Genomic DNA, 114,689 nt, shown 5'->3' with positions numbered 1-114,689 from the left:
TTCAGGCTGAGTTCGAGCTGCAGATATTCGACTTCAAGCTGACTGGTGGTCCAGACGATATTGTCGATGCGCGAACTTTGCAGCTCCTGGATCTTGCGCGCCGACAAGGTCCAAAGTTGCAGCGACAGGATCAGGGCAACCGTGATCCCCAGGCACAGCAGAACGATCTGGACCAACCGTACCGGGCGAGTTTCCTTCCAGCTCGCGCGCATCGCCCCCTATCCCATTTGTTTCCGGGCTCCGCGTCGCCACGGATTCCGGAATAACCCGTCTCCCAGGTTATTTCAAATGGACGATGCGATCCAACTGCCAAATGCTGTGGGCATAAGTGGTTTCGGTCCGGAATTTCGGATCGCTGTCATAGGGGAAGACCAGCCAAAGCGGCCCCTTGTCACGCACCGACATCAGTTCGCCATTGCGCATATAGGCGACCAGCGCCTCGCTGTCTGCGATCTCGGCGGTGTCGATTTCGATCATGTATTCGTTCAGGGCGCTCAGCTCGACGATGCCATCCTCGAACCCCAGGTGATCGATGAGGTCCTTCAACCAGACACCTTCGAAATGCTGTTCCCCCTCGGTCCAGATCGTCGTGGTACGGAACCCGGAGCGCGGCAGGTTCTGCAGATCGGCCAGCGAAAGCTGAACAGGGGCCTGGTCGGTGTCTTCGCCAAACTGCGCTTCCAGCACGGTTTGCTGCAGCTGCGCCGTGACCGGGCTGTTTTCGGTCGCGGTTTCCGCACGGGCGAATTGCCCCGTGCCGATTCCTGCCAGTCCCAGAACCAAAACAGTTGAAAAGATACGTTTCATGGCGATTTCCCCTCCGGCCTCGCGGCGCAATCTGGCTAAATTGAGGAAAGTCGTCCACTGCCCTATCCTGCTGTATAGGTTTTATTATATAGTGATTTTGTCACGCCCGAATGCGTGATCCCGACGCACAACCAAAACGATTAAAAAAGCACCCAAGCAGAATCCGGTGGAGCCTTTCCTGATGAACAAAATTCTGATCGCGGACGACCACGATCTCGTTCGGGAAACGCTTGCCGCCTATATCCGCGACGCCGGGGAAATCCGCGTGGATCAGGCCGCCGATCTGGATGAAACGCTGTCCCTGATCGTGAAAAACGGCGCTTATGATCTTGTTTTGCTGGATTTCACCATGCCGGGGATGACCCTGCCCGAGGGATTGCTGCGCACGATCGAGGCCAATGACGGCCGCCCGGTGGCGCTGATTTCCGGCACCGCCAGCCCCGATGTGGCGCGCCGTGCGCTGGCCTCGGGGGCGAAAGGGTTCTTGCCCAAGACGATCGCGCCGGAAACCCTGATCTCGGCGGTGCGCCATCTGCTGGGCGGCGGCATTTATGCGCCGCAGCATTTCCTCGAATCGGATCAGGACGAAAGCGACAGCCCGCACCTGACCCCGCGCGAAATGGACGTGCTGCGCGGCATCTGCGAGGGCAAGGCGAACAAGGAAATCGCCCGCGACCTTGATGTGCAGGAAGTGACGGTCAAGCTGCATGTCAAGACGCTGAGCCGCAAGCTGAACGCCCGCAACCGCACCCATGCCGCGATGATCGCGCGGGACCTGAACCTGGTCTGATCCTAGGTTCGCAACCGCACCGCGCAGCCGCGCAGGCCGATCATCGGATCGTCGACCGCAGAAACCGGGATGCTTTCGAGGATCGCACGATACGGCCCGGCGCGATGGAATTGCCCGGCGAATTCGGTCGCGGCCAGGTAAGGCGCAATCGCCACCCCGACGCTTCCGGTCAGAAACAGCCCACCCATCGGCATATGCGTCAGCGCCATATCGGCGCAATAGCGGCCCAGGAAGCGGCCGAACATGCCGATGGCCTGGGTCGCGGCATCATCGCCCCCTGCCCCGGCGCGTGTCAGGATTTCGGCGGGCGGCACATCCGGGTTGCCGCCGGCAAAGCGATAGAGCCGCGCGATGCCCGGCCCCGACAGCGCCGCCTCGACCGGAACGATGGGGAAATCGCCGCTTAGGGCATCCAGGAACTCGAGTTCCCGCCCCGTGGTCGCCGACAGGGCGACATGGCCGCTTTCCGACGGCGCGACCGGCATTCCCGGGCGCAACACCGCGATGTTCAACCCGGTGCCGGGCGCGACCACCATGCGCGCCGCGTCGGGCCTGCCCTCGCCCGGCAGGACCGGCGTGAGGCAACCGGGCGGCAGATCGGCCAGCGCATAACCCATCGCCTGCAGATCGTTCAGCAGGATCGCGGTACGGAACCCGAAACGCTGTTTCAGCGCTTGTTCCGATAGCTGCCAATCGCGATTGGTGAACCGCGCGGCACCGTCGATCACCGGGCCCGCAACGCCAAGACAGATAGCCTCGGGAGGCGTTGCGCCGCTCTGGTCCAGATAGAGCTGCAACAGGTCCGCCGGATCGTCGTAACCGCTGTTGGGGAAGCTGCGAAAACTCGACGGGTCCAGTTTCCCGCCCTGCACCAGCGCAAAGCGGCTGTTGCTTGCCCCCAGATCGCCCACCAGCATTTGCATGGCCCGCCCCCTTGTTCCGGGCTCTTCATATGTGAAAGCCCCCTCGCTCTGCGAAGGGGCTTAGCATCGCTCCCGATTTGCCTCAAGCGCGGCGGCGACGGCCCCCGGCGCGGCGGCCGCGACCTTCGGCGCCTGCGGCGTCGGGCGCTTTGTTCGTCCTGATCCAGTCGGCACCGTGCGGATCGTTGTCGGTCAGCAGGTTGGCTGCGCGGATCGCTTCCATCTCCGACCCGGCGCGTGGCAAGGTCGATCCAAGGCCGAACATCTGCACGAAGCTTTCGTCGTCCATATCGGCGGGCAGGATGATCCCGGCCGCTTCCACCAAAGCCTTCTTCTCGGCGATCTTGGTCTGGGTCACCGGCAAGGCGACAGGGTTCATGATCGCGCTGGTCATCCCCGCCCCCATCGCCATCGGCAGGAAGGCGTTGTTGATGCCGTGCCGATTGGGCAGGCCGAAGGAAATGTTCGACGCGCCGCAGGTGGTGTTGACGCCCAGCTCCTCGCGCAACCGCCGGACCAGTGCAAACACCTGGTTGCCCGCCGTCGCCATCGCGCCGATGGGCATCACCAAAGGATCGACCACGATGTCATGTGCCGGGATGCCGAAATCGGCGGCGCGTTCGACGATCTTCTTCGCCACCGCAAAGCGCACGTCGGGGTCTTCGGAAATGCCGGTATCGTCGTTGGAAATCGCCACCACCGGCACGTTGTATTTCTTCACCAGCGGCAGCACGAATTCCAGCCGCTCCTCCTCGCCGGTGACCGAATTCAGCAAGGGCCGCCCTTCGCAGGCTTCCAGACCGGCCTCCAGCGCGGCGGGGACCGAACTGTCGATGCACAGCGGCACGTCGACCAGCCCCTGCACCAGCTCGATGATGCTGCGCATCAGCGGCGGTTCGGTTTCATTCGGGTTGGGGTTGGAGTTGTAGACCACGCCCGCGTTGATATCGAGGATATTGGCCCCGGCGGCGACCTGCGCCAGCGCGTCCTTTTCGACGGTGGAATAATCGCCCGCTTCCAACTCGGCGGCCAGTTTCTTGCGGCCGGTGGGATTGATCCGCTCGCCGATCACGCAGAAGGGCTGATCGAAGCCGATCACGGCGGTCTTGGTTTTCGATTCAACGATGGTGCGGGTCATTTGGTTATCCTTGCTGGCTGGCGGGACGCGCCGCGGCGCCGCCCTGTTCGATGGCCCAGTTGGCGTTGGCCTTGATGCCGCCCAACGGGAAGAAATGGACATGTTCGATGTTGAAATCCGGGTTCGCCGCCTTGTGCGCGGCCAGTTCCGCCACCACCTCGGTCGGCTCGTAGGGCAGCACCAGTTTGGTCACGTCCATCGCGCGTTTTTGCAAAACCTTCAGCGAGGGACCGACGCCGCAGGCCACGGCGAATTTGATCAGGGTCTGCAGTTTTGCAGGACCGGCGATGCCGATATGGATCGGCAGGTGGATGCCCTCGGCGCTCAGACGGTTGGCCCAGTCGATGATCGGTTGCGCTTCGAAACAGAATTGCGTCGCCAACGCCATTTGCGCGTCGGTGCGTTCGTTGAACGCCTGTTTCCAGCGCAGCGCCTGCATCACCTGTTCGTCGCCGCCATTGGGGTCAATGTCGCGATTGCCCTCGGGATGCCCCGCCACGTGCAGCCGGTCGAACCCGGCCTTGTCGAACAACCCGGTTTCCAGCAGCTGCATCGAGCAGTGGAAATCGCCGACCGGTTCAGCCACGCCACCGGCCAGCAGGAGCCCCTGTTTAACCCCCGCTTCGCCCTGATAGCGGGCGATCCAGTCGTGCAAGGTCGAGGCGTCCTTGATGATCCGGGCCGGAAAATGCGGCATCACGTTGAACCCGTCCCGCGCCAAGCGCGCGGCGGTCGTGACCATTTCCTCGATCGGGGTGCCGTCGATATGGGCGATGTAGACGCGGGTGCCCTCGGGCAGCAGATCGCGGAAATCGTCGACCTTGGCGGCCGTGCGCGGCATCACCTCGATCGAATAACCCTGCAGGAAGGCTTCCACCTGGGCATTCACCGGCGCCTGCTCCTCGTCGCGTCTGCGGAAATTCAGCAATGCCATCACGGCCTCCTTTACCTTGTCACTCAGGCTCACGCCCGGTCCCATCCTTCGTTGTCGATCAGCGCCTTCAGTCGGGCGGCGTCGAATTCGGCCTCCAACCGCGCCGCCTCAGCCTCGGCCACCTCAACCGGATCGCCTTCGACCGCGTAAGGCGCGGCCTTGCGCCATTCGGCGAGGTAAGCGTCGGTATCCGACGCCCCAACCTTCATCGCGGCGCGGTCGATGGCCTGTTCGAACCGTTCGGCCAGCGGTTTCTTGGCGCCGCGGCGGCCCTTCCCGACGATCACCTGCGCCGGGATATCGCGCCAGTAAACTATGGTCACATCGGGCATGGTCGGTCTGATTCCTCTGTTCTCCTGTCCCATGCTTAAACCGGGCGATTTGCGACAAGAGGACGGATTTCGACATTCCCGCAGCGGGGAACGACCAAATGGGCCCGGGCCCGGGGCCAAACGCAGATTCCCGACAGCGGCGCTTGCGCAGCGGCAAAGATGTCACTACCTTAGGGGTAACTCGAAATGGAGGGCGTGTAGTCATGGCGCCCAAGCGTCCCAGAGGTGCGGGCGCATTCCCGAAACCGGTTGAGAGCCCCGCGCCGAAACCGCCAGATACCGCCGAGCTTTATGCCGCGCTGGATCTGGGGACAAATAGTTGCCGCATGCTGATTGCCCAGCCAAAGGGCAGCCAGTTCCATGTCGTCGACAGTTTTTCCAAATCCGTCCAGCTTGGCGCGGGATTGGAATCGACCGGCCGGTTGAGCCGGGCGTCGATGACGCGCACCATCCAGGCCCTGCGCATCTGCCAGCAGAAGCTGAAACGCCACAAGGTCAAGCATATGCGGCTGGTGGCGACCGAAGCCTGTCGGAGGGCGAAGAATTCGCGCGACTTCATCCGCCGTGTGAAACGCGAAACCGGGCTGCAGCTGGAAATCATCCAACCCGAGGAAGAAGCCCGGCTGGCGGTTATTTCCTGCGCGCCGCTGGTGTCGACCAAGACCGAACAGTTGCTGGTCGTGGATATCGGCGGCGGGTCGACCGAACTGGTCTGGATCGACCTGACCTCGGTGCCGATGCGTGACCGGCCGCGCGCGATCATGCGGCTGCATGCCGGGTTCCACCCCAGCGACAGCCCCTTCCCCGCCGCCAAGGTGGTGGACTGGATCAGCGTGCCGCTGGGTGTGGCGACGCTGCGCGATCAGTTCCGCGACGTGACCGACGATTCCGCCCGCTTCGCGCTGATGAGCTGGTTCTTCGAGGAAAACCTGTCGGAATTCGCCCCCTACGCCAAGGATCAGGCCCGCGAAGGGTTCCAGATCGTCGGCACCAGCGGCACCGTCACCACGGTGGCCGCGTCGCACCTGGGGCTGAAACGCTATGACCGGACCAAGGTGGACGGGCTGCGGATGACCTCGGACCAGATCGACAAGGTGATCCGCAACTACCTGATGCTGGGCCCGCAGGGGCGCCGGCGCGACCCGCGCATCGGCCAGGACCGGCAGGCGCTGATCATGTCGGGCGCGGCGATTCTGCAGGCCTTGCTGCGCTGCTGGCCGACCGACCGGCTGTCGGTGGCCGACCGCGGCCTGCGCGAAGGACTGCTTTATGCCCAGATGAGCGCCGACGGCGTGCTTGAAGACGGGCCGTTCTGAGACTATCTGAGACCGCGATTTTACCGCCCCGGATTTATCGGAAACCCGGGGTGACGGAGATACTGCAATGGCGAAGAAACCAGGCAAGAAGAACACATCGGGGCGCGGACAGCGCGATCTGACGGTCAAGGTAAAGACCGCGCGCGGGCGCAAGCTCAGCTCGACGCTGTGGCTGCAGCGCCAGCTCAACGACCCCTATGTGAAACGCGCCCAGGCCGAAGGCTATCGCGGCCGCGCCGCCTTCAAGATCCTTGAGATCGACGACAAGTTCCGCTTCCTCGTGCCCGGCGCGCGGGTGGTCGACTTGGGCTGCGCCCCCGGCGGCTGGTGCCAGGTGGCGGTAAAGCGCGTCAACGCGCTTGGCGAAAAGAAGGGCAAGAAGATCGGCACCATCCTCGGCGTCGACCTGCAGGAGGTCGAACCGATCGCCGGGGCGGAAACCCACCAGCTGGATTTCATGGAAGACGACGCCGACATCAAGGTCAAGGAATGGCTGGGAGGCAAGGCCGACGTGGTGATGTCGGACATGGCGGCGGCCTCTTCTGGGCACAAGCAGACCGACCATTTGCGCATCATCGCTTTGTGCGAGGCGGCGGCCTATTTCGCCTTCGACGTGCTGGAAGAAGGCGGCACTTTCGTGGCCAAGGTCCTGGCCGGTGGCGCCGAGGGCGAGCTGCAGAAGCTGCTGAAGCAGAAATTCACCAAGGTGGTGAACATGAAGCCGCCCGCATCGCGGTCGGACAGTTCGGAAAAATTCGTCATCGCCACCGGGTTCCGGGGCGGCCGGAAGGACGACGAGGAAGAGTGATCGGCACAAACCCATTGCAACGGGTTTGACGCGATTTCGGAATCGCGTCCCAACCGCCTTCGAAGGCGCTTTCACAAGGCGCTTCGAAGCGCCTTTTCCCGCCCAATCCCCGCTGATGTCACCGGGCGCAGGCTTTGACCTGCCGCACGGCACAGCGCCATTGCCTGGGGAATGTGAAGCGGCGCCTCGCCATGTCTTCGGCGGTTCTTGCTGGACAGGTTTTCCTGTCGGATCAGTTCGAACAACCGGCCATGGCGGGCCTGCAGCGGGTCTTGCGGATGGAAATGCATCTTGTGCCTCGTCTTTGCCAACGGGCAGGATCGCATTCAAATATGGCCGATTTTCACCGCTTTCGCAGCGCAAACAGGGTATTTCGGGGGCTTGGCCGCGGGCGCGCGCCCCGCGTCACAGCAGATGGCGCAGGGTTTCGGGCACCGTGATCTTGTAGGGCGGATTGTTCATCGCCGCGTGATCGACCACCGTCTTCTTGCCTTCGGTTCGGATCGCGGCGCGCAGCAATTCGGCGGCCTTCCCGAAGCCGCCCTCGACCGGCAGCTCCTGCGATTGCTCAAAAAGGCCCAGTTCCTTGTCGCGGATCATTTCCGATTGCGACCAGTTGATCCAATAGCGCTTGCCCGGTTCCGGCCCATCCTGGGTTTCGGCCTGATGCGCCCGCGACTGTTCCACGATCTGGCGCCGCTCCTCCATCCGTTCGGTGTAATCGGGCGTCACGTAATGCAGGTGGAACAGCAGCAACTCGGGATCGATGGTGAACCTGCCCCGCTGCAGCCCATGCCCACCCACGGTCCAGATCGCGCGGTCGCGCACGATGCAGGGCTTGGTGTATTTCGCGCTGAGCCGGGCTTGCGGATAGACCTTCAGCACGCCGTCCTTCACGTCGCCCTCGCCCACAGGCATCAGGTTCAACCCGATCGGCGACAGCGCCAGGGTGTCGGCGGTGCTTTTTTCCAGGTGATCCAGCAAACCGCCCTGCCCCAGGCAGACGATCAATTCGTCCACATCGGTGCAGACCACCCGGTCGTAGAAGGCCAGCAACCCGTTGGTGATCCCGCCCAGCAGGTCCCACCGGCGCCGGGTCAGATCCATCGTCACCTCGTCGCGCGGGATGTCGATCACGTTGCAGCCCTGGGCGATGTCGTGGATCTTCGGATCGCCGCCGTGATTGATCACGTAAAGGCTGCTTCGGTCGACATATTGCGCGTTGTGCTGCACCCATTTGTCCAGCAGCCAGTAATCGCGCCAGACCATGGTGACGAAAGCCAGCCGCATTACAGGGCCCTTTCCTGTTGGGGCGTGAAATTCATGCCCCACTTGTCCAGAACCCGCTTGAGATCCTGCAGCTGCACCGGCTTGGTCAGGTAATCGTTCATTCCCACCTCGACGCTGCGCTTGGCCTCTTCCACCAGGGCGCTGGCGGAAATCGCTATCACCGGCACCGGCGGCAGGCCATTCTGCGCCTCGAAGGCGCGGATGTTGCGGGCCAGTTCGAACCCGTCCGCCTCGGGCATCTGGCAATCGGTCAGCACCATGCGATGCTGGCCGGATTTCCATTTCTCGAAGGCATCAATCCCGTTCACCGCCGTTTCGCAGCTATAGCCCAGCAATTCCATCTGTTTCGACAGCACGACCAGGTTCAGTTCGTTATCGTCCACGATCAGAACCGGCGCGCCGTTGCCTTCTGCCGCCAGCAGCGGGTTGGTAACCTGATCCGCGGGGCGGCGCGGTTTTTCGATCCGCCCGGTCAGCAGCGCCGCCCCGCGCAGGATGTCGCTGACATGGATCGGAAAGCGGTAGGACACGTAAAGCGAGTCGTTGACCAGCCCCTTGGTCCGTTCGCGGGTCGCGTCGAGCAGGATCACCTTGCAGTCGGGATTGACCTGGCGCAGCGTCCCTTCCACCGCGGCACTTTCTTCCTGGGTCGGGAAGGACAGGAAGATCACCGTGTCCTTCGTCGCCGTTTCGGCGATCCTGGCCAATTCGGCCTGATCCGGCACCATTTTCAGGCTTCCGGCGCGCTGTTCCAGGAAATTCCGCGTGCTGCTGCTGGCATTCAGCAGGGTATCCATCATCACCAGGTGGACGCCATCGATCGGGCTCAGCGACAGCGATCCGGCCCCTTTGACCGGTTCCATCGGCAGGGTGACGGTGAAGGTCGATCCCTGCCCCGGCGCGCTTTCCACCTCCATCGTGCCGCCCAGGAGCTTGACCAGGCTTTGCACGATCACCAGGCCCAGCCCGGTGCCGCCGAAGCGGCGGGTGGTCGAATCCTCGCCCTGCTGGAAGGGTTTGAAAATCCGCTCCAGCGTTTCCGCGGACATACCGATGCCGTCGTCGCGCACCCGCAGGCAGACCTCGTCGCGCCCTTTGACCGGGGCGATATTGAGCTCGACAAAGCCCTGGGCGCCCTCTTCGCGCTTGGAAAACTTGATCGCGTTGCTGAGCAGGTTCAGCAGGATCTGCCGCAGCCGGATCGGATCGCTGCGCACCAGTTCCGGCAGGCCCGGCTCCACCCCGATGACGAATTTGACATTGCTGTTCTGCGCCTGCACCGCCAGCGTTTCGGCGGTGTTTTCGATCGCTTCAAGCAGCACGAAATCGGTCTTTTCGATCTTCAGCTGCCCCGCCTCGATCTTGGCGGCGTCTAGGATGTCGTCGATGATCCCCAGCAGGAAGAAAGAAGAATCCCGGATCGTGTCGAGCATCCGCATCTGCTGATCGTTCAGATCGCTGCGGCCCAGCAATTCGATCATCCCCAGAACGCCGTTCATCGGAGTTCGGATTTCGTGGCTCATATTGGCCAGGAACACCGATTTCGCGGCATTCGCCGCCTCGGCGGCGCGTTTTTGCAACAGCGCCTCGGCGGTCTTTTCGCGTTCGGCGACGCGGCCCAGCTGCACCCCCAGCCGGTGCATCAGGTCGAATTTGTAAATATCGCGCGGTTCGATCTGGTCGGAATAGAATTCCAGCATGGCGACGATTTCGGTTCCGACATAGACCGGCACGATGAGCGCCGAAAACAGGACCCGCTTTCCCATATCGCGCTGGATGACCAGATCGCCGAGTTCATAGATGTTTTCGAACCATTGCGGCACGCCGCGGTCATAGCACATGCCCAGCAATCCGGCGTCTTGTTCGAAAACCTTCCCCTGGGTCAATTCGCGGAAATAGCCGAACTTTTCCTCGTCCGAGATATAGATATGCCCGGTCGGCACCAGCGAAACCTTTTCGCCATCCTTGCGCACCCGCACCAAAGACCCGATCGGCCAATTCATATACTTGGCCATGATCGTGATGGATTTTTCGAATGCCTCGTCCGAATTATCGGCGCTGTTGGCGATGCTGGCCACCGTTTCGATGATCTGCAATTCCCGCAACACACGGTAGAATTTGCTGCGATAGCCCTTTTCGGCCGAGATATCCTTGTAATTGGTCAGAATCCCGTCGAAATTTCCGTCTGCGTCGAAGATCGGAACCTTGCTGACCTTGAAGATCGCATGGATTCCCTGCGTCACGGTCAGTTCGAAATCGACATTCCTGACCGGCTGCCGGGTGTCGACGACCCGGCGATCGTGTTCTGCTTCGAATTCCGCGATATCCCGCCGCGGAATGTCACCGTTACTCAGCCCGGCAATCTGCCCTGCTGTCCTCAGTCCGATCAGTTTGGCAAATGGCGAATTGCCAGCGACAAAGGTCAGATCGGAATCCTTTAAAAAGAAGCAATCTAAACTGATATCGCTGTCTCCCGCTTACGCGCTTTCACGCAACACTGCCCTTTTAGGCGCTCAACCCAACCGAGTAGGCACCGCTTTTTTAGAACCATACGCAAAACAGAGTTTGTCTGTAAAACATTATTTTAATTGACATATTACATATTCCTATTTGCCCCTTCCGGATGATCATTCGCGATGCGTATATCAGCGGACAGGACTGGGTATCCCACGGTATACCATACATAAGGTTTAAAAGGTTTATGTCGCATCTTTTCGCTCTCTCATATCAGACAGGCTTTGCCTGCCTCCGGCGCGCCTGTCATAGTCCTGATAACCGCCTGTGCCAGTTCGGTACGGAAACAATGAGCCGAAACAGATGCGTATTGAAAACAAGACATTCGAAGAACTCTCGCCCGGCGACAGTGCCGAGATTCGCCGCCTGGTCACCCAGGACGACCTGATCGTCTTTGCCAACGTGTCGGGCAATCACAACCCAATGCACCTGTTCGATCAGGATGGCGATGGCGACGGTCAGAACGAAGCGCTGGCGCCGGGGATGTTCCTGGGATCTCTGATTTCCGCCGTTTTAGGCAATATCCTGCCCGGAGCGGGATCGCTCTATCACAGCCAGGACCTGAAATTCCTCGGTCACGCCCATGCGGGCGAAGAACTTTGCGCCCGGGTGACGGTGAAATCCGCCGATCCGGCGACCCGGCGGGTGGTGATGGACACCACCATCGAACGGATCGCCGACGGCGCGAAGCTGGTCGAGGGCACCGCCTGCATCGAAGCCCCCGATCACAAGCTGCATTACGACACCCACGACCTGCCCGGGCTGATCGTGCAGCGCCACCGCCACTTCGAAAAGCTGCTGGCGCGGGCCGAACCCTTGCCGGCGCTGAAAACCGCCGTGGTCTGCCCCGACGAGCCCAATTCGCTGGGTGGCGCTTTGTTGGCGCATCAGCACACGATCATCGACCCGATCCTGGTGGGCGACGCGGAAAAGATCCGCGCCGTTGCGGCGGAAATGGGCCGGTTGCTGGACGGGGTCGAGGTGATCGACGCCCCGAACCACCGCGACGCCGCGCGGCTGTGCGTGCAACTTGTCAACGAGGGCCGCGCGCAGGCGCTGATGAAGGGGCATCTGCATACCGATGACCTGCTGCGCCCGGCCCTGGACAAGGAAACGGGATTGCGCGCCGGGCGCCGGTTCACCCATGTCTTCGTGATGGATGTGCCAGGGCTGTCGCATCCCTTGCTGGTCACCGATGCGGCGATCAACATCGCGCCGGACCTGAAGACCAAGATGGATATCTGCCAGAACGCCATCGACCTGGCCCTGTCACTGGGGATCGAGGAACCGAAGGTCGGCGTGCTGTCGGCGGTGGAAACGGTGAACCCCGACATGCCGTCCTCGGTCGATGCGGCGCTGTTGTCGAAAATGGCCGACCGGGGCCAGATCACCGGCGGATTGGTCGAAGGGCCGCTGGCGATGGACAACGCCGTCGATCTGGCCGCCGCGCGCACCAAGGGGATCAAATCGCCGGTCGCGGGCCGGGCCGAGGTTCTGGTGGTCCCCAACCTGGATGCAGGCAACATGCTGGCCAAGCAGCTGACCTATATCAGCCATGCCGAGGGCGCCGGGCTGGTGCTGGGCGCGCGGGTGCCGATCATCCTCAACAGCCGCGCCGATGACGACATGGCGCGGCTTGCGTCTTGCGCGGTGGCGGCGCTGCATCACCAGAGGCTGAGCGGGGGCAAGGGATGACCCATGCGCTGACGCTGAACGCCGGGTCGTCGTCGCTGAAATTCGGACTGTTCGAACTGGGCGCGGACGATCCCGCGCTGATCGCCAGCGGCAAGGCCGACCGGGTCGGCGGCGACGCGACGCTGACGCTGAAGGATGCGGCGGGGGCAAAGCTGATCGACGCAGCAGCGATCCCGGCAGAGGGCGTGGTGGATCACCACGAAGCCTTGGCCGCAGCACTGAAGGCACTGCTGGATCATTTCCCCGTGGCGCAGATCAACACGGTCGGGCACCGGGTCGTGCATGGTGGATTGGATCACAGCGGCCCGGCCGTACTGACCCCCGGGATCATCGACAAGCTGTCCCAGCTGTCGCCCTTCGCCCCGCTGCACCAGCCGCATAACCTGGCCGGGGTCCGTGCGGCGATGGCGGCCTTCCCGAAGGCGGTGCAGGTGGCCTGTTTCGACACCGCCTTTCACCGCCACCATCCCTTCGTCAACGACGTCTTCGCCCTGCCCCGCGAATATTACGACAAGGGCGTGCGGCGCTACGGGTTCCATGGGCTGAGCTACGATTACATCTCGGGCGAACTGGCCCGCATCGCGCCCGACCTGCATGCGGGCCGCGTGGTGGTGGCGCATCTGGGCAATGGCGCGTCGATGTGCGGGATGCGCGGCGGTCGCTCGGTGGCGTCCTCGATGGGGTTTTCGGCGCTGGACGGGTTGCCGATGGGCACCCGTACCGGACAGCTCGACCCTGGCGTCCTTCTTTACCTGCTGCAGCAGGAAGGGTTGAGCGTCGAGCAGATCATCACCCTGCTTTACAAGAAATCCGGCCTGCTTGGCCTGTCGGGGATTAGTCACGACATGCGCACGCTGGAAGCCAGCGACAGCGAAGCCGCGCAACAGGCGATCGCCTATTACACCTTCCGCGCCCGGCGCGAACTGGGCGGGCTGGCGGCGGCGCTGGAGGGACTGGACGGCGTGGTGTTCTGCGGCGGGATCGGGGAAAATTCCCGCCTGATCCGCGAACGCATCTGTGACGGGCTGCACTGGATCGGGATCGAAATCGACGATGACGCCAACGCCGCCAACGCGCCGGTGATCAGCCGCCAAAACGCGCCGGTGAAGGTGATGGTCATTCCCACCAACGAGGAACTCGTCATCGCCCGCGCCTGCGCCACACTGGGCAAGCGCGGCGCTTGAGCCCCGATCAGGGCGCGATCACCTCGCGCCGCAGGGTGTCGCGGTTGGCAGCAGCGTGGCGCGCGATGTCTTCCATCGGCGCGAACCAGACGTCGCCGGTGTCCAGCGCCCGTTCCAGCAGCTTTTCCATATGCCGCCAGCGCGCCAGCCGCCCGGTCAGGAACGGGTGCAGGATCGGCATCCAGAACCCGCCCGCCTCGAGCATGGCGTCGAATTCCTCGGCAAAGGCGCGGATGCCGTCCGATGGCGCGCGCACCGGCATCAGGTAATCGATTTCTCCGAAATGGGCGAAGGGCGGCCAGTCGTCGGTGCCCCAGTGGCCGGGGATTTCGATCAGGTCGCCAGCGGGCCGTTCGACCAGGTAGGGCAAATCGTCGGCCATCATCGAACTGTCGTACAAAAATTCATGCGCGATCAGCCGGTCCAGCATCGGCGGCGTGATCGAATAGACCGGCGCGCGATAGCCGCGCGGTTTGCGGCCGGTCATCTTCACATGCACCTCCAAGGCGCGTTCGAACAGTTCCGCCTCGCGTTCGTCCGAATGCTGCATCGGGTCCTCGTGCATCCAGGAATGATGCCCGATCTCATGCCCGTCCTTCAGGATCGCCTCGACCGTGTCGGGGTAGTTCTGCATCACCCAGGCCGGCATGAAAAAGGTCTGGGTCAGCCCAAGGCGGCGATAGGTGTCAAGGATGCGCGGCACCGCGACCGTCGGCCCGTAGCGCCCCATCGAAATCGGCTGCAGCCGCAGCTCGGCATCGTCGGGGCGCGCTTCGCGGATCAGGGAATCGGCGTCGATATCGAAGGTCACGCAGGCGGCGCAGCCCTTGCCTTCGGGCCAGCGGATCGGGTTCAGGAACATCGGTACCTCCTATTTTCGGGGATCAAGACTCACCCGAGACACACGGAAAACAGCGCGGACATGTCGTTGCGCAAACGGGTTTCGATTTCTTCGCGGGACATCGCGTCGGATGAAATGAACTGTACGAAGCGGGCGTTCTGCAGGTGGAACAGCGCCTTGCCCAGATGCACCGGGTCGACCTTGGCCGGGATCGCGCCCGCCGCCTGCGCCGCCTCGATCCGGTTGACCAGCACATAGGCCAGTTGCTGATCGAGCCTGAAATAGGCCTCGCTCAGCCGCGTTCCGGCTTCGGTGGTGACCGCCGCGATGACCTGGCGCCAGATTTCCTTGTCCAGATGGGTGATCGCGTGATCCATGATCACATGCGCGAACGAGACCACCAACTCGACCAGATCGATGTCCTCGGTGGGCAATGATTCGTTCAGACGCGCGATCAGCGCCTCGTCGTTTTCCACCACCAGAGCCAGCAGGACCCCCGCCTTGGTGCCGTAATAATTATGCACCGTGACACCGGAAACCCCCGTCGCTTCGGCGATGTTTTCGATGGTCGTCTTCTCGTAACCCTTTTCTTTGAAAAGAGCTTTTGCCGAGGACACGATCCGTTTCCGGCGATCTTCTTTCTGGCGTGCGCGCAGGGTCGACAAACCTCGCCTCCTTTTTCAAGTGCAATTCATTTCGGCACAACCTTAGCGCAATAAATTTTTTTATTGAATAAAAATTTTTGCGAGATACAGTTTTATTCATCTAATGAGCCAAATTGCCAATCAGAGAGGAATGAACATGCGACCCATCGTGAAGCTTGCAGCAGGCGCGGCCCTGCTCCTGGGAGGCGGTACAAGCGTCGCCTCGGCCGACACCGTGAATGTCGGCGTCTGTGTATCCTGGCCGGGCTACGCGATGCTCGAAGTCGCCCGCCAGAAGGACCTGATCCCGGGTCACGACCTGAACATCACCATTTTCGAAGACCCGCTGGGCGGCCATGCCGCGCTGGCCGCCGGTCAGTTGGACGTCTACGGCTGCACCGCCGATTACACCCCCCTGACCGTGGATCGCGGCACCGACGTGGTGAACGTGGCCTTCCTGAACCCGTCCTACGGCGTCGACCACGTGATCCTGTCGCCCGGTATCGAACCGGCCGACCTGCCGGGCAAGAAAGTCGCCGCGCCGCAGGCCTATATCGGTCAACTGCTGATGGGGATCTGGCTGGATTCGGTCGGCATCACCCCCGATCAGGTCGAATGGGTGAACCTGAACGCAGACGAGGCCGTGGGCCCGATGATGTCGGATGACCTGGCCGCCGCCTACATGTACGAGCCGTGGATTTCCAAGGTTCTCGAAGCCAAGCCCGGCGCGAAAAGCATCGCCAACACCGCCGAGCCGGAGATCCTGAAGACCGGGATCTTCATGGACGCACTTTACATGAACAAGAACTTCATCGCCGAGAAGCGCGATGTCGCCCTCGACGTGCTGAAGGCACGCTGGGAAGGTCTGGGTTACTGGAACCAGCACACCGCTGAAACCAACAAGCTGCTGGCCGAGTTCCTGCAATGGCCGGAAGAAGATATCGGTTACGTCATCGGCACCGACGGCAAGAGCTTCGAAGGCGGCATCTACATGATGGACTTCGATGAATCCGCCCGTATCTGCGGCGTGCTGGACGGCGACGGCCCGTTCGGCATGGCCAACGGTTCGATGGCGGACTCGATCACGCTGACCAATGACTGGTGGATCAAGCTGGGCCTGATGGAAAACAAGGTCGACGCGTCCGCGGGCATCGATTGTTCGCTGATGGGCGACCTGGTGAAATCCGGCTATCGCCAAGCCCTTACCGCACACGATTAATCCGGTTCGGGGCGCGCTTTCCGGCGCGCCCCTGCCAATCCTTTTAAGATCACGAAAGGGGCCGTTGTGGCTGCACAAAGGTTTTTCGAGCTGCGCAAACCGGTAGGAAGCCGGCAGCGTATCGTCTCCGCCCTCGGCATATGGGCGGTCTTCTTCGGCATCTGGGTCGCCGCGACCTCCGCCGGGATGGTGAACGCATTGCTGGTCCCTGCCCCGCAGGATGTTTTCGCCACCACCTGGGACCTGTTCGCCTCGCGCGGCTTTGCCAGCGACGTGCTGATCTCGATCAGCCGCGTGATCGGCGCCTTCGCCATGGCCTGCGCCGTCGCGGTGCCGCTGGGCGTGATGATGGGCGTCTTTCCCAGCATCGAGGCGATCTTCGCCCCCTTCGTATCGGCCTGGCGCTATCTGCCGGCGCCGTCCTTCATCCCGATCCTGCTGATGTGGTTCGGCACCGGCGAGGCGCCCAAGCTGGCGCTGCTGTTCATCGGGGTGATCTTCTTCCTGATCACGCTGGTGATGGACCACACCAAGAATGTCCGCCAGGAATTGGTCGAAACCGCGCTGACGCTGGGCGCGTCGCGCCCGACCGTGGTGCTGAAGGTCGTCTTCCCCGCCGTGCTGCCCGATATCACGGTCGCGATGCGTCAGATGCTGGCGATGGCCTGGACCTATCTGGTGATCGCGGAAATCGTCGCCTCCACCACCGGGATCGGCGCGATGATGATGCGGGCGCGGCGGTTCCTGAAAACCGACGAAATCCTGTCCGGCATCATCGTGATCGGCGTGCTGGGCCTGCTGTTCGATATGCTGTTCGCGATGCTGCATCGCTGGGCCTTCCCCTATCTGAGGAAAAACTGACATGAGCGAGCAGAGCGCGCTTCAAATCCGCAACCTGTCCAAGGTGTTCGACCTGGGCCGCGGCCGGACCGTGCAGGCGGTGCAGGACATCAGTTTCGAGGTCGAACAGAATTCGATCTGCGTCCTGCTGGGTCCGTCGGGCTGTGGCAAGTCCACCGTGCTGCGGATGATGGCCGGGCTGGAAACCCCCACCGAAGGCGACATCGTGATCGGCGGCCACAGCGTCGACGGCCCCGGCCGCGACCGGGGCATGGTGTTCCAAGCCTATACCTCCTTCGACTGGATGTCAGTCCGCAAGAACGTGGAATTCGGCATGAAGATCAACGGCGTCCCGGCGCCCGAACGGGCCGAGCGGGCGCAGCGCTTCATCGACCTGGTGGGGCTTGGCAAATTCGCCGATGCCTACCCGTCGCAGCTGTCGGGCGGGATGCGCCAGCGGGTGGCGATCGCCCGCACCCTGGCCAACGGCCCCGAGGTTCTGCTGATGGACGAACCCTTCGGCGCGCTGGATGCCGAAACCCGCTGGCTGATGCAGGAACTGATGGTCAACGTCGCCGAGGAAACCAACACCACCATGGTGATCGTGACCCACGACCTGGAAGAGGCGATTTTCCTCGCCGACAAGATCGTGTTCCTGTCGAGCCACCCGGGGCGGCTGAAGGAAGAGATCGTGCCGGGCTTCAAGCAGGGCAAGCGCATTTCCGACAAGGAAAAGGTCGTCAAGCTGGACGGCTACAGCGATCTGGAAGCCCACCTGATGCACCTGATGCGCGAAGAAGGGCGCGGCGTGGAATGACGGGAACGGTCAGCTACGATTTCACCGGCAAATCGGTTCTGGTGACCGGCGCCAGCAGCGGCATCGGTTATGGCGTCGCCACCGCCTTCGCCGAAGCGGGCGCCGACCTGACCATCCTGTCGGAAACCGACGCCATCCATGACGCCGCAGCCAGCCTTCCCGGCAATGTGCGCGCGATCCGCTGCGATATCGCCGATGCGGCCATGGTGACCCGGGCGCTGGCCGATATCGACCGGCTGGACGTGCTGGTGAACAATGCCGGGTTGGAACGCCCGACCCCGCTTTCGGGGCAGAACCCCGAGGGCGATGAGACCTTCGAGCGGATCATGGCGATCAACGTCACCGGCACCCGCAACGTCACCGACACTCTGGTGAACCGCATCGCCGATGGCGGCCGGATCATCCTGACCGCCTCGATCTGGTCGCGCACCGCGGTGCCGGGGTTTTCGGCTTACGTCGCCAGCAAACACGCCAATCTTGGCCTGGTGCGGACCTGGGCGCAGGAACTGGGGCCCCGACGCATCTGCGTCAACGCGGTCTGCCCCGGCTGGGTCAAGACCGGGCCTGCGATGAATTCGCTGCGCGAACTGGCCCAATCCAGCGGCCGCAGCGAGGATGAAGTCGCCGCCGAAATCATGTCGGCGCAGGCCATCGACGGGCTGATGGAACCGCAGGACATTGCCGGGTTCTACCTGTTCCTCGCCTCGATGGGCGGCGCCAACATCACCGGGCAGGCGATCAATATCGACCGCGGCGAGGTGATGGCATGACGCTGCAGGGCAAAACCGCGCTGGTCACCGGCGCATCGCGCGGAATCGGCCGGGCGATTGCGTGCGCGCTGGCCGAGGCCGGGGCCAAGGTGGCCATCTGCCATCCCGGCGATGCGCAGGCCGATCAGGTGCTGGCCGAGCTTTCCGAAAAGACCGAGGCGATTGCCATCAAGGCCGACGTCTCCGACGAGGCGCAGGTCATCGACATGTTCGACACCGTCTGCGAAACCCTCGGCCCCCCCGATATCCTGATCAACAATGCGGGCATCCTGCGCGAAGCCCCTTTGGCCGACACGACGGCAGAAGATTTCGACCGGGTGATCGCGGTGAACCTGCGCGGCGGCTTCCTGTGCAGCCGCGAATTCGTGCGCCGCACCAATACCGGGCGGATCGTCAACATCGCCAGCGACCTGGGCCTTCTGGGCCGCGAAGACCTGGTGGCCTACAGCGCCTCCAAGGGCGGGGTGATCGCGATGACCCGCAGCCTGGCCCGCGAACTGGCCCCGAACATCCTGGTCAACGCGATTGCGCCGGGATCGATCGAAACCGACATGACCAGTCCCGCCAGCATGACGCCCGAACAAATCGCCAAGGACATGGCGACGCCGCTGGCGCGCTTCGGCCAGCCCGAAGACATCGCCGCGATGGCCGTGTTCCTGTGCGGCGCGGGGGGAAATTTCATCACCGGTCAATGCCTTGGCGTGAACGGTGGAAGCGTGATGACATGACAAAGGATGCCAAGATGAGCGACCCGTTTTTTCACCCGGTTTCCGGGTTCGACCTGCCCCGCTTCGCCGGGGTGCCGAGCTTCATGCGCCTGCCGCATCTGACGCTGGACGATCCCCGCATCGCCGACGTTCAGGTCGGCATCATCGGGGTGCCGTGGGACAGCGGCACCACCAACCGCCCCGGCCCGCGCCACGGCCCGCGCCAGCTGCGCGACATGTCCACCATGATCCGCGCGCAGAACGGCGCCACCGGGGTGCGCCCGTTCGAGATGATCAACTGCGCCGATCTGGGCGACGTGCCGCCGAACCCGGCCGACCTGATGGACAGCATGAACCGGATCACCACCTTCTACGACCAGGTCCTGTCGGCGGGGATGATCCCGCTGACCGCCGGTGGCGACCACCTCTCCTCGCTGCCGATCCTGCGCTCGCTGGGCAAGGCGGCGCCCTTGGGCATGATCCATTTCGACAGCCACACCGACCTGTTCAAGGATTACTTCGGCGGCACGCAATACACCCACGGCACCCCGTTCCGCCGCGCGGTGGAAGAAGGCCTGCTGGACCCCAAGCGCGTGGTGCAGATCGGTATTCGCGGTTCCACCTATGACAGCGAGGACCGCGATTTCGCCGATTCCGTCGGCATCCGCATCATCCCGATCGAGGAATTCCACGCCCGCGGCCCCGAGGACGTGATGGTGGAAGCCAAGGAAATCGTGGGCAGCGCGCCCACCTACATTTCCTACGACATCGATTTCGTCGATCCCGCCTTCGCGCCGGGCACCGGCACGCCGGAAGTGGGCGGGCCGAATTCCTACCAGGCGCTGCAGGTAGCGCGGATGCTGAACGGGGTTGATATCGTTGGCGCCGACCTGGTCGAGGTCTCGCCGCCCTTCGACGACAGCGGCGCGACCGCGTTCCTCGGCGTGTCGATCATGTTCGAAATCCTGTGCAATATCGCGCTCAACCTCAAAGGTTGAGCCGGTCCGCCCCCCACTCACGGAAATGGGCTGACCTGCCTTGCAGGAAAGAAGGAAACGGCGCCTCGGCGCCGTTTCTTTTCGTTTCACACGTCGAGGTTCTCGGCGGCCTCGGCAATCAGCGCAAGCGCGCGTGGCGCATCGCCCAGTTCATGCGCCATGAGCAGGGCAAGCTTGGCGAGGTACAGCTCGCGCTTCTCCGCCCCCAGTTCATCCAGCCGGTTGGCCAGCGCCTCATAGATGGTTTCGACCTCGGTAGGTGTCATTTGCTCTCTCCCGCGGTGGCGCGGACGTAGGCCGCGCGCAGGGTTTCCGGCGTGGCCCGCATCCAGCGGGCGGCGATATGCAGGTCGGGACGGACCAGATAGGCGCTGTGCGGACCGGCGGCCAAGACCTGCGCCGCTTCCGACCCCGGGTCCAGCACAACCACGTCCAGATCGAGGTCGGCAACGCCCTGCGCCAGCCCTTCGTCGAAACTCAGCAGCGTGAAGCCGCCGCCCAGCAGATCGGTCAGGAACCCGTCACGCACCCGCGCCTCGGGCAAAACGGCACCGGGCACCGGGCCGCCGCTGAAACCGGGATCATCGGCAGACACGGCGGGGCTGTCGGCATAGGTATAGGGCGTCATCTGGCGCGGATTGGCCAGTTCCCCGGCGAAGGGATGGCTCAGCGCCAGGTTCAGCGCCGCGTCGCGCATCAATTGCCAGCCGGGGCTGGGCGGCGTCATGAAGCGCGCCGATTTCGACGCGTTGGCGAACACATCCAGCGTCGCGCCGCGCCGTTCGGGCGTGTAGCTGTCCAGCAGGGGCGCCCCCGCCCTGCCCTGCATCACGAAGGCCAGTTTCCACGCGATGTTATGGGCATCGGCCAAGCCATTGTTCAGCCCCCGCACCCCGAAAATCGGCACGATATGGGCGCTGTCGCCGATGAAGAACACCCGCCCGTCGCGGTAATCGTCCAGCGCCAGCGTGTTGGCGGAATAGATGCTCCACCATTCCAGGTCCCAGTCGCCGGTATGGCCGATTTCCTGCAAAACCGACGCCACCGTCTGGCGCACGTTTTCCTCGCGGATCGCCTCGGCATCGTCCTCGTCGTCGTGCAGCTGGTAATCGATGCGCCAGATATTGTCGGGCTGCTTGTGCACCAGGATGGTGCCGCCGCGCCTGCAATCGGGATCGAACAGCGCCCGGCGGATGGTCGGGTAATCGTGATCCATCTGCACATCGGCGATGACATAGCGGCCTTCGTAATTTTCCCCGCGCAGCCGCAGCCCGCGCATCTGCCGGATCGCGCTGCGCGCCCCGTCGGCGGCCAGCAGCCAGTCGGCTTGCATCCGATACGTCCCCAGCGGGTCCTCGATTGTCAGGATGACCGCACCGTCGGCATCCTCCACCCCGCTCACCCGGCTTTGCCAGCGCATGTCGATCAGCGGCTCGCGGACAACCGCCTCCCACAGATATTCCTCGATATATTGCTGCTCGATATTGTACATCGGGCGGTATTTTTCCCGCGCGCTGTCGGGCATGTCGAATTCCAGAATCTGCCGCCCGCGATAAAACGTCCGCCCGGTGGTCCAGGGCAGCGATTTTTCCAGGAACGGGTCCACCGCTCCGATGTCTTCCAGGATGTGATAGCTCTGCCTTGCGACGCAGATCGCGCGGCTGCCGTCGTTGAACGTGTCCTTGGCGTCGAATAGGACCGAGCGCACACCATGCTTGGCCAGCGCCAGCGCCGCCGTCATCCCGACCGGCCCGGCGCCCACGATGGCGACCGGCGCGGCATCGGACAGCCCGGCGCGATCCTGCGGCGGGTCGAAATGCGGATAGGTGAAATAGAGCGATTGCGTCTCGCTGCGTCCGGCTGGCCTCATCTTTGTCCTCCCTCTTGGCTTGACCCGGTATGTAACGGAAATCCCCGCGCATTGTCTGTCCCCTTCACAGGGGGACATGGTAAGGGAAGCCATGACTTCGCTCGCCCATCACGTTGACACCTGCCTCGCCCGGATCGGCACCGGGGAATTCGCCGCCGCCTTCGCCGATTTCGTCGAAACCATGGGCGTCGATCAGATCATGGTCTTCGCCATCGACGGCGACCACGCGCGCTGCCTGCTGTCGCGCCATTTCAGCCATTCGGTGCTGGCCGGGAAGCTGGCGGCGAGCTATCTCGACGGTTGGTTCTTGCAGGACCCGCTGCTGCCCGAGCTGCGCCAGGCCGCACCGGGCACGGTGACGCTGCACCGCCTCGACGGAATCGGGGCCGAGATGGGTGATGACTATCGCCGCATCTTCTTCGACGAGCCGGGGTTAAAGGCCAAGACGACACTGATCGCCGCCGGCGACCGCCTGCGCCTTTTCGTCAGCCTGTATCAGTCGGAGGGTACAAAGGCGCATTGCGACGCCGATCTGGCCCGGCTGGCCGGGCGGCTGGCCTTGATGCATTTCGAACGGATGAGCGAAGACGGCCCGCCGCCGCCGCTGGCGGTGCTGAGCGAACGCGAATGCGCGGTCTGCCTTGGCGTGTTGTCGGGCCAGAAGGCCGAGGCGATCGCCGCCGATCTGGGCATCGCGGCCTCGACCGTCGTCACCTATCGCAAGCGCGCCTATGCCAAGCTCGGCATCACCTCACGCGCGGGGCTGTTCGCGATCTGCGCGAAATAGTGGCACGGGCGCCAAAACCGTCACCAAACCGCCAGTCGCGGAAAATTAACAAATAGAAGCAAGGATGATGGCGGAGAGACAGGGATTCGAACCCTGGAGACGGTTTCCCGCCTACACACTTTCCAGGCGTGCGCCTTCGACCACTCGGCCACCTCTCCGTAGGGGGTGCTATACCGTCACAAACGGGGGGATTGCAAGCCCGTAACGGCCCGCTTTCTGGCCGTTGTATCTGCTTTCTGCATGGCACATATTCGACCAAGACGGAAATCCCCTCACCAAGGTCCCAAAACATGACGCCAAACCCCCGACACAGCCTGCGCCCGCGCCAGATTCCGATTCAGGATCAGGGCCGCACGCAGCTGCAGCGGGTGCAGACCGGGGCGCTGATCATCATCGCCTTCGCGGTGGTGCTGTTCCTGCTGGTGCAGGCGCGGTTCCTGCTGATTTCGCTGGCCACCGCCATCGTGCTGTTTTCGCTGACCAGCGACGCGATCAACTTCATCGCGCGCCAGAAGATCGGGCCGATCCGCATTCCCAACCTGGTCGCCTCGGTGACCGCTTTGGTGCTGATCTCGGCGGCTTTGCTGACCTCGACCTCGATCATCCTGAGCCAGATCAACACGGTGCTGACCACCACCCTGTCCTATGCCGAAAGCGCGCCCAAGGCGGTGGCGGCGATGTTCGCCTGGCTCGGCCATGACGTGGAACAGGCGGTGTTCAATTCGGTCAGTTCGGTCGACATCACGTCTTACCTGCGCACCGGGGCGAGCCAGGCCGGCAACCTGATGTCGGCGACGGTGCTGGTGATCCTCTTCGTCGGCTTCCTGTTCGCCGAACGGATCTGGTTTTCCACCAAGCTGGTGAATTTCTTCGGCGACGAGGATCAGGCCGAACGGGTCGGAAAGGTGATGAGCACGATCATCCACCGGGTGAACTATTACCTGCTGGTCAAGACCCTGGTCAGCGTGGCGACCGGCGGCATGGTCTTCGTGGTGGCCAAGGCGTTCAATCTCGACCTCGCGGCCGCGCTTGGCATCCTGACCTTCGTTTTGAACTACATCCCCAATATCGGGTCGATCGTGGCCACCGTCCTGGTGGCGCTGGTCACCTATGTGCAGACCGGCCAGCCGGCGCCGACCGCGGCGATCTTCGTGGTCGTGGGGGTGATCCAGTTCGTCAACGGCAGCATCATCGACCCGATGCTGATGGGGCGCGCTTTGCGGCTCAGCTCCTTCGGGATCATCATCAACCTGGCCTTCTGGGGCGCGGTCTGGGGCGTGCCGGGGATGTTCCTGTCGGTGCCGATCATGGTGGCGATGATGATCATCTGCAGCCAGGTGCCCGAATTGCGGCCGATCGCGATCCTGCTGTCGCGCCAGGGCCTGCCGGAAGACGACGCCGCCGCGCCGTCGCAGGCCCCCGCGCCCAAAGACGAAAAGTAAGCCTCAGCCGTCGAGCAGCACCGACACCCGGCGGTTCTGCCGCCCCTTCTTTTCGATCTTGCCCAGAACCAGGCGGCCGATTTCGCCGGTGCGCGCCACATGGGTGCCGCCGCAGGGCTGCAGGTCGATCTGATCTTCGCCCTGCCCGATCCGCACCAGCCGCACCTTGCCCTGGCCCATCGGCGGCATCACCGACATGGTCTTGACCAGGCCGGGATTGGCGCGCAATTCGTCATCGGTGATCCAGTCCTCGGTCACCGGCAGGTCGCGGTCGACCAGATCGTTCAGCGCCTCCGCCACCGCGTCGCGGTCCTCCGGCGCCTCGGGCATGTCGAAGTCGAGCCGCCCCTTTTCCGCGCCGATGCTGCCGCCCGAGACCGGGAAAGGCAGCACCACCGACAGAAGATGCAGCGCGGTATGCACCCGCATGTGGCGGTGACGCCGGTCCCAGTCGAGTTCCTGATTCACCTGCGTACCGACCGGCGGCATCGCGCCCGGTTCGGCGGGCACCAGTACGATATCGTCGCCCTCGCCCTTCACCGTGGTGGCGATGGACATCGAACCGCCCGGCCAGCTGATCCGGCCGCTGTCGCCCGGCTGGCCGCCGCCGGTGGCATAGAACACCGTCTGGTCCAGCACGATCCCGCCTTCGGGCGTGTGCGACGTCACCACCCCCTTGGCCGAACGCATATAGGCATCTTCGCGGAACAACGGGCGGGTCATCAGGTGTCTCCTTGATCTTCGTCTTCGGGCGGGGTACCGCGCAGCGCCTCGGGGTTGCGCAGCCAGATATCGCGCTGCGCGAAGGGAATTTCGATCCCTTCCTCGGTAAAGCGGCGGGCGATTTCGTGGTTCAGGTCGGATTTGACCGACAGGCTCCAGTTCACGTCGCGCAGGATGGCGCGGATTTCGAAATCCAGCGAATCCGCGCCGAAGCCGCGGAACAGGATCGACGGTTCGGGATTGGCCAGGATCATCGGATGGGCATTGGCGATGTCGCGCAGGATCGCTTCGACCTTCCGGGTGTCGGTGCCATAGGCCACCCCAACCGGCACGATCACCCGCCCCACCGTGTTGCCGCGGGTGTAATTGGTCACCCGGCCGCTGATCAGGTCGGAATTGGGCACGATCACATCGGTGCGGTCGAAGGTTTCGATCCGGGTCGAACGGACCGAGATATCGCGCACATAGCCCATTTCGCCGCCGACCTCGATCCAGTCGCCCTCGGAGACCGGGCGTTCGATCAGCAGGATGATGCCCGACACGAAATTCGACACGATATTCTGCAGCCCGAAACCGATACCGACCGACAGCGCACCGGCGACGATGGCGATGGAGCTCAGGTCGATCCCCGCCCCGGTGATCGCCACCAGCGCCGCGATGGTCACGCCCACGTAACCGGTGCCCGCCACGATGGCATTCTGTCCGCCCGCATCGATCCGCGTCTTGGGCAGCACGGTGGAGCGCAGCGCCCCCTGCAGGATGCGGGTCGAGACATAGCCGATGGCGAAGATCAGCGCGAAGGTCAGGAAATCGGCGGGGGAAATCCGGGTACCGCCCAGTTGCACCCCTTCGAGGAACCGGCTCCACAATTCGGTCAGGTCGGCCACCCGCGCGCCCCAGACCAGAGCCAGGACCGGCAGCGCGGCAAGCGCCAGAAGGAACCCGATCAGCACCGGCGCCAGGGCTTCGCCGCGTTCGCCGTTGCCGCGGGACAGCAGCGCGTAAAGGTCTTCGACGAAATGCTGCAGGACCAGCACCAGCGCCAGCACCCCGATGGTCATCACCGACGGGTAAAGCAACCCTTCGGCCGCACCGCGATAGCCGATGGCGGCCAGCACCGGGCTGATCGTCCCGACCACGGCGGCGGCCTGCGCCAGCATCCGCAGGGCCCGCACCCGGTAGCGCCCGGGTTCGGCATCCTCGCCGGGCGGCGGCACCAGGCGGCGGCGCAGGAACCGCGACATCCGCAGAAGCGCCAGCCCGGTCAGCAGGGTGATCGGGAAGGCCAGCACGGCGGCGGTTTCTTCGCTGATGCCGGACACGTCGCAGAACATCCGCAGTGCCAGCGCCAGAACCAGCAGCAGCGCCAGCCCCATGCATTGATGCCGCGCCGCCGGTTTGAGCTCGTCGGGAACGTCGAGAGGGGCGGTCTGCTGCGGCAATCCGTGGAACAATCGGTCGCTCATCCAGCCCACGATCAGCAGCACCGCGCCGAAGAAGGGCACCGCGCTCAGCAGCCGTTCCAGCCGCAGCCCGGCAAAACCGGTTTGCAGCGCCGCCGTCACCAGCAGGTTCAACCCGACGAAAGGCACGACTACCTGCCCCAGCGACAACACGAAGTTCCAGACATCGCTTCCCCGTCTGGGGCGGGTCTGCAAATGGCGCAGGGCGCGCGCGGACCAACTGCGGCCACGCAGCAAAAGCACCAGCCCGATCAGCGCCAGCGGCACGATCACCAGCAGTTGATCGCGGAACTGGAACCGGCGCAGTTCATTGTCCCAGTTGCCGCGGAACTCGCTGCCGATCAGGCTCAGCCCGTCGAACATTTCCGACAGCGCCGGTTGCCAGTGCAGCGGGTTGAGCGGCGACGGCCCCAGCGACACCCAGGCCTCGGCCTGGCGGGTGCGGATGATGTCGTCGATTTCGCTGACGATCCCGTTGGCGCGGGAATAGGCTTCGGCGGCGGCCAGCACCGGCGCCTGCAGCCGCGCCAGTTCGGCGTTCAGCTCGGCGCGCCGGGTTGCGATTTCACTGCTTTCCGTGCCGTCTTCGGGCGCCGGGCCCAACACGTCGAGCTGGCTTTGCACCGTGGTGATGCGTTCGCCGTGGGTGTCCTGAGCCTGTAGGAACTGTTCGCGCCAGGTCACGATCTCGGCGCGCAGGCCTTCCAGCGCCTTGTTCGAAGCCTTGCCCGCCTCGACCGCCGCCTCGGCACGCTGCGCGGTGCTGTCCCAGGCCGCGTAATCCAGCGTCTCGGCGGAACTCGACAGGGCCGCCTGCTGGGCTGTGGCACCGGCAGCGGCGGACAAGGCGAGGCCGATCGCCAGCCACAGCGCCCAGACCCATCGCTTCATCCCCGCGCCCGCCATGATCTTACGGTGTCTCGAAGACCGACGGCGGGGTCGGCATGTCGCGGACCAGCCATCCGGGCTGCGGCAGGCTCTTTTCGGCCAGGAATTGCGGGTTGAACAGTTTCGACTGATAGCGGCTGCCGAAATCGCACAGCATCGTCACGATGGTGTGGCCCGGCCCCATCTCCTTGGCCATCCGCATGGCGCCGGCGATATTGACCGCGGTCGATCCGCCCATGCACAGCCCCTCTTCCTCCAGCAGGCGGAAGACGACCGGCAGCGCCTCGTCATCGGGGATCTGATAGGCGAAATCGGGGGTGAAGCCTTCGAGGTTGGCAGTGATCCGCCCCTGCCCGATCCCTTCGGTGATCGAGCTGCCCTCGGATTTGAATTCACCGGTCTTGTAATAGCTGTAGAGCGCCGCACCCATCGGGTCGGCGATGCCGATCTTCACGCCCTTGGGCTGCAGCGCCATGCCGGTCCCCGCCAGCGTGCCGCCCGATCCCACCGCGCAGATGAACCCGTCGACCTTGCCGCCGGTCTGTTCCCAGATTTCGGGACCCGTCGTTTCGATATGGGCCTGCCGGTTGGCGACGTTATCGAACTGGTTGGCCCAGATCACGCCATTCGGTTCCGTCTTGGCCAGTTCCTTGGCCAGACGTTCGGAATAGCGCACGTAGTTGTTGGGGTTCTTGTAGGGCGCCGCCGGCACCTCGACCAGTTGCGCGCCGGCCAGACGGATCATGTCCTTCTTTTCCTGGCTCTGGGTTTCGGGGATCACGATCACGGTCTTGAACCCCATCGACGCGCCGACCAGCGCCAGGCCGATGCCGGTGTTTCCGGCCGTGCCCTCGACAATGGTGCCGCCCGGTTTCAGCTGCCCCTTGGCGATGGCATCGCGGATGATGAACAGCGCCGCGCGATCCTTGACCGACTGGCCCGGGTTCATGAACTCGGCCTTGCCGTAAATATCACAGCCGGTTTCCTCGCTCGCCCGTTTCAGGCGGATCAGCGGCGTGTTGCCAACGGCTTCGGCCAGGTCATGTGCAATGCGCATTTCGTAAATTCCCTTGTCGTTCCTGACATGGTTTAGGCCCGCTTGGGCCGGACCTCAAGCTTCGGCGCGCAAACGATCACGGTTCCGTGCGAGCCACAAAAGCGCCATCGCCAGCGGCATCACCCGCAACTGCCCCCTGTCCAGCATCTCCATAGCGGCGTCGAAGGACAACACATGGCTGCGGATATCTTCGTGTTCCCCATCGACCCCGCCGGTGCCCTGCGCATGATCAGGAAGGTCAGCCAAGGCAAGGTAAACATGGAAGAATTCCGACGAACAGCCCGGCGAGGGATAACCGCGATGGATCAGCTCCAGACCCTGCAAATCCAGCCCGGCCTCTTCCAGCGCCTCGCGCCTTGCGCAGTCTTCAGGGCTCTCGCCGGGATCGACCCGGCCCGCCACCGGCTCCAATTGCCAGGGGCTGCGATCGCCGCGCGCCCAGGGGCCCATGCGGAACTGTTCCAGCAGCAGCACCCGGTCGCGTTTCGGATCATAGGGCAGCACCAGCGCGGCGTCTGTGGACACGAAGGAGGCGCGCTGCACCTCCGCGCTCATCCCGCCGCCGAATTTGCGGAATTGCAGCTGCTGTTCCTCGACCGCGAAATAATTGGCATAGGGGCGCGATGTGTCATGGCTGATCACGTCCTCCTCACCCAGCCCGCTTGGGGTTTCCGTCGGCGCCTCGTCACGGGCATAGACCCAGCTGGAGGCGCGGGCATGGATCATGGCGTAGATGCGGCCCACTTCCTCGGGCAGCTTCTGGCCATGATAGCTCACGACTTCCTGCGCCGCGCGGCAATTGATCCGGCCCCACTGATCTGCCCATTGCGCCAGGTCGAAAGCGTCGCCCGGTTCATAGGTATTGTCCGGCGGAGTCCAGATCAGCGCCTCGACCGGGCCGGTGTCGCTGTCCACCTCGACCGGGTGCAGAGTATACCCGAAGACCTGTTCATAGAAATCCAGCCGCGCGACATCTGCCGCGCTCAGCCCGTGCAGCAGCAGCCCCTCGGCCGCGTCGCCCGGGGCGTTGAAAATCATCGGGAAAGCCTGGCCGCGGACCAGGCAAACACGGTGATCGGGCAGTTTCGCCGGGATGCGGCGCAAGTCCGGGACGGCATGGCCCAGCACGGATTCGAGCAACGGTAGATGGCGCAGCGTGCCATAGACGAAAACGGCATTCATGACGGTTCGGTCCCGGAAATCAGCAGGTTTATCGCCAAATGCTATTGATCAGTTCGGCGATAATGGCAACCGCGATTCCCCCCGCGATCAAGACCCCGACGACCAGCGGGTCGATCAGCACCGCGCCGAATTCGGCGCCGATGCGGAACATGTCTTCGATCCCGGCCAGCGGGTTGGAATACATCCGGCGCATCGACAGGTGCAGCATTTCGTAGAGCGAATGGAAAAACAGCCCGAAGAAGATCAGCACCGCGATGCCGGTGATGCCGTTGCTGATCGCCATGAACAGCCCCTCGCCGACCTTGGCGCCGATGCTGCGCCAGCCGACAATCGCCCCAAGCGCGGCGTTGACGTAGTTGAACCAGCCGAATTGCGTTGAATCTGGCATCAAGGGGCGGATCAGGTCGGATACGAACCATGCCAGCGCGGCCATCAGGATCGCCGAGGTCAGCTTGGCGGCGGTGGGCATGAACCGGATCATCCGTTTTCGGGCCTCTGGATTGTGATCTGCGTCACGTCACAGTTGCCGCCATGAAAGGCCCCGGCGCAAGAGGTCAGATAGAAATTCCACATCCGGCGGAACCGGTCGTCGAAGCCAAGTGCGGCGACCTCATCCCAGCGGGCGTTGAACCGGTCGTGCCAGCGCCGCAGCGTCTGGCTGTAGCTGTCGCCGAATTCGAACGATCCGACCTCGGTCAGTCCCGCCTTGGAAATCTCGCTCCGCAGTGCCGACGGGCTTGGCAACATGCCGCCGGGAAAGATGTATTTTTGAATGAAGTCCACGCCTTTACGGTATGTTTCAAAACGCTTTTCCTGCAAGGTGATGATCTGCAGAGTGGCGTTCTTGCCCGGTTTGAGACGCTCGCGCACCGTGTCGAAATAGACCGGCCAGTATTTTTCGCCCACCGCTTCGAACATTTCGATACTTGCGATGCCGTCATACTGGCCCTTTTCATCGCGGTAATCCTGCAGCCGCAGGTCGACACGGTCAGATAGCCCTGCCTTTTCAATACGTTCCCGTGCGTACTTCAACTGTTCTTCGGAAATGGTCAGCCCGGTGACCTTCAGCCCGCGTTCCTTGGCGGCATATTCGGCGAACCCGCCCCAGCCGCAGCCGATTTCCAGCACGTGATCGCCGGGGCGCGCCCCCATCCGATCCACCATAGAGGCATATTTCGCCGTCTGCGCCGCCTCCAGGCTTTCCTGCCCGGTTTTGAACAGCGCGCTGGAATAGGTCATCGTGTCGTCCAGCCACAGCGCATAGAAATCGTTGCCCAGGTCGTAGTGATAACTGATGTTCTTGCGCGCCTGTTTACGGGTGTTGGAATTCATCCAATGGCGCATCCGTTCATAGGCGCGCACCAGGAACATGCCGGGGAAACCTTCATAGACCTCGTCATTGCCGCCATGCATCAGGTCCAAAAATGCCTGCAGGTCCGGCGTGTCCCACCAGCCTTCGAGATAGGCGTCGCAAAATCCAAGGTCGCCCTCGCGGATCAGCCGCGCGAACGTGTCTGCGTTCTTGACCCGCAATTCCGCGACATAGCCCGGCTGTTTCCCCTCGGCGCGGAAAATGCGCCCGTCGGGCATCACGAAGTCCAGCCGCCCCTTGGCCATCCGGTTCGCGATTTCAAATACTTTCGCGAAATAGCGCGGCAAATCACTTTGGTTCTCGGTCGTCGTCAGGATCATCGGCAATTCCCCCTCGGTACTCCGAGTACAGGCTGGCAAGAAAATCCTTTTCGGGCAAGAATTTCGTTACATTTCGCTAGAATGAACGCGTTTCATAGGCCGAAAGCGCCCTTTCCCGCCCGTCCTTGACCGTCACGACGGGGGCCGGATAGGTATTCCCGGCCTGCAAGTGCCAGCTTCGGGGAATCGCCTTAAAGTAATATTGAGCAGTTTCACTCGCGCATAAATCGCCCTCGGCGATCCAGGCGTGGCGGTAGGTTCCGCCAGGGTCGAATTTCTGCAACTGGGTTTCGGGATTGAACACGCGGAAATAGGGTGCGGCGTCGGGGCCGCATCCCGCCGCCCATTGCCAGCCCATCGCGTTCGACGCCGGATCCCAATCGGTCAAGCAGTCGGAGAACCAGCGCTGGCCGATCCGCCAGTCTGTCATCAGGTGCTTGGTCAGGTAGGAGGCCACGATCATCCGGCCGCGATTATGCATCCGCCCCGTCACGTACAGTTCCCGCATCGCCGCATCGACGAAGGGCATGCCGGTGCGCCCCTGTTTCCAGGCAATGACATGCGGGTGATTTTCGTCGGTATTCCAAGGGAATGCATCCCATTCCGCACGCCAGTTTCGGGTCAGGATATGCGGCGTGTGATACATCAGGTGATAGGCGAATTCGCGCCAGACCAGTTCCTTGAGGAAGGTCTCGGCCCCGCCGACGCCCTGTTCCCACAGCACCTTCGCCCGCTGCCAGATCTGGCGCGGGCTGATTTCGCCATAGGCCAGCGGTTCGCTCAGCCCCGAGGTGGCGGGCTTGGCGGGGAAATCCCGGTCGCGCGCGTAATCCTGCAGCCGTTCGTCGCAAAACGCCTGCAACCGGTGCTGCGCCGCCTGTTCCCCCAACAACAGGTAAGGCGCCACGATCGCCGCGCCGCGGTTCATCCGATGCCGTGAGGCCCAGGCCGCCAGATTGTCCGATGCCGGCCAGTGATCCGGCACCCGCAGGGTTTGCGGCGCGGGCATCACGTCGGACACCGGCAGCCCGCGCGCGTTTTTCCAAAACGGCGTGAAGACGCGATAAAATCCGCCCGCGCCCGTCTGTACCTGCCAGGGTTCGAATATCAGGTTTCCGGGGAAACTTTTCGCCGTGATTTCAATCGCTTTCAGCTCGGATTTCACCTCGCTATCGCGGGCGATCTCATCGGGGTGATAGGCGCGGTTCCAGTAAACATCTGTCGCCCCGGTTTCCGCCACCAGCGCGCGCAAAACCGGCAGGGCCTCGCCCTGGCGGAACAGCAATCGGCTGCCCGTCCGCCGCAGGGTTTCGGCGAAATGCTGCACCCCCAGTTTCAGCCGCCACTCCGGCGCGGCGCCCAGCCCGGCAAGCGTCCCGTCGGCGATGAACACCGGGATCACCGACCGCCCGGTCCGGGCGGCCTCCAATAGCGCGGGATTGTCCGCCAGTCGCAAATCGCGGCGGATCCAGACGATAACGGGTTTTCGGGCGGTCATATCTTGCACGGCCATCCCCGGTATCTAGGCGGTCAGAGCACGCTGTCCAGCGCCCCGATCAACTGGTCGATTTCCGCGCTTTTGGTGTAATGCACGAAGCTCAGCCGCAGCACGCCCCGTTGCGAGTCCACGCCCATCGCCTGCAGCGCCCGCACGGCATAGAAATCGTCGCCCCCCGCCATGATCCCGCGCTGCGCCAGCGCCTCGGCCAGCGGTTTGGCCGCGCGGCCCGCGTCGATCGCCACGGTGGGCGCGCGCGTGGCGGCGTCGGACGGGCCCAACAGCCGCAGATCGTTGCGCGATTTCAGGAAATCCAGCAGCGGCTGCAGCAGCGCGGTTTCGTGATCGCGCATCAGGTCATGCAGCGCCCTGCCCTTGTCCTCGTCGCTGCCGCCGATGCCGTGGTGATCGGCCAGCAGATCGTAATAATCCGCGATCCCGGCACAGGCGGCCACCTGCGCGTGATCCGGCCCTGCCGGGGTGAAGCGTTTGTACAGAACGCCGCCGTTGAAATAATGCCCCTGGTTCGGCAGCACCTCGCCCAGGGCGCGGCGGATCACCATGATGCCCTGATGCGGCCCATAGGTTTTGTAGGACGAAAACAGGTAGATATCGGGCCCCAGCAGCCCGACATCGGGCAGCCCGTGCGGCGCGTAACTGACCCCGTCGACACAGACGAAGGCGCCGGCGGCATGAGCCATGGCGGTGATTTCCACCACCGGATTGATTTCGCCCACCACGTTGGAACAATGCGGAAAACAGACCAGCCGCACCTTTTCGTCCAGCAGATTTTCAAGATCGGCCGGGTCCAGATGCCCGGTCGCCGGATCGATCTGCCATTCGCGGATTTCGATCCCCTCATCGGCCAGCCGCCGCCAGGGGCCGGTATTGGCCTCGTGATCCTGGTTGGTGACCACGATCGCCTCGCCCGGCTGCATCCATTGCCGGAACGCCTGCGCCAGAACATAGGTGTTCTGCGTGGTCGAGGGGCCGAAGCTCAGCTCGTCCGTCTCCACCCCCATGATCGCGGCGAGGCGGCTTCGCGCCTCGTCCATTTCTTCCCCGCCCAGGCGACTGGCCTCGAAAGCGCCATAGGGCTGCACCTTGCGCTGATGGTAAAACCGGGTCAGCCGGTCGATCACCGGCGCGCAGGTATAGGACCCGCCGGCGTTTTCGAAAAACGCCTGGCCTTGCAGCGCGGGTTCGGCAAAAGCGGGAAACTGCGCCCGCACAAAATCGATGTCTAATGTCATGCGCTTAGATTTGCCGGTGATTCCGCGACGGGTCAAGGATCGCCGCAGGCGACCGCCCGGAACGGGCGGCCCGTCCTTGACGCGGCGGGGAATCGCCCAAACCCTGGACAAGGCGCGTTCAGGGCAGACCTGCCCCTGAACCGCTTCTCAGCAAATTCCGCCGCCCGCGCCCAACAGCGCCCGGCCTGCGGTCCGCGTCGCCTCTCCAAAGAATGAAAATAGGCGCGCGGAAGCGCACAATTTAATAACGCTTCCGCCCATGATGACGGGTCAGCCGTTCACATCGACCACGATACGGCCCTTGACCTGGCCCTTGAGGATTTCCGCCCCCAGTTTCGGCAGATCGGACAGCGTCGCGGGCTGCACCATCGCTTCCAGCTTGTCCATCGGCAGGTCGGTGACGATGCGGTTCCAGGCGCGCACCCGGTTGTCATAGCGCTGCATCACGGAATCGATGCCCAGCAGGTTCACCCCGCGCAGAATGAAGGGCGTGATCAGCGCGCCCTCGATCGCCGCGCCGCCGGCCAGCCCGATGGCCGCGACCGAGGTGCCGTATTTCATCTGCTTCAGAACCCGGCCCAGCATGACCCCGCCCACCGCGTCGACGCAGCCGGCCCATTGTTCGCTTTCCAGCGGCTTGCGGGTGACTTCGGCGAATTCCTCGCGCGGCACGATGGTGGTGGCGCCCAGACCTTTCAGGTAATCGGCCTGTTCCGGCCGCCCGGTGACCGCCGCCACCTCGTATCCCAGATGGGCCAGGATCGCGGTTGCCACCGATCCGACGCCGCCCGCGGCCCCGGTGACCAGAACCGGCCCGTGTTCCTTTTCCATCCCGTGATCTTCCAGCGCCATCACCGCCAGCATCGCGGTCAATCCCGCGGTGCCCACCGCCATCGCCTGGCGGGTGTTCAGCCCCTCGGGCAACGGCACCAGCCAATCGGCCTTGACCCGCGCCTTCTGGGCATAGCCGCCCCAATGCGCTTCGCCCACGCGCCAGCCGGTCAGCACCACCTTGTCGCCGGGCTTGTAGCGGTCGTCCTCGGACGCCTCGACGGTGCCGGCGAAATCGATACCCGGCACATGCGGGTAATGACGCACCAAACCGCCGCCCGGACCGATGCACAGCCCGTCCTTGTAATTCACCGTGGAATAATCGATGGCGACGGTCACCTCGGCATGGGGCAGATCGTCCAGGCCGATCTGCTTGACGCCCGCATGGGTGTTGCCGTCTTCGTCCTTGTCGACGATCAATGCATTGAACATGGTCTCTTTCCTCCGCTTGCGCAGACGGGTTGCCGCCTGTCGAAATTCATCGGCCCTGTGGTCAGAGCCAGGGGCCTTCTTCGGGCAGGTAGGGCAGATCGGTCCGCCAACCCTCGCCGCCCGCCGCCGTCACCATCGCGTGGATCTGGCCACGGTGATGGGTCTGGTGGTTGAACATATGCATTGCGCAAAGCGCCAGGGGCTTGCGAAACGCCGTTTTCGACGCCACCGACTCCCAGCTCAGATCGCCCTTCAGCTCCAGCGCGCCGACCTGTTCCGCCCATCGCAGGATGCGCCCGTCCATGCGGAACCTTTCGCCGGTCCAAGCCGGCAGGTTGGGCGTCATCGCGATGCTCGCATCGGCGCCAAGCTCGGGCCCCGGCCCCTTGTCGAAGCGCCCCATCCACAAGGTATCGCCCCACAAGATATGATTCGCCGTATTCATGATCGATCCGAAAAACGCGCCCCGGTCGGCGCGCAGCGCGTCCTCGTCCAGTTCCTGCAGCGCCGTTTTCATCAATCCGTTCTGCCAGGCGTTGTAGCGCGCCATGGTCAGGCAATAGCCGGGTTCGATCATCTGTCAGACCTCGTTCAAACCTCTCGTGTCGCGACCACGCTAGCACAGGTTTTGCGCCGGTATCACGCGGCAATTCCACCGCCTGCCCTTGCCAGATTCCCGCCTCGCCTGCTAAATGTCTGACAAATACATCCTCCTCCGGCAAGCCCAAATGTCAGACAAATGAAAAAATCCAGCGAGAACGCCGCCGACCTGTCCGCCCGCATTGCCGGGGAAATCCGCGATGCCATCGTCGCGGGGCGGCTGATCGTGGACGAACGGCTGCCGTCGGAGGCCGAACTCGCCAACCAGTTCAACGTCTCCCGCTCCACCGTGCGCGAGGCGCTGAAGCGGCTGGCGGCGCAATCGCTGATCCGCACCCAGCGGGGCGCGACCGGCGGTGCCTTCGTGAACCGGCTGCGGTTCGAAGACGCCTATGGCCAGCAGATCACCACCTCGACGCTGCTTCTGTCGATGAACGAGGTAAGTTTCGACGTCGCCTGCGAGGCGCGTTTCGCGATGGAACGGGCCTGCGCACCGTTGGCGGCCGAGCGGCGCGGCCCCGATCACCTGGCCCGGATGCGCGCCGAGATCGCCCGCCAGCAGCAGCCCGACCTGTCGGACGAGGCGTTTTGCGATTCCGACGTGGCCTTCCACCGGGCGCTGGTCGACGCGGCGGGCAATCCGGTGCTGTCCTATCAACTGGCCGGCGCGGTCGAGGGGATGCTGCCGCTGATGAACATGATCACCTTCACCGCGCGGTCGCGCGAAAACATCCTGCGGCTGCACATCGAAATTACCGACGCTTTGGAGCGGCACGACGCCGATGCCGTCACCGAGGCGCTGAGCGCGCTGGAAACCTATACCCTGCAGCTCGGCCAGCAGGTGATCGTCGCCCGCAGCGCCCGCAACGGCTGAGGCCCCGCGTTTTCCGATCTGGAAGGTGCCGCGAAATCTGTGCCAGATTTCGCGGCACCCCCTTTTCAGCCCCGCTTATCACCCCTATATATCTCCTGTCCCCTCGGGGACTATGGACATAAACGCGCTCGTAATAAGCGGATCGGACCCGGGGGCGGTACCCGGCGGCTCCACCAAAAATCCTTCGTTTGGGGATCATGGGGCCGAAACAGGATCGACGAACGTCTAAAGGGGTTAGCTTTGTCTCGGCTGTCTGCCACCGTTACCGGCGAAAACAGTACAATTGCAAACGACAATCGTGCTCCGGTCGCAATGGCTGCGTAAGCAGTCGGAGTAACCGAAACTTAAGTCCTTGCGCCTAGCAGCGTAAGGCGGGGTTCGCAGGTACCTGGCAACAGAAACCTGCATTTCCCCCTTCTTTGTCAGTCGTTTGCATCGCCCTTGCCGCGCCCTTGCGGCCGTGACGCTGCCCCTGCGCCGAGACAGAACAGAATTTTTCCGCCCCCCCTTTCGTTTTGTCCTGAATGGCCTATGCTCGGATCACGATCACGAAGGGTTAACTCATGTCGCGCAGTATCGATTATGGCAATCTCATGCATCAGGCCATGCGGGGCCTGATCCAGCAGGTGCTTCAGGATGTCGCCGATAACGGCTTGCCGGGGGCGCATCATTTCTTCATCACCTTCGACACCACCCACCCGGCGGCGGAGCTGGCCGATTGGCTGCGCGACCGCTATCCGCAGGAAATGACCGTGGTGATGCAGCACTGGTATGACAACCTCAGCGTCGAAGAGGACGGGTTCCACGTCACGCTGAATTTCGGCGATCAGCCGGAACACCTTTATGTGCCCTTCGACGCGATCAAGACCTTCGTCGACCCCTCGGTCGAATTCGGCCTGCGCTTCGAGAGCACCGAGGACGGCGACGACGAACCGCAGCCGCCCGAGGACGAAGGCGGCTCGAGCGAGACCGGCGAAAGCCACGACGCCGAAGTCGTCAGCCTCGACAGTTTCCGCAAGTGACGGCGGCCTGCCCCGCGACATGAAGTTTTCATGACGACATGAAACCGTAATCCAACGGTTACATGGTGCTGCCAGTTTTTCCCCGACCATACGACGACGAAGGGAACAGGACTATGGCAAGCGACTTCGCCATTTTCATCGGGGAAATGATGCGCCGACCGACCGAGGTGGTGGCCATCGCGCCCTCCTCGGCCGCGGTTGCGCGGCGGATGACCGACGGGTTGGAACAGGTGAAGGGCCCGATCGTGGAAATCGGCCCGGGCACCGGCAGCTTCACCAAGGCGATCCTGGAGCGCGGCGTCGCGCCGGAACGTCTGACCCTGATGGAAATGAACCCGCGCTTCTGCGAAACCCTGCGGGAAAAATTCCCCGGCGTGACGGTTCTGAACCGCCCGGCGCAGGAAATCGAAAAGATCGGCCTGCGCGATATCGGCGCGGTGATTTCCGGCGTGCCGGTACTGGCGCGGCCGCAGATCCAGCGCGACGTGGTCGGCCGGGCCTTCCGGGTGATGGCCAAGGACGGGTTCTTCACCCAGATCACCTATAGCTCCAACGCGCCGATTTCGTCCGACATGCAGGCCGAACTGGGGCTGCGGGCGGAAAAACGCGCCACCGTCTGGGCCAACTTGCCGCCCGCACGGGTGTTTTCCTTCTACCGGGCCGGGCATTAAGTTCAGACATCACTGATCTTGAGCGGGGAATTGGGGGCCAGCCCCCAAACCCCCGAGGTATTTTTACCAAGATGAAACGCGAAGGGCTTCCCGGCTTCTGCTTGGCGCAAATACTCCCGCCGGAGGCGGATGCGGCGCCCGTTAGCGGTATCCAACGGTATGCAGTGTTGCAGTTTGCGCGCCATGCGTTATGACAACTCCTGACACGATTTACCGGAGAGGTCACGATGGCTCATACCCGCACCGAAACCGACAGCTTTGGCCCGCTGGAGGTCCCCGCAGACAAGTATTGGGGCGCTCAGACCCAGCGGTCTATCATGAATTTCCCGATCGGCTGGGAACGCCAGCCGGTGCCGATCATCCGCGCGCTTGGCGTGGTCAAGAAGGCCTGCGCCCAGGCCAACCTGGAACTGGGCAACCTGAAGCCGGAAATCGCCGAGGCGATCATCGCCGCCGCCGGCGAGGTGATCGACGGCAAGTTCGACGACAACTTCCCGCTGGTGGTCTGGCAGACCGGATCGGGCACCCAGTCGAACATGAACGCCAACGAGGTGATTTCCAACCGCGCCATCGAGATGATGGGCGGCGAAATGGGGTCTAAGACCCCGGTCCACCCCAACGATCACTGCAACATGGGGCAATCGTCCAACGACACTTTCCCCACCGCGATGCATGTGGGCATCGCCATGCAGGCGCGCGACGTGCTGCTGCCGGGGCTGAACAAGCTGGCTGCGGCGCTGGAAGCCAAGTCGGAAGAGTTCAAGGACATCATCAAGATCGGCCGCACCCACACCCAGGACGCGACGCCGCTGACCCTGGGCCAGGAATTTTCCGGCTATGCGCACCAGGTCCGCATGGGCATCGGCCGCGTGGTGATGTGCCTGCCCGCAATCTATGAGCTGGCGCAGGGCGGCACCGCCGTGGGCACCGGTCTGAACACGAAAAAGGGCTGGGCCGAAATGGTCGCCGCCAACATGGCCGATATCACCGGCCTGCCCTTCGTTACCGCGCCCAACAAGTTCGAGGCGCTGGCGGCGCATGACGCGATGGTGATGTTCTCGGGCGCTTTGAAGACCGTGGCCGCGTCGCTGTTCAAGATCGCCAACGACATGCGCCTGCTGGGATCGGGCCCGCGTTCGGGCCTGGGCGAACTGATCCTGCCGGAAAACGAACCCGGAAGCTCGATCATGCCGGGCAAGGTGAACCCGACCCAGGCCGAGGCGCTGACCATGGTCTGCGCCCATGTGATGGGCAATGACGCGGCGGTGGGTTTCGCCGGGTCGCAGGGGCATTTCGAACTCAACGTCTATAACCCGATGATGTCCTACAACGTGCTGCAATCGATGCAGCTGCTGGGCGACTCGGCCTCGGCCTTCACCGACAACATGGTGGTGGGCACCAAGGCCAACGAGGCGCGGATCGAAAAGCTGATGAAGGAATCGCTGATGCTGGTGACGGCGCTGGCGCCGACCATCGGCTACGACAACGCCACCAAGGTCGCCAAGACCGCGCACAAGAACGGCACCACGCTGAAGGAAGAGGCGATCGCGCTCGGCTTCGTCGACGAGGAAACCTTCGACCGCATCGTGCGCCCGGAAGACATGATCGGCCCGAAGGACTGATCTGTTCCGATACGTTTCGAAGGGCGGCCCGTCGCGGCCGCCCTTTTCTTTTGCGGCCTCGCGTTTCATAGTCAGGGCATGAGCACACCGGTCAACCTCAACCAGTTCCGCAAGCAGAAGGCGCGCGCCGAAAAACGCGCCCGCGCCGACGAGAACGCGGTGAAATTCGGCCGCACCAAGGCCGAGAAGTCGCTGGAGAAAGCCCGTGCCGACAAGGCCGCCCGCGATCTGGAAGGCAAGAAACGCGAATGAGCGCCCCGGTCAAACGCTCGCTGACCCTGCGCGGCCATCGCACCAGCGTATCGCTGGAGGATGAATTCTGGCAGGCCTTCCGCCACATCGCCGCCGAACAAGGCAAGCCGATCAATGCCTTGGCGGCCGAAATCGATGCGGCGCGCGACCTCGACAGCGGGTTGGCGTCGGAAATCCGGCTGTTCGTGCTGCGCTATTACCGCGACAGGTGAAGGCCCCTAGCGCCGGGTCAGTTTCAGCCAGATCCCGTCGCGCCCGCGCACGGTCAGATGCGCCACCGGCATCGGTGGGCGCTCCGCCACCGCTTCGAACCGGTAGGCGCGCGCGAGCATCGCCAGCAGGATCACCCCCTCGGCCATCGCGAACCCCGCCCCGGTGCAGACCCGTTGCCCGGCGGAAAACGGGATATAGGCGTTGCGCAAGCACTCTCTGCCGTTCTCGGTGCCAAACCGGCCCGGGTCGAAACCGTCGGGGTTTTCCCACAGCCGTTCGTGCCGGTGCAGGTGCCAGGGGCTCAGCACGATCTGGCTGCCCCTGGGCACGTCGCGGTCGCGGAAATGTTCCGGACAGGTGGTTTCGCGCACCATCATCGGCACCGGCGGGTAGAGCCTGAGCGCCTCGCGGAACACGTCGCGGGTGGTGCGCAGCTTCGACAGGGTGGCGAAATCGGGCTTGTCCGGGTCGATCGCGGTTAGCGCCTCCTGTGCGACGCGGTCCTGCCAATCGGGATGGGTCGCCAGCAGGTATAGCGACCAGGCCAGCGCCGAGGCGCTGGTTTCATGGCCCGCGAGGAAGAAGATCGCAACCTGATCGACCATTTCTTCGGTATCGAAGCGATCGCCGGTCACCGGGTCGGCGGTGGTCATGATCTTGCTCGCCAGGTCGTCCGGCGCAGTCCCCGCCTCGATCTCCCGCATCCGCTCTGCCGTCAGCTGGGTGATCAGCGCCCGGATCACCTTTGCCGTCGCCTTGGTCCTGCGGCGGTGAAACCGCGGCATCCAGCGCGGCAGCGGCAGGAAGGCGCCCAGGTTCAGCACCGGCTGGCTGCGCTGATGATCGCGGAATTCGCGAAACACCTGGCCTGCGACCTCGTGTTCGATGGGGATCGAAAACAGGGTACGGAATATCACGTCCGCCGCCGCGTGGCTGGTTTCGGCTTCGATCTCCACCGGCGCGCCAGTGACCAGCGGGTCGAGCCGCGCCACCGCTGCCAGCCCCGCATCCCACATCGCCGGGAAGGTGTCGCGCAGGCGGCCGCCCTCGAAGGCCGGGTCGATGATGCGGCGCTGCCGCTTCCAGGTGTCGCCATTGGTGACGAAGACGGAATTGCCCAGAAGCGGCCGCAGCCCCTCGCCCACCCGGTCGGATTTGGGGAAGTCGTCGGGCCGTTCCTTCAGCACCAGGTCGACCAGCCTGGGATCGTTGCACATGTAGGAGCGGAAAAACGGCGTACGGAATTCGGCCATCCAGGCGCGGTAAAGCCGCGCGGGCTGCGCCGACAGGATGTCCTGCCGGAACAGGCGCAGGTAGCGCAGCAGCGACACCCGGTCGGGGCGCGAAGGAGGCTTCGGCGGCGTCATGGCGTCACGGATCGGAACTTGTTGACCGGCGCTTCGATCCGCGATTTCGACGACTGACGGCCTTTGAAACGCTCCGACAGGGTCAGCGGCCCGACGGTGATCCGGAAATAGTCGTAATCATTCGGCCTGTCGAAGGCGCAGAGATACTGGAAATGCAGCCGGAAGAAGCGCCAGCGCAGTTCTTTCCAGCGCTCGGGGCTGAGCGTCTGGGTGAAGGCCGCCGAAATGACCAGCGGCCAGCGCGATTTGTCCGTCGCCACGCCCGACACATGCACCGGATCGCAAAGCGCGAAGGCGCAGCCGTCGCCCGGAGCGGTGACGTCGAGCCAGAACAGCTCGTCCCGTTCCGACAGGAATCGCAGGTCGGTGCGCAGGCGGTCCGCCTTGGGCAGGAAGGACACCATCGGCACCACCTGCCCGAGCGAAAGGAAATTCAGCGCCGGGCCATTGCTGGGCACCCTGCCCTGCCGGATCAGGTCAGACAGGATCGACACCGCCAGATGCGCGCCCGAGCTATGGCCGACGACCAGAACCTCGTCCGCGTCGCCCTGCAGCGCCTCGGCGATGATGTCGGTGAATTCGGCCATCCGCGCCTCAAGCTCGGGCGGGTTGGCGCCCTTGGAGCGCGCCGAATAGGCGTAATCGTGCATCAGGTAATAGGCGAAGAACTTGCCGTCCTTCTTGCGAAACCAGTTCAGCACGAAAGGCACCACCGCCAGCCCGGCCCAGGCCGCCCAAGGGTGGATCAGCGCCAGCGCCTGACCCGTCCCCCAGGCCAGCAGCAAAGCCAGGCCGAGCTGCGCCAGCAGGAACAGTACCGGGTAAAGCGCCGCGATCACCGGCCCCTTGCGCAGCCGCATCAGACGCCACAGCGCGCCGGACCCGATATAGGCCCAGGCGGTGCGCAGAAGCTGCAGATAGGTGGACACGATCCCCTGCTCCATGCTGTCGCGCACGATATCGGCCCAGTAGAGCACCTCGATATCGCTTTCCACCGCCTGCCCGTCCATTTGCGCGGCGACGTGCCAGCCATAGGGGCCCTTGGTGGTTTTCGGCTTCAGCCCGATCTCATAGCCGGAAATCTTTGCCTGCTCGGTGGATTCCTTGCGGTACAGCTCGCGATAGCGGCGCGGATGAATCGGGTCGTAGCCGGGAATGTAAAATACCCGGCGCCGTTTCACATATGTCGCTGCTGTACTGCTCATGCCTGTCATCTACGGTGCAGATTAGCGCAGATTTGAGGCAGGAACAGGGTTTTATCCAAGCAGCGCCAGCGCCGGGAAGTGTTCCAGCAGCCAGTAGGAAAAGGCCGAGAAACCGCCCGTCAGCATCAAAAGCCCGATGGTCCACAGCAGCAGGCCCATGATCCGTTCGATCTGTTCCATATGCCGCTTCATCCAGCCCATCACCCCGGTCAGCCGCGGCAGGAAGGCCGCGACCAGCAGGAAGGGCAAACCCAGACCGATGGCGTAAACCGCCAGCAGCACCGTGCCGCGCGCCACCGAGGCCTCGGAGGCCGCCAGCGACAGGATCGCGCCCAGCTGCGGCCCGATGCAGGGCGTCCAGCCGAAGGCGAAGGCCAAGCCCAGCACATAGGCGCCGAAGGACGACCCGCCGCGATCCCCCGCATCGATCCGCGCCTCTCGGTCGAGGAAACCGATCCGGTAGATGCCGATGAAATGCGCGCCGAAGATCATAACCAGGATGCCGGCGATGGTGTTGAACCAGTCCTGGTAGCTGAGAAACAGCGCCCCGATGGCCGAGGCGGTGAAGCCCAGGAACAGGAACACCGTCGACAGGCCCAGCACGAAGAACACCGCTGGCAGCAAGGCCTTGGATCGGCTGGCACCGCCCTCGGTCAATTCGCTCAAGGAAACCCCGCTCATATAGGCCAGGTAGGGCGGCACGATGGGCAACACGCAGGGGCTGAGGAAGGAAATGATTCCTGCCGTCAGCGCCACGAAGAGTGCGGGCAACAATCCCGCGTCTATGATTTCGATTCCGAACATGGCTCAACACATAGGCAATTGAATTGGCGGCGTCACCTGACGGTTTGTCACAACCGCGTGGAGTGATTGAAATGTTTCGCCCTGCCCCGGTCCAAAAGGAAAACGCCGCGCTGTTTTCAGCGCGGCGTTTGTCCGTTTTACGTATCCCGGGCGGATCAGCCCAGCGACCACCAACCGCGTTTCTTCGGCTTGGCCGCTTCCTCCTCGGCCTCGGCGGCGGGTTCCGCGCCCACCGGTTCCGGTGCCTTCTCGGGCTCCGGCGCCGCTTCGGGTTCTGCCGTCGTCTCCGCTGCGGCTTCGCCTTGCGGCTCCTCGGTCGCGGCGGGTTCTTCCGCAGCTTCCGCCGGGGCTTCCTCGACCGCTTCGGCGACGGGTTCCTCGGCCTCAGGCGCTTCCTCGGCGGCGGGCTGTTCCGCGGCCTCGGCGGGCGCTTCTTCGGCCTGCGGGGCCGCTTCGGCCTCGGCGGTTTCCTCGGCGGGCTCTTCGGCCTCTACCTCGGTCTCGTCGGTCTTCTTGCGGCGCGACCGGCTGCGGCTGCGCTTGGGCTTCTCTTCCTCGGCCGGTTCTTCGGCTTCGGCGGGTTCGGCTTTCACCTCTGCCTCGGCTTCGGCGGTCTCCTCGGCGGGCTGTGCCTCGGCCTCGTCGTCTTCTTCTGCCTCGCCCTGTTCGGCCTTATCGCCATTGTCGCCGTTCTCGCCATTCGGCTTGCGACGACGCCGACGACGGCGGCGCTTCTTGGGCTTCTTCTCGTCCTCGCCGGTCTCGGTTTCTTCGATCTCCAGTTCGGCCTCGGCTTCCTCGTCGATATTGTCCATCAGCGAGGTGTCGACCGACACCACCGGGGTTTCCGGTTCGGCCACGACGCGGGTCGCGGTCTTGAACTTCTCGAGCGAGAAATCGGGGCTGATCAGATGCGGATCGCCTTCGACCCGGACCGACAGGCCGTAACGGGCCTCGATCTGGGCGACGTGTTCGCGCTTCTGGTTCATGATGTAATTGGCCACGCTGATCGGGCATTTCACCAGAACTTCGCGCGACCGGCGGCGCACGCCTTCTTCCTCGATCTGGCGCAGGATCGACAGCGCGAGGTTGTCGTCCGAGCGGATCAGACCGGTGCCGTGGCAATGCGGGCAAGGCTGGGTCGTCGCCTCGATCATGCCGGGGCGCAGGCGCTGGCGGCTCATCTCCATCAGGCCGAAGCCGGAAATCCGGCCGACCTGGATGCGGGCGCGGTCGGATTTCAGAGAATCCTTCATCCGCTTTTCCACCGCGTTGTTGTTGCGGCGTTCGTCCATGTCGATGAAGTCGATCACGATCAGACCGGCCAGGTCGCGCAGGCGCAGCTGGCGGGCGACTTCCTCGGCCGCTTCCAGGTTGGTCTTGAGCGCGGTTTCCTCGATCGAGCCTTCCTTGGTGGCCCGGCCCGAGTTCACGTCGATCGCAACCAGAGCTTCGGTCACGCCGATGACGATGTAACCGCCCGAGCGCAGCTGAACCACCGGGTTGAACATCGAAGACAGGTAGCTTTCCACCTGATAGCGCGCGAACAGCGGCATCGGGTCGGCATATTGCTTCACGTTCTTGGCGTGGGACGGCATGATCATTTTCATGAAGTCCTTGGCGATGCGGTAGCCGCGGTCGCCCTCGACCAGAACCTCGTCGATGTCGCGGCTGTAGAGGTCGCGGATCGAGCGTTTGATCAGGTCGCCTTCTTCATAGATCTTGGCCGGCGCGATGGATTTCAGCGTCAGCTCGCGGATCTGTTCCCACAGCCGTTGCAGATATTCGTAATCGCGCTTGATCTCCGACTTGGTGCGCTTGGCGCCCGCGGTGCGGATGATCAGGCCCGCGCCCTGCGGCACGTCCAGTTCGGCGGCGATTTCCTTCAGCTTCTTGCGGTCGGGGGCGTTGGTGATCTTGCGCGAGATGCCGCCGCCACGGGCGGTGTTGGGCATCAGCACGCAGTAGCGCCCGGCCAGCGACAGGTAGGTGGTCAGCGCGGCGCCCTTGTTGCCGCGTTCTTCCTTGACGACCTGCACCAGCAGGATCTGACGGACCTTGATGACTTCCTGGATCTTGTACCGGCGCGGACGCGGTTTGCGGCGCGGGCGGATGTCTTCGCTGTCGTCTTCCTCGGCAACGGATTCGATGGTTTCATCCTTGGCCGCCGCGTCGAGCGCGTCGTCCTCGGTGTCTTCCTCGGCGCCGTTTTCGCCGTTGTCTTCCTTAGCTTCAGTGGCCTCTTCTTCAGAAGCGGCCTCGGCGGTTTCCGCTTCGGTGTCCTCAGCGGCTTTTTCTTCCGCCTCAGCCGGGGCTTCTTCGACCGCCTCGGCTGCGGATTCGGTCACCTCGGGCTGTTCACCCGCCTCGGCCTCTGCGGCCTCGGGCGCGGCTTCCTGCGCCTCGTCCACCGGTTCCTCGACCGGGGTTTCGGCCACGGTTTCCATCGGCGAAGTGCCCTCGGGCACCTGATCTTCGTCAAGATCGATGGTTTCCATCCCGGCGATTTCGGCCTTGCCGGCCTCGGTCTTTTCGACCTCCTTCACCGCGGTGGCGTCATTCGACTTGGTCGCAGCCGCCTTGGACCGGGACCGCGAACGGCGCCGGGGCTTCTTTTCCTGCTCCTCTTCCTCGGCCTTCTGGGCCTCGGCATAGGCGCGTTCCTCTTCCATCAGCGCTTCGCGGTCGGCGATCGGAATCTGATAGTAGTCGGGATGGATTTCCGAGAAGGCAAGGAAGCCATGGCGGTTTCCGCCATAGTCCACGAAGGCCGCCTGAAGCGACGGTTCGACCCGGGTTACCTTTGCAAGATAGATGTTGCCAGCGAGCTGGCGCTTGTTTTCGGATTCAAAATCGAATTCCTCGACCTTGTTTCCGTCAACCACCACGACGCGGGTTTCTTCCGCGTGGGTGGCGTCGATGAGCATTTTCTTTGCCATTGTGTCCGTTTGCATCGCGGCAAAGCCCCCTGACCCGGTGGGCGGGGGTGTTGCGGCAGATGTCTGTTAGGGGCGAATGCGGACGCGCGGCAGGCGTGGCTGTTCTCAGCCCCTGCACTGCAACTCGTAGGTCTTGCGCGCCTCATCGCGTTTCTTCTCCGACGCATCTGACGGCTTGTGGCCTGTCCCGGTGCGCCCGTTCATGGCCGCCAGCGCCCTTGGGCAACCGGTCGGCGGTCTCAATAACCCTGTCGTTTTGAATCGGTCAGGGCTCAATCGGTCTGTCCAGGACGGCGGGAATTGAAATCCTCGGGGTGCTGGATCAGCGAAACTCATGCGGCGGGCGGTTCACGCCTGTCGCCGTTTTATGACCATAAAGCCTGCAAGGGCGAAATTACAATAAGGAAAATGCAAGTTTATCCACAAGGAGACGGAACCGGGCCCGATCAGCCCCGTCCCGTCACAGGCGCCCCGACACCGGAGCATTACCCGGATAGCGCGTATTATATGGGGAAATAACGGAACCGACACCCGGATTGCGGAAATATAATCCGATCAGATCCACGACGTCCGGCCGCTGCGGACCGGGACAAGAAACCGGCCCATCCCGGCTGTCCCGCGCGGACGATCGCACGCGCGGGATGCTTTGATCACAGATAATCCGACCGCTGCAGGCCATACTTGGCCATCTTTTCGTTCAGCGTCCGGCGCGGCAGGCAGAGCTCTTCCATCACGTTGACGATCGATCCCTTGTGGCGGCGCATCGTGTTGTCGATCAGCATCCGCTCGAACGCCTCGACATATTCCTTCAGTGGCTTGCCCTCGGTGGTCATCACCGGCTGCATGTCTTCATGATCCGACATCAACAGCGAGGCGATGGTGCCGCTGCCCCGGCGCGATTGCAGCACTGCGCGTTCGGCCAGGTTGATCAGCTGGCGCACATTGCCCGGCCAGGGCGCCTGCAGCAGTTGCGCGGCTTCCTGCGCCGACACTTGCGGCGCCTCGCAGCCATATTCCTCGGCGAACTGTTCCACCAGGTTGGAAAACAGCGTCAGGATGTCCTCGCCGCGCTGGCGCAGCGGCGGCAGGGTGATGCGCAGGGCGGCCAGGCGATAGAACAGGTCGGAGCGCATCGCGTCTTCGCAGGTGCGGTCCTGTTCCTGCATGTTGCAGATCGCCACGATGCGGGTTTCCGCGGGCGTGCCCTGATCGTTGATGAAGCTCAGCAGGCGCGCCTGCAGGCTGTCCGACAGCGCCTCGATATCTTCCAGGACAAGCGTACCGCCGCGGGCTTCTTCCACCGCGGGCAATTGCGTGTCCTCGGGCTGCATCGGGCCGAACAGGCGCTTGGCCAGCGCGTCTTCATCCCAGGCGGCGCAGGACAGCAGGACGAATTTCTTGCCCGCACGGGCCCCCACCGCGTGCAGCGCGTGCGCCACCAGCGTCTTGCCGGTGCCGGTTTCGCCGTCGATCAGCACGTGACCATCGGCCTGGCCCAGGTCCAGGATGTCTTCGCGCAGCCGTTCCATCACCGGCGAGGTGCCGATCAGCTTCTTCATGATCTGGCTGCCGTCGGACAGTTCCCGGCGCAAGGCGCGGTTGTCCAGCGTCAGGCGGCGGTTGTTGGTGGCCTTCTTGGCCAACTCGGTCATCCGGTCGGGGTTGAACGGCTTTTCGAGGAAATCGAAGGCGCCGACGCGCATCGCCTCGACCGCCATCGGCACGTCGCCGTGGCCGGTGATCATGATCACCGGCAGCGCGCTGTCCGATCCCATCAGTTTCTTCAGGAACCGCATCCCGTCCATGCCCGGCATCTTGATATCGGTGATCACGATGCCCGGGTAATCCGGCCCGATCCCCTTCAGCGCATCCTCGGCGCTGGCGAAGGTTTCGGTGTCGTACCCCGACAGGGCCAGCCACTGGCTGATCGACTGCCGCATATCCTGTTCGTCGTCGACGATGGCGATTTTCATTGCTTTCGACATGCTACTCATTCCGCTGCTGCGATATCGCTTTCCCCAGTTAAGATAGGAAGTTGCATTTCAAATACAGCCCCCCCGCCCTCGGCGTTGCGCGCCAGAAGCCGCCCGCCGAGGTCGCTGACGATCCCCGAAGAGATCGCCAGACCCAGCCCGACGCCTTCGCCGGGTTTCTTGGTTGTATAGAAAGGTTCGAACAATTCATCGAGATCTTCAATCCCGTGACCGTTGTCGCGCACCGTCAAGGTGGCGGTCTCCCCGCCCGCCAGGATGATCTCGATTTCCGGATCCTCGACCGACTGGGTGGCGTCAAGCGCGTTGCGCAGCAGGTTGACCATCACCTGTTCGATCCGCACCCGGTCGCCCATCACCCGCACCCGGTCGGACGGCATCGCCCGGGTGATGCGCACCTGGCGGCTTTTCAACTGCGGTTCCATCATCGACAGGGCCGAGGCCAGCGCCTCGCCCAGATCGACCGGCGAAAACGTGTCGCCGCCCTTGCGGGCATAGCTTTTCAGCTGCCTCGTGATCGCGCCCATCCGTTCGATCAGGTCGTCGATGCGCTGGAAGCTCGACAGCGCCTCTTCGCCCCGGTTGCGGCGCAGCAGCAGCCGCGCGCCCGCCAGATAGGTTTTCATCGCCGCCAGAGGCTGGTTCAGTTCGTGGCTGACGGCGGCCGACATTTCGCCAAGCGCCGCCAATTTCGAGCTTTGCGCCAGCGTCTGTTCGGCCACGTCGAGCGATTTTTGCACCCTCTCGCGTTCGGCGATTTCCCGCTGCAGCCGCGCGTTCAATTCGCGGAGTTCTGCCGATTCACGCTGGAACAGCATCATCCGCAGCGCCGTTTTCCGGCTCAGCGCATAGAAGGCCAGCGCCAGGAAAATGGCGAATCCCATGATTTCCAGCGCCAGCACCCCGTTCACCTTCTCGCGCACGCTTTCATAGGTGGTGAAGCTGGCGATGCGCCAGCCGCGGAACGGGATGCGGCTTTCCATCCGGATCACCGGCTGGCCTTCGACATAGGCGTCGGCCGGGTCCATCGTCCAATCCGCGGTGACCTTGATCGCGCGTTCGATCGCCGTATCCGGCGGCGCGACGGCCAGCGCCTCCGCCTCGGTCTGGCCACGCCAGCGCGGTTCGGTGGCCAGGATGATCGTGCCTTCGCTGTCGGTGACCAGAACCGCGTCGGAAATCCCCGCCCAGGCGCGTTCGAACTTGTGCAGATCGACCTCGACCAGGATCACGCCCAGGGTCTGACCCTGATCCTCGATCCGCCTGGTATAGGCGAAAAGATACCCGCCCGATTCCCGCCGCAGCACGGTGAACAGCGTTTCGCTGGCCCGGATCGCGTTGATGAAATAGGGCTCGTTGCGGTGCTGGCTGCCCAGCCGGTTGCGGTCGGTGGCCGCCACCGCGCGGCCGTCGGAATCCAGCAGCATCAGCGACGCGGCGCCGATTTCCTCGACAAAGGAAATCAGCCGCTGGGTCGAATTGGTGTAATCGGACGAATTCAGCGCCCCGATCAGCGTCGGGTCGCGCGACAGAAGCTGCGGCACGATGGCGTTGCGGCGCAGTTCCGACAACAGGTTGCCGCTGTAAAGCGCCAGCCGCAGCTCGGCCCGGTTGCGGGTGTTTTCGGTGAACCGGTCGGTCAGCAGCGCGTTGGTGGTCACCACCGTGCCCACCGCCAGCAGCATCAGCCCGACAAGCGCCAGCCGCACCCGCCACGAAATCGTGCGGGGGCCTTTCATGGATAACAGGGATCGACGCAACCGGGACATGCCTCAGGATATGTCACTGGCACCCGCCGGGGCAAGTCACGCCGTGGCCAGCATATCCATCAGGTTGCGGAACATTGCCGATCCGTCGGTGCCGCCATGTTCGGGTTCGGCCATCCGTTCGGGGTGCGGCATCATGCCAAGCACCCGGCGGTTGCGGCTGACCACGCCTGCGATATCGGCGACCGACCCGTTCGGGTTGTCGAGATAGGTGAAGGCGATGCGCTCCTCGCCCTTCAGTTCGGCCAGCTTGGCGTCGTCGACATAGTAATTGCCGTCATGGTGGGCGATCGGAATCAGGATTTCCTGCCCCTTGTCATAGCCGCCGGTATAGATCGTATCGGTGGTTTCGACCCGCAGACCGACCGGCCGGCAGATGTATTTCAGGTTGGCGTTGCGGCGCAGCGCGCCGGGCAGCAACCCGGTTTCGGTCAGGATCTGGAAGCCGTTGCAGATGCCCAGGGCATAACCGCCCTTTTCGGCATGGGCCACAACCGAACGGCAGATCGGCGAATTCGCCGCGATGGCGCCGCAGCGCAGGTAATCGCCGAAGGAAAACCCTCCGGGGATGCCGACGATGTCGATGCCTTGCGGCAGCTCGGTATCCTTGTGCCAGACCATGGTGACGTCTGCGCCTGCCTTTTCGAAGGCTACGGCAAGGTCACGGTCGCAGTTGGATCCGGGGAAAACGATGACGGCGGCTTTCATCGGGCGCACTCCTTGGCTCAGGGTCCGGGCGGTCGGGGCCCGGGCTGCGGGCGCGTCGCGCGCATCGCAGCGGTTCGTCCGCCTGATACGATGGTGCGCCGCCCTTATCAAGCCCGCAGAAACCGGCGCGGCACTCAGTCCCGCGTGGCCCGGGCCATCCAGCAATTGTTGCGCGCCGAGCGGATATCGACAAAGGCGATGTCATCGCGCGCCAGCAACTGCGCGATATAGGTTTCGATTTCGGCCCGCGGCGTGACCTGCCCGGTGCCATAGACGATGCGTTCGCGGGCGTCGTAGCCCTTGACCAGGTAATCCGGCGACGTGGTCAGAACCGGCGGCAGGGCGCTGCCCCGATAGGGCGCGCAGTCGTCGGCGCACAGGAAAATCGGCCCCAGTTCGGCATAGGGCTGCAGCGCCCGGAATGGCCGATGGGCGCAGATCAGCATCCCGGCGCCCTCGGGCACGTGGTTCAGGCAATGGCGGCAGGGGTTGCCCGCACCGTCGCTTTGCGCCCGTTCGGCCGCCATCCGGTTGGCATCCGGCCCGCCAGCCCGCAGCCCCCGCGCCACGTCGCTGCTCAATCCCTGAAAAATCATGTCCGTCCTTTCGCGTTTCGCTATGGGACGGGCATACGCAAAACGGACCGCCACCGGCGATCCGTTTCATGCTTATAAGACTGCGGCTGAAGGCGTTTCAAAACGCCCCGGCCAATCAGCCCATGTCGATCGTGTAGCTTTCGATCACGGTGTTGGCGAGAAGCTTCTCGCACATGTCCTTCACCGTGTCCTCGGTGGTGCCCTCGGCCAGGTCCAGTTCGATCACCTTGCCCTGGCGCACGCCCTCGACGCCGTCAAAGCCCAGCGAACCGAGCGCGTGGCGCACAGCCTCGCCCTGCGGGTCCAGAACACCGTTTTTCAGCATGACGTGAACGCGAGCTTTCATTTGCGCTTCTCCGGTCTGTTGCCGCGCCAAGGGCGGCGGGAATGGTCAGTCAATGGCGTAAGGCCCTGTATACGGGCCAGCCTTTCAATTGATCAGGGTCGGTTTGCCCTGCGGGGCCGAGCTTTTGGGCATCACGCCCAGGCGCTTGGCCACTTCGGTATAGGCATCGGTCAGGCTGCCCAGGTCGCGGCGGAACACGTCCTTGTCTAGGTGGCGGCCGGTTTCGATATCCCACAGGCGGCAGCTGTCGGGGCTGATTTCATCGGCGACGATCAGGCGCTGGTAATCGCCCTCGAATACGCGGCCGATCTCGATCTTGAAATCGATCAGCTTGATGCCGACGCCATACATCACCCCGGCCAGGAAATCGTTGACCCGCAGCGCCAGGCTGAGGATGTCGTCCATGTCCTGCTGGCTGGCCCAGCCGAAGGCGGCGATATGTTCCTCGGTGACCAGCGGGTCGCCCAGCTTGTCGTCCTTGTAGCAGTATTCGATGATCGGGCGCGGCAGTTGCGTGCCTTCCTCGATGCCAAGGCGCTTCGACATCGATCCGGCGGCATAGTTGCGCACGATCACTTCAAGCGGGATGATTTCGCACGACCGCACCAGCTGTTCGCGCATGTTCAGCCGCTTCAGGAAGTGGTTCGGCACGCCGATATTGGTCAGGCCGAGCATGAAATATTCGGACAGAAGGTTGTTCAGAACCCCCTTGCCCTCGATCACATCCTTCTTCTCGGCGTTGAAAGCGGTGGCGTCGTCCTTGAAATACTGCACGATGGTGCCCGGTTCGGGACCTTCATACAGTGTCTTCGCCTTGCCTTCGTAGATTTTCTTGCGCCGTGCCATGACCACTCCGTCAATCCTGCGGGGATGAGTCCCCGGCAATGGCGACCTCTTAGTGCAATGGGGCCAATGCCGCAATAGGGCCCGGTTGCGCAGCCCAGCCCGCAACTGCGGTAAAATCGGTGAAAGCGGCCCAAAACGGCCCCGTTTCGCCCCGCGCCGCGCCCCGGGGACGACGCAGAGGCGACACCGGAACGACTGAAAAGACCAGAACCCTTGCGCCACGCGCTGACTACGGGCATATGGGGACCAACACCAACGTCACCCGAGGATCTAAAATGACCACCTTTGACGATCGCGAATCCGCATTCGAAGCCAAATACGCCCATGACGAAGAAATGGTCTTCAAGGCCGAAGCCCGCGCCAACAAGATGCTGGGCCTGTGGGCGGCCGAACAGCAGGGCATTTCGGGCGACGAAGCCGATGCCTATGCCCTGACCGTGATCAAGGCCGATTTCGAAGAAGCCGGCCACGAAGACGTGGTGCGCAAGGTTGCCGCCGATCTGGAAGGCAAGGCAGACGCCGACGCGATCCGCGCCAAGCGCGCCGAACTGCTGGTCGCCGCCAAGGCCGATCTGATGAAGGACACCGACTAAGCTTCGGGCCGCAACGCTTCAAGTCTCAGGCAAACGCGGCGCTCCAGCGCCGCGTTTTGTCGTTTCGGGACCATTCATTTCATCGCCGTGCGGCCATAATGGGTGCGCCCGGTGCCGCATTTGACAGGGCTCACCGCCCGACATGCCAATTCGATTGGACACAAGCTATGACCGACGCCCTTTCCCGCCTTCTGGAAACCCGCGACTGGCTGATGGCCGACGGCGCGACCGGCACCAACCTGTTCAACATGGGGTTGGAATCGGGCAACGCGCCGGAATTCTGGAATGTTGACCATCCCGACCGGATCAAGAAGCTGTATCAATACGCCGTCGATGCGGGCAGCGACATCTTCCTGACCAATTCCTTTGGCGGCAACGCGTCGCGGCTGAAACTGCACGGGGCGGAAAACCGTGCCCGCGAACTGTCCCGGATCAGCGCCGAGCTGGGCCGCGAAGTGGCCGATGCCGCCGGGCGGCCGGTGGTGGTGGCCGGATCGGTCGGCCCGACCGGCGAGATTTTCGCGCCGATGGGTCCGCTCACCCACGCAGCGGCGGTGGAGATCTTCCACGAACAGGCCGAGGGTCTGAAGGAAGGCGGCGCCGACGTGCTGTGGCTGGAAACGATTTCCGCCCCCGAGGAATACAAGGCCGCCGCCGAAGCCTTCGCCCTGGCCGGCATGCCTTGGTGCGGCACGATGAGTTTCGATACCGCCGGGCGCACCATGATGGGCGTGACCTCGGCCCAGATGGTCGACATGGTGGAAAACCTGCCCAACCCGCCGATCGCCTTCGGCGCCAATTGCGGCGTCGGCGCATCCGACCTGTTGCGCACGGTGCTGGGCTTCGCCGCCCAAGGCACCGAGCGGCCGATCATCGCCAAGGGCAATGCCGGCATCCCGAAATATCATGACGGCCACATCCATTACGACGGCACGCCCGAACTGATGGCCGAATACGCCGTTCTGGCGCGCGACGCCGGCGCCACCATCATCGGCGGCTGCTGCGGCACCATGCCCGAACACCTGGCCGCGATGCACGAGGCGCTCACCACCCGCCCGCGCGGGCCGCGCCCGACGCTGGAACAGATCACCGAAACGCTGGGCGCGTTTTCCTCGGCCAGCGACGGCACCGGCGACGCCCCCGCCCCGGCCCGGCGCAGCAGGCGGCGACGCGGCTGAGGCGAGCCTCGCCCGACAGGGAGAGGCGAGCCCCCTGCCCGGCTCTCACCCGAACAGCTCCATCTGGTCCCCTGGGCCAAGCGGCACCCGGAACAGATCGCAGCGTAGCTTCGGCTGCCTGCGGTCCAGCCCCAGACGCTTCGCCGCTATCTCGAAGCGCTTGGCGATCATCCTGGCATAGACCCCCTCGCCCCGCATCCGCCGCCCCCAGGCCGCATCATAGTCCTTGCCGCCATGCATCTCGCGCAGCCGCGCCATCACCCGCGCCGCCCGGTCCGGGTAATGCTCGGCCAGCCATTGCTGGAACAAGGGCGACACCTCGCGCGGCAGCCGCAGCATGATCCAGCTCGCCGCCTCCGCCCCGGCCTCCCTGCCCGCCTGCAACAACGCCTCGATCTCGTGATCGCTCAACCCCGGCACGATGGGCGACGCCATAAGCCGCACCGGAACCCCGGCATCCGCCAGCCGCCGGATCACCGCCAGCCGCCGTTTCGGGCTCGGCACCCGCGGTTCCATCCGCCGCGACAGCCCCGCATCCAGCGTCGTCACCGACACCCCCACCCGCACCAGCCCGTCGCGCGCCATGTCGCCAAGGATATCGAGGTCGCGCTCGATCAGCGTGCCCTTGGTGACGATGGCCACCGGATGGCGGAAGTCGCGCAGCACCTGCAGGCAGGCGCGCGTGATCCCCATATCCCGTTCCACCGGCTGATAGGGATCGGTGTTGGTGCCGATCGCCAGCGGCGCCACCTTGTAGGACTTGCGCCGCAATTCCCGCGCCAGCACCGCCGCCGCATCGGGCCGCGCCACCAGACGGGTTTCGAAATCCAGCCCCGGCGACAGGCCCAGATAGGCGTGGCTCGGCCGGGCGAAACAATAGATGCATCCATGTTCGCAGCCCCGGTAAGGGTTGATCGAGCGGTCGAAGGGCAGATCGGGCGAGCGGTTATAGGTGATCATGCTGCGCGGCTGCTCGATCCTCACCTCGGTCTTCAGCACCGGCAAAGGGTCGTCCGCGTCCCAGCCATCGTCGAAGGGTTCGCGCTCGAACCGCTCGAACCGGCCCACATCGTTGCTGGCCGCGCCGCGACCGCGGCGGCGTTCTGAATCGACGGGGATCTTGGCGGAATGGGGCATGGCTCAATATAGAACATTTCAGGAACATCAGGCAAGACGCGCGCGATTTTCACGCCGAATTCACCGCTCAGGTCGGTTGCGGTCTGCGTCCTGTCGCAATCCGCCTAGTCGCCAAACCGGTTTTTTCCCAAAGCTGACAGAGGAATGACAGTTTCGGCCCGCGACAAGAACGGCCGAACCAACCCAAGGAAACGCGCCATGTCCGATCAAGAAGACGACATCATCCTGTCCGAACTGGATGACGAGGAACTCGTCCAGCAAATGTTCGACGACCTCTATGACGGTCTGAAGGAAGAAATCGAGGAATCCGTCAACATCCTGCTGGAACGCGGCTGGGCGCCCTACGACATCCTGACCGAGGCTCTGGTCGGCGGCATGACCATCGTCGGCCACGATTTCCGCGACGGCATCCTGTTCGTGCCCGAGGTGCTGCTGGCGGCCAACGCGATGAAGGGCGGCATGTCGATCCTGAAACCGCTCTTGGCTGAAACCGGCGCGCCGCGTATGGGCAAGATGGTGATCGGCACGGTCAAGGGCGACATCCACGATATCGGCAAGAACCTCGTTTCCATGATGATGGAAGGCGCCGGATTCGAAGTGGTTGATCTGGGCATCAACAACGCGGTCGAGGCCTATCTCGAAGCACTGGAGGCCGAACAGCCCGACATCCTGGGAATGTCGGCGCTGCTGACCACCACCATGCCTTACATGAAGGTGGTGATCGACACGATGGTCGAACAGGGACTGCGCGAAGATTACATCGTGTTGGTCGGCGGCGCGCCGCTGAACGAGGAATTCGGCAAGGCGATTGGCGCCGATGCCTATTGCCGCGACGCCGCGGTCGCGGTGGAAACCGCCAAGCAATTCGTGGCGCGCAAGCACAACCAGCTCAGCGCCTGACCTGCCCCCGCGCCCCGCGATGGCACAGCCCGACGACGATACCCTGACCGAAACCGGCCTCGCCCCGCAGGGGCGCGGCCGCGTGCTCTTGATCGCCTGCGGTGCACTGGCGCGCGAAATCCTGGCGCTGAAGGCGCTCAACGGCTGGGATCACATGGACCTGGCCTGCCTGCCCGCCATCCTGCACAACCACCCCGAAAAAATCCCCGCCGCCGCCCGCGCCGCGATCGAAAAGCACCGCGAAAATTACGACCGCCTGTTCCTGGTCTATGCCGATTGCGGCACCGGCGGCGCGCTGGAACGGCTCTGCGCGGAGGAAGGGATCGACATGATCCCCGGCCCCCATTGCTACAGCTTCTTCACCGGCAACGCCGCCTTCGCGGAACGCGCCGAGGACGATCTCACCGCCTTCTTCCTCACCGATTTCCTGACCCGGCAATTCGACGCTTTCGTCTGGCACCCGCTCGGGCTCGACCGCCACCCCGATCTGCGCGACATGTATTTCGGCCATTACACCAAACTGGTCTACCTGGCCCAGACCGACGACCCCGCGCTCAGCGCCAAGGCCGAAACCTGCGCCGCCCGCCTTGGCCTCGCCTACGAGCGCCGCTTCACCGGCTACGGCGATCTGGCCGCGGAACTCGCGAAACGCGCCTAATCTTCTTCTGTTCCCAAATATCCCGGGGGAGGCGTTGAAAATCCAAAGATTTTCAACGTCGGGGGCAGCGCCCCCACACCGCTTCGCCCTTGGGCGAAGCTAAACCTGCGTGGCGCAGCCACACAATCAGGTCACGCCGCCGCCTCAGCCGCCACCAGGCGAATCCGCTCGATCATCGCGCGCACCCCGTTCGAACGCTGCGCCGACAGGTGATCGTGCAGCCCCAGCCGCGCCAACTCGGCCTGTGCGTCGATCGACGCCACCTCACCCACCGGGGTGCCGTTGTAAAGCGCCCGCAGCACGGCGATCAGCCCGCGCACGATCATCGCGTCGCTGTCGCCGTCGAATTCCAGGATGCCGCCCGCGATCTTCGGATGCAGCCAGACCTGGCTGGCGCAGCCCTCGACCTTGGTGGCGGGGACTTTCAGCGCCTCGTCGAGCGGCTCCATCGCCTTGCCCAGTTCGATCACGTGGCGATAGCGGTCTTCCCAGTCTTCCAGGAATTCGAAATCCTCGACAATCTCTTCAAAGGCGTCACGGGCCATTTCGGGGTCCTTTCCTTGCGTCCTTTTCAGTTATGCGCGCCGCTGGCAAAGGTCCAGCCCCGCAAGCGTCTTTTCAAGCCCGCCCGGATGAGGTAACCCGTTGGCAAAGCAGATGAGGCGAGACGATGCAGAAATCCCTTTCGGTCCTTTTGATCTCGGCGGTCGTTCTGAGCGGCTGCGGTACTTCCCGTCTCAATCCGAAGAACTGGTTCGGACGCAGCCAGGCGGTGCCTGTCGCCAGCGCCACGGACGCGAACCCGCTGATCCCGAGAAAAAACCGCCTGTTGAAGCGCGACACCAGCTATCAGGGCACCCTGGTCGGCGAGATTCGCGATCTGACCATCGAACGGGTGCCCGGCGGCGCGATCGCGCGGGTGACCGGGTTGGCCGATCAGCAAGGCCCCTATGAGGTCAGGCTGATGCCGCTGAACGACGGCGCGCCGGTGGGCGGGGTTCTGAGCTACGAGCTGCGCGCGCTGAGCGTGCCCTACAACGCGGTGGGAACGGAAAGAAGCCGCACGCTGACCGCTGCCGTCTTCGTGACCGATCAGGATCTGGCCGGGGTGCGCGAAATCAGGGTGCTGGGTGCCCGCAACGCCCGGTCGAGCCGCCGCTGAGCACGGCGCGCTCTCACAATTCGACGATCTTTACCGATTTGCCCTTCGCCGCCAGCGCGATGTCGCCGTTGCACAGGCGTAGCGCGTCTTCGCCGAACACTTCCCGGCGCCAGCCGCTCAGCGCCGGCACGTCGCGCAACCCGGCCGCGATCGCATCCAGATCGGCCGCCGGCGCGATCAGCTTCGACGCCACGCCGGCGCTTTCGGTCTTGGCCTTCAGCAGCACCCGCAGCAGGTCGGCCAGCGCCGGGTTCACCTGCAGCTTGTCGCGGCTGAGGTCCGGCTTCGGGTAATCCTCGGGCGGGCATTCGGTCCCGGCCTGGACCGCCGCCAGGATACCGTCGGCGATCTCGCCCTTGCGAGCCTCGCGCAGCAGCAGCCGCGAGCGGCCCAGATCGGTCATCGAGGTGGGCTTGGTCGAGGCCAGCTCGACCAGCGCGTCGTCCTTGAACACGCGGCTTCGCGGCACGTTGCGCGATTGCGCATAGCCTTCGCGGAACCGCGCCAGTTCGCGCACCACCGCCAGGAACTTGCCGCTGTTGGTACGGGTCTTGACCCGCTTCCAGGCTTCCGAGGGCTGAATGATATAGGTCTCGGGATCGGTCAGGATGCGCAGTTCTTCCTGCACCCATTTGGCCCGCCCGGTCTTGTCCAGCTGGGCGGCAAGATATTCATAAATCTCCCGCAGATGGGTCACGTCGGCCAGCGCGTATTTCTTCTGCGCCTCGGTCAGCGGGCGGCGCGACCAGTCGGTGAAGCGCGAGGTCTTGTCGAGGCTTTGCTTGGCCACCTTGCGCACCAGCGTCTCATAGCCGACCTGTTCGCCGAAGCCGCAGACCATCGCCGCCACCTGGGTGTCGAACAGCGGTTCGGGAAACACCTGATTTTCGACGAAGAAGATTTCCAAATCCTGCCGCGCCGCGTGGAACACCTTGACCACCGAAGTGTCGCGGAACAGGTCCATCATCGGGTCCAGCGACATGTCCTTGGCCAGCGGATCGACCAGAACGGCGGTGTCGTCGGTATCGCCGGGCATTGCCAGCTGCACCAGGCAGAGCTTGGAATAATAGGTTCGTTCGCGCAGGAACTCGGTATCGACCGTGACGTAATCGTGTTTGCGTGCTTCTTCGCAGAAACGGGCGAGCTCTTCGGTCGTGGTGAGTGTCTTCATCGGCGCCTTGGATTCGTGATCTTGTTTCGGTGTGGCACGGTATGCGGCCTGTCGCCCAGACATACGCGATTGCGCCGGGGATGCAAAGCATACCCGGCCTGCATTGCCGTCAATCTAGATAGACCGGGTCGGTTTTGCCCTGGGCGAAGCGTTCCAGCACCGCCGGGTAGAGCCTGTGTTCCTGCACCAGGACCCGCGCGGCCAGGGTTTCGGGCGTGTCGTCCGGCTGTACCGGAACCCGCGCCTGGCCCAGGATCGGCCCGTCGTCCAGCGCCGGCGTCACCATGTGCACGGTGCAGCCGGCCTCTTTGTCGCCCGCCTCAAGCGCGCGCTGATGGGTGTGCAGCCCCTTGTATTTGGGCAAAAGCGAGGGGTGGATGTTCAGCATCCGCCCTTCCCATTTGCGCACGAAGCTTTCGGTCAGCACCCGCATGAAGCCCGCAAGGCAGATGATGTCGGGGTCGGCCGCTTCCAGCTTGGCGTTCAGTTCCGCCTCGAAGCCTTCGCGGTCGCCCTTGAAGGGGCGGTGATCGACGGCGAAGGTGGGCACGCCCATCTCGGCCGCCTTTTTCAGCCCGCCCGCCTGCGGATCGTTCGATCCGACCAGCACCGGCCGCGCCGGGTGATCGCCCACCATGCTTTCGACCAGCTTCACCATGTTCGAACCGCCGCCCGAGATCAGGATCGCGACCTTCTTGGTCACAGCAGCGCCCCGGTGTAACGCACGCCCTCGCCCGCCTCGATCTCGCCCAGGCGGGACACGGTTTCGCCCGCCGCCGTCAGCAGCGCGGTCACCGCATCGGCTTCGGCGGCGTCGCAGACGACGATCATGCCGATGCCGCAGTTGAAGGTCTTCAGCAGTTCGCCCTGTTCCATGCCGCCGGTTTCGGCCAGCCATTTGAACACCGGCGGCAGATCCCAGGCATCCAGGTCGATGGTCGCGCCGGCGCCTTCGGGCAGAACCCGCGGCAGGTTTTCGGTCAGGCCGCCGCCGGTGATGTGGGCCAGCGCATGCACGCCGCCCGCGCGGACCGCTTCCAGCACCTGCTTGACGTAAAGCCGGGTCGGCGCCAGCAGCGCCTCGCCCAGGGTAATGTCGGCGTTCCACGGGCAATCGGCGTCCCAGCCCAGCCCGGACACCTCGACCAGCTTGCGCACCAGCGAATAGCCGTTCGAATGCACCCCGTTCGATCCCAGACCCAGCAGCACGTCGCCGGTTTTCACGCCCTTGGGCAGGTCCTGCCCACGTTCCATCGCACCGACCGCGAAACCGGCCAGGTCGAAATCGCCTTCGCTGTACATGCCCGGCATCTCGGCGGTTTCGCCACCGATCAGCGCGCAACCCGATTGGGCGCAGCCTTCGGCGATGCCTTCGATGATCCGCGCGGCGCTGTCGAGTTCCAGCTTGCCGGTCGCGAAGTAGTCGAGGAAGAACAGCGGTTCCGCCCCTTGGCAGACCAGATCGTTGACGCACATGGCGACCAGGTCGATGCCGATCGTATCGACATTGCCGGTATCGATGGCGATGCGCAGCTTGGTGCCCACCCCGTCGGTGGCGCCGACCAGGATCGGGTCGCTGTAGCCCGCATCCTTCAGATCGAACAGCGCGCCGAAGCCGCCCAGCCCCGCCATCACGCCCGATCGCGACGTGCGCTTGGCGGCGGGCTTGATCCGCTCGACCAGTTCGTTTCCTGCATCGATATCAACGCCCGCATCCGCATAGGTCAGGCCGTTCTTACCTTGGCTCATGTGACTATCCCCGGTGAATTTGCGCCCCCGATAGACCATCGGCCGCGCTAAGTCCACGCCCCGACGTAAAGCGGCGCCAAATACCGGCGTTTTTCTTTTCCGAACCCTGCCGTAGCGTCACCTTTCGCGACGCTGCAAGAAATTACAGGCATGAAATATCTTTCGGCCAGACACCTCTCTTTCGTCGGCATCGGGCGAATGTCATTCGGCGGTAGAATTTGTGTCTAACTTCAAAGGTTTTCAAGCACATCACCGACGCACAAATCGGCCCCGAGACTCCCGCGCCCTTAAAAAAAAGCAGTGCCAGATGTATTTTTTAATCGGTGGTAGAATGCCGGCATCTTCCACTACCGCAGCTTACTCACATTCCATTCACCGAATTCAACCCAGGTGCGACTTTTTGGGGGTTAAAAACAGCCCTGACAGCGCCGTTTGACGTATCAGACCGCCCTCCCGGGTGATCTTGTGAAATTAGATAAACGAGAAATGCGAGTATGGCTGCAAACACTTCCAAAGATTTATCGCTTGCTCAGGATAACGACGATCTGTCCGAGCAATCCATCTACACCGCTTATGAGTATCTCAGCTGCCCGATTATGGTGTGCGACAAGGATCTGGTCATCCGCTACGTCAACTCCGAAGGGTATAATATGTTCGAACGGCTGGAACAGGATATCCAGTCGGACCTGCCGCATTTCGAAGCCCGCAACATCGTCGGCCAAACCATCGACGTGTTTCACAAGAACCCGGCCTATCAGCGCGACATCATCAGCCGCCTGACGTCGTCGCATGACGGCAATTTCAAGATCGGCCAGACCTATCTGGGCTTCCACGCCATCGCCAAATTCGAAGAGGGCGGTGCCCTGGACGCGATCGTCGTCCAATGGCGCGACCGCACCAGCGAATTGCAGGCCAAAAGCGACCTGGAACGCTTCCTGGCCGAAATCAAGGCGATGGGTCAGGCCCATGATGCCGGCGAGATCAGCGTCTTCGTCGATGCCAACCAATTCCCCAGCGATTTGCAGGAAGTCGCCAAGGCGGTCAATGATATGGTGCGCGACCACATCCATGTGAAGAAACGCGCCATTGCGGCGGTTCAGGCCTTTGCCAAGGGCGAATTCGACTATGAGCTTGAACGCTTTCCGGGCGAAAAGGTATTTGTGAACGACAGCATCGAACAGGTGCGCACCGCGTTCCGCAAGATGAACGGGGAAATCCTGCGCGCCTCGCAGGCGATCCAGCAGGGCGATCTATCGCTGACCATCAACCTGGATGATTTCGACGGCGAATATCGCGACGTCATGACGTCCTTCGACCATACGTTCGGCGATCTGAGCGACCTGGTGGGCGATCTGAAGACCCAGATCAACGAAATCACCAAAGCCGCAGAGGCAGTTTCCAGGACTTCCTCGACCCTGTCCACCGGGGCGCAGCAGAGCTCCAGCGCGATCGACCAGATTTCGTCGAGCTTCGATGAGACCGAAAGCCAGGTGCGCGCCACTTCCTCGGCCGCGGGCCGGGCGAAAACGGTGGCGGTCGGCGCCAACCAGACCGTTTCGGAAAGCCGAAGCACCATGTCGAGCATGAAACAGGCGATGGAAGGGATCGACACCTCGGCCCGTTCGATCAGCTCGATCAACAAGGTGATCGACGAAATCGCCTTCCAGACCAACCTGCTGGCGCTGAACGCCGCCGTCGAGGCGGCCCGCGCGGGCACCCACGGCCGCGGCTTCGCCGTGGTGGCGCAGGAAGTGCGCACCCTGGCGCAGCGGTCGGCCAAGGCAGCGAAGGAAACCACCGACCTGATCGACCAGTCGACCCAGGCCATCGCCGAGGGCGTCGCGATCACCGACTCGATGGACAATTCGCTGAACACGCTGGCGGACTCCTTCGAGGAAGTGCAGTCGCTGGTGAGCGAGATCAGCAAGGCGACCGACGAACAAAGCTCGGCCATCGCGCATATCAATATCGCGGTGTCGGAAATTTCCTCCAGCGCGTCGACGGTGGACAGCGAATCCACCTCGCTGGCCGCAGGGGCCGAGGAATTGTCGTCGAGCGCCAATCACATGCTGAGCCAGCTGGGCCGGTTCAAGCTGCGCAGCAAACAGGCCGGCGGCGGCATGCCCAACCTGAACGGATTGCCGCCCGAAATGGCCGAACAGTTGCGGGCCTACCTGGCCAAGGCCCCGGCCGCGAACAAGTTCGCCGCCGAATAACGCCCCCGCACCGCACAGCCATAATCAAGGGCGCCCCTTTGCGGGGGCGCCCTTTTTCACGTGAAATCCGTTCCCCGCGCGGGGGAAGATCAGGGCAGGTCCGTCCGGTTGCCGATATCCCAAAACAGCCCCGCCATCACCCGCAGCGCATCGCGGCTGACGGATTTCAGCACATGTTCGTTCGGCGCGTGCTGCGAACAGCCGCGATAGGAATGCGGCACCCAGACCGTGGGCAGGCCCAGGATGTCGGCAAAGGCATCGTTGGGCAAGGATCCGGCCAGGTTGGGCAGCACATGCGGCGGCTTGCCCGACGTGTCTTCCAGCGACGCCTGCACGAAGCGCACCCAGGGGTGGCCGGGATCAAGCCGGGTCGCAGCGAAGAAGCCGCGCTCCATCTCGACGATCTTCACCTTTTCGAACCCGTGCGCGTCGAGATGGCGTCGCAGCGACGGCAGCACCTCTTTCGGGTCGGTGCCCACGACATAGCGCAATTGGCAGGTCGCCCGGGCCGAGGCCGAGATGGCGTTGACCGGTGCCTCGGGCACGCCGCTTTTCATCGCCAGAATCGCGAAGCTGTTCCAGCCATAGGCGCGTTCGGCCGGGGTCAGCCCCTCTTCGCCCCAGTCGGGATCGATCTGCGGCCCGTCGGTGCCCGGTTCGATCGGCAGCCCGTCGAGCGCGGCGCGCACGCTGTCGGTCAGGCTGTCGGGGCGCCATTCGGGGATGCGGATCTGGCCGCGCGCGTCGGTGATCGTCGACAGCGCCTGCGCCAGGATCATCGCCGGATCGGCCAAGAGCCCGCCCCAGTTGCCCGAATGATGCGCGCCCTCTCGCAGGTCGACCACCAGATCGAAGGTGATGCCGCCGCGCGATCCCATGAACATGGTGGGCGTTTCCGGCTGCAGCCGCGGCCCGTCCGAGGCGATCAGAACATCGGCGACCAACCGGTCCTTCTGCGCGGCGAAGAATTCGGACAGGCCGGGCGATCCGGTTTCCTCGCTCATCTCGATGACGATGCGGGTGTTGAAGCCCAGCCGTCCCTCGACCTCGATCACCGCCTCGAGCGCGGAGAGGTTGATCAGGTGCTGGCCCTTATTGTCGGCGCTGCCCCGGCCATAAAGCCGCTCACCCTCTTCGATCAGGCGGAAGGGTTCCAGCCCGTCGCGCCACATCCCTTCCTGGCCGCGGATCACGTCGCCGTGGCCATAGGTCAGCACGGTGGGCACCCCGTCGCCTTCGCGCCTCTCGCCGATCAGAAGCGGGCCGCCGCCCGGCACCGGGTTTTCGAAAATCTCCCAGTCGAAGCCCAGCCGTTCAAGCCGCGGCACCATCGCCTCGTCGAGATAGCGGCGCAGCTCGGGTGCGGCGTCGGGGTTCTGGCTTTCACTCGGAATGGCGACCAGCGCGGCGAGGTCATCCTGAAAACGCCCGTCGTCGAAATACCCCGTGACGGCGTCGATTGCTGCGGCTCGGCTCATGCGGTTAACTCCTTGTCTTCGCAGATCGCGTCGCCCCAGGGCGACATGATTTCCGTGCATCCCGAATTGATCCCATCGCGCCGCATCACCCCCGCCGGGCAAGCAAAGGCGAAGGGGAACAGGGTCCGGCGGGTCATCCTGACATCGTTTTCGCGCGACAGCGCGTCGATCACCGCAGGCGGCAACGTGTCGTCGGCAATCACCGTCGCCCCGCCCGAGACGTCGATGCGCGGATGATGGAAGGCCGCGCCGATATCCATGCCGAAATCGGACATGAACCCGGCCAGCTGCGCCACCGCCGACACGATCTTGCGCCCGCCGCTTGCCCCGATGGCGTAACGCGCGCCCTGCCCCGTTTCGCCAATCGTCGGGCAGACATTCATCAGGCAGCGCTTTCCAGCGCCCAGAGAATTCGGCCGCCCCTGCACCGGGTCGAACCACATGATCCCGTTATTCATCAGGAACCCGGTCGAGGGCGACACCACCCGCGACCCGAAGATCGACAGCAGCGTCTGGGTCTGCGCCACCATGTTGCCGTGCCGGTCGACCACCGAAAAATGCGTGGTGCAGCCCGGCGCGTCGGGGTGTTCGCCATCGTCACCCATATCGCTGAGCCGGGTTTCATAGGCCGATTTCAGCCCGCGCGCATAGGCGGCATAGGCCGCGCCATCGGGGCCATCGCCCGCCAGCGCCGCCGCTTCTGCAACGCCCAAGGCATGTTGCAGCGTCGGCCCGGCGGTCAGCCCCGGCAGCGCGTGGACCTGCCCGCCGCGATAGCCGAAACTCAGCGGCGCGTGGAAAGTCGCCTCATAGACGCGCAGGTCGTCCTGCGACAGGCATCCGCCCTTGGCCTGCACATCACCCGCCATCGCCGCGCCCAGATCGCCGTCGTACAGCGCCCGCGCACCGTAGCGCGCGATCTGGTCCAGGCTGTCGGCCATGCGCGACTGATCCAGCCGGGTTTCTGCCAGCGCCGTCCAGGCGCCGATCTTGGGCCATTGCCCGTCATCGAGAAACAGCGCCGCCGCATCCGCATCCTTGGCCAGTTCCCGCGCCACCGAGGCAATGCAAAGCGCCGCGTACCAGTCGACCAGCATCCCCTTGCGGGCATGACCGATCGCGGGTTGCAGCAGCTCGGCCCAGGGCATCTTGCCGTAACGCTCATGCGCACGGCCCAGCCCGTCGACCACGCCCGGCACCGCGATGGCCGTCGCGCCCTGGACGTTGCGGTTCTCCACCACCTCTTCCCAAGGGAACAAATCGCCCGCCACGCCGCGCCCCGATAGCGGGTAATCGGCCGGGTCGAGCGCCGCCGGCGCCCGCATCCCGTGATTGAGCGCGATCGCCTCGCCGCTGTCCGCGCGCCACAGCATCATCGCGCCACCGCCCGCCGGGCCGCTCATCCACGGTTCCAAAACGCCCATGACGAAGGAGGTGGCGACGGCGGCATCCACCGCGTCGCCGCCCGCCGCCAGAACCTCGGCCCCGACCTGGGCGGCCAGGCTGTGCTGGGCGGCGACGACGCCGCCTTCTGTTTCGATTACGGTCTTGCGCACGACCTGGGTGCGCGACAACGAAGAACTCATCGGCTGGTATCCTCATAGAGGGGGGATTTTGGGTCGAACAGGTGGCATTCCACATGGCCCTCGCGCATCGGTACCGGCACCGGCGCGGTGGCGCTGCAGACCGGCCCCGCCTTGGGGCAGCGCGGGTGGAAGGCACAGCCCGATGGCGGATCGATCGGGTTGGGATAGGCCATGCCCAGCTGGGTGTCGGGCACGCCCAGCCCCGGTTCGGGCGTCAGCACCGATTTCAGCAGCGCCTGGGTATAGGGATGCGCCGGGGCGTCGAACAGATCGCCCGCCTCCGCTTCCTCCACGATCCGGCCCAGATACATCACCGCCACCCGGGTGGCGAGGTGTTCGACCACCGCGAGGTTGTGCGAGATGAACAGATAGGTCAGCCCGAATTCGCGGCGCAGATCGCCCAGCAGGTTGAGGATCTGGCTTTGCACCGACACGTCGAGCGCCGAGGTGGGTTCGTCGCAGATCACCACCTCGGGCTTGATGATCAGCGCCCGCGCGATGGCGACGCGCTGGCGCTGGCCGCCCGACATCTGGCTGGGATAGCTGTTCATCACCCGTGCGGGCAGCCCCACCACGTCGAGCATGTCGCGCACCGCCTGTTTCTGGCTGGCCGCGTCGCCGATCCCGTGGATGCGCAGCGGCAACGACACGATATCGGCGATTGATTTGCGCGGGTTGAGGCTGCTGTAGGGGTCCTGGAAAATCGGCTGGATACGCCGCGCCAGCGCCAGCCGGTCGTGGCTGCCCAGGGCCTGACCGTCGACCAGAACCTCGCCCTCCGTCGGCGCCTCCAACCCCAGCAGGATCTTGGCCAGGGTGGACTTGCCGCAGCCCGATTCACCCACCAGCCCAAGGACTTCGCCCTTGCGCAGCGACAGCGACACGTCGCGCAAAGCGGTCAGCGGTTTGGGTTTCGCCATCAGCCCCTGCTTGACCGAATAGGTCTTGGTCACGTTGCGGATTTCCAGCGTCGGATGCGCCGCCCCTGCCCGGTCCAACATCACGCACCCTCCTGTTCTGATACCCGTCGTCCCTCGGCATGGACGCAGCGGAATTCATGCGCCCCCTCGCCGCGCAGCGGGATGGTGCCGCGGCAGTCCGGCCCGGCCTCGGCACAGCGGGTGCGGAAGGTGCAGCCGCTCACCTCGCCCACCAGCGAGGGCACGATACCCGGGATGGTACCCAGGGGCGCGCCGCGTTCGGTCTTGCCGGGCAGCGGGATGCAGGCCAGCAGCCCCCGCGTGTAGGGGTGGCGCGGCTGTCCGAACACATCCGCCGCAGGCCCGGTTTCGACCAGCCCGCCGGCATACATCACCGCCACCTTGTCGGCGACGCGCGCCACCACGCCCAGATCGTGGGTGATCAGGATCATCGCCATACCCATTTCGCGCACCAGATCGACCAGCAGCCGCAGGATCTGCGCCTGGATCGTCACGTCGAGCGCCGTTGTGGGTTCGTCGGCGATGATCAGTTCCGGGCCGCACATCAGCGCCATCGCGATCATCACCCGCTGGCGCAGCCCGCCCGACAGCTGGTGCGGATATTGCGACAACCGGCTGGCCGCCGCGGTGATCCCGACCTTTTCCAGCAATTCGATGGCGCGGGCGCGGGCCTCGGCCCGGGACGCCCCGCCATGCAGCATCCGCGCCTCGATCAGCTGATCGCCGATCGTGTAGGCCGGATTGAGCGAGGTCATCGGTTCCTGGAAGATCATCGACATCCGCGCCCCGCGCAGCGCCCGCATCTGCCGCGACCCGGCTTTGAGCAGGTTGATCCCGTCGAAGCTCATCTCGTCGGCGCGGGGCGTGATCTTCTTGCCCAAAAGCCCCATCAGCGCCAGCGAGGTCAGCGATTTGCCCGACCCGCTTTCGCCGACGATGCACAGCACCTCGCCCCGGTTCAGGCTGAAATCGATCCCCCGCACCGCGTGCAGTGTGCCGCCACCGACGGGGATGTCGATGGTCAGGTTGCGCACGTTCAGTAACGTCTTTTCCATCGGCTCAGCTCCTGTTTTCCGAGGCGGTCACGTCGCGCAGACCGTCGCCCATCAGGTTGATCGCCAGCACCAGCGCGAACAGAACCGCGCCGGGGATCAGCACCAGCCAGGGTTCGAACAGCATCATGTTCTTGCCCTCGCTCACCATCAGGCCCCAGCTTGGCGTCGGCGGCTGTACGCCGAGCCCGAGGAAGGAAAGCGCCGCTTCGAGCAGGATCGCATGGGCCATTTCCAGCGTGACCACCACGATCAGGTTATTGGCGATATTGGGCATGATTTCGGTCAGCAGGATACGCGGGACAGAGGCGCCGATGGCCTCGGCCGCCGCCACGTATTCGCGCTGCCGCACCTGCAGGGTCGATGCGCGCATGACCACCGCGAACCGGTCCCACAGCAACAGCCCCAGCACGCAGATCACCACGGTCAGCGATCCGCCCAGGATCGCCACCACCGCCAGCGCCACCAGCACCACCGGCATCGCCAAGCGCACGTTGATCAGGAAGGTCACCACCGCATCGACACGGCCGCCGAAATAGCCCGCGGCCACCCCCATCGCGGTGCCGATCAGCCCCGAAATCGCCGCCGCGACCACCCCGATCAGCAGCGACACCCGCGCGCCGTAGATCAGCCGCGACAGGTAATCCCGGCCCAGGTGGTCGGTGCCCAGCGGATGTTCCCAGGTGCCCCCCAGGAAGACCGGCGGCTTCATCCGCGCCAGCAGGCTTTGCGCATAGGGATCGTGCGGGGCCAGTAGCGGCGCCAGGATGGCGATCACCGTCAGGATGCCCACCACCACCGCGCCGATCATCAGCCCGCGATGACCGAAGACGCGCCGCCACAGCAATTGCCCCGGGGTCGGGCCGGTGATTTCCTCCAGCAGCGGATCGAGCTTGTCCGTTGCGGTGTTCGTCATGCTCTCGGCCATATCAGCTGCTCCTCATCCGCGGGTCGAGCCAGGCATTCAGCACGTCGGCCAGGAAGGTGAAGACGATGTAGAACATCGAAAAGATCAGGATCAGCGCCTGCACCGTGGGCAGATCGTTGCGGCCGATGCTTTCCCAGGCCAGATACCCCGCCCCGTACAGCGCGAAGATCGATTCCACCACGATCGACCCACCCAGCATGAACCCCATCTGCACCGCCGCCAGCGACACCACCGGGATGATCGCGTTGCGCAGCGCGTGCTTGAACATCACCCGCGTCTCGGATGCGCCCTTGGCCCGCGCGGTGCGGATGTAATCCGACGACAGCACTTCGAGCATCCCCGCCCGGGTCAGCCGCATGATCGCGGGCATGGCGTAATAGCCCAATACGATGGTCGGCATGACGAAATGGCGCCAGGTCGCAGCGCCCGAGGGCGGCAGCCATCCCAGCTTGATCGCGAAGACCACGATCAGGATCAGCCCGAACCAGAAGCTCGGCAATGCCTGCCCCGCCACCGACATGAACAGCGCGAAGCGGTCGATCAGCGAATTCGGCCGCACCGCCGCCGCCACGCCCAGGGGCACCGCGGTCAGAAGCGCGAAGCTGATGCCGCAAACCCCAAGCGTCATCGTCACCGACAACCGGTCGGCGATCAGCCCGGCCACCGGCAGTTTGAAATAATAGCTTTCGCCGAAATCACCGCGCAGCGCGGACAGAAGCCAGTCGGCATATTGCACCATCATCGGCCGGTCGAAGCCATAGACCCGGCGGATCGCCTCGATATCCTCGCCGCTTGCCGTTTCGCCGGCCAGCGCCGCCGCCGGATCGCCCGACAGGAAAAGCAGTGAAAAGCTGATGAACGAGACCGTGAAGGCCACGAGAATGGCCAATCCCAGCCGCTTCAGGATGAATTGCAGCACCTTAGCGTCGCCCCCGCGCGATTGTCGTCGAAATCATCCCCGCGTATCCCGGGCGGCGGCAGGTGCCGCGCCCGGGACCGTGGGCTGTTGCCGGATCAGTTCCACGACATGGTGGTGAAACGCAGGACCTCATCCGCCGTCGGCGTATAGTTGACCGAGGTCTTGAACACGTAATTCGTGTTGTAGCTGAACAGCGGCGCCCAATAGGCCTGTGCGGTGATCCGCTTCAGCGCCTTGTCGTAATATTCGATCCGCGTGTCCGGGTCGGTGGCGCTGTCCGCCACGTTGAGATCGGCCAGCACCTGATCGTCGCGCGCATCGTCGAGGCTGCCATGCTTGAAGAACTGGCTCACCATCGCCGAGGCGTCGTTGATCGAATAGCTGCCCCAGGTCAGGAAGGACAGCGGCACCTCGCCCTTCATGTTGAGTTCGCGCAGGGCCGAGTATTTCAGCATCTTGAAGTCGGTCTTGATCCCGACCGCGTTCAGGTAGGACGCGATGGCTTCGGCATATTCGCGGTTGCGATAGGCGTAGAATTCGGTTTCAAACCCGTCCGGATAGCCCGCCTCGGCCAGCAGCGCCTTGGCTTTCTCGGGATCGTAGTCATAGACGGTCACATCCTGGACGCAGCCGAACTGGCTGGGGAAACAGGGGGTGCTCACCACCTTGGACTGACCTTTCAGCAGCGCCGCCACGATGGTCTTGCGGTCGATGGCGTGGTTGACCGCTTGGCGCACGCGGACATCGGTGAACGGGTTCGGGTCCATCTTCGAGCGCCCCGCCGCGTCCATGTTCAGATAGCCCACCCGCATGGTCGATTCATTGGCGACGGTGAACTGCCCCATCTGCCCCAGCTTTTCGGCCTGGTCCGCCGGAACCTGCCAGATCAGGTCGAGCGAGCCCGAGAACATCTCGGCGATCTGGGTGTTCACGTCGGGGATGGTGCGGATGTCGACCTTGTCGATGGCCGGTTGGCCCTTGGGGCTGTCGTGATAATCTTCGTTCTTTTCCAGCACGAAATGCTGCCCCGGAACGACGCTGACCACCTTGTAGGGGCCGGTGCCGACGGGTTTCAACCCCATGCCGGTCGGGCCGGCTTCGGCATAATATTCGTTGGGATAGATCGATACCGGGCCGGACAGGAATTCGATCGCCGCCGGGAATTTGTCCTTGAGGTAGATCCGCACGGTGTAATCGTCGATCTTTTCGGCCGATTTCATCCAGTTCACGTTGCGTTGGGTCTTCACCCCGTTGGCTTCGTCGGCGACGAAATTGACCGTGTAGACCACGTCATCGGCGTTGAACGCCTCGCCGTTGTGGAAGGTCACGCCTTCGCGCAGCTTGAATTCCAGCGTGGTGTCGTCGATCCATTCCCAACTGGTGGCCAGGTTGCCCTTGTATTCGTTGGTCGCCGGATCGCGGTAGATCAGCCCGTCCCAGACGGCGCGCTGCATCACCACGCCTTCGCGCGACGAATTGAAATAGCTGTCGACGTTTTCCAGCTCCTTGGTGAAGGCGACATTCAACTGGCCTTCGGCCTTATCGGCCAGTGCCGCGCCCGCCGATACGGCCAGCGCCAAGGCGGCGACGGTTGTTTTGAGAATGGAATGTTTCATGACCTCTCCCTGTCATCATGCGCTTTGCGCGCGATTTCCTGTTGTGGCGAAGTATTATATTATGATACTTGTTTTTGTTATATAATTCAGTAACTGGCACATTGGCGATTCCGTCAACCAAAATTTGAAAGGCCCCCGCCCGGAACAGCCATGAGCACAGAAAAACGACAAAACACACTCTTCGTCGGGGCGCTGGCCAAAGGTCTTCGGGTCCTGCGGGCTTTCGACGAAACCCATACCGAACTGTCGCTGACCGAACTCGCCGCGCGCACCGGGCTGGACAAAAGCGCGGTGCAGCGGCTGGCGAACACGCTGCATCTCGAGGGAATGCTGGACAAGGACCCGGCGACGCGGCGGTTCCGGCCGTCGCATGCCTGGCTGCAGATGGCCTATGTCTATTACTGGTCCGATCCTCTGGTGGCGCGCGCCATGCCCCGGCTGATCGAACTGTCGCAGCAGCTTGGCGAAACCGTGAACATGGCCGAACTGTCGGGCGATCACATCATCTATGTCAGCCGCCTGCCCTGCAAACGCACCCATTTCGCGGCCTCGGTGGTGGGGCGGCGGCTGCCCGCGCTGTCGACCTCGGCCGGGCGCGCCATCCTGTCGACCTTTCCCGCCGACGAACGGGCCGCGGCGGTGGAGCAGTGGATGCTTGCCCGGCACACGCCGCACACGACGATGGACCGGTCAGAAATCGCCGCCGCCATCGAAGAGGCCGTGCAGCAGGGATATGCCGTTTCGCGCGACCAGATGATCCTCAACGAAATGGCCATCGCGGCGCCGATATGCGGCCCCGACGGGCGCGCCTTCGCGGCGGTGCAGTGCTCGGTCTCGGCCCATAGCTGGACCGCCGACAAAATCCGCCGGAACATCCTGCCCGCGCTGCAGGACACCGCCAACGCCATTTCCCCCGGTGCAAGCCGCAGCTGATCCGGCCGCGCCGGGATCGGTGTGATTATGGACAGGAAGGACTGCTGAGATCCGGAAGCGGCCGTCGCGGAGGCCGCTCAATCGATTGCCAAAACGATGGCAAGATCGGCGCCAAAAAGACCAGCCTCAAGAACCAAAAAAGCCCCTAAGGGCTTAACCTTAGGGGCTTTTTATGGCTCCGGCGGTAGGGATCGAACCTACGACCAATTGATTAACAGTTATGGAAATCCGGTTTCACAGATTTTCATGCCATTTCACATTCCTTCAATAAAGCATTGTTCTGGCTTTCTTAATTGTATTTTTGACCGGACTGCCTATCTTGTCGTTTCAACAATCAGTGGCGACTCGGTGGCGATTCCGCCTTCAAGTCGCCACCGAAAGCCCGGAGGCCGGAATGCCCGTCATAAAAATCGCCCGCCGCACCATCGCAGCAATCGAGCCCCCTAAGAAGCCCGTCACCTATTACGATGACGCGCTAAAGGGCTTCGGGCTCCTCGTGCGCCCCTCGGGATCGCGCTCGTGGATTCTCGAATATCGCCCGGGTGCCGGGGGCCGGGGCACGGCCAAGAAACGCGTCGTGCTGGGCAAACCCGAGACCGTCACGCCGGAACAGGCCCGAGACATGGCGAAAGACCTTCTCGCCAAGGTGCGCCTCGGTGCCGATCCTGCCGCCGAGCGCGCCGAGGCCCGGGCGGCAGACACGATTTCCGAGATCGCAACCGAGTGGCTTTCGCGGCACGTTGAGCCCAAGCGAAAAGAGGCCACCGCGCAGCTCTACCGAGCGGTCCTTGACACGCACATTCTTCCCGCCATTGGCAACCGAAAGGCCGTGACACTCACTCGCAGCGACGTTGCCAAGCTGCACGGGTCGATTGCCCGCAAGGCTACGGGAGCCAAGAAGGCTGGAGCCAAGCGAACGGCTGCCCAGAAGACGCGGGGCGGCCCGATCATCGCCAACCGGGCACTTGCCGTTCTGAAAGCGATGTTCACTTGGGCGATTGATCTAGGCTTGCTTCCCGAGGGTTCGCAGAATCCGGCTTCGGGTGTAGAAGCTTTCAAAGAGCGGGGCCGCGAACGCTTTCTGTCTTTGGATGAAATGCAGCGCCTCGGGGTTGCCCTGACCTTGGCCGAGACCGAGGGGCTGCCGTGGCACGTTGACGAAAGTAAGCCGGGCGCGAAACACCTGCCCGCGCCCGAAAAACGCCGCGCCCACTTTGATTTGCATTCCGTGGCTGCAATCCGACTCCTCCTCTTGACCGGCGCGAGGGTGCGGGAAATCTTGGACCTAGAGTGGCAGCATGTCGATTTCCAACGCGGGATGCTCCGTTTGCCGGATTCCAAGACCGGCGCCAAGGTTATCGTGCTCGGAGGCGCGGCGTTGTCCTTGCTGGACGGGTTGCCCCGGGTCGGGCGCTACGTCATTGCCAGCACCTCGGCGGGGACGAAAGATGAGAAGCCCCGCGCAGATGTGAACCGGCTCTGGCGGGCAGTCCGCCGCGAAGCTGGAATCGAGGGAACGAGACTGCATGATCTGCGGCACTCCAACGCGGCCGTGGGCGCCGGGGCCGGGTTGAGCCTGCACCAAATCGGCACGCTCCTCGGGCACTCTCAAGCCGCGACAACGAAACGCTATGCCCACCTCGCCGCCGATCCGCAGCGCCGTGCGGCTGACCTTATCGGTAATGAAGTGGCGGCGGCACTTGGGCTGGGGGCTAACGTCGTGCCGATTGATACGAAGAAACGGGGGCAGGCATGACCGAGGAACACCCGCTGGGCCCGGTTTGCGGTCACGATGACCTAGCGCACCTTCCGCCCAAGGAATGGGCGAGGATGCGGCGGCTGCGGGATTGGCTTGCCGCGCCTTCTTGGAAGCCCGCGCAAGCAATAGCCGTGCTATGCGGCTACGATCCCGAAGTGGGGCGCAACAGCTGCGCCGCCGATATGTCTTTCCTCCCGGGCGCGGATGATTTCTACGGGGTCCCGTTTGGTGCGCGCGAGCCTGAAGACCTTAAGGAACTGGACGCCGGACTTGAGGCACAACACGGCTTTATTGGCGAGCTGCGCCTGATCACGATGAAGCCTATGAAGGCTATAGCGAAGGCGGTTGCGGCCGGGGTACCGATTCCGTGGCTTGAGGTTGCCCGGGCTGATCCGGAGTGCCTGAAATACCTGCCGCCCGAGGCACTAGACGACTCGGAGGATGCGCCGCGCGTCACGCGGACTGCGCCCGAAGTCGCCTCGCTCGGGGGGCAGGCAAAGCGAGACAAGGACCTCCAGCGCGCGAAGTGGCTCCCCGTGGTAGAAAAGCGTCTGGCCGAGGGTCGGAAGCGTTCTGAAATTCTCGCCGAGCTTGAGATGGAAGATGACGCCCCGCCGCAAAGCACCTTCTACGGATGGTGTGCCCAAATTAAGTCGCGCAAGGGAAGCAACTAGGATTCCTAGTGCTTGTGCTTTTTTCTAAGTGCTTGCACTTGTTTTTCTATTTTGAAATTTCGTGCTCCGGTGTCCGAGTCAATCAAACCTCGGAGGCACCAATGCAAACCGATTCTCTTCCTCTCTACGTCGACACCGAGGGTGCGGCCGCGCTCCTCGGCCTCTCGCGTTCTTCGCTGGAGAAGTATCGTCATTTCCGCAATGAGGATGGCCCTCCCTACGTCGTTTTTGGGCGCTCGGCGATCCGCTATCATACCCCGAGCCTTCTTGAATGGGCGCAGGAACGCACCGTCCAGCACGGGCGGGGGGTTGCGCGATGACCGGTGAACTCTTTGAAAATGACCGTGCTTGGTTCGCCGCTCACCCGGGGCGTAAGCTCCGTATTCGCCGGATGATCTCAGACGAGTTTTTTCCTGATCCGAACGACCCGCCGAAACCGAAGAAGGGGCAATCGCTTGCCGAAGCGATGTTGGAATCCGCCGCTCTTGTCGCTGAAGCCAAGTCGAATTTTCCGGTCGTGCAACGCGGTCAAACGCATTTCACTCTCGTCCAAAAACTATCTGACGGAGTTCGTGCCAGATCGCATCTTATTTTGGGCGATCAGTTTGAACCGGAGGTGGCTTCCGATGATGTAGTGAGAGCTATAGCCAGCTTGCAGGGGGCAATCTTGTTGCTGTGAGATACTTGCCACCACGAAAACCTGACTTATCAGCCCTGTCTTCAACTCGAAAAACAAAACACGCCCGGGCGTTGCACCGCCCGAGCGCGAAATTTGGAACTTCCTAATGCACAAGAAGAATACCGCCTGCGCGCGGGCCGATCAAGATGCGTTGGACCACGGCCGAGTGACGCTGACTCGCTTCCCGACGCGCAGCGCTTTCCAGAAGAAGGAACTGACCCTTTCGCTGGCCGATCTGGCGGCTTGGATCAAGGGCCAGCGAGCGGAGAGCAAGGACGGGCTGCCGTGGATCAAGCTGGCGACCTTCGGCCCCGACAAGACGCCGAAGAAAAGCCTTCGCCACAATGCCAATGTGCGCACCGTGACCGGGCTGGAAGCGGACTATGACGCAGGCACCATGACGCCCGAGGCGGCCCGCGATGCCTTGGAGAGGGCAGGCGTGGCCGGGCTTGTCTATACCACCCCCAGCCATAGCCCCGACGCGCCCCGCTGGCGCGTTCTCACACCGTTCAGCGGCCCGTTGCCGCCCGAGGCCCGCGAAGACCTCATGGCGCGGCTGAACGGCATTCTGGGCGGCGCTCTGGACCCGGCCAGCTTCAGCCTTTCGCAATCCTATTACGCGGGCAACGTGGAAGACGGGACTCCTGTCGAAACCTTCCGTGTGGACGGCGAAGCGATTGATCGGATGGAGGGCCTGCCCGCAATCTACAAGGACGGCGGCAGTGTGAAGCGTGAGCGCCGGGCAGCTTCTGGCGAAGGTGAGGGGCTGGCCCTTCAGCACGTCCGGGAAGCCCTTCTGACGATCCCCAATGACTCCAGCAACCCGGACGCGGCGGAACGCCTCTGGTGGCTGCACATGGGCATGGCGCTGCATCACGCGACGGGCGGCAGCGAAGACGGGCTGGCCCTGTTCCATGAGTGGAGCCAACGGCACCCCAGCTATGGCCCTGACGAAACCGAAACCGTTTGGCATTCCTTCGGGGGCGGCGGGAAGAACCCTCGCACCTTCGCCACGATCCGGGCGGAAGCGGAGCGCCGGGGCTGGATTGACCTGTCCGCCTTTGATGACGTGATCCCCGCCGATGAACTGGCGGAGATTGAAGACCTGATCGGCTTGCCCGCGACCACCGAAGGTCCGGATTGGGGCAGCGTGATCCGGGAACGGGGCAAGCCCGTGAACAACCTGAACAACGCGATTGTGTATCTGGGGCGGAACCTCGACTCGATCCTGCCCGGTCTTCGGCACAACCTTATGACCCGGCGGGATGAATGGTGCGACGGGCCGTTGAATGACGCAGCACTTGCACTAGCGCGGACGGGGCTGGAACGGCGGGGCTTGCGCACCGTTGGGAAGGAACTGGTGGCCGACGCCACCCTGATCGTCGCGCGGCATTTGCAATATCACCCGATCCGGGACCAGTTGCGGAGACTTCACCATGACGGGCGTGAGCGGCTGGACTCGTGGCTGGTCCGTCATGCCGGAGCGGCGGACTCCCCCTATGTCCGAGCGGTGGGGCGCAAGTTCCTGATTCAGATGGTGGCCCGCGTGATGGAACCCGGATGCAAGGCGGACCACACGCTTGTTCTGTCCGGCCCGCAAGGTATCGGCAAATCGACCGCCTGCCGTATCCTCGCCGGGGCGGAGTATTTCAGCGACACCTTGCCCAGCATCACCGGGGACAAGACGGACGCTATTCGCCACCTTCAGGGCAAATGGCTGGTGGAACTGGCCGAACTCGCCCCGTCCCGCAAGAGCGAGGCCGAAGACCTGAAAGCCTTCCTGTCGGGTGCGGTGGACCGGGTGCGGTTGCCCTATGCCCGCTTTGACGAGTCGTTTCCACGCCAATGCGTTTTCGTCGGCACGACCAATGAAGATCAGTTCTTGCGGGATACGACGGGCGGGCGGCGCTTCTGGCCCGTGACCGTTCACCAGATGGACCTTGAAGCCCTCGCCACCGAACGGGACCAGCTTTTTGCGGAATCCTTCGCAGCATATGAGGCCGGGGAAGCGTGGTGTTTGGATCGGGACTTTGAAGCGGAACACGCGCGCCCCATGCAAGAGGCAGCACGCGAGTCCGATAGCTGGGCGGATGACGTGGCCGATTGGCTGGACAAACCGGCAGACGATTTTGACGACGCTGGCGAGGTGAAGACCAAGGTGAAGATTTCCGAAGTATTGAGCGGCGCGCTTGGCCTGAATAGCGGCCAGCACAACCGGGCGAACCAGAAACGTGTGGCCGACATCCTGCGCACCCTTGGCTGGATCAAAATTCATACGGAGCATGGCAAGCGGTGGGCGCGAGTGTAATAACCACGGCAGCAACATATCGCGGGCGGCTGACCCTTCCTGACCCTTGGACTGACCCTTATGGGGCATCCGTAAAGCCCTGTTTGCTTTGGGTGAATCCCTTGGCTGACCCTACTGACCCTTATCAGAACAAAAAGAGTTCTGGGGAACAGGAACAGGCCACGGCCCACCTGTGGAGAGGGCAGCACAGGGGCTGGATGCGTAACATAGGGCTTTTATGGGTCAGTAGGGTCAGGATTGCCTTTTTGTCCCTTTGTATCAATGCCTTTCGCCTGACCCTCGCATGGGTCAGCGGATCAAGCGTGACCACGGCGGCGCGTTGGCCGGGCTTGGGTCCTTCCGTCGGCGAAAGTCCTAGACTTTCAGTCTCTGCCGAAAATTTTGAATCGAAAACTCAATTTACCTCCGGTGGCTCCATTATGGCAGTAGCTTTTAGCCCATGGTGGCAAAAACATCGTAGGGAATGCCCGATCTGCCGGAGACAGTTGCGCCCCGGGGCTCAGCGCACCCCGTGGGATAGGGGTCCCCCCTAGGAAGGACCCAAGCGACTAAGAAGCCAGCACGGTTTGTTTGCCACGGTAGCTCTTTGCATAGTCAAATATGGCTTGTCTATTTGAGGCAGCTATCGCAAAAATTGTGCAATGGATCATCTGCAAAGTAATTTCGAGTTTTTGGATCAGCTGGACGGTGAGCTTGCCAATTTAGGCAGGCTCGCGGAGAGCTACTTTCAAGAAGACCCCAGTACAAGTCTGATAAAGCTCAGGCAATTCAGTGAACGACTTTCCCGGCGACACGCCGTATTGATGGGTGTCGATTTGGTCGATGCCGATACACAAGTCGATCTGTTGCGCAGGTTGAAGTATGACCGCGCGGCGCCGGACCGCGTGCTCGATGTGCTCCACCACATCAGAAAGCTGGGCAACGCCGCAGTTCACGCTGGCCAAGGAGATCATCGTCAAGCTCTGGCATGTTTGAAGATGTCGGTTCAGCTTGGGGTTTGGCATCTTCGAGCGAGCACCAATGACCGCGAATTCTCACCCGGTCCCTTTGTTCCTCCGCGTGCCCCCCAATCATCGACGGAGGAACTGACCAAAGAGCTTGAACGGTTACGCCGTGAAAGGGACGACGCGCTGACCGCTGTACAAAAGGCAGAAGAACAAAGAAAACAAGCTCTTTTGGACGCTGAAAGCGCCGCTGCGAGGCATCAACGTGAACTTTCCGAGCGCCAAACATGGGAGGCATTGGCACAGGATGCCGACAAACAACTGCAAGAGCTGGCTGCACAGGTTCAGGTGCAAACTGCTACACAGAAGATGGAGTTTGTTCAGGCCTCCAATGCTGCCGTCGGGGCAATCGACCTAGACGAACAATCGACGCGAGAACTCATAGACCAGCAACTCCGGGATCGTGGGTGGGAGGCCGACAGTTCGGAGTTGCGACACAGCAAGGGCGTTAGACCCGCCAAAGGTAAAAATCTGGCAATCTCTGAATGGCCAACTCAATCTGGCCCCGCCGATTATGCCCTTTTTGTTGGCGAGACCTGCGTCGGTATTGTTGAAGCCAAGCGATACCGAAAAAACGTATCAGCGGCGATTGATCAGGCTGAAAGGTATTCAAAAGGAATTCAGGGCGCGGGAAATAAGGAAAAATGGAATGATGAATTCAATGTGCCATTTGTTTTTTCTACGAATGGGCGGCCCTACCTAAAACAGGTTGAAACCGAGAGTGGTATTTGGTTTCGAGATGTGAGGTTGCTGCAGAACCTACGGCGCGCGCTCATGGGTTGGTTCTCGCCCGATGAATTGGTCTCTATGCTGGAGGTTGAAAAGGAAAAGGCTCAGGCTGCCTTGGAAGCCCGATCTTTTGACTTTGGCTTTCAGCTTCGCCCCTACCAGAAGGCCGCGATCCAAGAGGTCGAGAAAACTCTTGGTTCGGAAAAGCGCGAAATGCTGGTGGCGATGGCGACTGGGACCGGTAAGACCAAACTTGCCATTGCCATGCTGTACCGGTTGTTGGCCACGAAGCGTTTCCGTCGCATCTGCTTTGTCGTGGATAGGTCAGCGCTTGGCACTCAGACCAGTGACGAGTTCATGAGCACTGCGATTGAGGGACCGAAGACCTTCGGGCAGCTGTTTGGCATGAAGGGACTTGAGGATGTTAAGCCCGATCCTGAAACACGCGTGCACATTTGCACCATTCAAGGGTTGGTGAAGCGCGTTCTCTATAACAGCGATCCCGCAGATGTTCCGCCGATTGGTCAATATGACCTGATGGTGATTGACGAGTGCCACCGTGGTTATTTGCTTGACCGCGAGATGTCGGATGCAGAGCTGAGTTTCAGAAGCCAAGACGACTATGTCTCGAAGTATCGCCGGGTTCTGGAGTATTTTGACGCGGTGAAGATCGGCCTAACGGCCACGCCAGCACTGCACACCGCGCAGATTTTTGGCGATCCAATTTACACCTATACTTACCGGGAAGCCGTTGTGGATGGATGGTTGATCGACCATGAACCGCCAGTTCGGTTCCAGACCGCCCTCAGCAAAGCAGGGATTACCTTTGCAGCTGGCGAAGATGTCGAAGTCATGGACAGCCAAACGGGAGAAATCGACAATGTCACGACCCCGGATGAGCTGAACTTTCAAGTTGAAGCCTTCAACAAACGGGTGATCACGCAGCCGTTCAATCAGGTGGTTGCAGAAGAACTGGCAAAGCACATCGACCCAAGTTTGGACGGAAAGACACTGGTGTTCGCGGCCACTGATGCCCACGCGGATATCGTCGTGCATGAGCTGAAAAAGGCATTCGCAGCGCAATATGGTTCAATCGAGGATGCCGCCATCCGAAAAATCACGGGCAGTGTCGACAAAGTTGGGGCGCTGATCCGCTCGTTCAGAAACGACGCCTTCCCGCAGATCGCTGTCACCGTTGATCTTCTGACCACCGGCATTGACGTTCCGAAGATCACCAACCTTGTTTTCATCCGACGGGTGAATAGTCGTATTCTCTACGAGCAAATGCTGGGACGAGCCACCCGCCGGTGTGACGATATCGGGAAAGAAGTCTTTCGCATTTTTGATGCCGTGGACCTCTACGCGTCTTTGCAAGACCTGACACAGATGAAACCCGTTGCCAGCAACCCCAAGCTGACCTTCGAGCAGCTTTTTGATGAGCTTGCATCGGTTGACGAGGATGATCAGCGAGAGCTTGTGCGCGATCAGGTGCTGGCAAAGCTGCATCGCAAACTCAGAAAGCTGCCAAGTAAGGTGGCAGAAGCAATAAGGGACCTAACGGGAGAAACCGCAGAGGAGTTGCGGGACCGTTTGAAGAACCATACCCCAGAGCAGGCCGCTGCATATGCTAAGCGGTTCGCTGGTTTGGGCAAGATACTGGATTGGGACCCGGATGGATCAGGGCCGAACCTTGTGCCGATCTCACACCATGAAGACAGCATGGAAGCCGTGACAACCGGCTATGGCGAGTATGAGAAGCCCGAGGACTTCTTGGACACCTTCACGTCATTCGTAAAGAACAACCAAAACAAGATCGCGGCGCTTTCGGTTGTGGTCCAACGCCCTAGGGAGCTTACCCGTGCAGAGTTGCGGAACCTGCGGCTTGAATTAGACAAAATGGGCTTCTCTGAAACAAGCCTACGTCGCGCGTGGAATGATGCGTCGAACGAAGACATTGCCGCTTCAATCATTGGTTTTGTCCGACAGGCAGCTTTGGGAGACCCATTGATCCCGTTTGAAACCCGCGTGCAATCCGCTACAAAGGCGATCCTAGCCAAGGCCAAATGGACCGACCCGCAAAAGACTTGGTTGCGGCGTATTGCCGAGCAAATCACAAAAGAAATCGTCGTGGATCGCGACAGCATCGACCAAGGCACCTTTGCCGCGCAGGGGGGCTTTAACCGCCTCAATCGGGTGTTCAACGGTCAGCTGGAAACCATCCTCCACGACTTTAACGAAGAACTCTGGAAAGTGAGCGCATGAACCCTAACACCGCTGAAATCGTCGCCAAGCTCTGGCGCGAATGCAAAACCCTCCAATCGGCGGGCGTATCGTATTCCAACTACGTCAACGAACTGACCTACCTTCTGTTTTTGAAAATGCTGGAGGAAACCGGACAGGAGGCCCGTCTGCCAAACGGGCATTCTTGGCGCAAACTGGCCTCGATAGAGGGCGGGGATCAACTCGAATACTACAAGGCGATGTTGCTGGAGCTGGGCAACCCGAAGAAAACGACAGACCCGGTCACGCTGGCGATCTTCACCGACGCCATGACCCACATCCGTCTGCCTAAAGACCTCAAGACGCTGACGACCAATATCGACAAGCTCGACTGGTTCACGGCCCGTGAGGACGGCTTGGGTGATCTCTACGAAGGGCTTCTGGAGAAAACGACCTCGGCCACCAAGTCCAAGGCTGGCCAATATTTCACGCCCCGTGCTCTGATTGATAGCATCATCCGCCTAGTCAAACCGCAACCCGGCGAGTTCATCCAAGACCCTGCCGCTGGTACGGGCGGGTTCCTCATTGCCGCAGATCGCGCGATCAAGGACACCACCGACGATCTGTTCACGCTGACCGAAGAGCAGGGAAACTTCCAGCGCCGCCTTGCCTTTCGCGGACACGAATGGGTGCCGGATACGCACCGCCTGTGCGTCATGAACATGCTCTTGCACGGGATCGAAAGCCTTGTGGGATGCGAAGACAGTTGCGCGCCGCAGGGCGAAACGCTTGGCAAAGCCGATGTGATCCTCACCAATCCGCCGTTCAACAAGATGTCGGGCAATGTGAACCGTCCTGACTTCACCCTGACGGCGGGTGAACGTGTCGGCCCCATGCCCTTCCTCGAACACGCTGTGCGCAACCTTAAGAAGGGCGGGCGCTGTGCAATCGTGATGCCCGACAACATCCTCTTTGGCGACGGCACGGGGACTGAGCTGCGCCGCTTCCTGATGGTGAACTGCAATCTTCACACCATCCTGCGCCTGCCCACGGGCATCTTCTATGCCCAAGGCGTCAAGACCAACGTGCTGTTCTTCACCCGCGTGACGGATAAGGTCTATCCGGCCAACCACGGACAACAGGCCACCAGCGATGTCTGGTTCTACGACCTGCGCACCAACATGCCGTCCTTCGGCAAGACCAATCCGCTGACGCCAAGCCACTTCGAGGAATTCGAACGCCTCTTCGGCCCCGATCCACTTGGCAGCTCAGACCGCAATGAAGAGGGAGAAGACAGCCGCTGGCGCAAGCTCACCCGCGAACAGATCACCGAACGTGGCGACAACCTCGACTGGACATGGCTGCGCGATGAAAGCGGCGATCCCGAAGACGACATGACCGAGCCCGATGAAATTGCCGCCGCGATCATGGGCCACCTGCGCGCCGCGCTGGACGAGATCGAAGCGCTCAGCGAAGAGCTGGAAGACACCCCAGCCGTCGAGGCCGCAGAATGAGCACGGGAGAGACCTTCGGGCGCACCATCCAGCTCTTCCTTGTCGATGGCAAACCCACCGGCCTACGCAAGGCGACAATCCACGGCTGGACGGGCGTTGTCCTTGTCTCCAGCCAATCCACATTCGCCAGCCTCACCAGCCGCGAAGAGGTGGACCGCACCGGCGTCTACGTCCTCACCGGCCCCGACCCTGACAAACAGGGCATGACCCGCGTATATATCGGCTCGGCCAATTCGGTGCGCGAGCGGATCAAGCAAAGCGCCGAAAAGCGCGAGTTCTGGGAAACCGCCATCGCCGTAACCACCAGCGATGACGACCTGTCCAAGGGTCACGCCGAATACCTTGAGGCGCGGCTGATCGAACTGACAGCGCAGGCGGGCCGCGTGACGCTCGACAACGGCACCCAACCCGACACCAGCCGTCGCAGACTGCCCGAGGCGGACGTGGCGAATATGGAGCAGTTTCTGGCCAACCTACGGATCATCCTGCCCGTGATCGGGTTGGACATGCTCAAGCCACAGCCCCGCGCCGTGACGCAAACCGCTAAACCGGTGGAAGAGCGCACCACGGGCGATGTGCAGTTCGAAATCCGGCACAAAAGCGGGGTGCAGGCCACGGCAGTGGAGGAAGACGGTGAATTCATCGTGCTGGAAGGGTCCGAGGCGCTGACTGGCACGGGCTATGTCCAGCAAAGCTATGGCGGGCTGAAAGAGAAGCTGATCGCCGATGCCGTGCTGATCCCGCACGGTGCGGACAAGCTGCGCTTTGCAAAGCCATGGCCGTTCAACAGCCCCTCGGCAGCGGCGGCGGTTGTGCTGGACCGCAACAGCAATGGGCGAACAGAATGGAAGGTGAAAGGCTCCAAGCAGAGCTATCATGACTGGCAGCAGGCGCAGGCCGCGAAGCAGGAGGTGGCGGAATGAGCGAGCTTCCTAAAGGGTGGGCGCTGACAACGTTGGCCGATGTAACGGCTCCACGCGGCGAAAAGGCCGACCCAGCGACGTTGGGCGAAATGCCGTTCCTCGGGATGGATCACATCGAAGCCCACACGGCCAAACTGCTCGGTAGCCAGCCGGTCAGCGAGCTGAAAAGCGCGGTCGTGATCTTCAAAAACGGTGACATCTTGTATGGCCGCTTACGACCTTACCTGAACAAGGTGCACCTTGCGCAGTTTGATGGGACAGCGTCTGCCGAATTTATCGTGTTCCCTACCTCGGAGGCAATTGAACAGCGTTTCCTGCAAAGCTTGCTGCGTAGTACCGAATATCGCGCTTTGGCTGATCAAAGGAGCACAGGAGATCGTCCTCGCGTGAAATTCGAGAACGTGAGCGACTATGCGTTCCCGCTCCCCCCACTCCCCGAGCAACGGCGGATTGTGACGAAGCTCGACACCCTCAGCACCCGCACCACCACCGCCCGCACCCACCTCACCGCCATCGCAAAGCTGGTGGAGAAACACAAGGCTGGTTTCGTCAGTGCTTTGTTCGAAGGATTGTCAGAGCAGTTTGGTGAGATCGAACTCGGATTAGTTTGTGATCGAATTACCAAAGGTTCTTCGCCCAAATGGCAGGGGTTTGAGTATTCAGACGAAGGAGCGATTTTTGTAAGGAGCCAAAACGTTCTTTGGGGGAGACTAAACCTCGCGGATGTCACACGTCTTCCCATTGAGTTCAACGAAAAGCAACGTAACTCGGTGATGGAGAAGGATGACGTCCTGCTGAACATCGTTGGAGCATCCATTGGACGGTCAGCAGTAGTGCCAAGCGAGTTGGTGGGTGCCAACTGTAATCAGGCTGTGGCTGTTATACGTTTGCGCGAACCAAGTTTTGAAGATGCCTCCTACCTTTCGCAGTGGCTAATTTCGCCAGCGGCTCAATCGCAGATCACTGAAAACGCTGTGGATGTAGCTCGCGCCAATTTCTCTCTGGGACAAGCGAAGAAGTTGTCGATCCCTTGGGCAACGCCAGAGGTTAGAAAAGCGACTTTGATAAAGATTGAAACCGCCTTCGCCAAGATCGACCGCCTCGCTGCCGAGGCCGAGAAGGCCCTGAAACTCACCGACCGGCTGGATCAGCGCATCCTCGCCAAAGCCTTCGCAGGCGAGCTGGTCCCCCAAGACCCCACGGACGAACCCGCCACCGAACTCCTCGCCCGCATCCGCGAGGCCCGCGCCGCCGCCCCCAAACCCAAACGCGGCCGCAAGAAGAAGGCAGAGGCGTAAGCAATGGCACGACGCATACCCGGACAGAGAATTGAGGGTGCACCAGAGATCACGGTGAAACCGGGCAATGTGCCGGGTAGCTGGGATGTGTATGTGAAGCCGTCCGAGGAGCGCATCAAGGACGGAGGGCTTGACCCGGACACCGACAAGGTCGAACCGGTCGTTCTCTATACGCTGGATGAAACCAATGAGCGGGTCCGGCTCTATCCGGTGTATACGCGGCCAGAACCGGACGGATCGTTCACCCCCAAGCACAAGAAAATTACGGCGATATCGTTTGATTGGTTCGACGCTGACCCCAATCCGGATGAGACCGCCGCAGATATGGCTTTGGATTTCCAGCCTGATGGCCTGACCCGCGATCCAAACTTTGGGCTTGGCATCAAGAAGGAGTATCGCTTCGTCTTGGATGCTGTGGCTGAGCACTCGGACAAGGATGTTCTGTACATCGGTGATGGCGACCCGATGGATGACGAGTTCAAGCTGTCCCTAGATGCCTTCGGTGATTTGATCACCGAGATTGACCGCATTGATCGCCGCGCTCAAGTGGCAGAGAACGAGGTTAAGGCGACGACCTCTTACAATGTGGTTGCAGAAGTTGTGGGGGCTGAATCTCGACCGTTCCGCTTGGGTCGCAACGAGATACGTCAGCTGATCCAAAAGTATGCCGCCGATCCAGACTACCGTGACCTCGATGCGCAGACGGAATTGGTCACTGAGCTTGGTCGCTCAGCCCGTACCTTTGCACAGCAAGCCCCCGAAGCCACAGAGAAGTTGATTTCAGAGCTAGAACTGACCCGGTTGGAACTTGCGAGTAAAGAGTTCGAAGAGCTGATGGCCAAGAACCACAACGAAAACAAGTGGCAGAAGTTCTTCGAGGTTGATCCGTTCCTGTTATCCTTCGCGTTTGGGTATCCGGTCATTTGCGTCAACGGGCAATCCTATGTCGGCGGTCGTCGCATCGACGGCAAAGGTGAGAAGATTGGCGACTTTCTGTATAAGAACAGCATCAACAACAATGCTGCTCTTATCGAGATCAAAAAGCCCCAGTCGCCCCTAGTGAAGAAATACAGGGATGGCGTCTATGGCCCGCATGATGAGCTGTCAGGTGGCGTGACGCAGGTTCTTGATCAGCGGTATCACTTCGCCCGCAGGTTCCCGTTGCATCAGTCCGATAACGATTGGCACGGCGAAAATGAAGTCGCGGACTATGAGATTGATTGTGTTCTGATCGTTGGCACGATGCCCACGGATAAGGATCAACGCCGGTCATTCCAGCTTTATCGAAAGAACTCTCACGGGGTACGCATCGTGACGTTTGATGAAGTCTTGGAGATGTTGAAGAACCTATTGGAGTACCTTCAAACAGCGAAGCCTAGCTGACGGCGAAGAGCTGCGGTCGAGGCGATCCCATTTGTGTGGGTAGAAGAAGTTTCTTCACCCTTAGAACAGTATTGGCAGAACCCGGCTATTATCCTCTGAAATTTGTGCACGGTGGCGACTCCGTGGCGATTCCGGCGTACTTCCAACAATACCCAAAAACAAAAAAAGCCCTTAAGTCTCTATGACTTAAGGGCTTTTTATGGCTCCGGCGGTAGGGATCGAACCTACGACCAATTGATTAACAGTCAACTGCTCTACCGCTGAGCTACGCCGGAACATGTGGCGGTGTATAGCCATGTGATTTCCCGGCGTCCAGAGGCTTTTGTCACATTTTTGCGAAAAAATTTTCACCCCGTCGGAAGCCGTTCAAAAACAGTGTCCTCGGCCAGTTCCCCGACCGGAGAAACGCGGTTTTTCCCCATCAGGTCAATGAGATGCGCCAACACGTTGCGGGTCGCGGCGGGCAGCAGCGCCGGCTGCACCTCGGTATAGATGCGCCGGGCCAGCCCCTGGGCGGTGTCGGCGCCCTGTTCCAGCGCGGCGAGGATCTGCGCTTCGCGTTCGCGCCGGTGCGCCAGCAGCCATTCCAGCCGTTGCCGCGGCGCCGTCACCGGCGCGCCGTGGCCGGGATGCAGCACCTTCGGGTCCAGCCGCAGCAGCTTTTCGCACGATTCCATGAAATCGGTCAGGTCGCCGTCGGGCGGCGACACCAGCGAGGTGGCCCAGCCCATCACCAGGTCGCCGGTCAGCACCGCGTCGCCCCACTGAAAACACAGGTGATTGCCGTAATGGCCCGGCGTCCACAGCGCCGTCAGTTCCCAACCGTCGCCGCGGATCACGTCGCCATCGCCCAGCACCACGTCGGGGACAAAATCCAGGTCGGGGCTTTCGCCGCCGCCGATCATGCCCCCGGCGGCCAGTTTCTGCATCACCGCGCTGCGCCCGGCGCGGGTGTCGCCGAATCCATGGATCGGTGCGCCGGTGCGCGCCGCCAGCGCCCGCGACAGCGGCGAATGATCCAGATGGGTATGGGTGACGAGGATATGGCTGATCCGCTGCCCCGGCTCTAGGGCCGCCAGAATCGCCTCCAGATGCGTTTCCGAATCCGGCCCCGGGTCGATCACCGCGATGTCGCGTGCCCCCAGCAGATAGGTATTGGTGCCGCGATAGGTCATCGGCGACGGATTCGGCGCCACGATCCGGCGCAGCCCGTCGGCCATTTCCTCGGGCACCCCGATGGGGGGATCGAAATCGTCGGGGGCTTGCATTTGGCTTCCTTCCTGTGGCGCACGCCGCTAGGGTCTGCGCATGGCATTTCACTGGCTCAAACGCTATGTCCCGCGCGGGCTCTATTCAAGGGCCGCCCTGATCCTGGTCCTGCCGGTTGTAACCCTGCAACTGGTGGTCTCGGTCGTGTTTATCCAGCGCCATTTCGAAGGCGTCACGCAGCAGATGACCGGATCGACCGCGCGCGAAATCCAGTTGCTGATCGACCGCCTGCCCGATGCGCCGGGTCCGCTGCCGCCTGCCCTGACCGATCTGGCGAAGGCGCTGGAGATGGACATCGCGGCGATCCCTGCCGAGGAGGGCCCGGTGCAAAACCAAAGGCGCTGGTACGATCTGACCGGGGCGATCGTTTCGACCTCGTTCCGCGAAGAATTGCAGGGCGTCGAAGGGATCGCCCTGCCCGACGATTACAACGTCCATGTCTATGTAACTACGCCGGCGGGGGTGATGGATTTCCATTTCGACCGCAGGCGGGTGTCGGCTTCGCAGCCGCATCAGCTGTTCGTCAACATGGTGGTGTTCGGTGTGCTGATGACGGTGATCGCCTTCATCTACCTGCGCAACCAGCTGCGCCCGATCAAGCGGCTGGCCGAGGCGGCCGAGGCTTTCGGCAAGGGGCGCACGGTGCCCTACCGGCCCTCCGGCGCGCTGGAAGTGCGAGCGGCGGGCGGTGCCTTCCTGGACATGCGGGCACGGATCGAGCGGCAGATCGAACAGCGCACTCTGCTCCTGTCCGGGGTCAGCCACGATCTGCGCACGCCGCTGACCCGGCTGAAGCTGAGCCTGTCGCTGCTGGACAGCGACGACCGCGAAGCGATGGAGCGCGATGTCGACGACATGCAGAAGATGCTGGACGGTTTCCTGTCCTTCACCCGCGGCACCGGCGAGGTCGAAGCGGAAGAGGTCGATCCCTTCGACCTGGTCGAGCGGATCATCGAGGACAGCCAGCGCGCCGAAATCCCGGTGACGCTGATCCGCGCCCAGGGCCGCGACCTGGGCAAGGTGATGCTGCGCCCGCTGGCGATCCGGCGCGCCGTCAGCAACCTGATCGAAAACGCGGTGCGCTACGGCAACCGGGCCGAGGTGTCGGTGCTGCTGACGGAAAAATCGCTGCGCATCCGGATCGAGGATGACGGCCCCGGAATCGCGCCGGAAAAACGCGAAGATGCGGTGAAGCCCTTCACCCGGCTCGACAGCGCCCGCAACCAGAACCGGGCCAGCGGCGTCGGGTTGGGCCTGGCCATCGCCAACGACATCGCCCGCGCCCATGGCGGCGTGCTGCGGCTGGGCGACAGCGAAAAACTGGGCGGGTTGCAGGCCGATATCGTGATCGGCCGCTGATCCGGCCCGCCTGCCCCGTCAAAACAGCAGAACGCCCCCGGCGGCCAGATCGGCCCGGGCGCGGGTCATCCCGAAAGGGCCGTGCGAAATCAGCCGGCGACGGCCAGCGACGCGCGCATCGCTTTCATCGTGGCTGCGGTCAGGCCGGGCAGCTGGTTCGCCAGGTCGCGGCATTTCTGTGCGTCGCTGGCATCCGCCGCGGCGGTCATGCCCTGCAAGATGCCATGCACATCGGAGGCGCCGATCACCGCGGCGCCACCGGCGCAGCGATGCGCCTCGGCGCGGGCGGTGGAGAAATCGCTCTTCTCGACGGCGTCCAGATAGACCGGCAAAACCTGTGCCGCGTCCTGCTCGAACTGGTCGATATACCCGCCCAGGGTGTCGACATCGAGCATGTCGAGCAGACCGTCGAATACGTCCTTGTCAATCATGGTTGCTGAAACTTCCTCTGTCTCTGTTTCGTCGCGCGCCTGCTGCCCTGCGTCATCGGATGCTGCCGCCGACTTCACCAGATCCAGGAAAAGCTGGTCCAGCATATGCATCCGCAACGGCTTGGTCAGGACCTGATCCATGCCCGCATCGAGAAACTCTTTCATGTTTTCCGGCTGCGCATGGGCGGTCACCGCGACGATCGGAACATTCTGGCACTTGCCGAATTCGCGCAACATCCGCGTGGCCCCGACGCCGTCCAGCTTGGGCATGCTGATATCCATCAGAATCAGGTCATACGCCTGCGCCCGCCCCAGCGACACGCCTTCCAGCCCGTCCGCCGCTTCGGCCACCGTATGCCCCTTGGCATTCAGCATATCCACCAGCATGCGCCGGTTGATCTGGTTGTCTTCCACAACAAGGATGTTCATTCTCGTCGATTTCTCTGACTCTCTGACGCTTTCGCTGGGCGACATTAAACAGTTTTCATCCCCCTCCGCTACCCTTGGCAAGGAAACTTCGAAGGCAAATTCGCTTCCTTCGCCCGGGGTGCTGTCAACTGCGATCCTGCCGTTCATCAATTCCGCGGAATGCTTCACGATGCTCAGGCCCAGACCGGTGCCCGACTTGAACCGGGAATAGGATTCGCGGATGGTTTCGAAATCGCCGAAAATCCGGTCCAGGTGATCGGCGCGGATGCCGATGCCGGTATCGGTGACGGCGGCGCGTATATCCAGCTTGCCGTCATCGCCCTCCCGCGCGGACAGCGTGACCTTGACCTTGCCGTCATGGGTGAATTTCAGCGCATTTGAAATCAGGTTGCGCATGATCTGCTGGAACAGGCGTTCGGCCCCGACCACGGCAAAGGTATCGGGCAGCTCGGTTTCCAGCACCAGCCGATTGCGATTGAGCCGCGCCTGCGAGGCAAGCCGGTCCACCAGGTCGCGCAGGATCGTCACCGGGGTGAAGGGCGCGGCGCCGACCGCGACGCTGTTGAGCTTGTCCAGCCGGGTCAGCTCCAGCACGTTTTCGACCTGTTCCAGCGCATCGTCGCCGCAGCGTTCGATGATCTCGGCCAGTTCCAGCTGCCGTTCGTTCATCTGGGTGGTTTCGCGCATCAGATCGAGGCTGGCCAGAACCCCGTTCAGCGGCGTGCGCATTTCATGGCTCATCGCGGACAGGAACCGCGACTTGGCGCGTTCGGCCTGCAGCGCCTCGTTGCGGGCCTTCATCAGGCTCATTTCCCGTTCGGTCTGATCCGACACGTTGCGGATCGACGCGATCAGCAATTCCTCGCCCGCCGCGTCATGCAGCACGCCGAATCCCACCTCGATCGGAAAGGTCGTGCCGTCGGGCTTCCTGCCGTTCAGGTCCAGCCGCCGGCCGTCGCGGAACCACTGCGCCTTTTCCCGCAGCCAGCGGCCGATCCGCGCCCGCATTTCCTCGGCCGGCAATTCGCTGACGACGATATCGGTGAACAGCATTCCAACCGCCTGGTCCTCGCTCAGGCCGAACATCTGTTCCGCCGCCCGGCTGAACGCCACCATCCGGCCCTCGGCATCCATCGTCACTGCCGCGTCGCGCGAAGTTTCGACCACCGCCCTGAGATTGTCGTTGGCGCGCGAAATCATCCCGTTCTTCTGCCGCAGCTTCAGCAGAAGCATGCCGTCGAGAACGATCACCGCCAGCAGGAAAAGCAGGATTGCGGCGCCGGAGATGGCGAATTCCTTGAGCACCTTGAGGAACGCATCGTCGTTTTCGCCGAACAGCGCCTGCATCCGGTCCAGATAGCCGGCCAATGCCGCTTTGCGGGCCAGGTTCAGGTCGTTGACTGCTTTCTCGACCTCTTGCAGCCGCGACTGCAACTGCGCGTCGGGCAGCGCCATGATCGGCAGGGTGTCCTCGACGAAGGCGATCTGGGAGGCGACCAGCGCCTGCATCTCTTCGGTCAGCAGGCCGGGACGGTCGTCCCGCATCCGGTTCAACTGAACGATCCTGGCCTGGGTATTCTGAAATTCGCGGCGCAGCTCGCCGAAAGCCGGATCGCCCGGTGCGGCGCTTTCGGCCCGATCGATCGCCAGATGCAGCTCCGACTGATTGAAGGTCAGCTCGGAGGAAACCCAGTGGAAATAATGCACCCGTTCCTGGCGATATTGCAGAACATCCGAAAAGCGCATCAGCGACTGGCCCAGAAAGAAAGCCGCCAACAGTACGGAACAGGTCAGCCCGGCAATGGCGACCCAAATCCATGTCTTATTCTTTCGCTCAAGGGCAAGGGTTTCCCCGAACATGTTAATCCTCGCTTCATGCCGGCAAAACGCCGGCTTGTAATGCTGTTATCCGGTTCGGACTTGCCAGCCCCCCGCAGCTTGCCCCCGTGTTGCGCCGCAGCCTTCGCTTGGAAGACGCCGCCGCAACCGCATGGACAGGCTGTCCCTGGCAGTCTTTGTCCCGTTTTGAAAACCTGCCACCCTTAATGAATTTGGCGCTGAGCGGACGCCGGAGTTTTACTGTAACTGTTCAAACATCATTTGTTTAAATGCAGGCCAAATCGCGTAAACGGCCCGATGAGCCTCAGTGCGACATGGCCCCCGCTGTTTTTACATCTGCACCGTTCAAAAAGCGGGCACCGGTGCCGAAATTGACACTGAGCGCCCCAAGGCGCCCGACCGGCGCGGTCTGGACAGAAGTTCCATCGATACCGCTAAATCCCGTATCGGCAGAGCCTTCCCCCACCAAGACCACAACCGCAGCAAGCACCAATACAATGCGCAAAAACATCGGGTACATTGATTAGAGTCCTATTAAATCTGGGAAAATTGGTAAGGCCCACCTTTCCGGCTGACAATCTAGTCTTCCGTCTACTCATACATACTTTAGTATGTTATTTTGCGAATTGCTGCTTGTGGTTTCCTGAACAGATGATCTAATCAAAAAGAAGTTTTAAAACATCCTTCTGTTTGGCCGTCTGTATACACGAGTGACTAGTCCTTATGGCTGAAGGTAAAAGAGGTCCCAATGAACGACACCAGTAACAAGATCCGTGTTCTAATCGCAGACGACCACGGCATGATCCTGGACGTTTTGTCGATGTTCCTTGCTACCCAGCCGGACATGGATGTGACGACGACCACCGATCTTGACGGGGCGCTTTCGGCGATCACCGAAAACGGCGGTTACGACGTTGTCCTGCTGGATTACAACATGCCCGGCATGAACGGCACCCAGGGGCTGATCCGCGCGATCAAGATGAACAAGAACCGGCCCGTCGCGATCCTGACCGGAACGCCGACCCGCCGTATCCTGGATGAATCGCTGGCCAAGGGCGCCGCGGGCCTGGTGCCCAAGACGATGCCGGCGAAAAGCCTCGCCATCGCGATCCGCTTCATGCATGTCGGCGAAACCTATGTGCCGCTGGACCTGATGCGCGAAGACACGTCCGAAGCGGGCGAAGGCGTCGGCAAGCTGAGCGCGCGCGAAAAGACGGTTCTGGAATGCCTCGGCGAAGGCAAGCAGAACAAGGAAATCGCCAATTCGCTGCAGCTGTCGGAAGCGACGATCAAGATGCATGTGAAATCGATCTGCAAGAAGCTGGGCGCGAACAACCGCACCCACGCGGTGATCACCGCGCGCGATCAGGGCCTGCTGTAAGGCCCGCCTTTCTTCCCTGTCAGACATTTTGCCGGACCTGTGACGCACCAGGGATTTCTGAAAATCCTTGGTAAGCGCCGCTTTGGGCGCGCCGGCCGCGATGGCGTCATCACACAAAAAAAGCGGGCCTGCCCCGCTTGAAACAAGCCGTTGAGAAACAGCTTGCCCTGCCCCTTCTTGCGGACAGCATCGATACCCGGCTGACTTCAGCGCCTCAGAAGGCGCCTTTCATCCGGTCCCGCAAACGGCCGATCGCGGCCTTCTTGATCTGCGATACCCGCCCGGTCGTCACGCCCATAATGGCGGCGACTTCGTAGATGTTCATTTCTTCCACGTAATAGAGCTGCAGAACCAGCGCCTCGCGTTCGGGCAGTTCGGCCACCGCCTTTTTCATGATGGCGCGGATCTGCTGGTGCTGGGTGGCGTCCTCGGGATTGACGCTGTTGTCTTCGAACAGCGCCGAATGATCCGAATAGACCTCGTCCAGCGACTGGGTCTTGTTGGCCTGGAACCGCGCTTCCCAGCTCAGGTACTCCGACAGCGGCATGTCCATCTCGGTCGCCATTTCCTCCGGCGTCGGATCGCGGCTGAGCTTCTGCGCCAGGTCGCGTTCGGCGGCGCGGGCCTTCTGCTGCATCGAAATGGTCGACCGGCACAGGTTGGAATTGCGCCGCAGCAAGTCGACGATGGCGCCGCGCACGCGGATCGCCGCATAGGCGGAAAAGCTGACGCCTTCCTGCACCGTATAGCGCCGGCTGGCGTCGATCAGGCCCAGGTAGCCGGCCTGCAAAAGATCGTCGATTTCGGCAAACTGCCCGACCCGGCCCATGAAATGCCAGGCCAGCTTACGGACCAGCGGCATGTGCTCTTTGACAAGAGTGTCCGGGTCTGTGGTCGTTTGGGTATACCCCTTCTGCGCTATCATAACCGTCCTCACTCAAACTCTTGCCGGGGCTTCGACTGGCGGCTGTGGAACAGCGGCGCGGCCTGCGGCACGACGCTGTCCTCCTCCGGCGCGTCAATCCAGCCGCGCATCCATCCGGTCACCGTTTCGGCATTCACCTGGTCCAGGTTGTCGAGGATTGCGTCCCCTTGGCTGATCCAGGCCACTTGCCAGTTAAATTGCAAAAGACATGCCACCAGTTCCGCCGGCACCGGTTCCTTTTCCGGGTTGCACAGCATCAGCTGCACATCCATGCCCGACCAGCCGTTCAGCACCTGTTCCAGACGGCGGCGGCCATAGACGCTGGGCAGCACCAGCAGCCCCTTGTCGCCGTCATGCTGAAACTTGGTGGCGTATTCGCGCGCCTTGTCGGCGTCGTCGGGCAGCAGAACGATCTGCGACCCGGGCACGTTGTCGGGCAGGTTGCGGCCGACGCTTTCGTCGACCAACGACACGGTCAGCCCCAGCAATTCCGCCTTGGACGCCAGGAAGGCCGCATCGGCGCGCGCTTCCGACCCCATCACGTAGAACGACGGTTTCGCCTCGCCCGCATCCATCTTGCGCATGGCAAGGCGGATCGCCGCCAGCGCCTTCTGGCGCATGTCGGGACCGGCCAGCCAGAACCGCCCTGCCCCCAAAGCTTCGGTGACGCGCACCGGGATGATGCTGGACACGATGGCCTTGGACAGCCCGATCAGCTGATGGCTGCGGTCGAAATAATCCAGATCCTCGCGCACCGCGTCGATCACATGTTCGGGCAGTTCCGGGATCGGGATGTCGAAGGCGCCAAGACCGGTCACGCGCGGTTGGCCATTGCGGCGTTCCGGCGCCACCATCGGCACCACCACTGCCTCGGGCTCGGGGACCTTGGTTTCCTCGATCGCCGTCCTTGCAGCTTCGACGACGGCCTCCACCCGGTCTTCTTCCAGCCGCCGCTTCAGCAGCGCCTCGAAGGTCGAGGGCGAGGTTTCCAGGATCGGGTTCTCTTGCGCCACGGATACTGCAGCTGCATCCTTGCGGCGGGCGGGAACCGCTTCGTCGGCTTCCAGCGTGGCCTTGATTTCGACCAAGCCACCCCGGCGCGAGGTCGACAGGATCAGCGCCTCGGGACCGAGTTGCCGGACAACTTCATCCATAGCCAGACCGCTGTCAGCAGCACGAACGGTGATGGTTTTGCTCATGAGATCCTCTCCTATTGATCCATGTTCGCTACGGCGTCACGGCCACCGATGGTGGACACGACTTCGATACGGCGGCCTTCGGGCAGCTCGTCGAGACCCAGCACGACACAATCGAGCGCGTGCATCCGGGTGAAGGCAGCCAGCGGCCGGCGCAGGGCGCTGGCCACGATGACGATCGGGTGGCGGCCCTCGGCGGCGAGCTTTTCGCTCATCTCCGACAGGCCGGTGACAATGCGTTCCGCCAGCGCGTTATCCACCATCAGGGCGGTCCCGCCCTGCGGGATCGAGCGCAGCAGCAGCTGTTCCAGGTCCGGGCTCAGCGTGATCAGCGGCAGCGGCTGGTTGACCGGCACGATCTGCTGCAGCATCTGCGGCACCAGCGCCGGGCGCAGCCGTTCGGCCATTTCCATCGGCGACAGGCCCATGCCCGAAATATCCGCCAGCCCCTCCAGGATGCGTCGCAGGTCGCCCACCGGAATGCGTTCGGTCAGCAGGTGGCGCAGCACCGAGGTCAGCGTGTGCAGCGGCACCAGCTTGTCCACCACGGTATCGACCAGGGTCGGGCTGGAACGTTTCAGGATACCCAGCAGGGTCTGCACGTCGTCGGGGCCGATCAGCTTGTCGGCGTGCTGGTAAATCAGCTGGCTCAGATGGGTGGCGACCACGGATTCGGGTTCGACCACGACGTGATCGTCGGCCTCGGCCTCGGCCTGCTGGTGCGGCATGATCCACACCGCATCCATGCCGAAGCTCGGGTCCTTGCATTCGATGCCCTTCAGCTTGCGCCGCGACATGCCGCCGGGCAGCGCCAGCTTGCGGTCGGGATAGACGCTGTCTTCGCCGACGATGGCCTGGCCGATTTTCAGACGGTACTGGTTCGACTGCAGGTTCAGGTCGTCGCGGATGCGCACGCCGGGCACCACGAAGCCCATCGCCTTGGATGCATCGCGCCGCACCCCGGTGACCGAGGCCACCAGCGGGCTGGTGTCGCCGCCGTCGATCAGCGGGATCAGCCCGTACCCGATCTGGATCGAGATCGGCGCGTAATCGGTCACGTCCTTGGCGGTGATCGTCGCGGTGGGCTTGGATTCCTCCGCCAGTTTCTGCTGATCGGCCACCGCCAGTTCCTGTTCGGCCTCTTCGGCCTTCTGGGCGTCGCGGTTCTTGGCGTACCAGGCCATCGCCCCCGCCAGTCCGGCGGCGGTCAGGAACATCAGGTTCGGCATGCCGGGCACCAGGCCCAGGATGCCCAGCACCGCCGCCACCGGAACCCAGGCGCGCGAAATGTTCATCTGCGACCCGATATGCGCCGCCATATCGGCCGAGGACGAAACCCGGGTCACGATGATCGCGGTGGCGATCGACAGCAGCAGCGACGGAATCTGCGCGACCAGCCCGTCGCCGATCGACAGCAGCACATAGTTTTGCGCGGCATCCGCGATCCCCATGCCGTGCTGGGCGGTGCCGATGATGATGCCGCCGATGATATTGGCGGCCAGGATGATGATACCGGCGACCGCGTCGCCCTTGACGAATTTCGACGCACCGTCCATCGCGCCGTAGAAATCGGCCTCGGTGGCGACATCGGCGCGGCGCACGCGGGCCTCTTCCGAGGTCAGGATACCGGCGTTCAGGTCGGCGTCGATCGCCATCTGCTTGCCCGGCATCGCGTCCAGGGTGAAACGCGCCGACACTTCCGACACCCGGCCCGCGCCCTTGGTGATCACCATCAGGTTGATCACCATCAGGATGACGAAGACCACCAGGCCCACCGCGAAATTGCCGCCGATCACGAAAGCGCCGAAGGCCTCGATCACCTTGCCCGCCGCACCGGACCCGCTGTGGCCCGAGGTCAGAACGATCCGGGTCGAGGCCACGTTCAGCGCCAGCCGCAGCACGGTGGCGATCAGCAGAACGCTGGGGAAGCTCGAAAAGTCCATCGGCCGGTAGGAATGCAGCGATACCATCAGGACCAGCAGCGCCAGCAGGATGTTAAAGACGAAGAACGTATCCAGCAAAATCACCGGCAGCGGCAGCACCATCATCGCCACCACGGCCAGGATACCGAACGGCAGCGTCATGCCGGCGAACCGGCCCATGACCTTCTGCGAACCGCCTTGTCCCATATTGGCGCTGAATTCTGCCATATGCTGTCGAACCTTCTGATGGACCCGCCTCGGACGGGGATTTCAGGACTGAAACTGCAATTCCCGTGCCAGCCTGCGCATAAGTTTTTTACTTTTCGGGCGGGGCGGCGGCGCACCCTTGGCACAGGGCTTGCAGACACCGCGGCAACGGTCCTTTCGCATTCGAGGAGTAAACCCGATGTTCCGCAAATCCCCCGCCCTGCCCCTGATCGGCACCGCGCTGACCCTTGGCATGACGATTACCGGCTGTTCCGGCCCGCAAAGCGCGGTCGAGGCGCTGCCGTCCAAGGCATCGGAATCGACCGAGGCCCTGGCCGTCACCAAGGACAATCTGGATGCGCTGTCGGGCAAACAGGTCAAACCGATGGCCGCCCTGGGCGGAATGTTCAAACCCGCCCCGCAGGTGGCGCAGATCACCGGCGTCGGCTATTCCCAGATCGGCGCGCAGCCCGGCAAGACGCTGAACGAACGCCGCCTGATGGCGATGCGCGCGGCGCGGCTGGAAGCGATGCGCGACCTGACCGAACAGATCCACGGGATGCAGCTGACCTCGGACACCACGATCCGGGATTCGGTGATCCGCAACGATTCCCTGCGCGGCGTGGTCGACGGTGAAATCCGCGGCGCCAAGACGCTGCGCATCATCCCCAAGGGCAATGACAGTTTCCAGGTCATCATGGCGCTGGACCCCGACACCGTCGCCTATATCCTGCGCGCCGCACGCGGCCAGGTGTAAGCCATGCTGCGCCTGCGGGTCCTGATACTGGCGGTGGTCTACCTGCTGGGCCTGCCGCTCGCGGCATCGGCCCAAGCGGTGTGGGTCGAGGTGATCGGCCATGCCGTCGCCAGCAATGCCAAGGACAAGCCCGCCGCGCGCCGCCGCGCATTGGCCGATGCGCTGATCTCGGCCGGGATGGCCGGCGGGGTCAGCATGAAGGGGCACACGGTGCTCGACAAGGGCCGCGTGGTGCGTGACCTGACCATGATGCGCGCCGCCGGACGGGTGCTGCGCTATAACAACCTGGGCGAAGCCTGGGCCGGCAACACGATCCAGATCCGCCTGCGCGCGCTGGTCGCGCCGCTGGAAGGACCCGCCTGCGGACCGCGCCGTCACATCGTCCTGGTCGCCCTTGCCCCCAATATCCGCACCTCGCCCAACGCGCCCGCCTGGGCGGCGCAACTGGGCAACGAACTTTTCAACGACGCGCTGGCCCGGCTGGAACGCAAGCGCTCGATCACGCTCGACAAGGTGCTGGCCCCGGGACAGCAGCCGATTTCGAAGACCAAGAACACCTCGATGAGCTATACCTCGCTGACCCAGGGCGATATCCGCCTGCAGGGCGGCGACACCCAGCTGGCGACCTGGTTCGAAATCGACACCGACTATGGCGGCGTCACCGGGCGGCAGGTCGTCATGCGGGTGCAGATCCAGCTGATCGAAGGCACCGGCCAGGTGACCCAACGCACCCTGTCCAACGCGGTCAGCCTGCCCGGCAGCGGGCCGATCACCACCGCGCTCGGGCCCCGGCGTCCGAAGCTGAAGGCGAAACTGTCCGAAGGCTTCGTCGAAATACTCGAAGGGCTGGTCGACATGGCCACCTGCACCCCGGTCGCGGCCCACGTGCGCCGCGCGGGCAACACGCTGTCGGTTCCGGTCGGCAGCCGCCAGGGGCTGAGCCGCGCCGCGCTGGCCTTCACCGAAAACCCGGCCTCGGATTTCGAGGCGCTAGAAATCGTCAAGCTGAGCGGCGACCGCGCCACCCTGCGCCCGCTCGACCCGGCCATGCCGCTGTCGGCCTTCGACGGCCGGATGGTGCGTTTCGTCGAGGCGGGCCAATGAAGCTGGCCGCCGCCCTTGCCCTGATACTGACCGCCGCCCCTGCCCTTGCGCAGGACGGCGCGGCCGAGCGCGCATTTCCGAACGGCATCAGCGGGACCGATCTGAATCGGATCGTGGCCGAGGCCATGCAGGCGCGCGGCATGGCCGGCGGCCCCCAGATCGCCGCGAACCGCAGCTTTCCGCCCTGCGATCACCTGCCCGAGATGCACCCCGCCAACAGCGACTGGTCGCTGATCCGGATGAGCTGCGACGCGCCGCGCCCCTGGGTGCGCCACCTGCGCAGCACCGCGCGCGGCCCCCGTCATATCGCCTCGACCGCCACCAGGATGCAGCCAAGCGGACCGCAGGTGGTCACGCTGTCGCGCAGCCTGAAACGCGGCGCGGTGATCACCGGGGCCGATATCGAACTGGCTGCTTCCTCGGGCGGCAGCGACGGACTGGGCGCCTTCAGCGACCCGTCCGACGTGATCGGCCGCACCCTGACCGCCAATGTCGGCGAAGGCCGCATTTTATTGGCCCGCCAGCTGGAACAAAATTGGCTGATCACCCGCGACATCCCGGTGGAAATCGGTTTCCGTGATTCCGCCGTTTCCGTCAGCATGCCGGGAATTGCCTTGGAAAACGGGCAGTTGGGCGAACTTATCGAAGTCAGAAACACCTCCAGCGGCAGAATTTTACGCGCCATCGTCGCCGGACCACAAAAAGTGCAAATAAATGCTAAAACCCAGTGAAACCGCGTCGTTAGTCTACTCGAGAAATGACAACTTTCGGACAGGAGAGAGAGCTATGGTCGATCCGATCAAGATATCGCCCAATGCCTCAGCAACACGGTCTGTAACATCTGGCGCATCGCAGGCGAAAGCCGCGCCGGCTGCTCCTCAGAAAGCTGGGTCGGTTGCGGGGGCAAATACCGATGCAGTTTCGCTGAGCGCAACCGCCAGCACGTTGCCGAACGAGCTGAAGGCCGGGCCGCCGTTTAACACCGAAGCGGTGAACAAAATTAAAAACCAACTCGCCGAAGGGAACTACCCTGTCGACGTGGACAAAATCACTGACAGTTTGTTCCAGGGCTACATGGAACTGGCAGGCTAAGCGGTAAGGGCGGGAAAATGACGACTGTTCAACTGATCCATCTCGGGGCCAGCGCGGTTCTTCTTGTGGCTGCGTTCGTGGTTCTGGGCTACCGCTACAAGCTGCGGCGCGCCTATGAAGCGCGCGACCTGTCCACGGCCGAGCTCCTGGATGCGCTGGAACGCCGCCTGGAAGGCCAGTTCAAGGCGCAAAACGCCCTGATCGGCGACCAGAACAAGACGATGGCCAAGATCGCAAGCCAGGTCACGACCCTCGCCGATGAGCGCCTGGTGGAGCAGGCGATTTCCATCGCGCGCATGGGCGGCGACCCGGAACATATCAGCACCTCGGTCGGGCTGACGCTGGATGAGGCGCGCACGCTGCACCGCTACCGGCAGAACTGAGACCGGGAAATATCTGAATGCGAAAGGCCGGCTTTGCCGGCCTTTTTCTTTGCCTGCTGCGGGGATCGGTTTTCCGGGCTGCCGCCTGCCCTGCCCGTTTCGGTGTTCCAAACAGCCAGACAAAAGAAAACCGGGCCAGGGCCCGGTTTACGTCTCGAACGAACTTGTCGGCAGCGATCACATGATCGGAACCACCGAGGCGCCGGCGGCCAGGCGCAGGGCCCAGGCCTCGACATCGTCTTCGAACACCTTGTGGATCGACGGCCGCGACTTGATCAGCGACGCGATCGCCAGTTCCTTGAAATCCTGATGTTCCGCGACCAGGTTCGGGTCGACCTCTTCCCAGCTCATGTCGGGCAGGCGCACCTGGGCGCGCTTGCCGTCCGAGGACAGCCGCACTTCCCAGTCGAAGCCGAACAGGGTCAGCGACACCCGCCCGCCGGCACGGAACGACCCGCTGCGGCGGATCATGTGCATGCCGACGTAATCGTGCAAAGCGTCGCGGGTGTTGCGCACCACCTCGGCCGCAACCGGGCGCCAGCCCTCTTCCAGGGTCGCGCGCAGCTGTTTCCACGGCGTGTCGGCATTGGGACGGAAAGCCAGGATGTCATGCGCTTCCCCGGCGGCGACGATATCGGTCAGCACCGTTCCGACCTCAAAGACGGTATCGCCAATGGTCAGCCTGGCAAAGGGCGCGACCTCAAGATCCGGATCAGGCGCGGCACTTGCATCTCCTAGTGCGGCATGGGACCCGGCTTCATCAAAGGTCGGTTGGTGTACCGTCATCAGTGCCTCCTTCACGGGGTAGCATAATCGTCTGAACTTACAAACGGCGCGCCGGGGCGTTTTTTTACCACCGCCGGTTCAAATTATCGCCCCGTTTCAGCGCCCCGTTGGCACGAAAGATGCAGTCAGGTTCCCGGATAGATACGGAGTGTGCAATGAGCACGGAACAACCAGATACGAGCGAAGCGATCAAGATCGCGCTCGCATCGGCGGAAACTGCCAACGATGCCGCGTACTTGGCGGAGGGCACCTCGAGGAAGCTGAGCGCCAAGGCCGAATGGGTCGACCGCAAGCTGATCCCGGCCGGGGTCGGCGGCATGGTCGGCATTCTCGTCTGTTCCGCGCTCAGCGCGATGGTCTATTACCGCACCCTGGGCGATCTGCGCACCGCGCGCGACACCCATGTCGAGGCGCTGCACCTGTTCACCCAGAACGTCAACCAGCTGAAAATGGCGGTCGAAACCGCCAATACGATGATCGACGACCAGGTCGCCGAAAAGCAGGCCGTGGCCGCGGCACTGGAGGAAATGAACCTCAAGATGGCGTCTCTCGAAGCGCAGCTGGCCGAAACCAACGCGCTGAACAACGCGGTCATGGGCCAGGGTTCTGAGGGCCTGTCGGCGCATCTCCAGACCCTGATCGAGCCGCAGATCGATGCCGCCCGCGACGACGTGATGGCCGGGATTTCCGATCTTCAGCTGGCGCTGTCGCAGAAACTGTCGGCGCTGGCCAATCAGATCATCGCCAACGGCCCGGCGACCGAGCCGAGCAACCGCTTTTCGGCCGCGGCCGCCCCGGCCCCCAAGCCGCGGCTGCAGACCCAGACCAGCACCGAGATCAAGCCGCGCAGCAAACCCACGCAGGACACGACGCGTAAAACCGCGTCCAAATCCGCGTCGAACCCGTTCAGTTACCCGTAATGCACCCCAAGCCCCCCGAACAACCTACCGAGGTCCATCTTGAACTGGCCAAGGTCGGCGCCGCCGGGACATCGCTGGGCCTGCGCCCGGGCGACAAACTGGTGGGGCTGGACGGTGTACCCTATACCGACGGCGCCCGCGAATTGCGGCACCACTTTTCACCGATGGAAACCAAGAAGGTGGCGATGCATTTCCAGCGCGCCGACCTGGACCTGACGGTGATCAGCACCACCCCGAAACTGGGGCGCTGGCGCCCCTGCCCGGCCGTGGGAAATCCCAAGCTGCCGCAGGTCGACGCCAACCGGATCGAAAACTGGGAAGTTCTGCGCGCGCCGGACGGGCAGTATGATCTGTTCCGCCACCGGGTATCGCCCCTGGCCTGGATGGCGACGCCGATCTGGCTGGCGAATATGCGCTTGTGGCCGCATCTGGGGGGGATCAGCGCGCTGGTACTGCTGGGCTGGCCCGCCGGATGGTGGGCCTCGGTGCTGCTTTACGCGCTGGCCGCGGCCTATGTGCGGCGCAACTACGCGCAACTGATCCGGGCCGACCGGCTGGCCCGCGGGCTGGCCCCCTATGCGGTGGTCGCGGCGGAAACCGAAGCGGCGGCCCATGCGGCCTATACCAATATGGAACCCGATGACCGGTTTGCCTTCGGATCGGCCACCATCGCGGCGTCCAGCCCCGCCGGCAAGCACAGCAATGCCGAAGCGTGAGCGCCGGACCGCCCTGCCCTCTTTGATGTTAACCCAATAAAAAGACAGCGGAAAACGACGCCGTCGCCTTCCGCTGTCTTTTCTCGTCCCGGAGTGGAATTCGGCCTTAATCCGCCTGCAGCAGCGCGTTGCGGCGGCGCTGGAAAGACGAAGGGATTTTCAGGATGTCGCGGTATTTCGCCACCGTACGGCGGGCCAGATGGGTGCCTTCAGTGGTGATGATCTTGGCGATGGCTTCGTCGCTCAGCGGGTTGGTGGGATCTTCGTCGCGGACCAGCTGCTGAATGCGGTGACGCACGGCGGCGGCGGATTCACCGCCCTCGCCCTCGTCCTTGCGCAGCGCGGCCGAGAACAGGTATTTCAGCGGAAAGGTCCCCTGCGGCGTCTGCATCAGCAGGTCGGTGGTGACCCGGCTGACGGTGCTTTCGTGCACGCCGATTTCCTCGGCCACGTCCTTCAGGGTCATCGGCACCAGGCCCGCGGGCCCTTTTTCCATGAATTGCGACTGCCGGCGCAGGATTTCGGCACCCACCGCCAGCGTAGTCTGATTGCGATGCGCCACCGCGCGGCGCAGCCACAACGCCACCGACAGCGTGTCGTTGACATATTCGCCATGCGCCGCCTTCAGGGTCGCCGCCTTCTTCTCATTGACCACGACGCTGGGCAGGGTCGATTTGTTCAGATCGACCTTCCAGCCCTCGTCAGAACGGGACACGATCAGGTCGGGGGCACGCTGCGGCGCCACCGGACCGTTGAAATCGGCGCCGGGTTTCGGGTTCAGGCTGCGCAGCAGCTTCAGCGCCGGGCGCAATTCGTCCATGTCGCAGTTGCAGGCGCGCATCAGCCCTTTCAGGTCGGCCTGCGCCAGTTTCGGCAGGTTGTCGAGAAGCGTGCGGAACAGCGGCGTCATCACGCCCTTGTCCTCGGCCTGCAGCGCCAGGCATTCGGCCAGCGATCGGGCGAACAGGCCCGAGGGTTCGACCTGCTGCACGCGCTGTAGCCAGTCTTCGGCCTCTTCCATCGAGATGCCGATGCGCTGCGCCAGCATGTCCAGGGGTTCGCCAAGCCAGCCGCTGGGTTCCAGTGCTTCAAGGAAGACATCCGCCGTGATCCGGTCCGCCGGATTGGGGAACAGCATGTCGAACTGCACCGACACGTGGCTGTAAAGCGACTGGTCGTGTTCCTGGATCCGCGCCAGCATGTCGGCCTGATCCATCCCGCCGCCGCGCGATGTGCTGCCGACGCCGCGCATCGACTGGCTGTCGCCCGCCGCACCGGATTTCACTTCGATAAAGGGATTGTCTTCGGATTCGCTTTCGATGACCGAATGCAGATCGACATTACTATACTGAAGAAGGCAGATCGCTTTCTGAAGCTGCGCGGTCATGACGACCGACTGACGCTGCCCGATACTCTGAACCGTTGAAATTTGCATAAGGCTTCTCCTTGACTGCAAGGATGCGGCCCATTTTAGCCCCAAACAACGTAAAACGTTTGACTTAGCCTTCAGAAGGTATCCCACCCGAAAGTATGGGTAGTTAACCTATTGTTAAAAAAGAATTTCGGCGCCGAAGCGCCGAAATCTTGTCAGGTGTGTCAAATTCCCGTCAGGGATCGCGATTAGCCTTGCAGCAGCTGCATCACGTTCTGCTTCGAGGAGTTGGCCTGGGCCAGCATGGCGGTCGACGCCTGGCTCAGGATCTTGCCGCGTGCCAGGTTGGTCGATTCCTTGGCGAAGTCGGCGTCCTTGATCCCCGAACGGGCCGCTTCGACGTTGACCGAGATGTTGGTCAGGTTCGAAATCGTGCTGTCCAGGCGGTTGGAAACCGCACCGAGCTTGGACCGTGCGTTGTTGACGGTGTTCAGAGCAACGTCGATCACCTTGATCGCGTCCGATGCGCCCTGCGCGGTGGTCAGGTCGATCGAGGCCACGTCGTCCAGGGTCGAGGAGTTGGCGGTGGCTTCGAAGAAGCTGGTACCCGCGGCGATCACGTCGGAACCGACCGAGAAGCCCTTGGTCGAGGTCATCGAAACCTGGCCCGAGATGTGCGACGAGGTGACTGCACCGGTGGTGTCGATCAGCGTGGTGGTGTGCACGTCGGCGGTCGAACCTGCTGCGGTACCGTCTGCGTTCAGCGCGGTCACGGTCAGGGTGGTGTCGTTGACGCCGGTATCGTAGTTGGTCAGCTCGATGTCGTTCCCGTCCTTGTCGGTCAGGATGATCTCGCCGTTGTTGTCGCCCATGGTGGCGGTCACGCCGGTCTGGCCCGACTGGGTGTTGATAGCGTCACGCAGACCACGCAGGTCGTTGGTGTCCGAGATGTTCACGTTGCCGATGGTGGTGCCGTTCACTTCGAAGGTCACGGTCGATGCGGCCGAGAAGCCCGACAGTTTCGCCTTGGAAACGGCGGTCGCTTCCACACCGGTCGACGCCGAGCTGGCGTTGATTTCATCCGCCAGCGACTTGGCCGACTGGCCCGCAGAGGTGGTGATCGAAGTGGAACCCGCGTAACCGGTGATGTCCAGCGTGGTACCTGCGGCGATACCGGTGTCGGTCGAACCCGATGCCAGCGACACGGCGGTGTTCACGGTGTGGGCGCCGATGTCGGTTGCGGCGGCGCTGTCGACGTCGATGCTCAGGGTCTGGCCCGAGTCAGCGCCGATTTGCAGCTGCTTGCCGGTGAACGAACCGTCGAGGATGTTCATACCGTTGAAGGTGGTGTCCTTGGCGACGCGGTTGATCTCGCTGATCAGCTGCGTGCCTTCCGACGCCAGGTTGTTCCGGTCCGAAGCGGTGTTCGTGTCGTTCGAAGACTGAACGGCCAGTTCGCGAAGACGCTGCAGCATGTTCGAGATTTCGACGTGTGCACCTTCGGTGGTGTCCACCAGGTTCTTACCGTCGGTTGCGTTACGGACCGCTTGGCCCAGGCCCTTGATCTGCGCGGTCATCTTTTCCGCGATCGCCATGCCGGCTGCGTCGTCCGACGCTGCGTTGATGCGCAGACCCGAGGACAGGCGTTCCATCGAGGTCTGTTGTTCCATGTTGACGCGCGACATGGTTGCTTGTGCCGAAAGCGCGCCGATGTTGGTGTTGATAGTAGTCATGGGTAGTCTCCTAGAGTTGGCTAGCGCTGCCCTGCGCTTGAAAAGACCAACGACGAGGGGCAAAAAAGTTTAAAAAAAAATACACACAAACATACTATCTATTTGTTTTTGCTCATTTTATTTCTCTTGCACTTTGTTTGACCCCCATTCTTCGGGGCTTGGTACGCTTCTTGCTCACATCTATCGCGTATAGAGAATGGAGCATTCACATGGATATCGCGTCCCTTGTTGGGCTTATCGGTGCGGTCGGCATGATCATCGGCTCGATGATCGTCGCCGGCGGGCTCGGCCCCTTCATAGATGTCCCATCGATTCTGATCGTCTTCGGCGGCACATTCTTCGCCGTCATGTTCACCGCACCGATGGGAACCTTCCTGGGCAGTTTCGGATCGATGGCCAAGGCCTTCATGCCCAAGCTGCCCAAACATACCGAACTGGTGGAAACCATGGTCGACCTGTCCAACATCGCCCGCCGCGAGGGCATGATGGCGCTGGAGAAGAAGGAAGTGTCCGACAAGTTCTTCGAAAAGGGCCTGCAGATGCTCGTCGACGGGGCCGATGAAATGAAGATCGTCAGACAGCTTCAGAAAGAGATCCAGTCGATGAAGAAACGCCACGAGGGCACCCAGGGCGTGGTGAAGTCCTGGATCGACATCGCGCCGGCGATGGGGATGATCGGGACGCTGATCGGCCTGGTCCAGATGCTGGGCAATATGGAAGACCCCAAGGCGATCGGCCCCGCGATGGCGGTGGCGCTGCTGACGACTCTCTATGGGGCGTTCATCGCCAACGTGATTTTCGGCCCGATCCTGGCCAAGCTGGAAACCTATAGCGCCGACGAAGTGATCTACCGCGAATTGGTGGTCGAGGGCTTGCGCAATATCGCAAGGGGCGAATCCAGCCGCAACGTTCAGGATCAGATGGTCGCCTCGCTGCCGCCGAAGATCGCCGAAAAGATGCTGGCGGCCTGATCTCTATATATAAGGACAGAACATGGCGAAGAAACCGATCCCTCTTCCGGTCCAGCCGATCGAACAATCGCCGCAGGACGATTGCCCGAAATGCCCCCCGGTCGGCGCCCCCGCCTGGATGGCGACCTTTTCGGATATCGCCATCCTGCTGATGGCGTTTTTCGTGCTGATCCTGTCCTTTGCCGAATTCAACCAGCCCAAGTTCAAGATGATTTCCGGCTCGCTGCGGGAATCTTTCGGCGTTCAGCGTGAAATTCCGGTGATGGAACAGCCGCGCGGCACCACCGTTTTGGAAATGAAGTTCAGCCCCTCGCCCGAACCTTCCATCACCCAGACCCTGACCCAGGACACCACCACCACCGAACAGCCCAAGATCCGCTCCGATCAGGACGAACGCCAGAAACGCGCCGACGTGGACAACAAGATGTCGGAGTCGGAACAGAAACGCCAGATCGCCGAGTTGCTGAAAAACGCGCTGGAGAACGGCGAATTGCTGGCCCGTATCGAAAATGACCAGGTGGTTCTGGATTACCAGCCCGGCACCAACGCCTTCGACCAGACCGACCCGCAGACCCAGACCGCCCCCGACCGCAATCAAAGCGAGCTGGACCAGAGCGAACAGGACCAGACCGGCCCGGCCCAAGCACTGGGCGCGGCTGGCACCGAACGATTGCTGGCCGAAGTGGTGCAGGAGCTCAACACCATGGCCCAGATCGCCGCGGCGGAACAGGCGATGGAAACCGAACTGGACGGCGATTCCGCCCCGCTTGGCCAGGCCGACGACCCGACCGGCGAACCCGGCGAGGGCAAGGCCGCGATTGCCAGCGACAAGCTGCGGGTCGCGCTGCGCCGCGAACTGGGCGCGGGGCTGGTGGCGGTCGAACGGCGCGACGGCAAGGTCTATGTCACCGTCGGCGCCGGCGGCGCCTTCCCGTCGGGCCGGGCCGAACTGACCGCCGAGGCGCGCGGCATCATGGACCGCATCGCCTTTGCCGCGATGAGCGATGCCAGCACCATCACCGTGACCGGCCATACCGACGACGTGCCGCTGAACCCCTCTTCGCCGTTCCGCGACAACTGGGGCCTGGCGGCGGCGCGTTCAGCCAGCGTGGTGCGCGAACTGGCGGCCACCGGATTGCTGGACCCGACCCGCCTGACCGCGACCAGCGAAGGCGAAAGCAACCCTATCGCCGACAACGCCACCCCCGAAGGGCGCGAGTTGAACCGCCGGATCGAGATCGAGATCAGCTTCTAGGCCCTGCCCGGGCCGGAAGCGCAACCTAAACAATAGCACCCAGCGGACGTTAATGCGGGAAAGGGGTGATCGACATGTCTGACCTATTAAGTGCGCTGAACACCAACGGCAGTGGGCTGAATATTACCGAGCTCGCCAGCAGCCTGGCCAAGGCCGAAACCGAACCGCGGCGGGAAATCGTCGAGGGGCGGATCGAGGATATCGAAGTGTCGATCTCGGCCATGGCCGAGGCCCGCGCGGTCCTCGAGGACCTGGAAAACTCGATGAAGGTGATCACCAATGAATCGCTGATCCAGACCAACAGCGCCAGTTCGGCCATCACCGCGACGGTCACCGATGCCAGCAAGGTCGAAACCGGCAGCACCAATATTTCGGTCGTCGCCCTGGCCAAGGAACAGGTGCTGCAGTTCCAGGGCTTCAGCGGCGAAGACGCCGTGGTGCAGGCCGGGACGATCAACATCGATTTCGGCGTCTGGACCACCGACGATCCGCCGGTGTTCTATGCCGGCGACCGGCCGCAGGTGAACATGAACGTGGCCGAGGGCACGACGCTGCGCGAACTCGTGACCCAGTTCGACAATATCGACGGGATCGAAGCCAGCATCATCGATGTCGGCGACGGCACCTTTACCATGGGTATCCTCAGCGAAACCGGCGGCGCGAACGGGCTGAACTTCACCGTGGTCCCCGCCACCAGCGGCACCAGTTCGCTGTCGACGGTTGCCGGTCTGACCGCCGGGGATTCGCTGACCGATACCCAGATCGCGGCGGGCACCTCGCTGGATATCACCGGCCCGTCCGGGGCGGCCACGATCACCACCACGGCGGGCATGTCGGCCAAGGATCTGGCCGCTGCGATCAACGCCAACACCGCCACCACCGGCGTCGACGCGACCGCCGTGACCAATGCCAAACTGTCGGGGCTGACCGCCGCGACCGACGTGTCCTTCTCGCTCAACGGGACCGCCATCGGCCCCGTCACCATCGCGGACACCACCGACCTGACGGGCCTGCGCGACGCGATCAATGCGCAAACGGGCCTGACCGGCATATCCGCCGCCTTCGGCGATACCAACGGCGAAATCATCCTGACCGACAGCGCCGGCAACGACATCGAACTGACCGGTTTCGACACCAGCGTCGACGACACCGGCCTGACCATCGAGTCGCTGAATGCGGACGGGACCGCGACCGGTCTCACCGCCACGCTTCTCGACACCACCGGACCGGTCAATTCGGCCTTTGTCACCGGCCAGGTTCAGATGACCTCGACCACCGGCAGCTTCTCGGTTGCCGATAGCGTGACGGGGTCTACCTCGTTCTTCAGCGCCGCATCGAATGCCTCCACCGAGGAAGCCGTCACCGGGGCGGATATCAATCTGTCCGCCTTCGATCTGACCGGCACGATCGCAGACCACCAGGTCCGCGGCGCCTCGGACGCGGTAGTGGAATATAACGGCATCACGGTCTACCGCTCGTCGAACGAAATCAACGACCTGATCGACGGCGTCACCCTGGAACTGAACGACGTCACCGGCGGCGACGTCGCGATCACCACCGAGATCGAATACGAAGAAGCCCTCGCCCGGGCGCAGGTGCTGGTCGCCAAGATCAACGAAACGATGGAGTTCCTGAACGAAAAGACCAGCCGCGGCATTCTCGACGGGGCGGAACCGGGTGATCTGGCCGGTGAATCCACCATCGAGGCGGTCAAAAGCGGCATCCGCTCCATGTTGCGCACCGGGATCACCGGCTTCGGCAACGAAACCTATTACCTCAGCGATTTCGGCATTTCGCAAAAACTCGACGGTACTCTGGAACTGGATGAGGACGCGTTCGAAAAGGTGATGACGGAATCCCCCGAAAAGGTGATGGCGCTGTTCGAATCCCAGACCGTGGCGTCGGATCCCTCGATCACGATCGCCGGCAGCCCGCCTTCCGGCGCGGACACCATGACCCAGTCGTTCCGCCGCGACCCCGTCACCGGCGCGGCCTATCTGGGGCAGACCGAACTGACCTCCCTGTTCCCCGGCGTCGGGATGACCTTCTACCTGGCGGCCTCGGGCGAAATGTCGGGGATTTCGCTGACGGTTCCCGATGACGTGAATGCATTCGACGTCACCCATGGCCGCAGCTGGAGCGACACGCTGCTGGGCCGGATCCAGGACGCGCTGAGCGGCAGCAACGCGATGGCGTCCCGCGAAACCGCGCTGCAATCCGACCTGACCTCGAACGAGGAAGAGCTCGACGTGCTGGACACCAAATACGGCACGATCGAAGCCCGCTATCTCGAACGGTTCACCGCGATGGAAACCATGATCACCCAGCTGAACAACACCGGCGATTATATCACCAGCCTGCTGGATGCCTGGGCCGCGGAAACGGCCTGATCCGGCCGAACCGAGCGGTAATACCCGGCGCGGGCATCTGCGCCCCCTGCCCCGAAACGAAAAAGAGGCCGCTTCCTGCGAAGCGGCCTTTTCAGTCTGACAGGGATTGGTAATTCGCTTAGTGGGGTTTCTTGATCCCGTATTTCTTGATCTTCTCGATCAGCGTGGTGCGCTGCAGCCCAAGCGCTTGGGCGGCGCCGGTGACATTGCCGTCGCAGACTTGCAACGCGCCCTCGATCATGCCGATTTCCATGTCGCGCAGGATCAGGCGGATATCGATCGATCCCTTTTCGCGCAGCATTTTCAGCACGCCTTCCTGATCGCCCACCGCGAAACCGGTGCCCGGCGCGTTGTTCGTCGCGGCGCCGTCGGTTTCGCTCAGCAGTAGAAAGTTGTCGACCTCGGCGGCGTGCAGCATGCGGCCGGGGAACATCACGATGGCGCGGTCGACCACGTTGCGCAATTCGCGCACATTGCCCGGCCAGCCATGCGCCTGCAGCCGTTCGATCGCGTCCATGGCGAAATGCGGCAGGTTGGCATGCGGATGCTGATCGGAGTGATCGCGCAGCATCCGGTCGATCAGTTCGGGGATTTCTTCCAGCCGGTTGGCCAGCGACGGCACCGGCACCGGCAGCACGTTGATGCGGTAAAACAGGTCGGCGCGGAATTTGCCCTCGGCCACTGCATCGGTCAGCCGACGGTGGGTCGCCGTCACCAGCCGGAAATCCACCGCGATACTTTCGCGCCCGCCGACCCGCTGGATTTCGCGGCTTTCCAGAACGCGCAGCAGTTTCGACTGCAATTCCAATGGCATATCGCCGATTTCATCCAGGAATAGCGTGCCGCCATCAGCCATTTCGATCAGTCCGATCCGGCGTTCATCGGCCCCGGTGAAGGCGCCCTTTTCATAACCGAACAGTTCCGATTCCAGCAATTCGCCAGGGATCGCGGCACAGTTCACCGCCACCAGCTGACCGTCGCGGCCCGAGGCGTGGTGAATGGCGGTTGCGGCGCGTTCCTTGCCCGCCCCGGTGTCGCCGCTCAGCATCACCGGCGCGCCGCTGGGGGCGACCGCGGTCAGCATCTGCTTCATCCGGCGGGTGGCGGGCGACGATCCGACGATATGCGTGTCGATCTCATACAGAACCGGTGCTTCGGCATCGAAAAAGAGATTCGATACTACATTCGTCATTATAATCCCTCGTTGTAATATTGACGCGCAAATGATCGGTTTTCCGACGCGTCATCTTTACAAACAGCGTAGTCAAAAACCCGACATCGACACCATCTATCGGAGGTTGATCGCCGACTCTCTTACGAAGGGATGGATATACTTTTGGCTATGTTTCGCGTTTCAGGTCATCGCCTCAATTCGCGAATTCGGCCCGCAGCTGAGCGATGAGATCGCCGCGATCCGCCGTGGCGCGGCCCGACCGGCGCGGCAGCCGCGGCTGGCGTTGCTGCTGAACAGAGGCAAGCTTGGGCAACGGGCTTTCGGGCAGAACCACTGCGCCCCCCTGCCCGGCCATCCCGGCGACGTCGATCAACGGGGTGCTGGCCAGCGCCAGAACCCCGTGGCGCGCGGCGACCACCGCCTGGCGGCGCGGCTGTTGCGCCACGGCCTGCCCCTCGGGCTGCACCAGCCGGCTTGCAGTGGAGGCGACGAAGGAAGGCTGCTGCTGCGGCAGTTTCGCGATCACCCGGTTGACCCGGCCAAGATAGGCCTCGCCGCGTTCGCCGTCGGCGGAATGGTAATTCTGCGTCGCCTTTTCCCAGCTGCCGTGACGGTCCTTCAGTTGCGTCAGGAACCGCGCGGCATATTCGGTATTGGCCTCGGGCGACATCATTTCCTCGATCGAGGCGAAGTTTTCGCTGTGCCAGCGGTAATTGATCTGCATGCAGCCGACATCGACATTGCGCACGCCGCTGTCGAGCACCTCGCGCAGCTTCTTCAGCGCCGCGGCGCGGGTCGGGAAATAGTACCCCTTGCCTTGCACGTTCAGCGTCCAGGGCCAGGCGCGCACGCCCTTGTCGCCC

Annotated in this window: 103 protein-coding genes, 2 tRNA genes and 1 other RNA gene (2 of these 106 only partly in view); 49 read left to right on the top strand and 57 right to left on the bottom strand. The window is 63.0% G+C overall.

Features of this window, described 5'->3' with window-relative positions:
• Both GR167_RS00830 and GR167_RS00825 read right to left on the bottom strand, forming a co-directional pair.
• A protein-coding gene (locus GR167_RS00830) for a hybrid sensor histidine kinase/response regulator (RefSeq protein ID WP_160971547.1) crosses the window boundary here: on the bottom strand, positions 1-212 show its beginning. 2,344 nt of this gene lie to the left of the window's left edge; only the first 212 of its 2,556 coding nucleotides appear in the window; its start codon is at positions 210-212; its stop codon lies beyond the left edge, outside the window.
• A gap of 67 nt (positions 213-279) precedes the next feature.
• Entirely contained in the window at positions 280-807 is a 528-nt protein-coding gene (locus GR167_RS00825; protein ID WP_160971546.1) for a putative pterin-binding protein, read from the bottom strand.
• A 181-nt stretch (positions 808-988) separates the two neighbouring features.
• On the opposite strand from GR167_RS00825, the gene GR167_RS00820 reads away from it, so the two are divergent.
• Positions 989-1,597, top strand: coding sequence for a response regulator (locus GR167_RS00820; protein WP_160971545.1), 609 nt, complete (start codon positions 989-991; stop codon positions 1,595-1,597).
• Between the two features lie 2 nt (positions 1,598-1,599).
• Here GR167_RS00820 and GR167_RS00815 read toward each other — a convergent pair whose 3' ends face one another.
• The 4 genes from GR167_RS00815 to GR167_RS00800 form a co-directional block, all read right to left on the bottom strand.
• Positions 1,600-2,520 (bottom strand): glucokinase, encoded by a 921-nt coding sequence (locus GR167_RS00815; protein ID WP_160971544.1) that lies wholly within the window; start codon positions 2,518-2,520, stop codon positions 1,600-1,602.
• 82 nt (positions 2,521-2,602) lie between these two features.
• Positions 2,603-3,658, bottom strand: coding sequence for a methyltetrahydrofolate cobalamin methyltransferase (locus GR167_RS00810; RefSeq protein ID WP_160971543.1), 1,056 nt, complete (start codon positions 3,656-3,658; stop codon positions 2,603-2,605).
• A 4-nt stretch (positions 3,659-3,662) separates the two neighbouring features.
• Positions 3,663-4,592, bottom strand: a complete 930-nt coding sequence (locus GR167_RS00805) for a methylenetetrahydrofolate reductase (protein WP_160971542.1) — start codon at positions 4,590-4,592, stop codon at positions 3,663-3,665.
• 29 nt (positions 4,593-4,621) lie between these two features.
• Positions 4,622-4,924, bottom strand: a complete 303-nt coding sequence (locus GR167_RS00800) for a virulence factor (protein ID WP_160971541.1) — start codon at positions 4,922-4,924, stop codon at positions 4,622-4,624.
• A gap of 203 nt (positions 4,925-5,127) precedes the next feature.
• On the opposite strand from GR167_RS00800, the gene GR167_RS00795 reads away from it, so the two are divergent.
• Positions 5,128-6,240: a Ppx/GppA phosphatase family protein gene (locus tag GR167_RS00795; protein WP_160971540.1), complete on the top strand. Its 1,113-nt coding sequence runs from the start codon at positions 5,128-5,130 to the stop codon at positions 6,238-6,240.
• Between the two features lie 67 nt (positions 6,241-6,307).
• Entirely contained in the window at positions 6,308-7,048 is a 741-nt protein-coding gene (locus tag GR167_RS00790) for an RlmE family RNA methyltransferase (protein ID WP_160971539.1), read from the top strand.
• 405 nt (positions 7,049-7,453) lie between these two features.
• Here GR167_RS00790 and GR167_RS00785 read toward each other — a convergent pair whose 3' ends face one another.
• Positions 7,454-8,338, bottom strand: coding sequence for a hypothetical protein (locus GR167_RS00785; protein ID WP_160971538.1), 885 nt, complete (start codon positions 8,336-8,338; stop codon positions 7,454-7,456).
• Positions 8,338-10,764, bottom strand: coding sequence for a hybrid sensor histidine kinase/response regulator (locus tag GR167_RS00780; RefSeq protein WP_235915812.1), 2,427 nt, complete (start codon positions 10,762-10,764; stop codon positions 8,338-8,340). Before GR167_RS00780 ends, GR167_RS00785 begins: the two co-directional genes overlap by 1 nt.
• 391 nt (positions 10,765-11,155) lie before the next feature.
• On the opposite strand from GR167_RS00780, the gene GR167_RS00770 reads away from it, so the two are divergent.
• Together GR167_RS00770 and GR167_RS00765 are read left to right on the top strand one after the other, a co-directional pair.
• Positions 11,156-12,547: a bifunctional enoyl-CoA hydratase/phosphate acetyltransferase gene (locus GR167_RS00770; RefSeq protein ID WP_160971535.1), complete on the top strand. Its 1,392-nt coding sequence runs from the start codon at positions 11,156-11,158 to the stop codon at positions 12,545-12,547.
• A complete protein-coding gene (locus tag GR167_RS00765; RefSeq protein ID WP_160971534.1) occupies positions 12,544-13,731 on the top strand; it encodes an acetate/propionate family kinase in 1,188 nt (395 codons plus the stop codon). The genes GR167_RS00770 and GR167_RS00765 overlap by 4 nt, the downstream gene beginning before the upstream one ends.
• Positions 13,732-13,738: 7 nt before the next feature.
• Here the strand turns inward: GR167_RS00765 and GR167_RS00760 are convergent, their stop codons facing one another.
• Positions 13,739-14,593, bottom strand: coding sequence for a polysaccharide deacetylase family protein (locus GR167_RS00760; protein WP_160971533.1), 855 nt, complete (start codon positions 14,591-14,593; stop codon positions 13,739-13,741).
• Between the two features lie 29 nt (positions 14,594-14,622).
• Positions 14,623-15,237 carry a TetR/AcrR family transcriptional regulator gene (locus tag GR167_RS00755; RefSeq protein WP_160971532.1) on the bottom strand — a complete coding sequence of 205 codons (615 nt, stop codon included), beginning with the start codon at positions 15,235-15,237 and terminating at the stop codon, positions 14,623-14,625.
• Positions 15,238-15,367: 130 nt separating this feature from the next.
• Here GR167_RS00755 and GR167_RS00750 point away from each other — a divergent pair, with 130 nt between their 5' ends.
• The 6 genes from GR167_RS00750 to speB all read left to right on the top strand — a co-directional run bounded on the left by GR167_RS00750 (position 15,368) and on the right by speB (position 20,567).
• Positions 15,368-16,435: an ABC transporter substrate-binding protein gene (locus GR167_RS00750; RefSeq protein ID WP_160971531.1), complete on the top strand. Its 1,068-nt coding sequence runs from the start codon at positions 15,368-15,370 to the stop codon at positions 16,433-16,435.
• A gap of 66 nt (positions 16,436-16,501) precedes the next feature.
• A complete protein-coding gene (locus GR167_RS00745; protein ID WP_160971530.1) occupies positions 16,502-17,296 on the top strand; it encodes an ABC transporter permease in 795 nt (264 codons plus the stop codon).
• 1 nt (position 17,297) lies between these two features.
• The gene (locus GR167_RS00740; RefSeq protein ID WP_160971529.1) at positions 17,298-18,092 is read left to right on the top strand and encodes an ABC transporter ATP-binding protein; all 795 of its coding nucleotides are present in this window, start codon (positions 17,298-17,300) and stop codon (positions 18,090-18,092) included.
• Positions 18,089-18,862, top strand: a complete 774-nt coding sequence (locus tag GR167_RS00735) for an SDR family NAD(P)-dependent oxidoreductase (protein WP_160971528.1) — start codon at positions 18,089-18,091, stop codon at positions 18,860-18,862. Before GR167_RS00740 ends, GR167_RS00735 begins: the two co-directional genes overlap by 4 nt.
• On the top strand, positions 18,859-19,590 hold the full coding sequence (locus tag GR167_RS00730; RefSeq protein WP_160971527.1) for an SDR family NAD(P)-dependent oxidoreductase: 732 nt from the start codon (positions 18,859-18,861) through the stop codon (positions 19,588-19,590). Before GR167_RS00735 ends, GR167_RS00730 begins: the two co-directional genes overlap by 4 nt.
• Before the next feature lie 14 nt (positions 19,591-19,604).
• Positions 19,605-20,567, top strand: coding sequence for an agmatinase (gene speB, locus GR167_RS00725; RefSeq protein ID WP_160971526.1), 963 nt, complete (start codon positions 19,605-19,607; stop codon positions 20,565-20,567).
• 86 nt (positions 20,568-20,653) lie between these two features.
• On the opposite strand, the gene GR167_RS00720 is transcribed toward speB, so the two are convergent.
• Positions 20,654-20,833 (bottom strand): DUF2783 domain-containing protein, encoded by a 180-nt coding sequence (locus tag GR167_RS00720; RefSeq protein WP_160971525.1) that lies wholly within the window; start codon positions 20,831-20,833, stop codon positions 20,654-20,656.
• Positions 20,830-22,437 carry an FAD-dependent monooxygenase gene (locus GR167_RS00715; protein WP_160971524.1) on the bottom strand — a complete coding sequence of 536 codons (1,608 nt, stop codon included), beginning with the start codon at positions 22,435-22,437 and terminating at the stop codon, positions 20,830-20,832. The genes GR167_RS00720 and GR167_RS00715 overlap by 4 nt, the downstream gene beginning before the upstream one ends.
• Positions 22,438-22,528: 91 nt before the next feature.
• Between GR167_RS00715 and GR167_RS00710 the strand changes: the two genes are divergently transcribed.
• Positions 22,529-23,224, top strand: a complete 696-nt coding sequence (locus tag GR167_RS00710) for a helix-turn-helix transcriptional regulator (protein ID WP_212769787.1) — start codon at positions 22,529-22,531, stop codon at positions 23,222-23,224.
• 68 nt (positions 23,225-23,292) lie between these two features.
• On the opposite strand, the gene GR167_RS00705 is transcribed toward GR167_RS00710, so the two are convergent.
• A tRNA-Ser gene (locus GR167_RS00705) sits at positions 23,293-23,382 on the bottom strand.
• 132 nt (positions 23,383-23,514) lie between these two features.
• On the opposite strand from GR167_RS00705, the gene GR167_RS00700 reads away from it, so the two are divergent.
• Positions 23,515-24,666, top strand: a complete 1,152-nt coding sequence (locus GR167_RS00700) for an AI-2E family transporter (RefSeq protein WP_160971522.1) — start codon at positions 23,515-23,517, stop codon at positions 24,664-24,666.
• A gap of 3 nt (positions 24,667-24,669) precedes the next feature.
• Here the strand turns inward: GR167_RS00700 and GR167_RS00695 are convergent, their stop codons facing one another.
• The 10 genes from GR167_RS00695 to GR167_RS00650 all read right to left on the bottom strand — a co-directional run bounded on the left by GR167_RS00695 (position 24,670) and on the right by GR167_RS00650 (position 36,262).
• Complete coding sequence (locus GR167_RS00695) at positions 24,670-25,389, bottom strand: alanyl-tRNA editing protein (RefSeq protein WP_160971521.1); 720 nt, start codon at positions 25,387-25,389, stop codon at positions 24,670-24,672.
• Entirely contained in the window at positions 25,389-27,743 is a 2,355-nt protein-coding gene (locus GR167_RS00690) for a DUF3772 domain-containing protein (protein ID WP_160971520.1), read from the bottom strand. The genes GR167_RS00695 and GR167_RS00690 overlap by 1 nt, the downstream gene beginning before the upstream one ends.
• Before the next feature lie 19 nt (positions 27,744-27,762).
• Complete coding sequence (locus GR167_RS00685; protein ID WP_160971519.1) at positions 27,763-28,797, bottom strand: cysteine synthase A; 1,035 nt, start codon at positions 28,795-28,797, stop codon at positions 27,763-27,765.
• Positions 28,798-28,851: 54 nt separating this feature from the next.
• Complete coding sequence (locus GR167_RS00680; RefSeq protein ID WP_160971518.1) at positions 28,852-29,979, bottom strand: NUDIX domain-containing protein; 1,128 nt, start codon at positions 29,977-29,979, stop codon at positions 28,852-28,854.
• Positions 29,980-30,007: 28 nt separating this feature from the next.
• Positions 30,008-30,460 (bottom strand): TrgA family protein, encoded by a 453-nt coding sequence (locus GR167_RS00675; protein ID WP_160971517.1) that lies wholly within the window; start codon positions 30,458-30,460, stop codon positions 30,008-30,010.
• A complete protein-coding gene (locus tag GR167_RS00670) occupies positions 30,457-31,671 on the bottom strand; it encodes an SAM-dependent methyltransferase (RefSeq protein WP_160971516.1) in 1,215 nt (404 codons plus the stop codon). The genes GR167_RS00675 and GR167_RS00670 overlap by 4 nt, the downstream gene beginning before the upstream one ends.
• A gap of 76 nt (positions 31,672-31,747) precedes the next feature.
• Positions 31,748-33,184 carry a cryptochrome/photolyase family protein gene (locus tag GR167_RS00665; protein ID WP_306419536.1) on the bottom strand — a complete coding sequence of 479 codons (1,437 nt, stop codon included), beginning with the start codon at positions 33,182-33,184 and terminating at the stop codon, positions 31,748-31,750.
• Between the two features lie 17 nt (positions 33,185-33,201).
• The gene (locus GR167_RS00660; protein ID WP_160971515.1) at positions 33,202-34,422 is read right to left on the bottom strand and encodes an aminotransferase class V-fold PLP-dependent enzyme; all 1,221 of its coding nucleotides are present in this window, start codon (positions 34,420-34,422) and stop codon (positions 33,202-33,204) included.
• A 270-nt stretch (positions 34,423-34,692) separates the two neighbouring features.
• Positions 34,693-35,685, bottom strand: a complete 993-nt coding sequence (acuI, locus tag GR167_RS00655; protein ID WP_160971514.1) for an acryloyl-CoA reductase — start codon at positions 35,683-35,685, stop codon at positions 34,693-34,695.
• 61 nt (positions 35,686-35,746) lie between these two features.
• Positions 35,747-36,262, bottom strand: a complete 516-nt coding sequence (locus tag GR167_RS00650; RefSeq protein WP_160971513.1) for a DinB family protein — start codon at positions 36,260-36,262, stop codon at positions 35,747-35,749.
• 162 nt (positions 36,263-36,424) lie between these two features.
• Here GR167_RS00650 and GR167_RS00645 point away from each other — a divergent pair, with 162 nt between their 5' ends.
• From GR167_RS00645 to GR167_RS00615, 7 genes are all read left to right on the top strand, one after another.
• Positions 36,425-37,159: a FadR/GntR family transcriptional regulator gene (locus GR167_RS00645; protein ID WP_160971512.1), complete on the top strand. Its 735-nt coding sequence runs from the start codon at positions 36,425-36,427 to the stop codon at positions 37,157-37,159.
• Positions 37,160-37,217: 58 nt separating this feature from the next.
• Positions 37,218-37,568: a transfer-messenger RNA gene (gene ssrA / locus GR167_RS00640) on the top strand.
• Positions 37,569-37,722: 154 nt separating this feature from the next.
• Complete coding sequence (locus GR167_RS00635) at positions 37,723-38,181, top strand: SspB family protein (RefSeq protein ID WP_160971511.1); 459 nt, start codon at positions 37,723-37,725, stop codon at positions 38,179-38,181.
• A 113-nt stretch (positions 38,182-38,294) separates the two neighbouring features.
• A complete protein-coding gene (locus tag GR167_RS00630) occupies positions 38,295-38,852 on the top strand; it encodes a class I SAM-dependent methyltransferase (RefSeq protein WP_160971510.1) in 558 nt (185 codons plus the stop codon).
• A 227-nt stretch (positions 38,853-39,079) separates the two neighbouring features.
• Positions 39,080-40,474: a class II fumarate hydratase gene (fumC, locus tag GR167_RS00625; protein ID WP_160971509.1), complete on the top strand. Its 1,395-nt coding sequence runs from the start codon at positions 39,080-39,082 to the stop codon at positions 40,472-40,474.
• A gap of 78 nt (positions 40,475-40,552) precedes the next feature.
• Positions 40,553-40,726, top strand: a complete 174-nt coding sequence (locus GR167_RS00620) for a DUF4169 family protein (RefSeq protein ID WP_160971508.1) — start codon at positions 40,553-40,555, stop codon at positions 40,724-40,726.
• Entirely contained in the window at positions 40,723-40,938 is a 216-nt protein-coding gene (locus GR167_RS00615) for a ribbon-helix-helix domain-containing protein (protein ID WP_160971507.1), read from the top strand. Before GR167_RS00620 ends, GR167_RS00615 begins: the two co-directional genes overlap by 4 nt.
• Before the next feature lie 6 nt (positions 40,939-40,944).
• On the opposite strand, the gene GR167_RS00610 is transcribed toward GR167_RS00615, so the two are convergent.
• From GR167_RS00610 to purC, 10 genes are all read right to left on the bottom strand, one after another.
• Positions 40,945-42,306, bottom strand: a complete 1,362-nt coding sequence (locus GR167_RS00610; protein WP_160971506.1) for a cytochrome P450 — start codon at positions 42,304-42,306, stop codon at positions 40,945-40,947.
• A complete protein-coding gene (locus tag GR167_RS00605) occupies positions 42,303-43,511 on the bottom strand; it encodes a hypothetical protein (protein WP_160971505.1) in 1,209 nt (402 codons plus the stop codon). Before GR167_RS00605 ends, GR167_RS00610 begins: the two co-directional genes overlap by 4 nt.
• A 51-nt stretch (positions 43,512-43,562) precedes the next feature.
• Positions 43,563-44,315 (bottom strand): cytochrome c biogenesis CcdA family protein, encoded by a 753-nt coding sequence (locus tag GR167_RS00600; RefSeq protein WP_160971504.1) that lies wholly within the window; start codon positions 44,313-44,315, stop codon positions 43,563-43,565.
• 155 nt (positions 44,316-44,470) lie between these two features.
• Positions 44,471-47,254 (bottom strand): Rne/Rng family ribonuclease, encoded by a 2,784-nt coding sequence (locus GR167_RS00595; protein ID WP_160971503.1) that lies wholly within the window; start codon positions 47,252-47,254, stop codon positions 44,471-44,473.
• Positions 47,255-47,904: 650 nt separating this feature from the next.
• The gene (locus GR167_RS00590) at positions 47,905-49,239 is read right to left on the bottom strand and encodes a sigma-54-dependent transcriptional regulator (protein ID WP_160971502.1); all 1,335 of its coding nucleotides are present in this window, start codon (positions 49,237-49,239) and stop codon (positions 47,905-47,907) included.
• A 5-nt stretch (positions 49,240-49,244) separates the two neighbouring features.
• Complete coding sequence (locus tag GR167_RS00585) at positions 49,245-50,984, bottom strand: sensor histidine kinase (protein ID WP_370741204.1); 1,740 nt, start codon at positions 50,982-50,984, stop codon at positions 49,245-49,247.
• Between the two features lie 66 nt (positions 50,985-51,050).
• Positions 51,051-51,719 carry a phosphoribosylformylglycinamidine synthase subunit PurQ gene (gene purQ, locus GR167_RS00580; RefSeq protein ID WP_160971500.1) on the bottom strand — a complete coding sequence of 223 codons (669 nt, stop codon included), beginning with the start codon at positions 51,717-51,719 and terminating at the stop codon, positions 51,051-51,053.
• A gap of 134 nt (positions 51,720-51,853) precedes the next feature.
• Complete coding sequence (locus GR167_RS00575; RefSeq protein ID WP_160971499.1) at positions 51,854-52,315, bottom strand: DUF1203 domain-containing protein; 462 nt, start codon at positions 52,313-52,315, stop codon at positions 51,854-51,856.
• 115 nt (positions 52,316-52,430) lie between these two features.
• Positions 52,431-52,661 (bottom strand): phosphoribosylformylglycinamidine synthase subunit PurS, encoded by a 231-nt coding sequence (gene purS / locus GR167_RS00570; protein ID WP_160971498.1) that lies wholly within the window; start codon positions 52,659-52,661, stop codon positions 52,431-52,433.
• An 84-nt stretch (positions 52,662-52,745) separates the two neighbouring features.
• Positions 52,746-53,507 carry a phosphoribosylaminoimidazolesuccinocarboxamide synthase gene (gene purC / locus GR167_RS00565; protein ID WP_160971497.1) on the bottom strand — a complete coding sequence of 254 codons (762 nt, stop codon included), beginning with the start codon at positions 53,505-53,507 and terminating at the stop codon, positions 52,746-52,748.
• A gap of 275 nt (positions 53,508-53,782) precedes the next feature.
• On the opposite strand from purC, the gene GR167_RS00560 reads away from it, so the two are divergent.
• On the top strand, positions 53,783-54,100 hold the full coding sequence (locus tag GR167_RS00560; RefSeq protein ID WP_160971496.1) for a DUF1476 domain-containing protein: 318 nt from the start codon (positions 53,783-53,785) through the stop codon (positions 54,098-54,100).
• Between the two features lie 167 nt (positions 54,101-54,267).
• A complete protein-coding gene (gene bmt, locus GR167_RS00555) occupies positions 54,268-55,278 on the top strand; it encodes a betaine--homocysteine S-methyltransferase (RefSeq protein WP_160971495.1) in 1,011 nt (336 codons plus the stop codon).
• Between the two features lie 45 nt (positions 55,279-55,323).
• Here bmt and GR167_RS00550 read toward each other — a convergent pair whose 3' ends face one another.
• Positions 55,324-56,415, bottom strand: a complete 1,092-nt coding sequence (locus GR167_RS00550; protein WP_160971494.1) for a PA0069 family radical SAM protein — start codon at positions 56,413-56,415, stop codon at positions 55,324-55,326.
• A 198-nt stretch (positions 56,416-56,613) separates the two neighbouring features.
• Here GR167_RS00550 and GR167_RS00545 point away from each other — a divergent pair, with 198 nt between their 5' ends.
• Both GR167_RS00545 and GR167_RS00540 read left to right on the top strand, forming a co-directional pair.
• Complete coding sequence (locus GR167_RS00545; RefSeq protein ID WP_160971493.1) at positions 56,614-57,315, top strand: cobalamin B12-binding domain-containing protein; 702 nt, start codon at positions 56,614-56,616, stop codon at positions 57,313-57,315.
• A 19-nt stretch (positions 57,316-57,334) separates the two neighbouring features.
• A complete protein-coding gene (locus GR167_RS00540; protein WP_160971492.1) occupies positions 57,335-57,973 on the top strand; it encodes a DUF1638 domain-containing protein in 639 nt (212 codons plus the stop codon).
• A 131-nt stretch (positions 57,974-58,104) separates the two neighbouring features.
• Here GR167_RS00540 and GR167_RS00535 read toward each other — a convergent pair whose 3' ends face one another.
• Positions 58,105-58,518 carry a SufE family protein gene (locus GR167_RS00535; RefSeq protein ID WP_160971491.1) on the bottom strand — a complete coding sequence of 138 codons (414 nt, stop codon included), beginning with the start codon at positions 58,516-58,518 and terminating at the stop codon, positions 58,105-58,107.
• 125 nt (positions 58,519-58,643) lie between these two features.
• Between GR167_RS00535 and GR167_RS00530 the strand changes: the two genes are divergently transcribed.
• Positions 58,644-59,135 (top strand): hypothetical protein, encoded by a 492-nt coding sequence (locus GR167_RS00530; protein ID WP_160971490.1) that lies wholly within the window; start codon positions 58,644-58,646, stop codon positions 59,133-59,135.
• A 13-nt stretch (positions 59,136-59,148) separates the two neighbouring features.
• On the opposite strand, the gene rnd is transcribed toward GR167_RS00530, so the two are convergent.
• The 3 genes from rnd to purM all read right to left on the bottom strand — a co-directional run bounded on the left by rnd (position 59,149) and on the right by purM (position 62,055).
• Positions 59,149-60,306 (bottom strand): ribonuclease D, encoded by a 1,158-nt coding sequence (rnd, locus tag GR167_RS00525; protein WP_160971489.1) that lies wholly within the window; start codon positions 60,304-60,306, stop codon positions 59,149-59,151.
• A gap of 109 nt (positions 60,307-60,415) precedes the next feature.
• The gene (gene purN, locus GR167_RS00520; RefSeq protein WP_160971488.1) at positions 60,416-61,009 is read right to left on the bottom strand and encodes a phosphoribosylglycinamide formyltransferase; all 594 of its coding nucleotides are present in this window, start codon (positions 61,007-61,009) and stop codon (positions 60,416-60,418) included.
• A complete protein-coding gene (gene purM, locus GR167_RS00515) occupies positions 61,006-62,055 on the bottom strand; it encodes a phosphoribosylformylglycinamidine cyclo-ligase (RefSeq protein WP_160971487.1) in 1,050 nt (349 codons plus the stop codon). Before purM ends, purN begins: the two co-directional genes overlap by 4 nt.
• Before the next feature lie 494 nt (positions 62,056-62,549).
• Between purM and GR167_RS00510 the strand changes: the two genes are divergently transcribed.
• A complete protein-coding gene (locus GR167_RS00510) occupies positions 62,550-64,271 on the top strand; it encodes a methyl-accepting chemotaxis protein (RefSeq protein WP_160971486.1) in 1,722 nt (573 codons plus the stop codon).
• A gap of 89 nt (positions 64,272-64,360) precedes the next feature.
• Here the strand turns inward: GR167_RS00510 and GR167_RS00505 are convergent, their stop codons facing one another.
• The 7 genes from GR167_RS00505 to GR167_RS00475 form a co-directional block, all read right to left on the bottom strand.
• Complete coding sequence (locus GR167_RS00505; protein WP_160971485.1) at positions 64,361-65,749, bottom strand: M20 family metallopeptidase; 1,389 nt, start codon at positions 65,747-65,749, stop codon at positions 64,361-64,363.
• The gene (locus tag GR167_RS00500) at positions 65,746-67,335 is read right to left on the bottom strand and encodes a gamma-glutamyltransferase (RefSeq protein ID WP_160971484.1); all 1,590 of its coding nucleotides are present in this window, start codon (positions 67,333-67,335) and stop codon (positions 65,746-65,748) included. The genes GR167_RS00505 and GR167_RS00500 overlap by 4 nt, the downstream gene beginning before the upstream one ends.
• Entirely contained in the window at positions 67,332-68,336 is a 1,005-nt protein-coding gene (locus tag GR167_RS00495; RefSeq protein WP_160971483.1) for an ABC transporter ATP-binding protein, read from the bottom strand. Before GR167_RS00495 ends, GR167_RS00500 begins: the two co-directional genes overlap by 4 nt.
• Positions 68,336-69,331: an ABC transporter ATP-binding protein gene (locus GR167_RS00490; protein WP_160971482.1), complete on the bottom strand. Its 996-nt coding sequence runs from the start codon at positions 69,329-69,331 to the stop codon at positions 68,336-68,338. The genes GR167_RS00495 and GR167_RS00490 overlap by 1 nt, the downstream gene beginning before the upstream one ends.
• A gap of 4 nt (positions 69,332-69,335) precedes the next feature.
• The gene (locus tag GR167_RS00485; protein ID WP_160971481.1) at positions 69,336-70,244 is read right to left on the bottom strand and encodes an ABC transporter permease; all 909 of its coding nucleotides are present in this window, start codon (positions 70,242-70,244) and stop codon (positions 69,336-69,338) included.
• Between the two features lie 13 nt (positions 70,245-70,257).
• On the bottom strand, positions 70,258-71,175 hold the full coding sequence (locus GR167_RS00480; RefSeq protein WP_160971480.1) for an ABC transporter permease: 918 nt from the start codon (positions 71,173-71,175) through the stop codon (positions 70,258-70,260).
• Positions 71,176-71,270: 95 nt separating this feature from the next.
• Positions 71,271-72,791, bottom strand: coding sequence for an ABC transporter substrate-binding protein (locus GR167_RS00475; protein WP_160971479.1), 1,521 nt, complete (start codon positions 72,789-72,791; stop codon positions 71,271-71,273).
• Positions 72,792-72,941: 150 nt separating this feature from the next.
• Here GR167_RS00475 and GR167_RS00470 point away from each other — a divergent pair, with 150 nt between their 5' ends.
• The 11 genes from GR167_RS00470 (at position 72,942) to GR167_RS00420 (ending at position 88,215) form a co-directional block, all read left to right on the top strand.
• Complete coding sequence (locus GR167_RS00470) at positions 72,942-73,724, top strand: IclR family transcriptional regulator (protein WP_160971478.1); 783 nt, start codon at positions 72,942-72,944, stop codon at positions 73,722-73,724.
• 394 nt (positions 73,725-74,118) lie between these two features.
• Positions 74,119-75,480, top strand: a complete 1,362-nt coding sequence (locus tag GR167_RS00465) for a site-specific integrase (RefSeq protein WP_160971477.1) — start codon at positions 74,119-74,121, stop codon at positions 75,478-75,480.
• On the top strand, positions 75,477-76,157 hold the full coding sequence (locus tag GR167_RS00460; protein ID WP_160971476.1) for a hypothetical protein: 681 nt from the start codon (positions 75,477-75,479) through the stop codon (positions 76,155-76,157). The genes GR167_RS00465 and GR167_RS00460 overlap by 4 nt, the downstream gene beginning before the upstream one ends.
• Before the next feature lie 101 nt (positions 76,158-76,258).
• On the top strand, positions 76,259-76,477 hold the full coding sequence (locus tag GR167_RS00455; RefSeq protein ID WP_160971475.1) for a helix-turn-helix transcriptional regulator: 219 nt from the start codon (positions 76,259-76,261) through the stop codon (positions 76,475-76,477).
• Positions 76,474-76,836 carry a hypothetical protein gene (locus GR167_RS00450; protein WP_160971474.1) on the top strand — a complete coding sequence of 121 codons (363 nt, stop codon included), beginning with the start codon at positions 76,474-76,476 and terminating at the stop codon, positions 76,834-76,836. The genes GR167_RS00455 and GR167_RS00450 overlap by 4 nt, the downstream gene beginning before the upstream one ends.
• Before the next feature lie 106 nt (positions 76,837-76,942).
• The gene (locus tag GR167_RS00445) at positions 76,943-79,144 is read left to right on the top strand and encodes a virulence-associated E family protein (RefSeq protein WP_160971473.1); all 2,202 of its coding nucleotides are present in this window, start codon (positions 76,943-76,945) and stop codon (positions 79,142-79,144) included.
• A 641-nt stretch (positions 79,145-79,785) separates the two neighbouring features.
• Complete coding sequence (gene hsdR, locus GR167_RS00440; RefSeq protein ID WP_160971472.1) at positions 79,786-83,139, top strand: type I restriction-modification system endonuclease; 3,354 nt, start codon at positions 79,786-79,788, stop codon at positions 83,137-83,139.
• Positions 83,136-84,611 (top strand): class I SAM-dependent DNA methyltransferase, encoded by a 1,476-nt coding sequence (locus GR167_RS00435; protein WP_160971471.1) that lies wholly within the window; start codon positions 83,136-83,138, stop codon positions 84,609-84,611. Before hsdR ends, GR167_RS00435 begins: the two co-directional genes overlap by 4 nt.
• The gene (locus GR167_RS00430; protein ID WP_160971470.1) at positions 84,608-85,534 is read left to right on the top strand and encodes a GIY-YIG nuclease family protein; all 927 of its coding nucleotides are present in this window, start codon (positions 84,608-84,610) and stop codon (positions 85,532-85,534) included. The genes GR167_RS00435 and GR167_RS00430 overlap by 4 nt, the downstream gene beginning before the upstream one ends.
• Entirely contained in the window at positions 85,531-86,832 is a 1,302-nt protein-coding gene (locus GR167_RS00425) for a restriction endonuclease subunit S (protein WP_160971469.1), read from the top strand. The genes GR167_RS00430 and GR167_RS00425 overlap by 4 nt, the downstream gene beginning before the upstream one ends.
• 3 nt (positions 86,833-86,835) lie before the next feature.
• On the top strand, positions 86,836-88,215 hold the full coding sequence (locus tag GR167_RS00420) for a Shedu immune nuclease family protein (protein WP_160971468.1): 1,380 nt from the start codon (positions 86,836-86,838) through the stop codon (positions 88,213-88,215).
• A 200-nt stretch (positions 88,216-88,415) separates the two neighbouring features.
• Here GR167_RS00420 and GR167_RS00415 read toward each other — a convergent pair.
• Both GR167_RS00415 and GR167_RS00410 read right to left on the bottom strand, forming a co-directional pair.
• Positions 88,416-88,490: transfer RNA gene (locus GR167_RS00415), tRNA-Asn, on the bottom strand.
• Positions 88,491-88,562: 72 nt separating this feature from the next.
• Positions 88,563-89,483 carry an MBL fold metallo-hydrolase gene (locus GR167_RS00410; RefSeq protein WP_160971467.1) on the bottom strand — a complete coding sequence of 307 codons (921 nt, stop codon included), beginning with the start codon at positions 89,481-89,483 and terminating at the stop codon, positions 88,563-88,565.
• 40 nt (positions 89,484-89,523) lie between these two features.
• Between GR167_RS00410 and GR167_RS00405 the strand changes: the two genes are divergently transcribed.
• A complete protein-coding gene (locus GR167_RS00405; RefSeq protein WP_160971466.1) occupies positions 89,524-90,843 on the top strand; it encodes an ATP-binding protein in 1,320 nt (439 codons plus the stop codon).
• Between the two features lie 89 nt (positions 90,844-90,932).
• Here the strand turns inward: GR167_RS00405 and GR167_RS00400 are convergent, their stop codons facing one another.
• A complete protein-coding gene (locus tag GR167_RS00400; protein ID WP_160971465.1) occupies positions 90,933-93,479 on the bottom strand; it encodes a hybrid sensor histidine kinase/response regulator in 2,547 nt (848 codons plus the stop codon).
• Between the two features lie 367 nt (positions 93,480-93,846).
• On the bottom strand, positions 93,847-94,062 hold the full coding sequence (locus GR167_RS00395) for a hypothetical protein (RefSeq protein ID WP_160971464.1): 216 nt from the start codon (positions 94,060-94,062) through the stop codon (positions 93,847-93,849).
• A gap of 228 nt (positions 94,063-94,290) precedes the next feature.
• On the opposite strand from GR167_RS00395, the gene GR167_RS00390 reads away from it, so the two are divergent.
• Entirely contained in the window at positions 94,291-94,923 is a 633-nt protein-coding gene (locus GR167_RS00390; RefSeq protein ID WP_160971463.1) for a response regulator transcription factor, read from the top strand.
• A 214-nt stretch (positions 94,924-95,137) separates the two neighbouring features.
• On the opposite strand, the gene GR167_RS00385 is transcribed toward GR167_RS00390, so the two are convergent.
• Genes GR167_RS00385 through flhA form a run of 3 tightly spaced genes read right to left on the bottom strand, consistent with a single transcriptional unit; the run spans position 95,138 to position 99,194 of the window.
• A complete protein-coding gene (locus GR167_RS00385) occupies positions 95,138-95,848 on the bottom strand; it encodes a sigma-70 family RNA polymerase sigma factor (RefSeq protein WP_160971462.1) in 711 nt (236 codons plus the stop codon).
• 8 nt (positions 95,849-95,856) lie between these two features.
• Positions 95,857-97,047: a hypothetical protein gene (locus GR167_RS00380; protein ID WP_160971461.1), complete on the bottom strand. Its 1,191-nt coding sequence runs from the start codon at positions 97,045-97,047 to the stop codon at positions 95,857-95,859.
• 11 nt (positions 97,048-97,058) lie between these two features.
• The gene (flhA, locus tag GR167_RS00375) at positions 97,059-99,194 is read right to left on the bottom strand and encodes a flagellar biosynthesis protein FlhA (RefSeq protein ID WP_370741201.1); all 2,136 of its coding nucleotides are present in this window, start codon (positions 99,192-99,194) and stop codon (positions 97,059-97,061) included.
• Positions 99,195-99,372: 178 nt separating this feature from the next.
• On the opposite strand from flhA, the gene GR167_RS00370 reads away from it, so the two are divergent.
• Genes GR167_RS00370 through GR167_RS00350 form a run of 5 tightly spaced genes read left to right on the top strand, consistent with a single transcriptional unit; the run spans position 99,373 to position 102,509 of the window.
• Complete coding sequence (locus GR167_RS00370) at positions 99,373-99,930, top strand: LPP20 family lipoprotein (protein WP_160971460.1); 558 nt, start codon at positions 99,373-99,375, stop codon at positions 99,928-99,930.
• Positions 99,931-99,933: 3 nt separating this feature from the next.
• Positions 99,934-101,034 carry a hypothetical protein gene (locus GR167_RS00365; protein WP_160971459.1) on the top strand — a complete coding sequence of 367 codons (1,101 nt, stop codon included), beginning with the start codon at positions 99,934-99,936 and terminating at the stop codon, positions 101,032-101,034.
• Entirely contained in the window at positions 101,031-101,765 is a 735-nt protein-coding gene (gene flgA / locus GR167_RS00360) for a flagellar basal body P-ring formation chaperone FlgA (RefSeq protein ID WP_160971458.1), read from the top strand. Before GR167_RS00365 ends, flgA begins: the two co-directional genes overlap by 4 nt.
• A gap of 55 nt (positions 101,766-101,820) precedes the next feature.
• On the top strand, positions 101,821-102,126 hold the full coding sequence (flgM, locus tag GR167_RS00355; RefSeq protein WP_160971457.1) for a flagellar biosynthesis anti-sigma factor FlgM: 306 nt from the start codon (positions 101,821-101,823) through the stop codon (positions 102,124-102,126).
• Between the two features lie 17 nt (positions 102,127-102,143).
• Positions 102,144-102,509, top strand: coding sequence for a hypothetical protein (locus GR167_RS00350; protein WP_160971456.1), 366 nt, complete (start codon positions 102,144-102,146; stop codon positions 102,507-102,509).
• Positions 102,510-102,686: 177 nt separating this feature from the next.
• On the opposite strand, the gene GR167_RS00345 is transcribed toward GR167_RS00350, so the two are convergent.
• Complete coding sequence (locus tag GR167_RS00345; RefSeq protein ID WP_160971455.1) at positions 102,687-103,295, bottom strand: hypothetical protein; 609 nt, start codon at positions 103,293-103,295, stop codon at positions 102,687-102,689.
• Positions 103,296-103,450: 155 nt separating this feature from the next.
• Here GR167_RS00345 and GR167_RS00340 point away from each other — a divergent pair, with 155 nt between their 5' ends.
• Positions 103,451-104,215 (top strand): hypothetical protein, encoded by a 765-nt coding sequence (locus GR167_RS00340; RefSeq protein ID WP_160971454.1) that lies wholly within the window; start codon positions 103,451-103,453, stop codon positions 104,213-104,215.
• Positions 104,215-104,931: a hypothetical protein gene (locus GR167_RS00335; RefSeq protein ID WP_160971453.1), complete on the top strand. Its 717-nt coding sequence runs from the start codon at positions 104,215-104,217 to the stop codon at positions 104,929-104,931. The genes GR167_RS00340 and GR167_RS00335 overlap by 1 nt, the downstream gene beginning before the upstream one ends.
• A gap of 106 nt (positions 104,932-105,037) precedes the next feature.
• Here the strand turns inward: GR167_RS00335 and rpoN are convergent, their stop codons facing one another.
• Both rpoN and GR167_RS00325 read right to left on the bottom strand, forming a co-directional pair.
• Positions 105,038-106,366, bottom strand: coding sequence for an RNA polymerase factor sigma-54 (gene rpoN, locus GR167_RS00330; protein ID WP_160971452.1), 1,329 nt, complete (start codon positions 106,364-106,366; stop codon positions 105,038-105,040).
• Between the two features lie 185 nt (positions 106,367-106,551).
• Positions 106,552-108,036 (bottom strand): flagellin N-terminal helical domain-containing protein, encoded by a 1,485-nt coding sequence (locus GR167_RS00325; RefSeq protein WP_160971451.1) that lies wholly within the window; start codon positions 108,034-108,036, stop codon positions 106,552-106,554.
• 209 nt (positions 108,037-108,245) lie between these two features.
• On the opposite strand from GR167_RS00325, the gene GR167_RS00320 reads away from it, so the two are divergent.
• The 3 genes from GR167_RS00320 (at position 108,246) to fliD (ending at position 112,652) form a co-directional block, all read left to right on the top strand.
• On the top strand, positions 108,246-109,007 hold the full coding sequence (locus GR167_RS00320; protein ID WP_160971450.1) for a motility protein A: 762 nt from the start codon (positions 108,246-108,248) through the stop codon (positions 109,005-109,007).
• Positions 109,008-109,029: 22 nt separating this feature from the next.
• Positions 109,030-110,262: an OmpA family protein gene (locus GR167_RS00315; RefSeq protein WP_160971449.1), complete on the top strand. Its 1,233-nt coding sequence runs from the start codon at positions 109,030-109,032 to the stop codon at positions 110,260-110,262.
• A 74-nt stretch (positions 110,263-110,336) separates the two neighbouring features.
• Entirely contained in the window at positions 110,337-112,652 is a 2,316-nt protein-coding gene (gene fliD, locus GR167_RS00310; RefSeq protein WP_160971448.1) for a flagellar filament capping protein FliD, read from the top strand.
• A 118-nt stretch (positions 112,653-112,770) separates the two neighbouring features.
• Here the strand turns inward: fliD and GR167_RS00305 are convergent, their stop codons facing one another.
• Together GR167_RS00305 and GR167_RS00300 are read right to left on the bottom strand one after the other, a co-directional pair.
• Positions 112,771-113,844: a sigma-54 interaction domain-containing protein gene (locus GR167_RS00305; RefSeq protein ID WP_160971447.1), complete on the bottom strand. Its 1,074-nt coding sequence runs from the start codon at positions 113,842-113,844 to the stop codon at positions 112,771-112,773.
• 175 nt (positions 113,845-114,019) lie between these two features.
• Positions 114,020-114,689: the 3' portion of a lysozyme family protein gene (locus GR167_RS00300; RefSeq protein WP_160971446.1), read on the bottom strand. Its footprint extends 194 nt past the window's final position; 670 of the gene's 864 nt are visible here — the last part of the coding sequence; the start codon falls outside the window, past its right edge — the gene reads right to left on this strand; the stop codon is at positions 114,020-114,022.

The organism is Thalassovita mangrovi, assembly GCF_009857745.1.
GTDB classification, from domain to species: Bacteria; Pseudomonadota; Alphaproteobacteria; order Rhodobacterales; family Rhodobacteraceae; genus Thalassobius; species Thalassobius mangrovi.
Note: the sequence above shows the minus strand (reverse complement) of the source record. Positions and strands in the feature narration are given on the sequence as shown.

Excerpts from the sequence above, each read along its gene's own strand:
- GR167_RS00740 (WP_160971529.1), top strand. The coding sequence starts at position 17,298 with ATGAGCGAGCAGAGCGCGCTTCAAATCCGCAACCTGTCCAAGGTGTTC.
- GR167_RS00500 (WP_160971484.1), bottom strand. The coding sequence starts at position 67,335 with ATGAGTTCTTCGTTGTCGCGCACCCAGGTCGTGCGCAAGACCGTAATC.
- GR167_RS00390 (WP_160971463.1), top strand. The coding sequence starts at position 94,291 with ATGAACGACACCAGTAACAAGATCCGTGTTCTAATCGCAGACGACCAC.
- GR167_RS00545 (WP_160971493.1), top strand. The coding sequence starts at position 56,614 with ATGTCCGATCAAGAAGACGACATCATCCTGTCCGAACTGGATGACGAG.
- GR167_RS00575 (WP_160971499.1), bottom strand. The coding sequence starts at position 52,315 with ATGATTTTTCAGGGATTGAGCAGCGACGTGGCGCGGGGGCTGCGGGCT.
- acuI (WP_160971514.1), bottom strand. The coding sequence starts at position 35,685 with ATGTTCAATGCATTGATCGTCGACAAGGACGAAGACGGCAACACCCAT.
- purS (WP_160971498.1), bottom strand. The coding sequence starts at position 52,661 with ATGAAAGCTCGCGTTCACGTCATGCTGAAAAACGGTGTTCTGGACCCG.
- GR167_RS00320 (WP_160971450.1), top strand. The coding sequence starts at position 108,246 with ATGGATATCGCGTCCCTTGTTGGGCTTATCGGTGCGGTCGGCATGATC.
- GR167_RS00510 (WP_160971486.1), top strand. The coding sequence starts at position 62,550 with ATGGCTGCAAACACTTCCAAAGATTTATCGCTTGCTCAGGATAACGAC.
- GR167_RS00465 (WP_160971477.1), top strand. The coding sequence starts at position 74,119 with ATGCCCGTCATAAAAATCGCCCGCCGCACCATCGCAGCAATCGAGCCC.
- GR167_RS00410 (WP_160971467.1), bottom strand. The coding sequence starts at position 89,483 with ATGCAAGCCCCCGACGATTTCGATCCCCCCATCGGGGTGCCCGAGGAA.
- GR167_RS00540 (WP_160971492.1), top strand. The coding sequence starts at position 57,335 with ATGGCACAGCCCGACGACGATACCCTGACCGAAACCGGCCTCGCCCCG.
- GR167_RS00675 (WP_160971517.1), bottom strand. The coding sequence starts at position 30,460 with ATGATCCGGTTCATGCCCACCGCCGCCAAGCTGACCTCGGCGATCCTG.
- GR167_RS00445 (WP_160971473.1), top strand. The coding sequence starts at position 76,943 with ATGCACAAGAAGAATACCGCCTGCGCGCGGGCCGATCAAGATGCGTTG.
- purQ (WP_160971500.1), bottom strand. The coding sequence starts at position 51,719 with ATGAAAGCCGCCGTCATCGTTTTCCCCGGATCCAACTGCGACCGTGAC.
- GR167_RS00535 (WP_160971491.1), bottom strand. The coding sequence starts at position 58,518 with ATGGCCCGTGACGCCTTTGAAGAGATTGTCGAGGATTTCGAATTCCTG.
- GR167_RS00350 (WP_160971456.1), top strand. The coding sequence starts at position 102,144 with ATGACGACTGTTCAACTGATCCATCTCGGGGCCAGCGCGGTTCTTCTT.
- GR167_RS00720 (WP_160971525.1), bottom strand. The coding sequence starts at position 20,833 with ATGACACCTACCGAGGTCGAAACCATCTATGAGGCGCTGGCCAACCGG.
- GR167_RS00450 (WP_160971474.1), top strand. The coding sequence starts at position 76,474 with ATGACCGGTGAACTCTTTGAAAATGACCGTGCTTGGTTCGCCGCTCAC.
- flhA (WP_370741201.1), bottom strand. The coding sequence starts at position 99,194 with ATGGCAGAATTCAGCGCCAATATGGGACAAGGCGGTTCGCAGAAGGTC.
- purM (WP_160971487.1), bottom strand. The coding sequence starts at position 62,055 with ATGAGCCAAGGTAAGAACGGCCTGACCTATGCGGATGCGGGCGTTGAT.
- GR167_RS00700 (WP_160971522.1), top strand. The coding sequence starts at position 23,515 with ATGACGCCAAACCCCCGACACAGCCTGCGCCCGCGCCAGATTCCGATT.
- GR167_RS00730 (WP_160971527.1), top strand. The coding sequence starts at position 18,859 with ATGACGCTGCAGGGCAAAACCGCGCTGGTCACCGGCGCATCGCGCGGA.
- GR167_RS00420 (WP_160971468.1), top strand. The coding sequence starts at position 86,836 with ATGGCACGACGCATACCCGGACAGAGAATTGAGGGTGCACCAGAGATC.
- hsdR (WP_160971472.1), top strand. The coding sequence starts at position 79,786 with ATGGATCATCTGCAAAGTAATTTCGAGTTTTTGGATCAGCTGGACGGT.
- GR167_RS00605 (WP_160971505.1), bottom strand. The coding sequence starts at position 43,511 with ATGAGCAGTACAGCAGCGACATATGTGAAACGGCGCCGGGTATTTTAC.
- GR167_RS00595 (WP_160971503.1), bottom strand. The coding sequence starts at position 47,254 with ATGGCAAAGAAAATGCTCATCGACGCCACCCACGCGGAAGAAACCCGC.
- GR167_RS00530 (WP_160971490.1), top strand. The coding sequence starts at position 58,644 with ATGCAGAAATCCCTTTCGGTCCTTTTGATCTCGGCGGTCGTTCTGAGC.
- GR167_RS00370 (WP_160971460.1), top strand. The coding sequence starts at position 99,373 with ATGTTCCGCAAATCCCCCGCCCTGCCCCTGATCGGCACCGCGCTGACC.
- GR167_RS00615 (WP_160971507.1), top strand. The coding sequence starts at position 40,723 with ATGAGCGCCCCGGTCAAACGCTCGCTGACCCTGCGCGGCCATCGCACC.
- GR167_RS00610 (WP_160971506.1), bottom strand. The coding sequence starts at position 42,306 with ATGACGCCGCCGAAGCCTCCTTCGCGCCCCGACCGGGTGTCGCTGCTG.
- GR167_RS00750 (WP_160971531.1), top strand. The coding sequence starts at position 15,368 with ATGAACATGCGACCCATCGTGAAGCTTGCAGCAGGCGCGGCCCTGCTC.
- GR167_RS00305 (WP_160971447.1), bottom strand. The coding sequence starts at position 113,844 with ATGACGAATGTAGTATCGAATCTCTTTTTCGATGCCGAAGCACCGGTT.
- GR167_RS00495 (WP_160971483.1), bottom strand. The coding sequence starts at position 68,336 with ATGTTGGACCGGGCAGGGGCGGCGCATCCGACGCTGGAAATCCGCAAC.
- GR167_RS00590 (WP_160971502.1), bottom strand. The coding sequence starts at position 49,239 with ATGTCGAAAGCAATGAAAATCGCCATCGTCGACGACGAACAGGATATG.
- GR167_RS00395 (WP_160971464.1), bottom strand. The coding sequence starts at position 94,062 with ATGTACCCGATGTTTTTGCGCATTGTATTGGTGCTTGCTGCGGTTGTG.
- GR167_RS00430 (WP_160971470.1), top strand. The coding sequence starts at position 84,608 with ATGAGCACGGGAGAGACCTTCGGGCGCACCATCCAGCTCTTCCTTGTC.
- GR167_RS00770 (WP_160971535.1), top strand. The coding sequence starts at position 11,156 with ATGCGTATTGAAAACAAGACATTCGAAGAACTCTCGCCCGGCGACAGT.
- flgM (WP_160971457.1), top strand. The coding sequence starts at position 101,821 with ATGGTCGATCCGATCAAGATATCGCCCAATGCCTCAGCAACACGGTCT.
- GR167_RS00335 (WP_160971453.1), top strand. The coding sequence starts at position 104,215 with ATGCACCCCAAGCCCCCCGAACAACCTACCGAGGTCCATCTTGAACTG.
- rnd (WP_160971489.1), bottom strand. The coding sequence starts at position 60,306 with ATGAAGACACTCACCACGACCGAAGAGCTCGCCCGTTTCTGCGAAGAA.
- GR167_RS00825 (WP_160971546.1), bottom strand. The coding sequence starts at position 807 with ATGAAACGTATCTTTTCAACTGTTTTGGTTCTGGGACTGGCAGGAATC.
- GR167_RS00405 (WP_160971466.1), top strand. The coding sequence starts at position 89,524 with ATGGCATTTCACTGGCTCAAACGCTATGTCCCGCGCGGGCTCTATTCA.
- GR167_RS00345 (WP_160971455.1), bottom strand. The coding sequence starts at position 103,295 with ATGACGGTACACCAACCGACCTTTGATGAAGCCGGGTCCCATGCCGCA.
- GR167_RS00670 (WP_160971516.1), bottom strand. The coding sequence starts at position 31,671 with ATGATCCTGACGACGACCGAGAACCAAAGTGATTTGCCGCGCTATTTC.
- GR167_RS00475 (WP_160971479.1), bottom strand. The coding sequence starts at position 72,791 with ATGAAACATTCCATTCTCAAAACAACCGTCGCCGCCTTGGCGCTGGCC.
- GR167_RS00680 (WP_160971518.1), bottom strand. The coding sequence starts at position 29,979 with ATGAATGCCGTTTTCGTCTATGGCACGCTGCGCCATCTACCGTTGCTC.
- GR167_RS00315 (WP_160971449.1), top strand. The coding sequence starts at position 109,030 with ATGGCGAAGAAACCGATCCCTCTTCCGGTCCAGCCGATCGAACAATCG.
- GR167_RS00455 (WP_160971475.1), top strand. The coding sequence starts at position 76,259 with ATGCAAACCGATTCTCTTCCTCTCTACGTCGACACCGAGGGTGCGGCC.
- fliD (WP_160971448.1), top strand. The coding sequence starts at position 110,337 with ATGTCTGACCTATTAAGTGCGCTGAACACCAACGGCAGTGGGCTGAAT.
- GR167_RS00560 (WP_160971496.1), top strand. The coding sequence starts at position 53,783 with ATGACCACCTTTGACGATCGCGAATCCGCATTCGAAGCCAAATACGCC.
- GR167_RS00645 (WP_160971512.1), top strand. The coding sequence starts at position 36,425 with ATGAAAAAATCCAGCGAGAACGCCGCCGACCTGTCCGCCCGCATTGCC.
- GR167_RS00805 (WP_160971542.1), bottom strand. The coding sequence starts at position 4,592 with ATGGCATTGCTGAATTTCCGCAGACGCGACGAGGAGCAGGCGCCGGTG.
- GR167_RS00715 (WP_160971524.1), bottom strand. The coding sequence starts at position 22,437 with ATGAGGCCAGCCGGACGCAGCGAGACGCAATCGCTCTATTTCACCTAT.
- GR167_RS00665 (WP_306419536.1), bottom strand. The coding sequence starts at position 33,184 with ATGGCCGTGCAAGATATGACCGCCCGAAAACCCGTTATCGTCTGGATC.
- GR167_RS00695 (WP_160971521.1), bottom strand. The coding sequence starts at position 25,389 with ATGACCCGCCCGTTGTTCCGCGAAGATGCCTATATGCGTTCGGCCAAG.
- GR167_RS00620 (WP_160971508.1), top strand. The coding sequence starts at position 40,553 with ATGAGCACACCGGTCAACCTCAACCAGTTCCGCAAGCAGAAGGCGCGC.
- GR167_RS00635 (WP_160971511.1), top strand. The coding sequence starts at position 37,723 with ATGTCGCGCAGTATCGATTATGGCAATCTCATGCATCAGGCCATGCGG.
- GR167_RS00460 (WP_160971476.1), top strand. The coding sequence starts at position 75,477 with ATGACCGAGGAACACCCGCTGGGCCCGGTTTGCGGTCACGATGACCTA.
- GR167_RS00660 (WP_160971515.1), bottom strand. The coding sequence starts at position 34,422 with ATGACATTAGACATCGATTTTGTGCGGGCGCAGTTTCCCGCTTTTGCC.
- GR167_RS00760 (WP_160971533.1), bottom strand. The coding sequence starts at position 14,593 with ATGTTCCTGAACCCGATCCGCTGGCCCGAAGGCAAGGGCTGCGCCGCC.
- GR167_RS00630 (WP_160971510.1), top strand. The coding sequence starts at position 38,295 with ATGGCAAGCGACTTCGCCATTTTCATCGGGGAAATGATGCGCCGACCG.
- GR167_RS00810 (WP_160971543.1), bottom strand. The coding sequence starts at position 3,658 with ATGACCCGCACCATCGTTGAATCGAAAACCAAGACCGCCGTGATCGGC.
- GR167_RS00800 (WP_160971541.1), bottom strand. The coding sequence starts at position 4,924 with ATGCCCGATGTGACCATAGTTTACTGGCGCGATATCCCGGCGCAGGTG.
- purC (WP_160971497.1), bottom strand. The coding sequence starts at position 53,507 with ATGGCACGGCGCAAGAAAATCTACGAAGGCAAGGCGAAGACACTGTAT.
- GR167_RS00380 (WP_160971461.1), bottom strand. The coding sequence starts at position 97,047 with ATGAGCAAAACCATCACCGTTCGTGCTGCTGACAGCGGTCTGGCTATG.
- GR167_RS00790 (WP_160971539.1), top strand. The coding sequence starts at position 6,308 with ATGGCGAAGAAACCAGGCAAGAAGAACACATCGGGGCGCGGACAGCGC.
- GR167_RS00710 (WP_212769787.1), top strand. The coding sequence starts at position 22,529 with ATGACTTCGCTCGCCCATCACGTTGACACCTGCCTCGCCCGGATCGGC.
- GR167_RS00650 (WP_160971513.1), bottom strand. The coding sequence starts at position 36,262 with ATGATCGAACCCGGCTATTGCCTGACCATGGCGCGCTACAACGCCTGG.
- bmt (WP_160971495.1), top strand. The coding sequence starts at position 54,268 with ATGACCGACGCCCTTTCCCGCCTTCTGGAAACCCGCGACTGGCTGATG.
- flgA (WP_160971458.1), top strand. The coding sequence starts at position 101,031 with ATGAAGCTGGCCGCCGCCCTTGCCCTGATACTGACCGCCGCCCCTGCC.
- GR167_RS00425 (WP_160971469.1), top strand. The coding sequence starts at position 85,531 with ATGAGCGAGCTTCCTAAAGGGTGGGCGCTGACAACGTTGGCCGATGTA.
- GR167_RS00385 (WP_160971462.1), bottom strand. The coding sequence starts at position 95,848 with ATGATAGCGCAGAAGGGGTATACCCAAACGACCACAGACCCGGACACT.
- GR167_RS00820 (WP_160971545.1), top strand. The coding sequence starts at position 989 with ATGAACAAAATTCTGATCGCGGACGACCACGATCTCGTTCGGGAAACG.
- GR167_RS00485 (WP_160971481.1), bottom strand. The coding sequence starts at position 70,244 with ATGACGAACACCGCAACGGACAAGCTCGATCCGCTGCTGGAGGAAATC.
- GR167_RS00505 (WP_160971485.1), bottom strand. The coding sequence starts at position 65,749 with ATGAGCCGAGCCGCAGCAATCGACGCCGTCACGGGGTATTTCGACGAC.
- GR167_RS00365 (WP_160971459.1), top strand. The coding sequence starts at position 99,934 with ATGCTGCGCCTGCGGGTCCTGATACTGGCGGTGGTCTACCTGCTGGGC.
- GR167_RS00490 (WP_160971482.1), bottom strand. The coding sequence starts at position 69,331 with ATGGAAAAGACGTTACTGAACGTGCGCAACCTGACCATCGACATCCCC.
- speB (WP_160971526.1), top strand. The coding sequence starts at position 19,605 with ATGAGCGACCCGTTTTTTCACCCGGTTTCCGGGTTCGACCTGCCCCGC.
- GR167_RS00785 (WP_160971538.1), bottom strand. The coding sequence starts at position 8,338 with ATGCGGCTGGCTTTCGTCACCATGGTCTGGCGCGATTACTGGCTGCTG.
- GR167_RS00735 (WP_160971528.1), top strand. The coding sequence starts at position 18,089 with ATGACGGGAACGGTCAGCTACGATTTCACCGGCAAATCGGTTCTGGTG.
- GR167_RS00600 (WP_160971504.1), bottom strand. The coding sequence starts at position 44,315 with ATGTTCGGAATCGAAATCATAGACGCGGGATTGTTGCCCGCACTCTTC.
- GR167_RS00765 (WP_160971534.1), top strand. The coding sequence starts at position 12,544 with ATGACCCATGCGCTGACGCTGAACGCCGGGTCGTCGTCGCTGAAATTC.
- rpoN (WP_160971452.1), bottom strand. The coding sequence starts at position 106,366 with ATGCAAATTTCAACGGTTCAGAGTATCGGGCAGCGTCAGTCGGTCGTC.
- GR167_RS00685 (WP_160971519.1), bottom strand. The coding sequence starts at position 28,797 with ATGCGCATTGCACATGACCTGGCCGAAGCCGTTGGCAACACGCCGCTG.
- GR167_RS00585 (WP_370741204.1), bottom strand. The coding sequence starts at position 50,984 with ATGAAAGGCCCCCGCACGATTTCGTGGCGGGTGCGGCTGGCGCTTGTC.
- GR167_RS00815 (WP_160971544.1), bottom strand. The coding sequence starts at position 2,520 with ATGCAAATGCTGGTGGGCGATCTGGGGGCAAGCAACAGCCGCTTTGCG.
- GR167_RS00340 (WP_160971454.1), top strand. The coding sequence starts at position 103,451 with ATGAGCACGGAACAACCAGATACGAGCGAAGCGATCAAGATCGCGCTC.
- GR167_RS00795 (WP_160971540.1), top strand. The coding sequence starts at position 5,128 with ATGGCGCCCAAGCGTCCCAGAGGTGCGGGCGCATTCCCGAAACCGGTT.
- fumC (WP_160971509.1), top strand. The coding sequence starts at position 39,080 with ATGGCTCATACCCGCACCGAAACCGACAGCTTTGGCCCGCTGGAGGTC.
- GR167_RS00470 (WP_160971478.1), top strand. The coding sequence starts at position 72,942 with ATGAGCACAGAAAAACGACAAAACACACTCTTCGTCGGGGCGCTGGCC.
- GR167_RS00325 (WP_160971451.1), bottom strand. The coding sequence starts at position 108,036 with ATGACTACTATCAACACCAACATCGGCGCGCTTTCGGCACAAGCAACC.
- GR167_RS00550 (WP_160971494.1), bottom strand. The coding sequence starts at position 56,415 with ATGCCCCATTCCGCCAAGATCCCCGTCGATTCAGAACGCCGCCGCGGT.
- GR167_RS00690 (WP_160971520.1), bottom strand. The coding sequence starts at position 27,743 with ATGAAGCGATGGGTCTGGGCGCTGTGGCTGGCGATCGGCCTCGCCTTG.
- GR167_RS00435 (WP_160971471.1), top strand. The coding sequence starts at position 83,136 with ATGAACCCTAACACCGCTGAAATCGTCGCCAAGCTCTGGCGCGAATGC.